73 protein-coding genes and 4 pseudogenes (2 of these 77 running past the window's edge) are annotated in these 115,343 nt (G+C 44.1%); 38 read left to right on the forward strand and 39 right to left on the reverse strand.

Annotated features, from left to right (window positions below; translation table 11 throughout):
• On the forward strand, nucleotides 1–1,959 hold the 3' portion of the coding sequence (locus tag LMH68_RS14060; RefSeq protein ID WP_229647060.1) for a helicase-related protein. It extends 420 nt beyond the left edge of the window; 1,959 of the gene's 2,379 nt are visible here — the last part of the coding sequence; its start codon lies off the left edge, out of view; the stop codon is at nucleotides 1,957–1,959.
• A gap of 203 nt (nucleotides 1,960–2,162) precedes the next feature.
• A complete protein-coding gene (locus LMH68_RS14065) occupies nucleotides 2,163–2,540 on the forward strand; it encodes a hypothetical protein (protein ID WP_017059766.1) in 378 nt (125 codons plus the stop codon).
• Between the two features lie 166 nt (nucleotides 2,541–2,706).
• Here the strand turns inward: LMH68_RS14065 and LMH68_RS14070 are convergent, their stop codons facing one another.
• The 8 genes and pseudogenes from LMH68_RS14070 to LMH68_RS14105 form a co-directional block, all read right to left on the reverse strand.
• Complete coding sequence (locus tag LMH68_RS14070; RefSeq protein WP_017055177.1) at nucleotides 2,707–3,810, reverse strand: phosphoribosylaminoimidazolesuccinocarboxamide synthase; 1,104 nt, start codon at nucleotides 3,808–3,810, stop codon at nucleotides 2,707–2,709.
• Between the two features lie 327 nt (nucleotides 3,811–4,137).
• Nucleotides 4,138–4,545 (reverse strand): SulA-like leucine-rich domain-containing protein, encoded by a 408-nt coding sequence (locus LMH68_RS14075; RefSeq protein WP_017055178.1) that lies wholly within the window; start codon nucleotides 4,543–4,545, stop codon nucleotides 4,138–4,140.
• 336 nt (nucleotides 4,546–4,881) lie between these two features.
• Nucleotides 4,882–5,070 (reverse strand): hypothetical protein, encoded by a 189-nt coding sequence (locus LMH68_RS14080; RefSeq protein WP_017059767.1) that lies wholly within the window; start codon nucleotides 5,068–5,070, stop codon nucleotides 4,882–4,884.
• Nucleotides 5,071–5,235: 165 nt separating this feature from the next.
• Nucleotides 5,236–5,673, reverse strand: a pseudogene (locus tag LMH68_RS14085) (hypothetical protein); the annotation flags it as partial.
• Between the two features lie 80 nt (nucleotides 5,674–5,753).
• A pseudogene (locus LMH68_RS14090) lies at nucleotides 5,754–6,321 on the reverse strand (tetratricopeptide repeat protein); the annotation flags it as partial.
• Nucleotides 6,322–6,478: 157 nt separating this feature from the next.
• Nucleotides 6,479–7,153 carry an OmpA family protein gene (locus LMH68_RS14095; RefSeq protein WP_229647162.1) on the reverse strand — a complete coding sequence of 225 codons (675 nt, stop codon included), beginning with the start codon at nucleotides 7,151–7,153 and terminating at the stop codon, nucleotides 6,479–6,481.
• Between the two features lie 99 nt (nucleotides 7,154–7,252).
• Complete coding sequence (locus LMH68_RS14100) at nucleotides 7,253–7,942, reverse strand: DUF2786 domain-containing protein (RefSeq protein WP_229647059.1); 690 nt, start codon at nucleotides 7,940–7,942, stop codon at nucleotides 7,253–7,255.
• Nucleotides 7,943–8,151: 209 nt separating this feature from the next.
• Nucleotides 8,152–8,835: a DUF3334 family protein gene (locus LMH68_RS14105; RefSeq protein ID WP_017059770.1), complete on the reverse strand. Its 684-nt coding sequence runs from the start codon at nucleotides 8,833–8,835 to the stop codon at nucleotides 8,152–8,154.
• 222 nt (nucleotides 8,836–9,057) lie between these two features.
• Between LMH68_RS14105 and LMH68_RS14110 the strand changes: the two genes are divergently transcribed.
• Both LMH68_RS14110 and LMH68_RS14115 read left to right on the forward strand, forming a co-directional pair.
• Nucleotides 9,058–12,093, forward strand: coding sequence for an FAD-binding and (Fe-S)-binding domain-containing protein (locus tag LMH68_RS14110; RefSeq protein ID WP_017066184.1), 3,036 nt, complete (start codon nucleotides 9,058–9,060; stop codon nucleotides 12,091–12,093).
• A gap of 66 nt (nucleotides 12,094–12,159) precedes the next feature.
• A complete protein-coding gene (locus tag LMH68_RS14115) occupies nucleotides 12,160–12,621 on the forward strand; it encodes a methyltransferase family protein (RefSeq protein ID WP_017066183.1) in 462 nt (153 codons plus the stop codon).
• 91 nt (nucleotides 12,622–12,712) lie between these two features.
• Here the strand turns inward: LMH68_RS14115 and LMH68_RS14120 are convergent, their stop codons facing one another.
• The 6 genes from LMH68_RS14120 to hutC all read right to left on the reverse strand — a co-directional run bounded on the left by LMH68_RS14120 (nucleotide 12,713) and on the right by hutC (nucleotide 20,065).
• The gene (locus LMH68_RS14120) at nucleotides 12,713–13,438 is read right to left on the reverse strand and encodes a DUF3581 domain-containing protein (RefSeq protein ID WP_017067089.1); all 726 of its coding nucleotides are present in this window, start codon (nucleotides 13,436–13,438) and stop codon (nucleotides 12,713–12,715) included.
• Nucleotides 13,439–13,664: 226 nt separating this feature from the next.
• Nucleotides 13,665–15,197, reverse strand: coding sequence for a histidine ammonia-lyase (gene hutH / locus LMH68_RS14125; RefSeq protein WP_102332103.1), 1,533 nt, complete (start codon nucleotides 15,195–15,197; stop codon nucleotides 13,665–13,667).
• A 14-nt stretch (nucleotides 15,198–15,211) separates the two neighbouring features.
• Nucleotides 15,212–16,906, reverse strand: a complete 1,695-nt coding sequence (hutU, locus tag LMH68_RS14130; protein ID WP_229647058.1) for a urocanate hydratase — start codon at nucleotides 16,904–16,906, stop codon at nucleotides 15,212–15,214.
• A gap of 66 nt (nucleotides 16,907–16,972) precedes the next feature.
• Entirely contained in the window at nucleotides 16,973–18,001 is a 1,029-nt protein-coding gene (gene hutG / locus LMH68_RS14135) for a formimidoylglutamase (protein WP_229647057.1), read from the reverse strand.
• Nucleotides 17,988–19,238 carry an imidazolonepropionase gene (gene hutI, locus LMH68_RS14140; RefSeq protein ID WP_229647056.1) on the reverse strand — a complete coding sequence of 417 codons (1,251 nt, stop codon included), beginning with the start codon at nucleotides 19,236–19,238 and terminating at the stop codon, nucleotides 17,988–17,990. Before hutI ends, hutG begins: the two co-directional genes overlap by 14 nt.
• A gap of 113 nt (nucleotides 19,239–19,351) precedes the next feature.
• Nucleotides 19,352–20,065 carry a histidine utilization repressor gene (hutC, locus tag LMH68_RS14145; RefSeq protein WP_017072048.1) on the reverse strand — a complete coding sequence of 238 codons (714 nt, stop codon included), beginning with the start codon at nucleotides 20,063–20,065 and terminating at the stop codon, nucleotides 19,352–19,354.
• A gap of 181 nt (nucleotides 20,066–20,246) precedes the next feature.
• Here hutC and LMH68_RS14150 point away from each other — a divergent pair, with 181 nt between their 5' ends.
• From LMH68_RS14150 to LMH68_RS14180, 7 genes are all read left to right on the forward strand, one after another.
• Nucleotides 20,247–20,990 (forward strand): sporulation protein, encoded by a 744-nt coding sequence (locus LMH68_RS14150; protein ID WP_136978508.1) that lies wholly within the window; start codon nucleotides 20,247–20,249, stop codon nucleotides 20,988–20,990.
• Nucleotides 20,991–21,373: 383 nt separating this feature from the next.
• Nucleotides 21,374–23,302, forward strand: coding sequence for a threonine--tRNA ligase (gene thrS, locus LMH68_RS14155; protein ID WP_017059786.1), 1,929 nt, complete (start codon nucleotides 21,374–21,376; stop codon nucleotides 23,300–23,302).
• A gap of 2 nt (nucleotides 23,303–23,304) precedes the next feature.
• A complete protein-coding gene (infC, locus tag LMH68_RS14160; protein WP_076654893.1) occupies nucleotides 23,305–23,856 on the forward strand; it encodes a translation initiation factor IF-3 in 552 nt (183 codons plus the stop codon).
• A 104-nt stretch (nucleotides 23,857–23,960) separates the two neighbouring features.
• Complete coding sequence (rpmI, locus tag LMH68_RS14165; protein WP_004738430.1) at nucleotides 23,961–24,155, forward strand: 50S ribosomal protein L35; 195 nt, start codon at nucleotides 23,961–23,963, stop codon at nucleotides 24,153–24,155.
• A 42-nt stretch (nucleotides 24,156–24,197) separates the two neighbouring features.
• Nucleotides 24,198–24,551, forward strand: a complete 354-nt coding sequence (gene rplT / locus LMH68_RS14170) for a 50S ribosomal protein L20 (protein WP_004733517.1) — start codon at nucleotides 24,198–24,200, stop codon at nucleotides 24,549–24,551.
• A gap of 231 nt (nucleotides 24,552–24,782) precedes the next feature.
• Entirely contained in the window at nucleotides 24,783–25,097 is a 315-nt protein-coding gene (gene yqfB / locus LMH68_RS14175; protein WP_017063603.1) for a N(4)-acetylcytidine aminohydrolase, read from the forward strand.
• A gap of 68 nt (nucleotides 25,098–25,165) precedes the next feature.
• The gene (locus LMH68_RS14180; RefSeq protein WP_017063604.1) at nucleotides 25,166–25,615 is read left to right on the forward strand and encodes a hypothetical protein; all 450 of its coding nucleotides are present in this window, start codon (nucleotides 25,166–25,168) and stop codon (nucleotides 25,613–25,615) included.
• Between the two features lie 81 nt (nucleotides 25,616–25,696).
• On the opposite strand, the gene LMH68_RS14185 is transcribed toward LMH68_RS14180, so the two are convergent.
• The 4 genes from LMH68_RS14185 to LMH68_RS14200 form a co-directional block, all read right to left on the reverse strand.
• Nucleotides 25,697–26,935 (reverse strand): leucine-rich repeat-containing protein kinase family protein, encoded by a 1,239-nt coding sequence (locus LMH68_RS14185; RefSeq protein ID WP_229647055.1) that lies wholly within the window; start codon nucleotides 26,933–26,935, stop codon nucleotides 25,697–25,699.
• A 115-nt stretch (nucleotides 26,936–27,050) separates the two neighbouring features.
• Nucleotides 27,051–28,625 carry an ABC-F family ATP-binding cassette domain-containing protein gene (locus LMH68_RS14190; RefSeq protein WP_229647054.1) on the reverse strand — a complete coding sequence of 525 codons (1,575 nt, stop codon included), beginning with the start codon at nucleotides 28,623–28,625 and terminating at the stop codon, nucleotides 27,051–27,053.
• A 523-nt stretch (nucleotides 28,626–29,148) separates the two neighbouring features.
• Nucleotides 29,149–29,727: a TetR/AcrR family transcriptional regulator gene (locus LMH68_RS14195; RefSeq protein WP_017066051.1), complete on the reverse strand. Its 579-nt coding sequence runs from the start codon at nucleotides 29,725–29,727 to the stop codon at nucleotides 29,149–29,151.
• Entirely contained in the window at nucleotides 29,724–31,160 is a 1,437-nt protein-coding gene (locus LMH68_RS14200; RefSeq protein ID WP_229647053.1) for a coniferyl aldehyde dehydrogenase, read from the reverse strand. Before LMH68_RS14200 ends, LMH68_RS14195 begins: the two co-directional genes overlap by 4 nt.
• A gap of 562 nt (nucleotides 31,161–31,722) precedes the next feature.
• Here LMH68_RS14200 and speA point away from each other — a divergent pair.
• From speA to LMH68_RS14215, 3 genes are all read left to right on the forward strand, one after another.
• The gene (speA, locus tag LMH68_RS14205) at nucleotides 31,723–33,630 is read left to right on the forward strand and encodes an arginine decarboxylase (protein ID WP_267868937.1); all 1,908 of its coding nucleotides are present in this window, start codon (nucleotides 31,723–31,725) and stop codon (nucleotides 33,628–33,630) included.
• Nucleotides 33,630–34,556 (forward strand): agmatinase, encoded by a 927-nt coding sequence (gene speB, locus LMH68_RS14210; protein WP_136973983.1) that lies wholly within the window; start codon nucleotides 33,630–33,632, stop codon nucleotides 34,554–34,556. The genes speA and speB overlap by 1 nt, the downstream gene beginning before the upstream one ends.
• Before the next feature lie 661 nt (nucleotides 34,557–35,217).
• Entirely contained in the window at nucleotides 35,218–53,142 is a 17,925-nt protein-coding gene (locus LMH68_RS14215) for a retention module-containing protein (protein WP_229647052.1), read from the forward strand.
• A gap of 75 nt (nucleotides 53,143–53,217) precedes the next feature.
• Here LMH68_RS14215 and LMH68_RS14220 read toward each other — a convergent pair whose 3' ends face one another.
• The 5 genes from LMH68_RS14220 to LMH68_RS14240 form a co-directional block, all read right to left on the reverse strand.
• The gene (locus LMH68_RS14220) at nucleotides 53,218–53,982 is read right to left on the reverse strand and encodes a transporter substrate-binding domain-containing protein (protein WP_017067326.1); all 765 of its coding nucleotides are present in this window, start codon (nucleotides 53,980–53,982) and stop codon (nucleotides 53,218–53,220) included.
• Nucleotides 53,983–54,245: 263 nt separating this feature from the next.
• Nucleotides 54,246–56,012: a sodium:solute symporter family protein gene (locus LMH68_RS14225; RefSeq protein WP_017061487.1), complete on the reverse strand. Its 1,767-nt coding sequence runs from the start codon at nucleotides 56,010–56,012 to the stop codon at nucleotides 54,246–54,248.
• An 861-nt stretch (nucleotides 56,013–56,873) separates the two neighbouring features.
• Complete coding sequence (locus LMH68_RS14230; RefSeq protein ID WP_017061486.1) at nucleotides 56,874–57,500, reverse strand: bifunctional 4-hydroxy-2-oxoglutarate aldolase/2-dehydro-3-deoxy-phosphogluconate aldolase; 627 nt, start codon at nucleotides 57,498–57,500, stop codon at nucleotides 56,874–56,876.
• 73 nt (nucleotides 57,501–57,573) lie between these two features.
• Entirely contained in the window at nucleotides 57,574–58,506 is a 933-nt protein-coding gene (locus LMH68_RS14235) for a sugar kinase (protein WP_017061485.1), read from the reverse strand.
• A gap of 34 nt (nucleotides 58,507–58,540) precedes the next feature.
• Nucleotides 58,541–58,876 carry a cupin domain-containing protein gene (locus tag LMH68_RS14240; RefSeq protein WP_009846518.1) on the reverse strand — a complete coding sequence of 112 codons (336 nt, stop codon included), beginning with the start codon at nucleotides 58,874–58,876 and terminating at the stop codon, nucleotides 58,541–58,543.
• A gap of 333 nt (nucleotides 58,877–59,209) precedes the next feature.
• On the opposite strand from LMH68_RS14240, the gene LMH68_RS14245 reads away from it, so the two are divergent.
• The 3 genes from LMH68_RS14245 (at nucleotide 59,210) to LMH68_RS14255 (ending at nucleotide 64,663) form a co-directional block, all read left to right on the forward strand.
• On the forward strand, nucleotides 59,210–61,384 hold the full coding sequence (locus tag LMH68_RS14245) for a heparinase II/III family protein (protein ID WP_229647051.1): 2,175 nt from the start codon (nucleotides 59,210–59,212) through the stop codon (nucleotides 61,382–61,384).
• 2 nt (nucleotides 61,385–61,386) lie between these two features.
• Nucleotides 61,387–63,540: a heparinase II/III family protein gene (locus tag LMH68_RS14250; RefSeq protein WP_229647050.1), complete on the forward strand. Its 2,154-nt coding sequence runs from the start codon at nucleotides 61,387–61,389 to the stop codon at nucleotides 63,538–63,540.
• A gap of 325 nt (nucleotides 63,541–63,865) precedes the next feature.
• A complete protein-coding gene (locus LMH68_RS14255) occupies nucleotides 63,866–64,663 on the forward strand; it encodes a fumarylacetoacetate hydrolase family protein (RefSeq protein ID WP_372127876.1) in 798 nt (265 codons plus the stop codon).
• A 365-nt stretch (nucleotides 64,664–65,028) separates the two neighbouring features.
• On the opposite strand, the gene phnE (LMH68_RS14260) is transcribed toward LMH68_RS14255, so the two are convergent.
• The 4 genes from phnE (LMH68_RS14260) to phnD all read right to left on the reverse strand — a co-directional run bounded on the left by phnE (LMH68_RS14260) (nucleotide 65,029) and on the right by phnD (nucleotide 68,639).
• The gene (phnE, locus tag LMH68_RS14260; protein WP_170962351.1) at nucleotides 65,029–65,859 is read right to left on the reverse strand and encodes a phosphonate ABC transporter, permease protein PhnE; all 831 of its coding nucleotides are present in this window, start codon (nucleotides 65,857–65,859) and stop codon (nucleotides 65,029–65,031) included.
• A gap of 10 nt (nucleotides 65,860–65,869) precedes the next feature.
• Nucleotides 65,870–66,724, reverse strand: a complete 855-nt coding sequence (gene phnE, locus LMH68_RS14265) for a phosphonate ABC transporter, permease protein PhnE (RefSeq protein ID WP_229647049.1) — start codon at nucleotides 66,722–66,724, stop codon at nucleotides 65,870–65,872.
• Nucleotides 66,721–67,539, reverse strand: coding sequence for a phosphonate ABC transporter ATP-binding protein (phnC, locus tag LMH68_RS14270; RefSeq protein ID WP_017069947.1), 819 nt, complete (start codon nucleotides 67,537–67,539; stop codon nucleotides 66,721–66,723). Before phnC ends, phnE (LMH68_RS14265) begins: the two co-directional genes overlap by 4 nt.
• Nucleotides 67,540–67,682: 143 nt before the next feature.
• Nucleotides 67,683–68,639, reverse strand: coding sequence for a phosphate/phosphite/phosphonate ABC transporter substrate-binding protein (gene phnD / locus LMH68_RS14275; RefSeq protein ID WP_171733251.1), 957 nt, complete (start codon nucleotides 68,637–68,639; stop codon nucleotides 67,683–67,685).
• A 265-nt stretch (nucleotides 68,640–68,904) separates the two neighbouring features.
• On the opposite strand from phnD, the gene LMH68_RS14280 reads away from it, so the two are divergent.
• From LMH68_RS14280 to LMH68_RS14310, 7 genes and pseudogenes are all read left to right on the forward strand, one after another.
• Nucleotides 68,905–69,624, forward strand: a complete 720-nt coding sequence (locus tag LMH68_RS14280; RefSeq protein ID WP_017061478.1) for a FadR/GntR family transcriptional regulator — start codon at nucleotides 68,905–68,907, stop codon at nucleotides 69,622–69,624.
• Nucleotides 69,625–70,349: 725 nt separating this feature from the next.
• Nucleotides 70,350–72,128 (forward strand): sodium:solute symporter family transporter, encoded by a 1,779-nt coding sequence (locus LMH68_RS14285; protein WP_017061477.1) that lies wholly within the window; start codon nucleotides 70,350–70,352, stop codon nucleotides 72,126–72,128.
• Between the two features lie 220 nt (nucleotides 72,129–72,348).
• A pseudogene (locus tag LMH68_RS14290) lies at nucleotides 72,349–74,428 on the forward strand (DUF4962 domain-containing protein).
• Nucleotides 74,429–74,969: 541 nt separating this feature from the next.
• Nucleotides 74,970–75,851, forward strand: coding sequence for an NAD(P)-dependent oxidoreductase (locus LMH68_RS14295; protein ID WP_004733521.1), 882 nt, complete (start codon nucleotides 74,970–74,972; stop codon nucleotides 75,849–75,851).
• A 1,056-nt stretch (nucleotides 75,852–76,907) separates the two neighbouring features.
• On the forward strand, nucleotides 76,908–78,779 hold the full coding sequence (locus tag LMH68_RS14300; RefSeq protein WP_102428434.1) for a methyl-accepting chemotaxis protein: 1,872 nt from the start codon (nucleotides 76,908–76,910) through the stop codon (nucleotides 78,777–78,779).
• Nucleotides 78,780–79,016: 237 nt separating this feature from the next.
• Nucleotides 79,017–80,765 carry a polysaccharide lyase family 7 protein gene (locus tag LMH68_RS14305; protein ID WP_229647048.1) on the forward strand — a complete coding sequence of 583 codons (1,749 nt, stop codon included), beginning with the start codon at nucleotides 79,017–79,019 and terminating at the stop codon, nucleotides 80,763–80,765.
• Between the two features lie 421 nt (nucleotides 80,766–81,186).
• Complete coding sequence (locus LMH68_RS14310; RefSeq protein WP_229647047.1) at nucleotides 81,187–82,755, forward strand: polysaccharide lyase family 7 protein; 1,569 nt, start codon at nucleotides 81,187–81,189, stop codon at nucleotides 82,753–82,755.
• A 691-nt stretch (nucleotides 82,756–83,446) separates the two neighbouring features.
• Here LMH68_RS14310 and LMH68_RS14315 read toward each other — a convergent pair.
• Entirely contained in the window at nucleotides 83,447–85,246 is a 1,800-nt protein-coding gene (locus LMH68_RS14315; RefSeq protein WP_229647046.1) for a hypothetical protein, read from the reverse strand.
• Nucleotides 85,247–85,435: 189 nt separating this feature from the next.
• The gene (locus LMH68_RS14320) at nucleotides 85,436–86,296 is read right to left on the reverse strand and encodes an oligogalacturonate-specific porin KdgM family protein (RefSeq protein ID WP_229647045.1); all 861 of its coding nucleotides are present in this window, start codon (nucleotides 86,294–86,296) and stop codon (nucleotides 85,436–85,438) included.
• Between the two features lie 538 nt (nucleotides 86,297–86,834).
• Here LMH68_RS14320 and LMH68_RS14325 point away from each other — a divergent pair.
• Complete coding sequence (locus LMH68_RS14325) at nucleotides 86,835–87,872, forward strand: polysaccharide lyase family 7 protein (protein ID WP_136973873.1); 1,038 nt, start codon at nucleotides 86,835–86,837, stop codon at nucleotides 87,870–87,872.
• 258 nt (nucleotides 87,873–88,130) lie between these two features.
• Here the strand turns inward: LMH68_RS14325 and LMH68_RS14330 are convergent, their stop codons facing one another.
• From LMH68_RS14330 to LMH68_RS14340, 3 genes are all read right to left on the reverse strand, one after another.
• Nucleotides 88,131–89,498: an MATE family efflux transporter gene (locus tag LMH68_RS14330; protein WP_080582237.1), complete on the reverse strand. Its 1,368-nt coding sequence runs from the start codon at nucleotides 89,496–89,498 to the stop codon at nucleotides 88,131–88,133.
• Between the two features lie 148 nt (nucleotides 89,499–89,646).
• A complete protein-coding gene (locus LMH68_RS14335) occupies nucleotides 89,647–90,369 on the reverse strand; it encodes a FadR/GntR family transcriptional regulator (RefSeq protein ID WP_017063624.1) in 723 nt (240 codons plus the stop codon).
• Nucleotides 90,370–90,543: 174 nt separating this feature from the next.
• The gene (locus LMH68_RS14340; RefSeq protein ID WP_065584137.1) at nucleotides 90,544–91,320 is read right to left on the reverse strand and encodes an SDR family NAD(P)-dependent oxidoreductase; all 777 of its coding nucleotides are present in this window, start codon (nucleotides 91,318–91,320) and stop codon (nucleotides 90,544–90,546) included.
• 342 nt (nucleotides 91,321–91,662) lie between these two features.
• Here LMH68_RS14340 and LMH68_RS14345 point away from each other — a divergent pair, with 342 nt between their 5' ends.
• From LMH68_RS14345 to LMH68_RS14355, 3 genes are all read left to right on the forward strand, one after another.
• Nucleotides 91,663–92,382: a FadR/GntR family transcriptional regulator gene (locus LMH68_RS14345; protein ID WP_010438385.1), complete on the forward strand. Its 720-nt coding sequence runs from the start codon at nucleotides 91,663–91,665 to the stop codon at nucleotides 92,380–92,382.
• 276 nt (nucleotides 92,383–92,658) lie between these two features.
• Nucleotides 92,659–94,521, forward strand: coding sequence for a DUF294 nucleotidyltransferase-like domain-containing protein (locus LMH68_RS14350; RefSeq protein ID WP_017061466.1), 1,863 nt, complete (start codon nucleotides 92,659–92,661; stop codon nucleotides 94,519–94,521).
• Nucleotides 94,521–95,264 (forward strand): 3'-5' exonuclease, encoded by a 744-nt coding sequence (locus LMH68_RS14355; RefSeq protein ID WP_229647044.1) that lies wholly within the window; start codon nucleotides 94,521–94,523, stop codon nucleotides 95,262–95,264. The genes LMH68_RS14350 and LMH68_RS14355 overlap by 1 nt, the downstream gene beginning before the upstream one ends.
• 134 nt (nucleotides 95,265–95,398) lie before the next feature.
• Here LMH68_RS14355 and LMH68_RS14360 read toward each other — a convergent pair whose 3' ends face one another.
• The 3 genes from LMH68_RS14360 to LMH68_RS14370 all read right to left on the reverse strand — a co-directional run bounded on the left by LMH68_RS14360 (nucleotide 95,399) and on the right by LMH68_RS14370 (nucleotide 97,906).
• Entirely contained in the window at nucleotides 95,399–96,073 is a 675-nt protein-coding gene (locus tag LMH68_RS14360; RefSeq protein ID WP_102428441.1) for an oligogalacturonate-specific porin KdgM family protein, read from the reverse strand.
• A 76-nt stretch (nucleotides 96,074–96,149) separates the two neighbouring features.
• On the reverse strand, nucleotides 96,150–96,305 hold the full coding sequence (locus LMH68_RS14365) for a hypothetical protein (protein ID WP_229647043.1): 156 nt from the start codon (nucleotides 96,303–96,305) through the stop codon (nucleotides 96,150–96,152).
• A gap of 989 nt (nucleotides 96,306–97,294) precedes the next feature.
• Nucleotides 97,295–97,906 (reverse strand): toxin-antitoxin system YwqK family antitoxin, encoded by a 612-nt coding sequence (locus LMH68_RS14370; RefSeq protein ID WP_229647042.1) that lies wholly within the window; start codon nucleotides 97,904–97,906, stop codon nucleotides 97,295–97,297.
• A gap of 509 nt (nucleotides 97,907–98,415) precedes the next feature.
• On the opposite strand from LMH68_RS14370, the gene LMH68_RS14375 reads away from it, so the two are divergent.
• Nucleotides 98,416–100,188, forward strand: coding sequence for a sodium:solute symporter family transporter (locus tag LMH68_RS14375; RefSeq protein WP_017061461.1), 1,773 nt, complete (start codon nucleotides 98,416–98,418; stop codon nucleotides 100,186–100,188).
• Nucleotides 100,189–100,273: 85 nt separating this feature from the next.
• On the forward strand, nucleotides 100,274–101,890 hold the full coding sequence (locus LMH68_RS14380; protein WP_108203022.1) for a polysaccharide lyase 6 family protein: 1,617 nt from the start codon (nucleotides 100,274–100,276) through the stop codon (nucleotides 101,888–101,890).
• 188 nt (nucleotides 101,891–102,078) lie between these two features.
• On the opposite strand, the gene LMH68_RS14385 is transcribed toward LMH68_RS14380, so the two are convergent.
• Complete coding sequence (locus LMH68_RS14385) at nucleotides 102,079–102,606, reverse strand: peptide-methionine (S)-S-oxide reductase (RefSeq protein ID WP_108203023.1); 528 nt, start codon at nucleotides 102,604–102,606, stop codon at nucleotides 102,079–102,081.
• 250 nt (nucleotides 102,607–102,856) lie between these two features.
• On the opposite strand from LMH68_RS14385, the gene LMH68_RS14390 reads away from it, so the two are divergent.
• The 3 genes from LMH68_RS14390 to tnaA all read left to right on the forward strand — a co-directional run bounded on the left by LMH68_RS14390 (nucleotide 102,857) and on the right by tnaA (nucleotide 107,868).
• Nucleotides 102,857–103,972, forward strand: coding sequence for a YcjF family protein (locus tag LMH68_RS14390; protein ID WP_229647041.1), 1,116 nt, complete (start codon nucleotides 102,857–102,859; stop codon nucleotides 103,970–103,972).
• Complete coding sequence (locus tag LMH68_RS14395; protein WP_229647040.1) at nucleotides 103,959–105,635, forward strand: GTPase family protein; 1,677 nt, start codon at nucleotides 103,959–103,961, stop codon at nucleotides 105,633–105,635. The genes LMH68_RS14390 and LMH68_RS14395 overlap by 14 nt, the downstream gene beginning before the upstream one ends.
• A 760-nt stretch (nucleotides 105,636–106,395) precedes the next feature.
• Nucleotides 106,396–107,868 carry a tryptophanase gene (gene tnaA, locus LMH68_RS14400; RefSeq protein WP_229647039.1) on the forward strand — a complete coding sequence of 491 codons (1,473 nt, stop codon included), beginning with the start codon at nucleotides 106,396–106,398 and terminating at the stop codon, nucleotides 107,866–107,868.
• A gap of 127 nt (nucleotides 107,869–107,995) precedes the next feature.
• On the opposite strand, the pseudogene LMH68_RS14405 reads toward tnaA, so the two are convergent.
• Nucleotides 107,996–108,106, reverse strand: a pseudogene (locus tag LMH68_RS14405) (LysR family transcriptional regulator); the annotation flags it as partial.
• Nucleotides 108,107–108,187: 81 nt separating this feature from the next.
• On the opposite strand from LMH68_RS14405, the gene LMH68_RS14410 reads away from it, so the two are divergent.
• Nucleotides 108,188–108,427: a hypothetical protein gene (locus LMH68_RS14410; RefSeq protein WP_017081013.1), complete on the forward strand. Its 240-nt coding sequence runs from the start codon at nucleotides 108,188–108,190 to the stop codon at nucleotides 108,425–108,427.
• Nucleotides 108,428–108,641: 214 nt separating this feature from the next.
• Complete coding sequence (locus tag LMH68_RS14415) at nucleotides 108,642–108,959, forward strand: Dabb family protein (protein WP_102332131.1); 318 nt, start codon at nucleotides 108,642–108,644, stop codon at nucleotides 108,957–108,959.
• A gap of 92 nt (nucleotides 108,960–109,051) precedes the next feature.
• On the opposite strand, the gene LMH68_RS14420 is transcribed toward LMH68_RS14415, so the two are convergent.
• Both LMH68_RS14420 and LMH68_RS14425 read right to left on the reverse strand, forming a co-directional pair.
• Nucleotides 109,052–110,263 carry a DUF3103 domain-containing protein gene (locus tag LMH68_RS14420; RefSeq protein ID WP_229647038.1) on the reverse strand — a complete coding sequence of 404 codons (1,212 nt, stop codon included), beginning with the start codon at nucleotides 110,261–110,263 and terminating at the stop codon, nucleotides 109,052–109,054.
• Between the two features lie 324 nt (nucleotides 110,264–110,587).
• The gene (locus tag LMH68_RS14425; protein ID WP_229647037.1) at nucleotides 110,588–112,411 is read right to left on the reverse strand and encodes a M4 family metallopeptidase; all 1,824 of its coding nucleotides are present in this window, start codon (nucleotides 112,409–112,411) and stop codon (nucleotides 110,588–110,590) included.
• Nucleotides 112,412–112,980: 569 nt separating this feature from the next.
• On the opposite strand from LMH68_RS14425, the gene LMH68_RS14430 reads away from it, so the two are divergent.
• The 3 genes from LMH68_RS14430 to LMH68_RS14440 all read left to right on the forward strand — a co-directional run.
• Entirely contained in the window at nucleotides 112,981–113,937 is a 957-nt protein-coding gene (locus tag LMH68_RS14430) for a hypothetical protein (RefSeq protein ID WP_065104109.1), read from the forward strand.
• A 166-nt stretch (nucleotides 113,938–114,103) separates the two neighbouring features.
• Complete coding sequence (locus LMH68_RS14435) at nucleotides 114,104–114,721, forward strand: SLATT domain-containing protein (protein ID WP_229647036.1); 618 nt, start codon at nucleotides 114,104–114,106, stop codon at nucleotides 114,719–114,721.
• A 93-nt stretch (nucleotides 114,722–114,814) separates the two neighbouring features.
• Nucleotides 114,815–115,343 carry the 5' portion of a hypothetical protein gene (locus LMH68_RS14440; RefSeq protein ID WP_229647035.1) on the forward strand. Its footprint extends 128 nt past the window's final position, so only the first 529 of its 657 coding nucleotides appear in the window; the start codon lies at nucleotides 114,815–114,817; its stop codon lies beyond the right edge, outside the window.

The following is a 115,343-nucleotide window of genomic DNA, read 5'->3' on the forward strand; positions in this document are numbered from 1 at the left end:
TTGGTGATCACTTCAGCAACCATTGAGGGTGAGCGCCTTGCTCAGTATTTGGATGCGAATCGCATAAGCTGTGAAGGGCGAACTTATCTAGTTGAGATTGAACACAGAGCGAATGAATCCAGAACACTGCCTGATATCCGACATCTAGAGCAGCGTATCGCGGAAGAAGTGAATCATCAGCTGATCGCTTCTTCTGGCGATATGTTGGTTTTTCTGCCGGGTAAAAAAGAGATCGTGCAATGCGAACAAGCCTTGGCGAAAAATCCAGATATCCAAGTCGTTAAATTGCATGCGTCGGTCAGTGATAAAGAGCGAGATTCAGCCTTATCGGGTCGTAATATCAATACTGAAGGTAATGGCCTGAAAAAGGTCATCCTTGCGACCAACGTTGCAGAAACCTCATTAACCATTCCTGACATTGGCGTGGTGATAGATTCAGGATTAGAGAGACGCACCGTTCAGCGTAATGGCAGAACCACACTGATGCTTAAATCCATATCACGAGCGAGTGCCAAACAGCGAGCTGGCCGCGCGGGTAGGGTAATGGATGGCGTTTGCGTGCGTCTATATGGTGAACATGCGGCGTTAGAGTTAGTCACACCGCCTGAATTGCAGCGTGAAGAGCTGACTGAACCTATGTTGGCCGCAGCATGTTGTGGATCTCCGCTTGAGAGCTTGTCCTTCCTTGACCCTATTCCAGAGAAATCACTCAACAGTGCAACTCAAACCTTGCTGACGATGGAAGCGATTAACGCCGACTATCAAGTTACCGAGCATGGTAAAAAGCTGTATCCGTTGCCGATTGATGCTTTGTATGCCGATATCGTTACTCGAATCAAAACCAAAGCATTAAAAGAGGCGATGGTTGATCTCACTGCGGCGCTGTCCGTTCCTGCTCGCTTGTATCAGTTACCAAACAATGCAGAACATCTTGAAGCGCTCGCGCAACAAGAGAAGGAAGGGTGTGATTTAAGCCTGTTGATTCAGATTGTGCGCGGTCGAGAATATCCGCATTTAGACATCGACCAACAGGCTCTGAATGAAGCTCAAGGATTGGCGAAGCAAATGCGGGAGGTATTTGAACTTCCTCAGCTAGAAGTCGCGTCACGTTTCCAACGCATTGAATTGCTCAAGACCATTGTGAATCTGCATCCTGAACTGGTGTTTGTGCGCCGACTGAAAAGGAAAGAAGCCTTTGCCAATGGTGTTTTAGAAGTGGTGCTCGGTCGTCAGAACCGTTTCCCTGATAATGCACAAGCGATGTTGGTGTTGGATACTCACAGCTTGTCGGGAAGAGGCGTTAAGCAAACACTGACCTTAGCGACGGTCACGACACCCATTCCTCTTGAGCTTCTCATTGATGCTGAACTAGGAGAGTGGGAGCAAGGCGAAACCGTTGTGAATGATGATGGTGTTTTTACCGAGATGGCATTGGTGTACGCAGGCCGCACGATTACAACCAAACTCGTCGCCGCTGAAGGGCAACTATCGTTAAAACCTATCGTCGACCTTGTGTTAAATGGAGAGCAGCTTCCCGGTTTTGCAAAGGCTCGCACTCAAGAAATCAAACACTGGCAGTTGTATGTGAAACTTGGTCTCGATGAACAAACTAAATACACACCAGAAATTGAGAACATTAACTTTGAGCTATGGTTTATAGAGCAGCTTGAAGTACTAGGTGTTACTGATGTCAGCGAATTGGAAATGTTCGATCATGCAGACATACCGTTCGATGGCATTCCAACTTGGCTCTACTCAGAATTTTCGGAAAAATACCCGTTTGCATTGAGCCTTGCCGACTTGCAACTCGATGTTGAATACTTGCCCGCAAGAAAGCTGATTTACGTCCATTATCAGTCGGGTAGCCGAAAGTTATCGCCAAAACGTTGGGAGCTACCGACATGGTCTGGTTGGCGTATTCAGTTCAAAAAAGCGAGTCGAATAATTGATATCAAATAGATGGATAAGTTTTATCTCTAAAATATTAATCAAATAGATGCATATATGATTTTTCAGTGCTTATTTTGTTACAAGTTTGATTTTTATATTCCTTTTTAACCAATCAAAAGGTCATAAAAGACTATTCTTCTATATCCTATTGCTATAAAGAAAGAGTTGATAGATATTGAGTATATTGTGTTGCCAAAGTGTCGGGGGACATCATGGATAAACAGGAAGAGACGCGTGTAGAGTTCGATTACACAACATTTCTTGGCGCCTCATGCAGTAAAAAATGGACTTTTCTGGAAGCACTCACCACAATTGCGCCAGTGTTCAGTACCGTCTGGCGAGATAGCATTAAAGAGTTGGGCACCCCAGAGGATCGTTTATGGCAGATGGCATTGAAATCAATGTCGACGCGTAAAAGTGATGAGTCGAACATTGTTACCTTACTCAAGCTCGCTAAGCTGGAAGGGATCAATGAGCTCAAAGTGGTGATGCCATATTCACTTGAAGAAGAGCAGATCGAGTATATTGAATCGCGCAGTCATTTAGTGATTGCGGGTAATTCTGGAGAAGAGTTCACGATTAAGCTGTAACTTCAGCTCGCCTATAATCTCTCTCGAGGAATAGTAAAAACGTACACGTAAAAAGGGCCTCAAATATTGAGGCCCTTTTAGTATCTAAAACTTGAGTCTACGAGCTTATTAGCTTTCGAGCTTTTTATTTTGAGATTAAGCGATTAAGCAATTAGCAATTAAGCGACTAGTCGATTAGACCATAGTCAGCGCGCAGTACATCGATGATCTCTTGCTTAGGATTTTCGCTCAGTACGATCTCCGCACCTGTGATTTTCGCTGCGATATCAAGGTAAGTGCGAGACAGAGACATTAGAGAATCCAGTGGAAGTTCATTGTCACGAGCCAATGCTTCACGTTCTGGCATACGCTCTTTATTCAAAAGAATGTCGGCATCAGGGAAGTAGTTAAGCAAGAACTGACGGAAGCCTTCTTTTGAATTCTCAACGATGTTGCCGTTGTTATATTCCTGAGTATCCCAAATGCGAGATGAATCTGGAGTACCGACTTCGTCCATGTAGATAAGCTTTTCTTTGCCTTGAGCATCGTTGACGTAGCCAAACTCAAATTTGGTATCAACAAAGGTTTGGTCTACTTTTGCTAGCGCTTGGCTGATTACGTTGAAGCCTTCTTTAAGAAGTTTTTCGTAATGCGCGATGTCGCTTGCTTGAGTAAAGTTGAATGCTGCGAAGTTATCTTCGATGTTGTTGCGTGTGATGTTCACATCGTCAGCTTCTGGAACGCCAGGAATACCTTTCAGAATCCCTTTTGTTGAAGGCGTGATCAGTAGCTCAGGCAACTTCTTGTCTTTCTCAAGGCCTTCAGGCATCTCGATACCACAGAATTCACGTTCGCCGTTTGCGTATGCACGCCACATTGAACCAGTGATGTATTGACGACAAATCGCTTCGATCATGACTGGGCGAGCTTTTTGTACAATCCATACGAACGGGTGAGGGATATCAAGAATATGACTGTCAGCAAGTCCGTTGTCTTTAAACAATTTGAACCAGTGGTTAGAGATAGCATTCAGAGCCGCTCCCTTACCTGGAACACCTTTAAGATTCCCTTCACCACGCCAGATACAATCAAATGCAGAGATACGGTCACTGATCACCATGATTGCTAAAGGCGCATCTGGTGCTACATCGTAGCCTTTCTCTTTAATTAGTCGTTGGCTATCTTCTTCAGTTAACCAGTAGACCGAACGAACCTTGCCACTGTGGACAGGTTTATCAGTACGGATTGGTAGGTCATCATTTACGGCAAGAACTTGATCAGCAAGGCTCATTTAGACATTCCTATCTTTTATCAAACGTCATACAGAGAAGTGCGGTGTGCACATGATTAGACGGGCATTATACCCAATCTACTATTTGCTTCCAGAGAAAAAGCAAACGATTGCTAAATCTGTTGTTTAAATAAAAACCCCCGCCTAACAATCCGCTAAAAAATGGGCGAATTGTAGGGCAGGGGAAGGCAGTATGTTTGGACTGTGTTTTGGCGAATTGTTTCTTAAGTTAAATTAAGTTTGTTAGCTAAAAGATTAAGCTATGTTTGTGGACCATGTTTTTGAGCCAAAATGTTATTAAGCCAACATGTTATTAAGCAAGGTGGCTTAGTGAATACGCTCTGAATTTGCATCCATAAAGAAGACTTCACATTGAAAGCGTAACCCTAATGTTCTTAGGTACTGTTGGCTGAACTGATCAATCGATGCACTTGCAACAATCGCGCTCGCATTCTTAGAGCGGATTGCTTTCTCGACAGTCTCTACCTCAGTCATTTGATGAGAGGCTTTCATATGAATAACGCGGTCGCAGCAAACATTATGTTGCTTAAGCTGCTTAGCCGATGGTCTTGGTGTTTGAGCCGTAAACAGTAACCACTGATGTTGATTGGACAGCAACGCCATTCTTGCAAACAACGCTTCCTCGTTTGAATTTTTGCTTTTACGAGAAACTGATGTAAATGCGCAGTGAACTAGCGGGCTAGAGTGTTGTGCTTTAACGTGTGCTTGAATCATTTTGCTGTCCTTATATACATGCTGTATGTGTATACAGTAGTTTTAGTTGCTTATAAGATCAAGCGTTTTTTGCGGGATTATTGGACGATTTCGTCTGAGGTTATGGATGGTAAATGATTAAATCATTGAAAGTATTCGATAAATTAAATTTGAATGAATCTGCTGTTTTGTATCATAAGTTGAATAAATGTGAGCTTTATACAGGTGTATACACTGGTTTTTGCAGAAAAGTACTGTATATACCTGTATAGAAGAGAGAACAAAGAAGAAAGAAGATCTAAAACCACAGGCACAAAAAAAGCGCCTTAGGCGCTTTCTTATATTTCACGGTGTTGCTTATCTCAATGTCGCTTGGGAGAGTTTTGCTCTCATTTCCATTTCACCAATATTGAACTGGCGAACATCAATGGTTGCAATATCATTGCACTCGTTACATGCATGATGACACTTACCATCTAGGTAGTCGTGCTTTTTAACTAGGCTTGGCTTTTTGCACCAATCACAAACGCCTTCTATTGTGAACATATTCTCTCCTCACCTGTTTAAGTCAGGTGTATTTTCGGCGCAAATTATGACACAAGTAAGACCCATTAGTTAATAGTTTGTTACCCGTTTTTGAGAGGGGGATCGATTGCAACACCAATAAAATCGATATCTTTGAGATCTAGGAAAATGAAGATGTGTGTTTGTTTACGGTTTTGTAACATTTTGTAAAATGGTTTTTAGCGCATTGTTCAAACGTTTCATTTCTTCGTCACATCCGTGACCATCTGGATGGTAGATCTTTGATAGCTGTTTGTATCGGATCTTGATGCTTTTCTGGTCGGGGATTGAGCTAGGTGTGTAGCCAAATAGCGCGCAGGCCACCTGCAAATTACTCAGACCTTTGCTGTTTTTCTGCTTCTTCAATTCGTGGAACATAGTGTTCAGCTGGCGTTTTTGCTGCTTAATCGTAAGGTCCTTCGAGCTAAGCTGCGCTTCAAGTGATTGTTGTTGCTGTCGCGAATCACCCGACTTTAGAGCTTGTCTTTTTCTTGAGATAACGAGCGTCGCAATAATGCTGATGATTGAAATCAACACGGCCAACGCAGCACCAATCATATAGTCAGAGCTAGTTAGGTTAGAACTGGAGAGGTTAGAGCGTGATGCTTGGTTAGATTGAACGTGCTTAGATACCCCCTGACTGGTGTCTATTTCAGAGTCGATGCTGTCATCGAGCTGTTCTATTGAAGAGATCTGTTTTGCACGTTGCTGGTTGAATTGTGCTTCCAAAATGCGGTTGTAGCCCTCTTCTGCTTGTGGATTATCTTTTAAGGCTGCTTCATACCATAGCTGCGCTTTATCTAATGGTTGAAGGAGGTCTTGTTCTAGCGAGGATTCGTAGAGTTTTGCTACCTCGATAGGTGCGCGCTGGTTACCTTGCAACGCCGCTTTAATAAACCATTCCAAAGCAAGCTTGTTACTTTGTTCAACACCTGTACCTGCCAAGTACCATTCACCCAGTCTAAATTGCGCGTTTGGGTTGCCGTTTTCTGCTGACTGCGTGTACCAATACAATGCATCACTGGTGCTAACAGGAACGTCGACACCCGATTCATAAGCTTGAGCCAATTGGTATTGAGAAACTGGATCTTGAGGTTGTGATTCTAGTGAAAATTCATCACTGCTTGCTGCGTGCACGAAATGTGTGGTGGACAGTTGAATCGTGGAAAAGATGAGGGCTAGAAATAGTGTTCTAAGAAATGATGATGACAGAATGTTGGATAGGATCAGCAAAAGATAAGTCTCGTAAAAAAGCCCAGAATCGATATGTCAGTATGAATACGCTTTATGGTCGTTGATTATTATTATCACGTTAAATGAGTAACATAACTGATAAACAACTATATAGAGGTTAATTCAATAGATAAAGATGGACTGGGCTTTAATCGTGCTACTTAAGCGGCAAGATTTGAATTTCTACGCGACGGTTACAAGCACGACCTTGAGAGGTGTTATTGTCACATAGAGGGTAGCGCTCACCGTTACCACGAGCAATAGCACGACCTGCAGCAACGTCTTGAGAGATCAAGAATGCACGAACAGATTCAGCTCGACGCTCAGAAAGGATTTGGTTCGTCGATTCGCTGTCAGTGTGACCTTCAATCACTAGGCTAGTGTCTGGGTATTCAACTAGGATGCGAGCAACGCTGCGAAGGGTATTGTGAATGCTTGATTCCAAAGCGTAAGAGCCAGAATCAAAACCGATGCCGTTTTCTAGGCGAAGTAGAAGTTGGCTCTCACCGACACGTTCAACTTGAACGCCTGAATTCATTAGCTCTTCACGAAGGGCAGCTTCTTGTCGGTCAAAGTAGTAACCAATACCACCACCAACAGCGGCGCCACCGGCAGCACCAATAAGTGCACGTTTACCACGGTCTTTAGAGTCACCAGTTGCAGCACCAGCACCAGCAACGGCACCAGCGAGTGCACCAATTAGAGCGCCTTGAGTTGCAGAGTTAGCCTCAGATTCGCCAGTTGTCGCGTTTTGGCGTTGAGTTGCCTGACAACCCGTTAAAGCGATAGTAAGCGCTAGGGCTAGTGTGATTTTTTTAACGTATTTCTCCATCATGTACTTCTGTCAAACGAATGAATCCGAGTGATAAACATAGTCCTGTAAATCTTATTGATGGTTTTTATCAATACGTCGAAGCAATGTAAAGTGGCTCTATGATTTAGTTATCTTTTTAGCTGCCTGGGTACCGCTAACTGGTCGATTAACAGACAATTTACGACCTTTCTTCAAACCAACTTCATAATCGGCGGTGAGGTTTTTCATCGCTTCTCTCAGTTGCTGCTTGAACGTTTCACGGTCGATATTTTTGAATTCTTTATCAATGTAGTTATTGATCTTGTTGTTTGATTCGTCGTCGGGAGTAATGGTTGGTAGCTTTTCAAGCGCACCTTCAACCCAGCCTGAAACAAACGAGTTCACGCGGCGTGTCACTTCTAAGGACCCTGTGCCAGAGCCAGCAAAGCTATTTCTGAATTGGCCGGTGTGTTCATTCAGTTCACGATAAATGATATCGAAAGCGAACGCTGCGAAGATCGCGCGGTCGGCTTCACCAATGAACTCAACACGCTTGAGGCCTTTATGATTCAGCAATACGGCTTCTACGCCAAATTTGGTGTTGATACCGCGAATAACACGCAGCAGTGTAGAACTGATATTTGCAGGTAACAGGTGACTGGACTGAGTTTTCCCCATCTTGATAAATTCAATATCGTCTTTTTCGAGACCATATTTCAGCATCAAGTTATGCGCCATTTTTATCGCATTGGCAGCTTCATTGACGTTCGCAGAATTTCCAAGCTCAAGACACTTGGCAATTTTCTTTAGGGCTTTTTTCTTATCCATCGACAATTTAATCAGTACCGCAAATTTTTAAAAGTCCAACATTTTACATGTTTTCGCGGGTAACAGAAAGGCAAAACTGGTTTGATGAACAAGGAAGGCGGTGAACATTGAACTGCATGAGCCCAGTTGGCGGTAAAAACAAAAACGCCATCAAGCGTATTGATGGCGTTAGTGACACGTTTTTTCAATATGTCTAGAGCATTCGTAAACTAGATACCCAGTTCATCGAGTAGATCTGCCGCAGAATCATTGCCAGAGCTTTGAGCTGGCTTGTTCGCTTCTTGCATTTTTTTCTGAGTCGCCTCAAGAATGCTATCTGGACATTCGTCTTCTGCGATTTCAAATTCTTCTAATTGAATGAACTCAGTCTTATCCATCGCAAGCTCAAGGTAGAAGATGTTGTTATTAGCGGTAGAGAAGGTCACACGACGAGCTTGTGGACGGTCGAGATTGGTATCAACAGAAAGGTTAACTTGCTTGTTCAGAGCCAGCATTTTCGGTTGGTTTTGTGTGATGTTGGTTTGCAGCTCTTTGCGGATTTTATTGGTGAAATCGCCAACTAATTGGTTCATCAACTCACCCAATACATCACCCACTTCGTCTGAAGTATGAAGCACAGCAAGCTCGTTTTCAGGCATGCCCATATTGCGCATGTAATTGGTGTAGATCTCTAGCGCTGCTTTGGACGTAAAATTAATAACAACGAGACCAGAAAAGCCGCCGTCAAACAGAACGAAGCAACCAAAATCTGGCTTTAGGCTTGTCTTGTTGATCTTTTGAACCATGGCTGAATAGGACACCTGAGAAGCCGTCGCTGAAGTCAGTACGCTTGAGACTGATTGGCATAGTTTAAGAAGGATATCTTCAGTTGTGACTGTTTTGTTTTTTTTCATTGTGATGTGCTCGTGGAGATGTCTTAAACAAAATGTTATTCAGTATATTGTTACTGAATTAAGACGAAAGTGACTATTTCTCCATTCTTGCACTGAGATTCTGATTTGATCACCTTTTTATATGATCTTAATAGTAGTAAAGTGACGAAATTCAAAGAAAATTATTATAAATCTCAGATAACCCAATGCTGATAGGATCAGCGAAGTAGGGGCAGGAAGCAAATGTTACCAAGACTTCAACTCAATGCTGATGTCGATCCAGTTGTCGTACGCTTTTTAGATGAACTAAAAACAGCGGGCTTTACTGGCGACATTGAATCTCAATATTCTAGCCGTTTGGCTGTGGCGACTGATAATAGTGTCTATCAGCAATTGCCGCAGGCGGTCATCCTTCCTAAAACAACGCAAGACGTTGTGCTTATCGGTAAAGTGGTTTCTAAATCCGCTTACGAACGCGTGACTTTTTCCCCTCGTGGCGGCGGTACCGGAACCAACGGACAATCTTTAACAAAAGGTGTCGTGGTTGACCTGTCGCGATACATGAATAAGGTTCTTGAGATTAACGAGAAAGAGGGCTGGGTAAGAGTTCAGTCTGGTGTCGTTAAAGATCAATTGAACGACGCTGTTCGCCCTTATGGTTACTTTTTCTCTCCAGACCTTTCTACCAGTAACCGAGCAACCTTGGGTGGCATGATCAATACCGATGCTTCGGGCCAAGGGTCATTGAAGTACGGCAAAACGTCTGACCATGTATTGTCGCTGCAAGCGGTGTTCGCAGATGGTTCATGTCTAGAATCTGATTTATCACACGGCTTACCTGTAGAGGGTGAATTCGCTCACCATGCACTTGCGGTGACAGAGGCGGTTTGTCGAGACAAACGCGCTCAAATCTTAGATAAATTCCCTCCGCTGAATCGCTTCTTAACAGGCTATGACCTAAAGAATGCAATCAACGAACAAGATGACAGCTTTGACCTAACTCGCGTTCTATGTGGCGCTGAAGGTTCTTTAGCATTCATCACGGAAGCAAAGTTAAACCTAACCAAGATTCCAAAAGCGCGCACACTGGTTAACGTGAAATACAACACGTTTGATTCTGCGCTGCGTAATGCGCCGTTCATGGTGGAAGCGAAAGCACTGTCTGTTGAAACGGTAGATTCAAGAGTATTGAACCTAGCGAAGCAAGACATCGTTTGGCACACCGTGAGCGATTTGCTGACTGATGTTCCGAACAAAGAGATGCTTGGCATCAACATGGTTGAGTTTGCAGGCCAAGATGAAGCGGAAGTTGAACAGCAAGTTCAAGCGCTGACTGCACGCCTTGAAACCATGGTTGAAAGCGAAGAAGCCGGCGTGATTGGTTTTCAAGTTTGTAGCGATTTGGCGAGCATTGGCCGAATCTACAACATGCGTAAGAAAGCAGTGGGTCTGTTAGGTGCGGCGAAAGGCCGAGCTAAGCCAGTCGCTTTTGCTGAAGATACTTGTGTACCACCAGAAAACCTCGCGGATTTCATCTCTGAATTTAGAGTGTTACTCGATTCAAAAGAGTTGAATTACGGCATGTTTGGTCACGTTGACGCGGGCGTATTACACGTTCGTCCAGCATTGGATCTGTGTGACCCGATGCAAGAAGCATTGATGCATGAAGTCTCTGATGAAGTGGTTAAGCTGGTGGCGAAATACGGCGGTTTAATGTGGGGCGAGCACGGTAAAGGTTTCCGTTCTGAGTATGGCCCAGACTTCTTTGGTGAAGAGCTGTTTACCGAATTAAGACGTATTAAAGCAGCATTCGACCCGCACAACAAGATGAACCCAGGCAAGATCTGTACGCCTTTAGAAAGTGACGCTGAATTGGTGAAAGTCACCGATACCAAGCGTGGTTTCTACGACCGTCAGATCGACGTACAAGTTCGTGACAGCTTCAAGCAAGCAATGGAATGTAACGGTAACGGCTTGTGTTTCAACTACGATACTAGCTCGCCAATGTGTCCTTCAATGAAAGTTACGGCTGACCGACGTCACTCACCCAAAGGCCGCGCAGGCTTGGTAAGAGAGTGGTTGCGTCAACTGACTGAACAAGGCGTTGATATTCTCGACCTTGAGCAAGAAGCGTTGAAAGACAACACACCCGTTAAGACTATGATTGAGCGTGTTCGCAATACGATGAACAAACGCCATGAGTACGATTTCTCGCATGAAGTTCATGAGGCGATGAACGGTTGTTTGGCGTGTAAAGCGTGTGCGAGTCAATGTCCGATCAAAGTCGATGTACCAAGTTTCCGTTCTCGATTCTTGAACATCTACTACTCGCGTTACCAGCGCCCTGCAAAAGATTATCTAGTTGCCAACATTGAAACCATGCTGCCGTTGATGGCGAAAGCGCCAAAAGTAGTCAACGCTGCATTGGGTCAAAAGTGGATCCAAACGGCAACAGCTAAAACGGTCGGTTATGTTGATGCACCATTGATGTCGGTGCCTACGCTCAAAAATCGTCTAGCGAGTAAAGAGCTGCAACTCTTCGATTTACAGTATTTAGAAGGCTTGTCTTCTGAACAGAAGAAACAGCATGTGCTGATCGTTCAAGACCCGTTTACCAGCTTCTATGATGCCGAGGTGATTGAAGACTTTGTCACTCTGGCTCAAAAACTTGGCAAAACTCCGGTACTGCTGCCGTTCAAACCGAATGGTAAAGCGTTGCACATCAAGGGCTTCTTAAATCGTTTTGCACGTGAGGCGAAATCGACTTCGGATTTCTTGTCGATGGTGGCGGATATCGGAATTCCTTTGGTCGGTGTTGATCCTGCTCTTGTGCTTTGTTACCGCGATGAATACGTCGAGATCTTAGGTGACAAGCGCGGCGACTTTGATGTACTTACTGTGCATGAATGGTTAATGCCATCGCTAGGTGAGTTCGAAGCACGCTCAGCAAGTGAAGATATGTGGTACTTGTTTGCTCACTGTACTGAGAAAACCAAAATGCCGAACGCTGAAAAAGAGTGGGGTACTATCTTCAAACACTTTGGGGCGGCGTTAACCAGCGTTCCTGTCGGCTGTTGTGGTATGGCGGGAACTTTCGGCCACGAAGTCGATAAGCTACAAATGTCGAAAGACATATATGGTTTAAGCTGGAAGCCTCAAATGCAGGACTTACCAAAAGATCGTTGCTTGGTGACGGGCTATTCTTGCCGCAGCCAAGTGAAGCGTTTTGAAGGTGAGAAGCTTGCTCACCCATTACAGGCGCTAGCAAAAATTCTCTAATACATTTAGCCCAGCAATTGCTGGGCTTTTTTCTAAACTAACAAAGGAATGTTAATAAGGAAAAGTATGAAATTTCTAGAATTAAAAGTACCACCAGTTGCACTGTTCATTATTGTATTCGTAGCATCATACTTCTGCGCTCAACAGTTGAGCCAAGGGACACTGGCATTGCCTTATGGAATGATTGTGTTAGGAATCGGAGTCACATTGAGTGGTGTGATCGGAATATCCGGTATATTGGAATTTCGAAAACAGAAAACCACCGTTAACCCGATCAAAGTAGAAACCGCTTCAGCCGTCGTGGACAGTGGAATTTTTGGCTACACGCGAAACCCAATGTACTTAGGGTTGTTCATCCTGCTATTTTGCTTTGGCTACTTCTTCCAGAATATCTTCAGTGTACTACTTAGCTTTGGCTTCGTAATCTACATGAATTACTTCCAAATCAAACCCGAAGAGCGAGCACTAGAACAATTATTCGGCGCAGAATATGTTGATTACAAACAAAAGGTTAGACGCTGGATTTAGTGATGATTTGAGTGCTGGCTTAGTAATCGAAATAAAAAAGCCCAGCTTGAGATTATCAAGCTGGGCTTTATTGATCTTGTTCTAGAGCTGATTAAGCAGCTGCTGTGAACTGAGCTAGAAACATCTCTTTGCGTTCGTTGAAGCGGTTTACTAGGTCGTCTACAGAAGCTTGGTCGTATGGCTTAAGGCCACTTGCTACCATACGCTTCACGCCTTTACCTACTACTTCGCCGTCTTCTTTGAAATCGAAGTTCAGGGTCACGATGCCACGTTTGCCTTCAACATCAAAAGTCGCGCCAGAGAATTCAACTTCTGGGTGAGACAGGTCTAGGCGAGTAAATTCAACTTCCATGCTCTCGTAAATCACTAGAGGACGTTGGCAGTTGATCATCATTTGTTGTTCTTCCATAAGAGGAACCATGATGTGTGGGAAGTTCATGCCAGAGAACTTAACGTAGTTTGTTACTACGTGCTCGATGAATGCTTGATCATGGCTCTTCTCACCTTCACAAGACATGTGTAGGTACTCTTTACCATTTGCATCGATAAGTGAGCTCTCTTTTTCACACTTGTTGTCAACGCTTAACGCAATACCGTTACCAACCATACCTGAAAAATCAAAACGCATTTTTTGGCTGATGCCTTCTTTTTGCAGAAGTACTGCAAATAAAAGATCGCCAGGTACACAGAAGCGCTTGTTGTCTTCATCGTGAATCGGGTTGAAATCGCCAGCTACTTTTTTAGCAAAGTGGCTTGCTTGTTCACGAGTGAATTGAAATTGATTGTCTTCAGTAGAAAAGTAAGGTGTCAGAAACATAGTATCGCTATTAGTCATCAAATCTGGGGTGGATTATAGCTAACTAACTTCGTTCTAATGGTCTATCCAGTTAACTTTGCTTATATATCAGTCAATTAGATAAATACGTTAGATGGTATATGACGATTTGAAGGGAAATGTGGCCTTTGGCTCAATGCAACAAGGGCTAATCGATAGCCCTTGTTTATATGACACTCTAATGGGTGTTGTTTAGAATGTTTTTGCTTTAAAAGCTACACAAAGTGCCTTCTGGCATTAGGTGATTATGAACGGATAATTTGAGCAATAAGTTCGCTTGTTCAATATCCGGTGCAAAATATCTGTCTTTGTCGTAGAAGCTGACTTTTTCACGCAAAATCTGTTTCGCTTCTTCCACACGAGGAGAGGATAGATTCGGAGCACGGAAATCGAGCCCTTGTGCTGCTGCTAAATATTCTACTGCTAATATCCCACGGGTGTTTTCAGCCATGTATCTAAGTCTACGAGCGGCAAAGGTAGCCATTGATACGTGATCTTCTTGGTTTGCCGATGTTGGAAGGCTGTCTACTGAAGCTGGGTGTGCCAGTGTTTTATTCTCGCTTGCCAGAGCAGCAGACGTTACTTGAGCAATCATAAAGCCTGAGTTAACGCCGCCGTTATCGACTAAGAAAGGTGGAAGTTTGCTTAGTGCGCTATCAATCAGCAGTGCCATTCTTCGTTCAGAAAGGCTACCAATTTCTGCAATCGCAAGTGCTAGGTTATCCGCTGCCATTGCCACAGGTTCTGCGTGGAAGTTACCACCTGAAATAATGTCGCCGTCTTCAGCAAATACCAGTGGGTTATCCGATACCGAGTTCGCTTCAACGTTTAACGTTTCTGCTGAATTACGAATTTGCTGTAAACAGGCACCCATCACTTGAGGCTGACAGCGCAACGAGTAAGGGTCTTGAACCTTTTCACAGCAAGTGTGTGATTCACCAATCTCACTCTTTTGATCAAGCATATGGCGATAAGCAAGCGCGGCATCCATTTGACCACGATGACCACGAACGCGATGAATTCGAGGGTCAAACGGACGACGACTACCCAGTGCAGCTTCAACAGACATTGCACCACATACGGTTGCAGACGCAAACAAGTCTTCCGCTGCGAACAGACCTTCTAATGCAAAGGCAGTCGATGCTTGTGTGCCGTTTAACAGTGCTAAGCCTTCTTTCGGCGCAAGTGTGATTGGTTCAAGACCTGCGATCTGCATTGCTTCTAAGCCAGTGATGATCTTGCCGTTGTGGCGTGCTTGGCCTTCACCTAGCAGAACGGTACTCATGTGGGCGAGGGGAGCAAGATCTCCAGATGCGCCTACTGATCCTTTTTGTGGAACACACGGGTAAACCTGCGCGTTCACAAGATCGATAAGAGCGTTAATCACTTTGAGGCGGATACCAGAGTAACCGCGAGACAAGCTGTTAATCTTCAATACCATCATCAAGCGTACGGTTTCATCAGACATGAACTTGCCAATGCCCGCAGCGTGAGAAAGTACGATACTTTTCTGTAGAACTTCGAGATCTTCAGGCGCAATCTTGGTGTTTGCTAATAAGCCAAAACCCGTGTTGATGCCATACACAGTGCGGTCTTCAGCAATCACTTGTTCGACAACTTGCATGCTCGCTTCGATATCCGGGATTGCTGCAGGATCGAGTGATAAGTTCACAGGGCTACGGCTGATTTTTCGAAGTTCAGATAGGCCAAGAAGTCCTGGCTTAAGTAATAAGTTCAACATGTTCTCTCCAGACATTAAAGGCGACGAAGTTCTTCGTTTAGCATAGGTAAATCAAGCTTCTGCTCTTTGGCACATTGCTTGGCAATATCGTAACCTGCATCAGCATGACGCATAACGCCGGTTGCTGGGTCATTGTGAAGTACGCGAGCAATACGCTGTGATGCATCTTCACTGCCGTCACAACAAATCACCATGCCTGAGTGTTGCGAGAAGCCCATACCAACGCCACCACCGTGGTGCAAAGAAACCCAAGTTGCGCCGCCCGCTGTGTTCAGAAGGGCATTCAATAGAGGCCAATCTGATACGGCATCTGATCCATCCATCATGCCTTCTGTTTCGCGGTTCGGGCTTGCTACTGAACCTGAATCTAGGTGGTCACGACCGATAACAACTGGTGCTTTCAGTTCGCCATTTTTCACCATTTCATTGAATGCTTGGCCTAAGCGTTCACGATCTTTCAAGCCAACCCAACAAATACGCGCAGGCAGGCCTTGGAACTGAATGCGTTCACGCGCCATATCTAGCCAGTTATGTAGATGTGGGTTGTCTGGAATCAGTTCTTTTACTTTTTGGTCTGTTTTGTAGATGTCTTCTGGGTCACCAGATAGTGCCGCCCAACGGAAAGGACCAATACCTTCGCAGAATAAAGGTCGAATATAAGCCGGAACGAAACCCGGGAAATCAAACGCGTTTTCTACGCCTTCTTCCAGTGCCATTTGGCGAATGTTATTACCGTAATCCACGGTCGCTGCGCTGCGGTATTGCAGGTCTAACATCGCTTGTACTTGAATCGCCATAGATTGCTTAGCGGCTTTCACCACTTTTGCTTCATCAATGGAGCGCTCTTGTGCGGCTTTCTCCATCGTCCAACCTTGCGGCAAGTAGCCGTTAAGAGGATCGTGGGCAGAGGTTTGGTCAGTCACCACATCAGGTGTGATATTGCGTTCAACTAACTCTGGGAAGACGTCTGCGGCGTTACCTAATAAGCCAACAGAGATTGGCGTGTCTGACTCTTTAATGATTGCCATCGCTTCATCTAAGCTGGTGGCTTTTTTGTCTACATAGCCAGTACGCAAGCGGTAGTCGATTCGTGATTCATCACACTCCACTGCGATCATTGAGAAGCCAGCCATCGTTGCAGCAAGAGGTTGAGCGCCGCCCATTCCACCAAGACCGCCCGTTAGAACCCACTTGCCGTTTGCTTCGCCTTGGAAGTGCTTCTTCGCGATAGCGACAAAGGTTTCGTAAGTACCTTGAACGATGCCTTGTGAACCAATGTAGATCCAGCTGCCCGCGGTCATTTGGCCGTACATCATCAAGCCTTCTTTATCGAGCTCGTTGAAGTGTTCCCAGTTCGCCCAGTGTGGAACAAGGTTCGAGTTAGCGATCAGTACGCGAGGTGCGTTTTTATGAGTCGGGAACACGCCCACAGGTTTACCTGATTGAACAAGTAAGGTTTGGTCGTCCTCTAAACGCTCCAATACTTCCACTATCTTGTCATAACATTTCCAATCACGCGCAGCGCGACCAATACCGCCATAAACAACCAATGCATGTGGGTGTTCTGCCACATCAGGGTCTAGGTTGTTCATCAGCATACGCAGTGGTGCTTCTGTTAACCAAGATTTAGCGCGCAAAGTGGTGCCATGAGGTGCGCGAATTTCGCGAGTCGTGTCGAGACGAGGGTCACTGTTGTGGTGTTCCGTCATTTTGGAATTCCTTCTGTTTCACGTTATATCGTTGTAGTTGTAGTTGTAGTTATCGGTATAGCTGGATTAGTCGCTGGCCATTGCACTGGCAATATCCCAACACAAACGAGCTGCCAATCGAGCCGTTTGGCCATCGACGTCGTAGTCCGGGTTATATTCTGCAATGTCCGCGATAATGAGTTTTTTACTGTGTTGGAAAATCTGTTCTAGAAAAGGAGCGAGTGCTTCATAGCTCACGCCTCTTGCCGCTGGTGCACTTACGCCCGGCGCAGTAGCTGCGGGGAAAACATCGAGATCAATGGTGAGATAGAGATAATCACACTCAGCGATGAATTTTTGTAACTTGATCAGTTGAGCGACTTGATTCACTTGGGTCATGTTGCGGTCGTGTTCATACCACACGCCCAGTTGGTCAGCTTTGTTAAACAGCGCTTTGGTATTGCTGGCGGCACTCACACCAAGACAAGCGTAATGAAACGGCCACTGATGTGCGTGGCAGTAATCACTGATCTGGTTAAAAGGCGTGCCGGAGCTCGGTTTAACATCGGTGATGTCGCTTTCAAATTCACGAAGATCAAAGTGAGCATCAAAATTAACGATGCCGATCTTAGGATTGTGTTCTGATTGAATTTTATTTAGGTGCTCAGCGAGACCTTGGAACGTTGCCCAAGCCACCTCGTGACCACCGCCAAGGGTAATCACTTTGTTGGTTGCTAAGGCATTGGCAATCACAGAAGCACACTGTTTTTGGCTGACTTCTAATTGACCATCATTGCACTCGATATCACCAAGATCGGCGATGTGTGCGTCACTGTGCCAAGCCATATTCGCCAACGCTTGGCGTATCAAGTTAGGTGCTTGTTTCGCGCCCACGCGTCCTTTATTTCTTGCAACACCGGCATCGCTGGCAAAGCCTACCAAGGCGATATCACCGTCAGTCAGCTTGTCACTTAACTCACTACTTTGCACTTGCTTGGTAATGTGATGAACGCGAGTACCGAGTGCGCCATCTTCAAGATCATTACGTCCGGTCCACACAAAGTTATGCACGGTTGTTGCGTTCTCTTGGATAGCGTTGGATTTAGATTGAGTCATGACACACCTCGCCATTAACAATGCGTTTATGCAGGTGAGGAACACCGACTTGATAGCTTAGATCTGCAGGGTGGTCGATGTTCCAGATAGCCAAATCTGCGGCATAACCGATTTCGACTTTGCCTTTGGTTTGTGACTTACCAATGGCAGCCGCCGCGTTACAAGTTACACCGCGTAGCGCTTCTTCAGGCGTCGTACCAAACAGGGTGCAGCTCATGTTCATCATCAGCGTTAAGTCTGCAAAGGGAGATGTGCCGGGGTTTAGGTCGGTCGCGATCGCCATTGGGATTTTGTGTTCACGAAGTAAAGCAATAGGTGGCTGTTGAGTCTCTTTCAGGAAGTAGAAAGCACCGGGTAGCAAGGTGGCAACTGTGCCTGATTCTGCCAGTGCTTTTACTCCGGTTTCATCAAGGTATTCAACATGGTCAACAGAGAGTGCGCCGTATTTAGCTGCAAGCGCGCTGCCACCCATATTCGAAAGTTGTTCAGTGTGGCCTTTAATCGCGAGGCCATGTGCTTTGGCTGCTGCAAATACACGTTCGGTTTGTTCTAGGTTGAAGCCGATAGATTCGCAAAACACGTCAACTGCATCGGCGAGCCCTTGCTCTGCAGCTTTAGGAATGATCTCTTGGCAAACCAGATCGATATAGCTGTCCGGTTGCTCTTTGTATTCGGGTGGCACAGCATGCGCTGCAAGGAGAGTAGTGGTGATCTTAATTCGGCGATGATTCTCTAAAGCTTTGGCTGCGCGTAACATTTTGAGTTCATCATCAAGTGTTAAACCATAGCCAGATTTTACTTCGATGCTGGTTACGCCACTTCTTAGTAGGCCATCAAGTCTCGGTAATGCCATTTCAACCAGCTCAGACTCTTGCGCTGCGCGTGTTGCAGTGACTGTCGCTAGAATGCCGCCGCCTTGCTTGGCGATGTCGGTGTAAGACACACCATTCAAACGCTGCTCAAATTCATTGGCACGATTACCCGCAAATACGAGGTGAGTGTGGCAATCAATTAATCCGGGTGTCACTAGCTTGTTCTTACAGTCATAGGTGACGTAATCCAAAGAACCATCAACACGTACTTGTTCTAACTCAGAAGCAAGTGCGCCTTGGTTTGAACAAGAGATGGACACGATTTTACCGCTTTCGATAACGATATCTTGAGGGGAAGAGGGCTGATAACCGTCGACTCCCGAGCTCATGGAGACCACTCGTGCATTTTTGAGGATCAAATTCATAATCACCTAGATCTTTGCTAAACATTAAATGTATATACAAATAAATAGGCTAAACGCTGACCCGAATCAAGTCGATGTTGCAAAAATGTGATCGGCGATCAGGATGATGTTCTTTAATTTAGAAGTATCTTGGAGCTTAATTTGTACTTAGAACCAGGATGGTAGAGCAATGCAAAGCTGATGAGGCGCTCTTTACTCCATGTTCTTCTATTCAAAAGTAGGCAAGGTTCTGATTCAGATAGCTTTAGTGACGTTCTGATTTGAGAGTCAGGAATAATGGCTTCAACCGTGTGCTCGATTGCACTCAACGGGCAGCTTTTTGAAAGGTATTCATTGGGTGTAGAGGTTGAAAAGTCTTGCTCTAGGTATTTTGGTGCGGCTTGCGAGTTCACCCAGCGCGCTTCCAATTGAATCGGTGTGTTGTCAGCAAAGTGGATGATTTCACTATAGAATACTTCGGCATTGATCATCACACCTAACCGTGTCGCGGTGCTTTCATCTGCCTTGATGCTCTTGTGCTTGATAACCTGGCTAGCATACGTTTGACCTCGGTCTTTGATCTCTTGTGCGATGTTGTTGATATCAAGCAGCGGAGATTGCGCTTTTTCGTCTGGTTCACAAACAAAAGTACCTAGCCTTGGCTTCCTGATGAGTTTGCCTTCAGACACAAGATCTCGAATGGCTTTATTGACCGTCATTCGACTCACATTGAACTGCTCTGTGAGTTCGAGTTCTGTGGTTATCTGGTAACCCACTGGCCAGTGACCACTGTTGATATTATCGTCTATGAACTGTTTTATCTGAAGGTAGAGCGGCGCTTTCGACATAATGAAACCTTATTTGACTATACAAATAGAGTAACGGAATTTTTCACGATTTCAACATTTCCTCGGGCAATGTGACCTTATTCAACATAGATGGGGCAAATTGCTTGATTCTGTGAGGCAAGTGTCGCAAATTGTCACGTAATAACTATTCGTAAATCAGATGATTAGAAAGGGAAATAATATGTTTAAGAAATTAAAGGCCTCGTTGGGCATCGGTGCAGCAAAGGTTGATACTGTCTTAGATAATATTGAAGTTTTCCAAGGTGGAGAGTTGTCTGGCAATGTTCACATTGTTGGTGGCGACGTTGAGCAACAAATCGACTTGATTAACTTGGTTCTCAACACAGAAGTAAAAGTAGAAACGGAAGACAGTACCAGCTACGAAACCTTTTCACTGGGTCGTATTCAAGCGGTAGAGCCTTTCGTTATCCAACCGGGCGAAACCAAACTGGTTCCATTCCGACTTAAGTTAAATGATGAAACGCCAGTCACCGCGTTGAACGCACAAATGAACCAATGCCATGTGTGGGTTGAAACCAACCTAGATATAGGCTTCGCGATTGACCCTAAAGACCGTGACTTTATCTCCGTACACCCACTGCCAACAGTTGCTAAAATCATCCAAGGCGTGGAAGCATCCGGTATGGCAATGGTGAAAGCTGACGTAGAGAAGGGCTTCTTAAAAGGCAACAACTTTGCTTCTCGTTCGGGTTGTTACCAAGAGATTGAATTTCGCAGCGGCGGTTTCATGAATAATAAAGAGATCGAGCTGTCATTCATCGTTGAAGGCTCAATGGTTCACTGCCTAGCAGAAATCGATCGCTCAATGAGCTTCCGTGGCGATCAATACATCTCATTCAGCTTGCCTGCGAACGCTGCCGATTCAGACATTCGTAACGCTGTATCAAGAATCATGAGTGCGTAGTTCCCTTTCTGTTAGTAGTCGCTTTTTCTATTAATAGAGACAAGACAGTACGATTTCTATAGCCGAACTTATCCGTTCGGCTTTTTTGTATTGTAGATAAAGCCAACGAATTACTGATTGAACTATGGGTTAGGCGTTAGAAGGATCTATATAGAAGAGACATTTCAGTCATATAGTTTTGTGGTGCTGCGGGACTAACATTGTCATTTCATATTATTTCGTTACAATGTTCGGCTACTCACAGATGTGGCATCTGTATTTGCTTCTATGTGGGTATATTTATTATGCATATATCCCCAATCAGCGTACTCGTTGATTGAAAGACATATATTAAACATTTTCATGTGTTGCTTGGTGTGCAACACCACTGTAAAGGACAAATAATGCCAATTATTACTCTTCCTGACGGTAGTCAGCGTCAATTTGACAACCCTGTATCAACTCTAGATGTTGCCCTATCAATCGGTCCTGGTCTTGCGAAAGCTACCATTGCTGGTCGTGTAGACGGCGAGCGTGTTGATGCTTGTGATCTTATCGAAAACGATGCAAGCCTAGAAATCATCACAGCTAAAGATGAAGTTGATGGCCTTGAAATCGTTCGTCACTCTTGTGCTCACCTTTTAGGCCACGCGGTTAAGCAGCTTTTTCCAGAAGCGAAAATGGCGATCGGTCCTACTATCGATAACGGTTTCTACTACGATATCGATCTTGAGCACTCTCTAACGCAAGACGATCTAGAAAAGATCGAAAAGCGCATGAAAGAGCTAGCGAAGACCAAATACCAGGTTGTTAAGAAGAAAGTTAGCTGGCAGGAAGCTCGCGACGCATTCGAAGCTCGCGGCGAGACTTACAAGATTGAAATCTTGGACGAGAACGTTTCTAAAGATGATCGTCCAGGCCTGTACCATCACGAAGAATACATCGATATGTGTCGTGGTCCACACGTGCCTAACATGAGCTTCTGCCAGCACTTCACTCTACTTAACGTAGCGGGTGCATACTGGCGTGGTAACAGTGACAACAAGATGCTTCAACGTATCTACGGCACTGCATTCCACGACAAGAAGGCACTTAAAGCTCACCTTGTGCGCCTAGAAGAAGCGGCTAAACGTGACCACCGTAAAATCGGTAAAGCGCTTGACCTATTCCACATGCAGCAAGAAGCACCAGGCATGGTGTTCTGGCACCACAACGGTTGGACTATCTTCCGTGAGCTAGAAGTATTTATTCGTCAAAAACTGACTGAGTACGATTACCAAGAAGTTAAAGGCCCATTAATGATGGACCGTGTTCTTTGGGAACGCTCTGGTCACTGGGATAAGTACGCTGAAGCGATGTTCACTACTTCTTCAGAGAACCGTGAATACGCTATCAAGCCAATGAACTGTCCTGGTCACGTTCAAATCTTCAACCAAGGTTTGAAATCTTACCGTGATCTACCGCTACGTATGGCTGAGTTCGGCTCATGTCACCGTAACGAGCCGTCTGGCGCACTTCACGGCATTATGCGTGTTCGTGGCTTCACTCAAGATGATGCTCACGTATTCTGTACTGAAGACCAAGTTCAACAAGAAGTTAAAGCTTGTATTGAAATGGTTTACGATACTTACACAACTTTCGGCTTCGAAAGCATCGTTGTTAAGCTATCTACTCGTCCAGAACAGCGTGTAGGTTCAGACGAAATGTGGGACCGTGCAGAGGCTGACCTTAAGCAAGCGCTAGAGGCAATGGACATTGCATACGAGATTCAAGAAGGCGAGGGTGCGTTCTACGGACCTAAGATTGAATTTACTTTGCATGATTGTTTGGACCGCGCTTGGCAATGTGGTACAGTGCAGCTCGATTTTGCATTACCAGAACGTTTAGGTGCTACTTACGTAGGTGAAGATAACGAGCGTCACACGCCAGTTATGATCCACCGCGCGATTTTAGGTTCACTAGAACGCTTCATTGGTATTCTTATTGAAGAATACGCTGGCTTCTTCCCAACGTGGTTGGCGCCAGAACAAGCAGTTGTAATGGGCATTACAGACAAACAGTCTGAATATGTACAAGAAATTACGAAAAAACTGCAAAAAAGTGGATTTAGAGTCAAAGCAGACTTGAGAAATGAGAAGATTGGCTTTAAAATCCGCGAACATACTTTGAAACGTGTACCGTTCATGCTTGTGTGTGGTGACCAAGAAATGGAAGCCGGCGAAATTGCAGTACGTACACGTAAAGGTAAGGACCTTGGCAAATTTAAAGTGGATGACTTTATTTCATACATCCAAGCCGAGGTTTCAAGCCGTAAGCTCAATCTGGAGGAATAGCTATTAAAGGCGGAAGACGTGGCCAACAACCGGCCAAACAAAACCAGCACCGTTTAAACGGTGACATTCGTGGCGTTCGTGAAGTGCGTCTAACTGGCGCAGACGGCGAAGCTGTTGGTGTAGTATCAATCGCTGAAGCGATGGAAGCTGCAAATGAAGCTGGTATGGATCTTGTAGAGATCAGCCCTAACGCCGAGCCGCCAGTTTGTCGTGTGATGGACTACGGTAAGTTCCTCTTCGAGAAGAGCAAAGCTGCGAAAGAGCAGAAGAAGAAGCAAAAGCAGGTTCAGATCAAGGAAATTAAATTCCGACCTGGAACTGATATTGGAGACTATCAGGTAAAACTACGCAACCTGACTGGTTTCCTAGAAGACGGCAACAAAGTGAAGGTAACAATTCGCTTCCGTGGCCGCGAAATGGCTCACCAAGAAATCGGTGTTGACGTTCTTAATCGTTTGAAAGCGGATACTGAAGAATTTGCAGTAGTCGAATCTTTCCCAACGAGAATTGAAGGTCGCCAGATGATCATGGTGTTGGCCCCTAAAAAGAAGTAATTAACGGCTTTGCAAGTAATTGAACCCTGCAGCCTCAGGTTGTGGGGTTTTATTCGCCCTAATTACTATGTTATTAACAACTCAACAATGCGGAGTTATTCATCATGCCTAAGATGAAAACCAACAAAGGTGCTGCTAAGCGTTTCCAGAAAACTGCTGGTGGTATTAAGTTTAAGCACGCTGGTAAACGTCACATCCTGACTAAGCGTACTACTAAGAACAAGCGTCAGCTACGTCCGAACTCGATCCTTCCTAAATGTGAAGTTGCTCAAGTTCTACGTATGATGCCATACGCTTAATTCTTTTTAGTTTATAAATTCGTTTAGTTTAGGAGAAGCATAATGCCTCGCGTAAAACGTGGTGTACAAGCTCGTGCACGTCATAAGAAAGTTCTAAAACAAGCTAAAGGTTACTACGGAGCACGTTCACGTGTTTACCGCGTAGCTTTCCAAGCAGTTACCAAAGCTGGTCAATACGCTTACCGTGACCGTCGCAACAAGAAACGTCAATTCCGTCAACTTTGGATTGCACGTATCAACGCGGCATCTCGTCAAAATGGTCTATCTTACAGCCGTTTCATCAATGGCCTAAAGAAAGCATCTATCGAGATCGACCGTAAGATTCTTGCTGACATCGCAGTATTCGACAAAGCAGCATTTGCTGTTCTAGTTGAAAAAGCGAAAGCATCTCTATAATTTAGAGTTAGCTTAAAGGTTTAAGAAAAGGAGAACTTCGGTTCTCCTTTTTTATTGCCTGTAATTTGGCTTTGCCATACTCTCTCGCATCTCGCATCTCGCATCTCGCATCTCGCATCTCGCATCTCGCATCTCGCATCTCGCATCCCGCACCTAATTTTTATTCGCTTGAACACGCATTCTGGTATATAAACATTTACCTAACCTTTAAATGTAAAGCGACCGAAATAAATGACCGCACCGACCACTATGACGTTCTTCGAACGTTTTGAAACTGACATCCTATCTGGCAAGAAGACGATTACTATTCGTGATGAATCTGAGCGAGACTACCAGCCAGGCAGTGTTGTGGAAGTATCGACGCTAGAGCAAGACCGTGTGTTCTGTAATCTTAAGATCATCAGCGTTGAGCCAATTTTGTTTGATGACTTAGGTGAGTTCCATGCTCAGCAAGAGAACATGACGCTGCAAGTACTGAAAGACGTGATTCAAGATATCTACCCGGGTATCTCTCAACTGTATGTGGTTTCTTACGAGCTTGTGTAGCCCGCTTTAAATAGAATTTGTTGATCAATACTGCGTCTAACGCAGAGCAATGATAAAGGGAAGCCACAATGAGTGAATTACAGAGCGAAACAGTTCAGCAAATTTTGCTTCAACTTTATTGTCGTGAGCAAAATGAGCAGCCGTTAATCTCTAGAACTGATCTCGACATTGCTCTTTATGATAGCGAAGGCTTTCTAGCGTGGCGTGACACAAGGCGTAACTTTACGGTCAGTGATATCGAGAATCGAGTTTGGGTGAAGAGCTGCCCCGGCGGTTACATCACTGAAGTGCACTTCAATGCTGACGGTTCTTTGATTGAATATCGTTTGTTCGACCGATTTGAAACAACAGGGCAGTGGCAACTAAAAGACGGTTTGTTACACGTCGAGATTCTGAAGGGTGAGAACTGCTACCAGTTTGCTGTTGTGGCTCGTGCTGACCTTAATATTCACTCTGCGGTTGAGTATAAGAGCGGAGAGCTGCATTCGTACTTGAAGCTTGTTCAAGTTGAAAGCTAAACGCTGGTTCGTTTAATTAGCATATAAAAAAGCCAACAGTGATGTTGGCTTTGTTGTCTTCAATCTGACTGAATACTTCTATTAAGCTTCGAAGTTCGCCAATCGAGTATAAAGCTCGCTGTCTTGATCTTGCTTTGCACAAATCGTCAGTAGGTCTTCAATAAAGTACTTCAATGCACGTGCTTCAATTCGGCGAATACCTTGTTGATGTTCTTCAGTTAGGTAGCCGTAGATAGTCGCAGCGCCAAAGTCACCAAAGATCATCTGACCTTGTTCGTTCACTAAAGTGTTGTGAGCGTATAGATCACCATGAGAGACTTTATTGGCATGAAGGTGTTCAAACACATCAATCATCTGCTCTGTAATGCTATTGATTTGAGCAATTGAAAGTTCGAAACCTTCTGGGAAAGTATCACGCGTGCAAGTCTCGAGTGTTGGTGGTAGCCCTAGGTTGTAGTAGCTGTTTGGAATGAGTTCCATCACCAAAGCTAGGTAATCTTGTTCCTCTACTTGGGCGATAGATTTTACCAAGTTGTTATGGTGTCCAGCCTGCAAGCACGCTTCCAGTTCATCATGTGGGTAGCCGTCACTGGTGACTTCGCCTTTAAACACTTTAACCGCCACTTCCTGTGGAAAATCGAAGTCGCTGTTTAGCCAGCTTGCATGCGAGATCACGCCAGATGCGCCTTGGCCAAGTACTTGATTCAGTGAATAGCTTTGAGAGCTAACCGCAGGCACGCTATCTAAGCTGCTAGGGTGTTTGCAAAACGGGTTACCCGCAAACGCTAACCAAGCCAGTTTTGGTAGCTTGATAAGGAACTCTGGGAATTCAGTCAACTGGTTTGCAGACAGGCGAACTAGCTCAAGGTTGGATAGGTTTTCCATGCTTTCTGGTAACACGCGAATCTTGTTACCCGCCAATGCCAGTTTCTGTAGTCGCGGTCTTTCACCTAGTGAGCTAGGCAGGGCCTCAATCTCATTGTCGGTCAGGATCAACCAGCGTAATTGAGGTGGTAGAGATACTTCACTTACGGTTTTGATTTGGTTGGTCTTGAAACCGATCATTTCAAGCTTAGGAAGTGACCCAAGAACATCAGGCAGGTGCGTAAACAGGTTATTCGACGCGAAGATAATACGCAGGTTAGTTAGCTTTGATAACTCGGCTGGTAGGTCTGACAGCTGATTACCTGAAAGGTCTAGGATCTCAAGAGAATCTGCAAGCTCTATGATTTCTAGAGGGAACTCTGTGAGACCTTCTGATAGTTTTAGACGCTTAATACCTTTAAGTTGCCCTGATTTTAATTGTTCTAGAGTATGCAAACCTTAGCCTTATGAATAGATGTTCGAGGCGAGTAGTTTACTTGTCTCAACCGAGAAAGGCGAGTATCCGGAAGAATACTCGCCTAACTAAGCTCAGTGAACGAATTTACGAAGGTTAAAGCTGTATATGGTTTTGGCTAACGCCGACCTCCTCAACAAAATCGCTATCATGACTGACCAAGATGAATGCGCCTTGGTATTCACGCAGAGCCGAAGCCAATATTTGCTTCGAGTCTATGTCCAAGTGATTGTCTGGTTCATCAAGCAAAAGAAGTGGGGCATCCTGTTTATGGCTGACGATCAACATCGCCAGCTTCATTTTCTCGCCACCACTGAGGTGATCGACTTTTCGATATACCGAGTCACGCCTGAATCCAATTCCCGCTAGCAGTGTTCGCGCGTCGCTCTCTGTTAATACAAAGCTATGCGTTATTAAACTATCGAACATCGTATCGTTGGTGTCTAACAGGCCAAAGTGTTGATCCAAATAGACGGTCGCCCCTAAGCGCTTAATCGAGCCTTTATAATTGGCGTGTTGACCGTGAATCGCTTTTAACAGTGTCGACTTTCCACACCCGTTAGCACCGGTTAGATAACACCGTTCCCCTTGTGATAAAGAGAAACTGATTGGAGCACCAGAGCCGTAAATAAGGCGGCAGTTTTCAACGGTTAACAAAGAGCTCTTTTTACTGTTATTACTCTGTTGTAGATACAAGGCCTGTGGTTTTAGTTGTTCCTTTTGTTCTTTAAGAGATTGAAGCTTATGTTGGTTTTGGTCCTTTAAGTTCTTTTGACTAGTGGCTGATGCTCCTTGCGTTCGTCCTGCTTTATCTTTCATCGCATCCAATAATATCTTGGGTTGGCTACCGGACTTTCTGAGTCGATTACCTTGAGACTCACGTTGCTGTGCTTTTTCCTTATTAGCTTGAGCTTGGCGCTCCAGTCGTTTCTTTTCGGATTGGTGATGTGCAATCTGTTTATCTAGTGCATCGGCCTGATTCGACATTTGTTTGAAGTAGTCATCGTAGTTTCCTTTATAGAAACGTAACCCCAAACTGTTGAGATGGTAGATACCTTCCATTTGTCTCAATAAGCTTCGATCATGGCTGACGACAAGTACCTTACCTTCAAACAACTGGCATTGTTCTAGTAGCCAATTGCGTCCGTCGTTATCCAAATGGTTCGAAGGCTCATCGAGGATCAGTATGTCGTTATTTGATACGAATAGCTGATGAAGCTGTAACAGGGCGAGTTGCCCACCACTCAAAGAGCAACAAAGTGTGTTCAAATCACGAGTGATCTTTAATGTACCTAGCAACTGCTGGGTACGCGCCTCCAAATCCCAATCATCGCCAACGATATTGAAGTGCTGCAGTTCACAGCTACCTTGTTCTATGGCGCTTAACGCTTCTAACTTTTCGGTGAGTCCTAAGAAGTCAGCGATGGTGATGTTGGTATCCAGTAGCGTTGATGGTAACTGAGAGTAAAAGCCGATTGAACCTTGGCGCGAAACACTGCCCGTTGTGGGCTGTTTTTGTCCAACGAGCAACGAAAGTAACAATGACTTTCCAGCCCCATTTCTTCCGACTAGGCCTGTGAGGCGAGTGCTCAAATTAAAGGTGATGTTTTTGAATAACCACTCACCAGTATCGAGTTGGAATGAGAGATTATTGGCTAATATAGTCGGCATAGAAATACCTCCCTTTACGTGTAAACGAGTAAAAGGGGTGAGGCGCTTTTCTGTGCAAGCTCCTGCTGGATGCTAACAACAGATCGCCAAAGGCGTTACTTAGATAGATTACCAATGAAAGAGAGAAAGCGGTATTGAGATGGTTCCTGTCTTTGAGGTACTGATCTTAAAGATGTTTGTTTGTCAAAAAACGGATCTTTAAGAGCTTGATTTGTCGCGAAAATAGATGATGAAGTAACGCCCACTAACCCCGAGTGTCCAAATGATTTTTATAAAAATAAATCGGATGTCAGGATGTTAGTACTTCATTATGGCGTTATTCTCTTTTGAAATGATGGTGGGATGGTACTGAAAGAAAGTACTCTGAGTCAATATGTTGAGGTGATTAAATTGTGTTCAAATAATTAAAGCGCCTTTGTGGCGCTTTAGTGATCATTATTGGAAATCAGTTGAGTCTAGAACTTATATCTTTGGGTTTAGAGCTTAGAGCTTAGAGCTTAGAGCCTTGGGCTTAAAGCTAAAGCTACTTGGTTTGCCCACCAACGGCGCGCCAACACATATCAAAGCTATCGTTGATGTACTTCGATGTTTGCTCTGGTGGAGACTCGCTTTGTTCAATCAGCCAGTTTGCACAAATCAGAAAGTGGCTATGAATGAAGTGTCTAACAAGGTTAATGTCCAACACCATCAATTCACCATCTTGTTGCCCTTTCAAAATGATCTCGTCTAGCGATGCGAACATCTGTGAAACAATCACTTCTCGAGTTTGAGTCGTTGGGTCGAAATGAACATTGGTGAAGAACTTCATCGCAACCGGATTCTCTAATGCCCACTCAATTCCTGTGATCCACATGAACTTAAAGGTTTGGTAGCGATCTTCTACAGCCACATCAGTGTGCGGTTGAAGGGTCGAGAATAGCTCTAGCTTCAGCTCGCGAAACAGTTCATCAATCAATAGAGATTTATTCTCGAAGTGGTGGAACAACGTCGCTTTTGCCACGCCGGCTGTTTTCGCTATTTGTCCGGTAGATGTGCCCTCTAGCCCTTGTTGAGAGAAGAGCAGGAGTGCAGCATCTAGGATTTTTTGTCTTTTGGTGATCATCTATTGAGTACTTTGAACATCAGTTTCTTGATTGGGTTGTTGTAAGGAGGATGCATTAACTTGGTGAAGTTGATTTTTCCTCTACTTAGAACGGTTTTGGCATGGCTAAGGGTCTTGAAGCCCTCAATGCCGTGATAGTGTCCCATGCCTGAAGGGCCGATGCCACCGAATGGTGCGTCTTCTGCAGCCACATGCACCAAAGAATCATTAATACACACGCCGCCAGAGTGCGTGTCTGATAAAAGCTTGTCTTGGGTTTCTTTATTATGGCTCATTAGGTACAGAGCCAGTGGGCGTTCTCTCTCTGTGATGTAATTGATTGCTTCTTCGATGGAATCATAAGGCACGATAGGCAAAACAGGACCAAACAGCTCTTCTTGCATCGCGAGCATCTCATCGTTCACTTCGGTGAGAAGGTGCGGCGTCATTCTGTGGTTTACATCGTCTTGTGCTTGTTCGGTTACCGTGTGAATAACCGCGCCTTTGGCTTGTGCGTCTTCAATGACACCTTTCAAGCGATTGTATTGGCGCATGTTGATCACTGAGGTTAAGTCTTTGCTCTCAATACCGGCTTTATAAAGCTTCTTGAAATAACGCTTATAGGCTGTGATGAACTCGTCTGATTTTTCTCGCGGCAATAAGATGTAATCAGGCGCTACACATATCTGGCCAGCGTTTAGACTCTTGGCAAACAAGATACGTTCAACAGCGTCAGCTACATCAAAGTCAGGGGCAATGATGGTTGGAGATTTGCCGCCTAATTCCAAGGTAACTGGTGTTAAGTTGTTAGCCGCTGCTCTCATAACGTGTTTACCCACAGCGGTTGAGCCTGTGAAAAGGATATGGTCAAACGGCAGTTGGCTAAATTTAGCGGAAACGTCAGCTTCGCCTTCGATAATCGCAACCTGATCTTCACTAAAGCCTTCGGCCAACATCGCTTTTAAAACTCGGTTGGTCGCTGGAGTAAACTCCGACATCTTGAGCATCGCCGTGTTGCCCGCTGCTAACGCTGTGATCATAGGGCCTAAAGAGAGCATGACTGGGAAGTTCCAAGGCACGATGATACCAACCACACCTACTGGCTGATAATGCACAGTAATCTTGGCTGGTGTTAGCATCAAGCCGGCTTTTCGACGTGAAGGCTTCAACCACTTCTTCAGGTTTTTATCACTGTAATTGATCTGGTGTAGGGAAGGGGTGATGTCAGCAATTAAGCTGTCGTGCTCTGCTCGATGGCCATAATCTTCTGATACCGCTTCAATTAACTGCTCTTGGTAGCGCATTAATAGTTTTTTCAAGACTGAGAGATCATTTCGTCTCTGATCAAGTGTTGGATTAACGTTGTTACGGTAGTGATCTTGTTGTCGGTTGAATATTTGATCCATGTCGTTGGTGCTCGAAGTGTTTGGTTCAAGGTCTAGATTATGGCTCATAGTATCCCCTAAATTCGAAGGCTGACCGATTGGTTGGTCAGTTAAAATTACAAGAAGATTGAACCGAATACAAGATATGCGCGAGAAAAGTTCAAAAATTGAGCGGTTACAACATTGAAGTGAGCGAGTTCTAGTAGGAAGAATGAAGTGTTTATCGGCATCGAATCGCGGGACACAAGCTGTGTTGGTGATAGCGAGAGTTCAGATTGTGAAGTGCTTATATTTGTCACAACTCTGACTTAACCTCACTCAATTTACTAAAAATCTTTTGGTTTCTGCACATTTTTTCTCCCTAATTTAATGTGAGAAATTGCTTTATATTTAATGCGCTTCAGCCTGTTTTTTACCCTAAAACCTTGTAATTCCTTACCTGTCATTTTAAGTCGATCTGTCGATAAAAAAAACGTAATCGTCACCACAAATATCAATGGTTGGACTCGCTCTTAATAATATCGGTTAATGCAGCCAACAAATCGTTTTTGAACGCTTTTTGTTGGGTTATACCTCGCTATTCCAAAGAGGTATCTTCTGTCGATGGCCCTATAGTGTGAGGTCTCTAGAATTGGAAAATTCGGTTAATTTGGAACGCATCCGTGCTGAGTATAATGTAAAGCACTGGAGCCAAGGTTTTTATGGAATTGATGATAACGGTGAGGTGTATGTTTCACCGAGCGAGATGGATCATCAAGTCCCACTAAGTAAGATCGTAAAACAGTTAGAGCAAAGAAATATTGGTTTACCTGCTCTTGTGCGTTTTCCTCAAATAGTGCATCAACGTGTGCACAATATCTGTAACGCATTTAACCAAGCGATCGACGAATATCAGTACGACAATCGTTACCTACTTGTTTATCCGATTAAAGTTAACCAACAAAAAGAAGTGGTTGATGAGATCTTAGCGAGCCAAGCTCAATTAGAGCAAAAGCAGCTAGGACTAGAGGCGGGCAGCAAACCTGAACTATTAGCGGTATTGGCGCTGGCTCAAAAAGCGAGCTCTGTGATCGTGTGTAACGGTTACAAAGACAGAGAATACATCCGTCTTGCGCTGATTGGCGAAAAGCTAGGCCACAAAGTCTTTATCGTTCTAGAGAAGTTGTCTGAGCTTGATCTTGTTCTTTCTGAAGCGAAAGCACTTGGCGTAAAACCTCGTTTGGGTTTACGTATTCGTCTTGCTTCTCAAGGTGCAGGTAAATGGCAAGCAAGTGGTGGTGAGAAGTCGAAATTCGGTTTGTCTGCATCACAAGTGCTTACTGTTATCGAACGCTTGAAAGCCGAAGACCAGCTGGATGTACTTGAACTCGTGCACTTCCACCTAGGTTCACAAATGGCAAACATTCGTGACGTGCGAAATGGCGTGAGTGAAGCGGCTCGTTTCTACTGTGAACTGCGTGATATTGGCGCTCAACTGAAGTTCTTAGATGTTGGTGGTGGCTTGGCAGTCGATTACGACGGCACGCGTAGCCAATCTTCAAACTCAATGAATTACGGCTTGCTTGAGTACGCTCGTAACATCGTGATGACAGTAGGGGATATTTGTAAACTCTACAATCAGCCACAACCTGTGATTATTTCGGAGTCTGGTCGCTCACTGACTGCGCACCATGCTGTGTTGATCACCAACGTGATTGGTACTGAAAGCTACTCACCGGAAGACATGGCGGCTCCAGAAGCTGACGCGCCAATGTTGCTCAACAACATGTGGAAGAACTTCTTAGAGCTAGATGCGGGCAATGATGACCGAGCGTTGATTGAGATCTACAACGACACTCAGAGCGATATTGCAGAAGCGCACAACCAATTTGCGACCGGTATGCTGAATCTTCAGCATCGTGCTTGGGCAGAGCAAATGTCTTTGCGTATTAACTACGAGCTTAGCACTCGCATGAGCACAAAGAACCGTTACCACCGTCCAATTTTGGATGAGTTGAGCGAGCGTTTAGCGGACAAGTTCTTCGTGAACTTTTCACTATTCCAGTCATTGCCAGATGCTTGGGGTATTGATCAGGTGTTCCCTGTATTGCCACTGAGCGGTTTAGATAATGCGGATGAGCGTCGTGCTGTGGTGTTGGACATCACTTGTGACTCTGACGGTACGATTGACCAGTATGTTGATGGTCAAGGCATTGAAACAACATTGCCAGTGCCAGCGTGGAACCCAGATGAACCATACCTAATGGGCTTCTTCCTAGTAGGCGCGTACCAAGAGATCTTGGGCGATATGCATAACCTATTTGGTGATACGCACAGTGTTGTGGTGAATGTTGATGAAAGCGGAGAAGCGAACATTGACTACATCAACGAAGGCGACACAGTAGAAGACATGATGCGTTACGTTCATATCGATATGGACCTAATTCGTCAGAAGTACAAAGAATTGGTCACTGCGAAAGTACCAGCGCAAGAGCAGCAAAGCGTACTTGAAGAGTTAGAGCAAGGCTTGATGGGTTACACCTATCTTGAGGATTTTTAATGAACGATCTATTTACGAAACCAGATTACTCGCTGTACTCCAATGCGATGACGTTTATGCGTCGTCCATTGGTGCAAAATCCAATCGACAACGATGCTGATGTGGTTGTGTTAGGTGCGCCGCTAGATATGGCGACGTCCGGTCGTCCGGGTGCTCGTATGGGCCCTGATGCGATTCGTCGTGCTTCTGTGAACTTGGCGTGGGAAGGCAAAAAATTCCCGTGGGACTTCAATGTATTTGAACACACCTCGGTCATTGATGCTGGCGACCTTGTGTTTGATTGCGGTGATGCAGAAGACCTAACTCAACGTTTAGAAGCAGCTGCTGATGCGATTCTAAACAGTGGTAAAACTCTGTTAGGTTTAGGTGGCGATCACTTCATTACACTGCCTTTGTTAAGAGCATATGGCAAGAAGTACGGTGAGATGGCTCTGATTCACTTCGACGCGCACACTGACACTTACAGTCAGGGTAGTCGTTACGATCACGGTACTATGTTCTACCATGCGCCAAATGAAGGTTTAATTTCGCCTGAACATTCAGTGCAAATTGGTATTCGTACAGAGTACAAGCAGGAAGGGCACGGCTTTAACGTTATTAACGCGATGCAAGCGAACGACATGAGCGTGGACGATATCATTGCTCAAGTGAAAGGTATTGTTGGTAATAAGCCAGTGTACTTAACGTTTGATATCGATTGTCTGGATCCTGCTTTTGCTCCGGGTACCGGCACACCAGTATGTGGTGGTTTGAACTCAGATAAAGTGCTCAAAATCATCCGTGGCTTACAGGGTATCAACATGGTTGGTATGGACGTTGTAGAAGTGTCTCCTGCCTATGACCAAAGCGAAATTACGGCATTGGCTGGTGCGACGATTGCTCTCGAGCTGCTTTACGTCTGGACTGCAAATCGCCTTGCTAAATAGTTGTGTGTCATTGCTAACAGCATAACGCTATATACTGATTTTAAAGCCCACTAAGGTTCAACTTAGTGGGCTTTTTTTGGATACCTCGAAATATCCATTTGCAACTTCTACTCATTGTCCCTGCATACCCATTCAATACTCTAGCTGTTGTATATGTAATTGACGCCATATACGGTGTTTGAACAGTTTCTCATCAGCTTTATGCTGCACCTTGTCTCAAATATGGGATTTAGTTCTTCTTTGGGGTTTAGGTATATATCGACCCTATCAATCGCCCATAAATCCTAATGATTTATCAACTTTATTACTGTATATATTTATAAAAATTTGAGGTGTAATTAAGGTATGCGTTTTATTGCATATTAATCAACACCCTATAAACTTTTGCTTAGTCCATGAACAAACTAAAGTGAATGCCTAGATTTGTGAAAAGAAGTCACTTCGCACAGACATGACATTTCGGATAAGGAAGACTAGGCTTAAAGTTAAGTAAACTATAAAAAAAACAGGCGAAACGGAACTGACTCATCACATACATCAGTCTACGTAATTGATTGTTAATGCAGAGAATAAGTTCTGAATATAATTTAAGCCTGAAACCGTTATTACTATCATTTTCACGATGTTGGGCAATACAGCATTTTGTGACCTCGGGGGATATATGGGTATTGAAGTTTCGCGCCAAGCTGCAGTTGTAGAGGCAGTGAGTGGAGAAGTCATTGCGGTTAAGTCTGATGGAAGCGCACGAAAAATTTCAGTTGGCGATATTATTCGTGAAAACGAGATTGTTATCACTGCAAACCAAGCAGAGCTGTTATTAGGTAACCCAAACGGTGTCACTGAGGTGGCAAGTAATTGTGTTGGCTGTGTTGATCAAGACTTAGTGTGGGCTGATGCTCCTATCGCTGGAGAAGTTAATTTTGACTTACAGCAAGCCGATGCAGGAGATTTTGATGATGATGAATTTGCTGCTATCCAAGAAGCCATTTTAGGTGGTGCCGATCCGACCCAAATCTTAGAAGCAACGGCTGCGGGGGGCGGATTAGGTTCTGCAAACGCTGGCTTTGTGACGATTGACTACAACTACACCGAAACTCATCCGTCGACATTTTTTGAGACCGCAGGTCTAGCAGAACAAACGGTTGATGAAGACCGAGAAGAGTTCAGAACAATAACCCGTTCATCGGGCGGTCAATCAATCAGTGAAGTGCTCACCGAAGGCTCCATTTCTGGCAATACCTACCCCCAATCTATTACAACTACCGAAACGATTATTGCTGGTAGTTTAGCGCTCTCCCCTGATTCTTTTGTTCCAGAAGCACTGTCTCTCGCTTCGCTACTCACAGAGCTAAACAGTGATATTACTTCAAGTGGTCAACCCGTTACGTTTACTTATGATGCGGCGACGAACTCTATCATTGGTGTTCAAGGCACCGATGAAGTATTACGCATCGACATCGATGTTGTTAGTGTTGGAAACAACGCTGAGCTTTCATTGACCACAACGATTTCTCAACCAATTGATCACGTAACGTCTGTTGGTGGCGGTCAGGTTTCCTATACAGGCGATCAAATTAACATCACTTTTGATATTCAAGGTGAAGACACCGCCGGAAACCCATTAGCAACACCAATTAATGCGCAAGTTGCCGTGGTTGACGGGGGCGATCCGTCTGCTGAAAGTGTGAATATCAGTAACGTAGAAACTAGCAGTGCAGCAATTGAAGGAACGTTCTCCAATATTGGTAGTGATAATCTTCAATCAGCTGTATTTGATGCTGGTGCACTGGACCAGTTTGATGGGTTGCTCAGCGATAATCAAAATACGCTTGCCAGACTTTCTGATGATGGAACAACGATTACTCTGTCCATCCAAGGTCGAGGTGAGGTTGTTCTCACTATCTCACTAGATACCGATGGTACTTATAAATTCGAGCAGTTTAATCCAATAGAACAAGTGGGCACCGATTCACTGACGTTCGATTTACCGATCACGATTACCGATTTCGACCAAGATGTTGTAACCAATAACATCAACATTGTTATCACTGATGGCGATAGCCCAGTCATTACTAATGTCGACAGTATTAGTGTCGATGAAGCAGGCATCATTGGTGGCTCACAAGAGGGAACCGCGCCTGTAGCGGGGAGCGGAAGTATCACTGCCGATATTTTCGAAAGCGACATCATCGACCATTATGAACTGGAGCCGACGGAATTTAATACGGGTGGCAGCTTGGTTTCAAATGGTGAGGCTGTGCTACTTGAGCTGATTGGTGAGATCGGTGGTGTAAGAACTTATGAAGGTTACGTTGAGGTCAATGGAACGAGAATTACGGTCTTTGATGTTAAAATTGATAGCCCTTCATTGGGCAACTATGAGTTTAATCTTTATGAAGAACTTTCTCATCAAGGCGCTGAAGATGCGCTGCTAACTTTTGCATTGCCAATTTATGCTGTTGATGCAGATGGCGACCGTTCTGCACTATCTGGCGGTTCGAGTACACCAGAAGCCGCAGAGATTCTCGTTAATGTCACAGATGATGTTGTTGAGCTAGTTGATAAAGTTGAGTCAGTCACGGAACCAACTTTAGCCGGCGATACCGTTGTTTCGTATAACCTATTCAACTTCGAAGGCGCTGATGGCTCGACAATTCAATCTTTTAACTATGATGGTGTTGATTACTCACTAGATCAGAGCTTGCTGCCAGATGCTGTTCAAACATTCAGTTTTACTGAGGGTGTTGTAACCATCTCACTAAATGGCGATTTTAGTTTTGAAGTTGCGCGCGATATTGACCATACAAACAGTGAAACCATTGTAAAACAGTTCTCGTTTTTAGCTGAAGATGGTGATGGAGACACTGACACTTCAACACTTGAGCTAAGTATCACTGACGGTCAAGATCCAATCATTGATTTGATCCCGCCAGTTACTCTCTCAGAAGCCAACCTTGCTGATGGATCCTCTCCAAGTGGAAGTGCGGTCAGCGCTACCGAGACGATTACCTTTACTGCTGGTAGTGATGATGTAGCTAAATTTCGTATTGAACCAACTGAATTCAATGTCGATGGGACACTGAAATCGAATGGGTTTGCGGTTGAGATAAAAGAAGACTCTGCTATTCAGGGCACTTACATCGGTTTTATTACCAACGCTTCTGGCTCTGAAATCCCAGTATTCACCATTAGTTTCTCTGCTACTACGTTAGGTGAATACACCTTTACCTTACTTGAAGCGCTAGACCATGTGGATGGCCGAGATAAAAACGATTTAAGCTTTGAGCTTCCTGTTTATGCGGTAGACAGCGATGGCGATGACTCATTGGTGTCTCAGCTTAATGTGACTATTGGTGATGACGTTCAAATCATGCAAGACGGTACGTTAGATATCATCGAGCCAAATCTTGCTGACGGCACTGTAACAACCAACACCATTGACGTGATGCCCGATCAAAGTGCAGATGGCGCGACAATCACTCAGTTTACTTATGACGGTGTCGTAAACACACTGGATCAAAGCATTTCAGGCGAACAGCAATTTAGCTTCACGGAAGGCGAGCTATATATCACTCTTGGAGGAGAAGTACGCTTTGAGCCAAATCGTAATTTAGACCACACAACGAGCGAAGACATCGTGAAGTCGATTGTGGTGACTTCAAGTGACTTCGATAACGACCCGGTGACATCAACCGTTACTTTGACCATTACTGATGGTGATAACCCTACTATCGATGCTGTTCCGAGTGTTGCTCTTGAAGAATCGGATCTCGCTGATGGCTCATCACCAAGCGGCAGTGCGGTTAGCCAAACAGAAACCATCACTTTCACCAACCAAAGTGACGATGTTGAGAAATTCCGTTTAGAGCCTAGTGAATTTAACGTTGGCGATTCTCTCACGTCCGATGGTCTGGTGATCGAGATTAGAGAAGAACCTGCAGGTTCGGGTAATTATATCGGTTTCACGACTGATATTTCGAATACTGAAACTACCGTTTTCACTCTTGATTTCAGCAGTACTAATTTGGGTGAATACACCTTTACGCTTATCGAAGCGATTGACCACACGCCGATTCAAGGCAATAACGACCTCACATTCAACTTGCCTGTTTACGCCGTCGATAGCGACGGTGACGACTCTCTGATGTCTCCGTTGGCGGTGACGATCACCGATGACGTTCAAGTGATGGTCAATAGCTCACTCGATATTGAAGAGCCAACGGTCTCGGATTTAGCGGCAGGTACGCCGACCACGACAACGGTTAATGTTCTTGATGAAGAAGGCGCTGATGGAACGACCATTACTCAGTTGACCTACGATGGTGGAGCGGTACTAACACTTGACCAAAGCGATACGGGTGAACAGAAATTTGATGTTCCTGAGGGTTCGCTGTATATCACCCTACAGGGCGACGTGCGTTTCGAGCCTAATCGCAATCTCGACCACACAGGTGGAGACATTGTTAAATCGATAGTGGTGACCTCAAGTGATTCTGATAACGATCTTGTTTCCTCAACGGTTACGCTGACCATTACCGATGGCGATATTCCAACGATTGATAATGTACCAAGTGTTACGCTATCTGAATCCAACCTGAGTGATGGCTCTACTCCAAGCGGCAGTGCGGTCAGTCAAACTGAGACGATTACCTTCACCAACCAAAGTGATGATGTGACGAGTTTCCGTATTGAACCTACTGAGTTCAATATTGGCGGCCTTCTAAAATCGAATGGACTGACGGTTGAGTTGAAAGTCGACCCAAGTACGCCGGGTGGCTACATCGGCTTTGTGACGACGGCGCCTAATGTTGAAACGAACGTGTTCACGATTAGTTTTTCGGATACCAATATCGGTCAATACACCTTCACACTGTTGGAAGCGTTAGATCACGTTGATGGGCTAGGAAATAACAACCTAAGCTTTGACCTGCCGGTTTACGCTGTTGATAAAGATGGTGATGATTCACTGGTGTCTCAACTCAATGTGACTATCGGTGATGATGTCCAAATCATGCAAAACGGCACATTAGATATCGTTGAACCGAATGTTGCTGATTTGGCTGGTGGTACTGTAACGACCAATACCATCGATGTGATGCCAACGCAAAGTGCTGACGGCGCGACAATCATTCAGTTCACCTACGATGGTCAACTTCGAACACTTGATCAAACTGACAATGGCGAGCAAAAGTTCAGCTTCACGGAAGGAGAGTTATTCATTACTCTTCAAGGTGAAGTGCGTTTTGAGCCAAATCGTAATTTAGACCACACAACGAGCGAAGACATCGTGAAGTCGATTGTGGTGACTTCAAGTGACTTCGATAACGATCCCGTGACAGCAACGGTTACGCTGACGATTACCGATGGTGATATCCCAACCATCGATGCCGTGCCAAGCGTTACTCTATCTGAAACTAACCTTAGCGATGGCTCTAGCCCGAGCGGTAGCGCAGTAAGTCAAACCGAGACGATTACTTTCACTAACCAAAGTGATGATGTGACGAGTTTCCGCATTGAACCAACTGAGTTTAATGTCGGTGGTGTACTGAAATCGAATGGGTTTGCGGTCGAGATAAAAGAAGATTCTGCTAATCCGGGCACTTACATAGGCTTTATTACCAACGGTTCGAGCGCTGAAGTCCCCGTGTTTACCATTAGCTTCTCTTCAACCACGTTAGGAGAATACACTTTCACTCTACTTGAAGCGCTAGACCATGTTGATGGCCTAGCGAACAATGATCTGAGCTTTGACCTGCCTGTTTATGCGGTAGACAGTGATGGTGATGATTCACTGGTATCGCAGCTTAATGTAACGATTGATGATGATGTTCAAATCATGCAAGGTGGTGCGCTCAATATTACCGAGCCGACCGTCGCTGATTTAGCGGCTGGTACATCGACCACGGCTACTTTTGATGTCATGCCAAACCAAAGTGCTGACGGCGCGACCATCACTCAGTTCACTTATGATGGCGTCGTAAACACCCTCGATCAAAATATTGCAGGCGAACAGCAGTTTATCTTCGCAGAAGGCAAACTGTACATTACCCTCGAAGGTGAAGTTCGCTTTGAGCCTAATCGAGATCTTGACCATACGGCCGGCGATATTGTTAAGTCGATAGTGGTGACCTCAAGCGATTTCGACAAAGACTCAGTCACGTCAACCGTTACGTTAACGATCACCGATGGTGATATTCCAACCATTGATGTTATTCCAACGGTTAGCTTATCTGAAACGAACCTGACGGATGGTTCAGCCCCAAGTGGCAGTGCGGTAAGTCAAACCGAAACCATCACCTTCACTAATCAAAGTGATGATGTGGTCCGCTTCCGCCTTGAACCAACAGAGTTCAATACCAATGATGCACTCACATCGAATGGTTTAGCTGTTGAATTACGTGAAGATCCGCAAGGGTCGGGCAACTACATCGGATTTACAACCAGCTCGTCGAATGCGGTAACCACAGTATTTACGTTGAGTTTTTCTGGGACAACCTTAGGTGAATACACCTTTACCTTAATCGAAGCCTTGGATCATCAAGATGCACGTGGCAACAACGACCTGAGTTTTGATCTGCCTGTGTATGCGGTGGATAGTGACGGCGACGATTCGTTAGTCTCTCAGCTTGGCGTGACTATTGGTGATGATGTGCAGTTGATGCAAGGCGGCACAATAACCAGTCGTGAGCCTGCTGGAGTCGTCGAAACATCGAATACTCTGGACGTGATGCCAAATCAGAGCGCAGATGGAGCAAAAATCACTTCATTTGTGTTTGATGGAAACAGTGCAGAAAGCCTTGATCTCAATGTGAATGGCGAGCAAGAGTTTGTGTTCACTGAAGGTTCTGTATTTATTACCACAGAAGGTGAGATACGATTCGAGCCTGTGCGAAATCAAGATCACACGAGTGGTGATATTACTAAGACGATTGTTGTTACATCTACTGACCTTGATGGTGATATCGTCTCATCTACCGTGACATTGAAGATTACCGATGGTGATCTTCCAACGATCGATTTGGTCCCTGGAATTACGCTCTCAGAAGTGGATCTCGCTGATGGTTCTTCGCCAACCGGCAATCCAGTGGCGATGACTCAAGTTATTACCTACTCAGAGGGTAGTGACGATGTTAGTTATTTCAGAATTGACCCTGCTCAGTTCAATACTTCGGGGGCTTTGAAGTCGAATGGATTAGAGGTTGAGATTAAAGAGCAGCCAGCGAATTCTGGTAATTACATTGGCTTCGTCAAGGACGGTTCTAACGTCGAAACCAACGTCTTCACGATCAGTTTCTCGACAACCAATCTAGGGCAATATACGTTCACACTGCTTGAAGCGTTAGACCATACAGATGGATTACAAAACAATACTCTAAGTTTCGATGTCCCTGTTTTAGCGGTTGATACCGATGGTGATGATTCTGCAATGTCGCCAATGACCGTGGTGATCACCGATGATGTACAAGGCGTTCAAGATGGGGCGTTAAGTATCACTGAGCCTTCACTTGCTGATATAGCAGCAGGTACGCCAACCACGCCAACAATCGACGTTATGCCGACACAGAGTGCTGATGGCGCGAAAGTGACTCAGTTTATCTACGATGGTGGCACGGCTGTTACGTTAGACCCAACTGTGTCTACAGAACAAGTTTTTACCGTAACCGATGGCTTACTGTACATCACGATTGAAGGTGAGGTGCGCTTTGAACCAAGTAGAAATCTAGACCATTCATCTGGCGATATCGTGAGAACGATAGTCGTGACGACCAGTGATTTTGATAACGATACCGATACCGCGGATGTCACGTTGACGATCAAAGACGGAATTGATCCGGTTATCGATGTAGTGCCAGATATTAACCTATCGGAAGTTGGTCTTGCTGATGGCTCTATGCCGAGTGGTTCAGCGGTTAGCTCGACACAAACGATCACTTATACCGTGGGTAGTGATGATTTAAGCCACTTTAGAATTGCAACCAACGAGTTCAATCCTGGCGACCTACTCAAATCAAATGGTCTTGTTGTTCAGTTAAAAGAAGATCCTGCTTCACCTGGCGACTACATCGGGTTTACTGATGACGGGGCCGGTAACGTAACTAATGTATTCACCATTGATTTTGATAGCGTTAATAAAGGGCAGTTCACCTTCACTTTGATTGAGGCGTTAGATCACCTTGATGGTGATCTTAATAACAGCCTCAACTTCAACCTGCCTGTTTACGCCGTTGATACCGATGGTGATGATTCGGTTAAACGCGATGTCATGGTAACGATACAAGATGACATTCAACAGATGCAAGATGGCACGTTAAGCATCACAGAGCCAAATACTGGCACACCAACCACTGCTACTGTTGATGTAATGCCTACACCAAGTGCTGATGGGGCGACCATTACTCAGTTTACTTTTGGTGGCGGTTCAGCGATCACCTTGGATCAAACTAACAATGGCGAGCAAGAGTTTACCTTCACTGAAGGCTCATTGTTTGTCACGCTAAGCGGTGATGTAAGGTTCGAACCAAACCGAAATCTAGATCATTCTGCGGGCGACATTGTTAAGTCGATTGTGTTTACGTCTTCTGACTTTGATAAAGATACCTTTTCATCAACAGTCACGCTTACGATTGTTGATGGCGATGGACCAACAATCAACGTTGTGCCAAGTGTCAGCTTGTCGGAAAGCTTACTTGCGGATGGTTCGACACCTAGCGGAACGCCTGTCAGTGTGACTCAGACTATCACCTCGCTAGCGAGCAGTGATGACATTGGAAAAATAGTCGTTGAAGCTGGGCTGTTCAATACCAACGGCGTGTTGAAGTCTGATGGCCTTGAATTGAGTTTACGTGAGGAGCCTGCGGGTTCTGGCGACTACATTGCGTTTACGACGGATGGTTCGGGTGGTGAGAAAATCATATTCACCCTAGATTTTGATGATACTAATCCTAGCCAGTATACCTTTACGCTGCTTGAGCGTTTGGATCACGTTGATGGCTTAGGAAGCAACGATCTGAGTTTTGATCTTTCTGTTTACGCGCAAGACACCGATGGCGATATTTCAGCGTCTAAACCGCTTTCAGTAACCATCACCGATGATGTCCAGTTAATGAAGTCTGGTGCGCTTAGCATCACTGAACCAAGCTCGGGCACACCTACCACAACGACATTTGATGTGATGCCTGCGCAAAGTGCTGATGGCGCCACCATAACCAAATTTACTTATGGTAGTCAGCCTGAAGAGTCTCTGGTGCAAACCAACACTGGTGAGCAAGAGTTTGTATTTACGGAAGGTTCGTTGTTTATCACGCTTGAAGGTGATGTGCGCTTTGAGCCTAATCGAAACCTGAATCATTCTGGTGGTGATATCGTTAAGACGATTACCGTGACATCAGAAGATAAAGACGGTGATATTGTTACTTCGACCGTGACATTGACGATTTCAGATGGTGCTCCACCGGTAATTGATACTGTACCAACGGTTGCATTGGAAGAAGCGAATCTCGTGGATGGTTCATCTCCGAGCTTACCTGTGAGCCAAACTGAAACCATTGCTTTCACAGCGGGAAGTGATGATGTGAGCTATTTCCGTATTGATACCACTCAGTTCAACACGTCTGGTGATTTGAAATCGGATGGCCTAGTGGTTCAGCTTAAAGAAGATCCAGCCAACAGCGGAACCTATATTGGTTTCGTTGAGAGTGGGGGTGTTCAAACGGATATCTTTACCATCACTTTTAATAGTGTAGTGCTAGGCGAATACACCTTCACTTTGTTGGAAGAGCTCGATCATCTGCCTGTGCAAGGCAACAACGATCAAGTATTCACTCTGCCAGTGATCGCGGTCGACCAAGACAATACCGACTCTGTGATGAAACCTTTGACCGTTACTATCACCGATGATGTGCCTGTCATTACCGATACGACAGCGACCAGCACATTTGTGGTTGATGAAGATGATCTCGGCTCTGCGATTTCTCAAGCAACAGGTGCATTTGTTACCACAGAAGGTGCAGACCAAGTAGAGGTTTACGAACTGCGTAATATCTCTGCGCTTGAAGCGACATTGACCTCTGGAACTGAAGCGATTTCTATTACAGAAGTCACAGGTGCCGCCAACACAACGACCTATCAAGGTACGACGACAAGTGGAACTCCTATCTTCACGCTCGCGCTAGCGAATGACGGCTCTTATACGTTTACGTTGCTAGGTCCTCTAAACCACCCAACAAGCCCGAATTCCAATACCTTAACGATTCCATTTGATGTCGTTGCGGTTGATGGTGACGGCGATGATTCTAACCAATATGTATTGCCAATCGAGGTGCTAGACGATGCGCCAGTAATGAGTGCGCCGACGGGTGAAACGGTTGTCGATGAAGACGATCTTACTGGTATTGGTTCCGATCAATCTGAAGACACCATTATTAATGGCCTGTTCACTGTCGATGAAGGCGCGGATGGTGTTGTGAAGTATGAACTGGTTGATGAAGATTTGGTTCTGACTGGCTTAACCTCCAACGGAGAAAGTTTAGAGTGGCTTGCTGTTTCACAAAGCGGCACAACATTTACTTACGTTGCTCAAACTGCAACGAGTAATGAAGCTGTGTTTGAGATTATTTTCGATACCTCGGATAACAGCTATCAGTTTGAATTGTTTAAACCACTTAAGCACCCTGATGGCGCGAATGAAAACGCAATTGACCTTAACTTTTCTGTTGTTGCAGAAGATTTTGATCAAGACCAATCAAACGCGATCGATTTGAAAATCACGGTGACTGATGATGTTCCATTGGTGACAACTCAATCGATCACACGAATTGAAGGCCAGGGCTATGGTAATTCCAAAGTTGACATGTTTGCTAATGCGACGGATGTCGGCGCGGATGGCGCGGTACTGAGTCGAATTGAGGGCATTACCAGTAATGGTGCAGATATTGTTTTCCGTACAGGAAACAGCGGGCCGTACAGCAGCAGTTTCGATTTAAATAGCGGTAGTCAACAAGTACGAGTGTACGAACAAACCGACGATGGTAGTGGTGGCGTGGACACCCGTGAGCTAGGGCGTTTGCGTATCAACTCAAATGGCGAGGTTGAATTTAGAGCTAACGGCTATCTCGATCATGACGGCCTAGACACCATCGATTTTTCGATTAATGTGATTGCGACGGATGGCGATTTAGATACCTCTGAAACACCGTTAGATATAACGATTACTGATAGGGACTCTACAAGAATCGCTCTGAAAGTGACGACCTTCGAGGATGCGGGTAGAGACTCAACCATACCTTATGCAACAGGCGATGAGCCGGCTCTTGAGAATATTCAAGATAACCAAAATGGTTTGCCTAATGCGCCAGCTCAAGTTGCGCTGCAAGTTAGTCTGTATGACCAAGATAACGCTGAATCTATTGGCCAGTTGACGATTAAAAGCCCGAACGGAGGTGATAGTCATCAAGGTACTTTTTATTACTTTGATGGTGCTGACTACATTGAATTAGTGCCTGAGTCAAATGGGAGCATTATATTTGGTCCTCCTCAACTCGAACAAAGCTTTGCTCCAAATCCGAATGAGCCAAGACAAACTATTGCGACGATAGACAACTTGTTCTTTGTTCCGGACCAACACGCTAGTTCGGATGAAACTGGTGGGCGCGTTCGTTATGAGCTAGAAATTGAGAAAAATGGCAATACGGATCACACCGTTAACTCAAACTTCAGAATCGAGATTGAAGCGGTAGCGGATATTGCAACGTGGGATGACGCCAACAGTACTTATCAGTATCAAGTGAATGAAGATGAAGACAATGTTACGTTGCAGCTGAATGCTGAATCGCAAGATAACAGTAATACTGAGACGATTACCTATGAACTTGAAGCGATTCAGGGTGATGGGAAGTTTGAGTTACTTGATCAAAATGGCAATGTGTTAACGCCTGTTAATGGTGTTTATATCATCGCATCTGCTGATATCAATAGCACAGTCGTTAACCCAATCGACAACTTCTCTGGACAAATTGAGTTCAAAGCGACGGCAATTACGGAAGAGACGCTTAACCCATACGATGACTCAGCGAACGGCGGGTTAGACAAAACGACCGCTCGCTCTGTTGAGCAAAATATTATCATTGATGTGACTGCCGACGCGGATCCTGGTTCATTCAGTGTTAACAGGATTCGTATTAACGAAGACAATATTGATGACCCAGACTACCTAGGTCCTCTGGACAACAAAGATGCCTTCACGCTAGACGAAGTCATCACAATGAACGGCTCAGTGGACACTGATGGTTCAGAAGAGCTGTTTGTTCGTATCAGTAATATTACCGAAGGGGCGGTGCTTTATTTCCTTGGAACTACGACCCCAGTTCCTACAATCACCATTAACGGTATTGATTATCAGGAAGTGGCGTATTCCGATCTCGCCAACGTAGAGATTGTTCCGACTAAACACAGCAATGTCGATTTTACTTTTGATGTAACCGGTGTGGTTAAAGACACTGCGAACCTCTCTACTGGTGCACAAGTTGATGAAGAAATCCTAGGAACTAAAACGGTTAACGTTGAGGTTAAAGGGGTTGCAGATATTCCTTATGGCGGTACAAACGGTTCGGCTTGGACAGCAATCACCGATGGCACAACACCTGGTGTTCAAACCACGATCCAAGAGAGCCAGAATGGAGACAGCTACGCCGAGCTTGATTTCACCGTGTTGTCGGGAGAGAGAAGACCTGATCCTGCAGCAGTAGATCAAACCCCATTACCTGACGATGGTTCAGAATCCATAACCGTTATCCTCTCGGGTATTCCTGATGGCGTTATTCTGGAAGACGGTGACGGTACCATTATTGACCTTAACTTTGTCGGTTACGAAACCGGTCCGGGTGGTAGCCCCGATCTTTCTAAACCTATCTACGAAGCGAACATCACTGACGCAGGTAAAACCTCAGGAATCCGCATCAGACCTGTCGATTCTTCAACAGAGAACATTCACATTCAGGGTAAAGTGATCGTGACTGAGAATGACGGTCATACGCTTACGTTTGACCAAGAAGTGCGAGTATTGGTCGAACCTAGAATCGATACCTCAGCGACGTACAGCACAGTCACTAATGGCGATGAAGATACGGCGATCAGTATTGATTGGCACCCAGAGGGTACTGATTATATTGATGATGATGAGCATTTCACTTCTATTGTGATCAGTGCCATTCCGACAGATGTTGAAAGTGTTGTGGTTAATGGCGATGTAACTTGGGTTTACGATGCTTCAGCAGGCACTTTAACCATTACGCCGAAGAGTGGACAGACGGCAGAAGAGTTTACTCAAATTGCACTGAACAATAATTTTATTCAGATCACACCTGAACAAGACTCGAGCACCGACTTTACGCTTAATACGGTTGTCATGATCGAAGAGCGAGATCATGAGTATGTTGATGCGACTGATCCTGGTCAGGGCATCGCTACCGCGACAATCACGGGCTCGATTGATGTTATCGTACGTCCAGTCGTTGAGCCGAAAGACGCTAGCAACAAGCTTATCGTCGATGATGTGCTGGGTACTGGAGCACTAGCAACCGTAGTTGCTGATGCAAACACTGGCGTGCTTAAGTTCACAACCAACAGCGATAATACATCGGTTACGGATGAGTTCGTCATTCGATATCAAGAAACAGATGCTTCGTCCGCTATCGAAGAAGTTGACCAGTTAGTTATTGAATTAACAAACGTGGACGGTTCGGAGCTATCAGATGCTGTACTCAATCAACTGCTCGTTATTGGCGCTGCTTATGAAGGCAATGGGCGCTGGGTTGTAACGAATGAAGACATATTTAGCATCAGTGCATCGAACGGCCTTGTTCTTCCTTCAGGAAACAGCGGGGCAGGAGGGTTCAATGACATCAAGATGGATATCTTTAGCACGGTAATAGACCGAGGTGATGGTGCTGAGGTTGAGTCATCTACGGCCGCTCGTAGGGACGGAGAAGTCACTCTGTCATTCCCTCAAGTGGTGGCTGGGAGTACTAAGGTTGCAGCCGATATTGATATAACACCAGACAGTGTTGTTGATGCGATTGAGGACACCCAGTTAGATCTAGGTACGGCATTGAATGGTTTAATTACTTTCTCGGGCGAAGATGACTCAACTGATCAAGTGACCATCATTATTGATGACAGTGTGACCATTAATCCAGGAGCGGTGAACGAAGTCACCTTCCCAATTAGTTTATCGGGAAGCAGCGACCTAGACTTTGTTAATGGCAAATATGTATTCCAGACTACCGTCGATCAAGGGGTCTCGACCGACCTCTCTGGACTACTGCTTAACTTACCAGCCGACTACTCCGGCGACTTTAGGTTGCCGTTGACGATAGTAACTAAAGACGTATTGTCGGGGGATGAGAAAACTCTAGTGACAGAAGTAGTCATTAAAGTTGCTCCTGATGTTGAAGGTAACCCAGATATTGACGTTACTGTCGTTGGTTCGCTTGACGATTCGTTTAACCCTGTCGATACCGACGGTCAAGCAGGGCAAGATCCAGTCGGCTACGAAGATACCTATATCCAACTTGATTTCAGCTCGACCATTGATGACCAAGTAAGCGGAGTTGAAGGTGGTGACGAAAAATTCACCTCTATCACACTGACGTTAAATGACACGAGTGTTGGGGCTTTCTATACCAGCGCAGGGGTATCGCTTGGCACATCGGTGACCTTTAATGAAGCTGAGATTAATGCAGGCGCGTTGGATAATGTACTATTCCGACCGGCGTTAAATTACCCAACAGATAATGACGTAAATCAGGTGCAAGTGAATGTCAGCGGGACGATTACCGATACTGCTACATACAATGATGCAGCTTCGCCAACTGGCAGCGCGACTGATACCGATACTTTCTCTACCAATGTCAGTTTTGAAGTCGTTCCTGTGGTGGATGACGTGTCTGTCACTGGCCCGGGTAGCGATCCTGATGTTATCGAGATTACGGGTACTGAGGACCAGCTGATTTCTTTGTCGGGCACAGGGCCTGTATCGATTGCACTGACTGACCTTGATGGCTCAGAACAGTTTGTGTCGATTAAGTTTACAGATGTACCTGATGGCTTCCAGATGCGTGCAGATGCTGGTTCGGCATACACGGTGAAGAATAATGGTGGTGGTGAGTGGAGTGTTCAACTACCTCAAGCATCAGGGTTATCGTTCGACTTGAGTGAGATTTCGATTTTACCGCCTAAGGACTTCAGTGGTACGGCTGAATTTGGTGTTGCCGTATTTACTCAAGAATCTTTGTTGGGTGTGCCTACTGCAGCATCAAATCTGCCAAGCTTTAAGCTGCATGTGGTACCTGTGGGTGATGATGTTGATACTAATCCAACAGATTCTGTGACAGGTAACGAAGGTCAAAACATTGATATCGAAATCAATGCGACGATTTTGGATAAAGAGCTATCTGCAACGGGCAACGGCACTTATACCGAGAATGCACCAGAGACACTTCGAGTAGAAGTTGCGGGCGTTCCTCAAGATGCCTCTATCTATTATCCAGACGGCACAACCTTGGCTAGTTATGATCCAGTTACGCAGCTTTGGACACTTGATGTTCCTGCACAGTCGCTCGATAAGATCGTATTCAATTCAGGTGAACACAATAGCGATACGGGTAATGTATTAGGCATTAATGGCCCGCTGCAGATTACCGTTCGCTCTGTGGATACTGACGCTGATAACACCGAATATTTGGGGACGCCAACCAGCTTCGATGTTGATCTGGTGATTGATCCTATTAACGATCAACCGATCTTTGTGAACGTAACGAATATTGAAACATCGGAAGACATTAGTGTTGCTATCGACAACTTTAGTATCTACGACGTTGATGCTAACTTTGATAATCCAGACGCTCCGTATGTTCTTACGTTGCAAGTCGATCAAACACTTCCGGGAGCGCAAGGTGTGTTTGAGTTTACGAGCTCACCTGACGTGACGTTTGTATTGCAACCTGGTGGCTCATTGGTGATTACCGGTAAAGAAGCCGACATCAATACCGCATTGACTAATGGAGCCGTGACTTTCAAACCAGACCCAGACCAGAACTATCTCAACCAGAGTGGTTTAGTCACGATTAATGCAACACTCGATGACGGCGGTAATAATGGCTTGATTGATGCGGGTGATCCGAATACAGCACAGACCAACCAAACTACTTTCACCATTAAAGTAACGGAAGTGAATGACACTCCTGTGGCAACTGATGTTGATTTAGGTTCGATTGCTGAAGATGGTCAAATAGTGATTGTGGAAGGAGACTTGATTTCAGTAAGTTCTGACATTGAAAACCATAACCTGACGGTTACGGGTGTAACCCTGACTCAAGGACAAGGCCAATTAACGCGCTTTGAAAACGCAGGTGGCGCCGATAACGCGGCGATTACCGGACCATTCTGGCTGTTCGTTGCAGATAATGATTTCAACGGTGATGTGAAATTCAACTATTCCATTATCGATGATGGCACAACCAATGGTGTGGATGATTTCTTGACCGATAGCGCTGAAATTAGCCTCATCGTAACGGAAGTGAATGATGCACCTGTCGCGACAGACGTTGATTTAGGTTCGATTGCAGAAGATGGTCAAATCGTCATTGTTGAAGGGGATTTAATTGCAGCAAGCTCTGACCCAGAAAACCACAACTTAACAGTAACTGGTGTAACTCTGACTCAGGGACAAGGCCAACTAACCCGCTTTGAAAATGCAGGTGGCGCGGATGACGCGGCGATTACCGGACCATTCTGGCTATTTGTAGCGGACAACGACTTTAACGGTGACGTTAAATTCAATTACTCAATTACTGATGACGGTACAACTAATGGCGCGGATGACTTCCTAACCGACAGTGCTGAAATTAGTCTTGAAGTAACGGAAGTGAATGACGCTCCTGTAGCAACGGACATCGACTTAGGCAACATCCTTGAAGAAGGTCAGTTGATCATCAAAGAGGGCGATTTAATTGCTGCGACGAGCGATCCGGAAAACGACACGATTACCGTGACTAATCTGGCGCTCGATGAAGGCCAAGGTCAACTACAACGCTTCGAGAACGTAGGTGGTGCTGATGATGCTACGATCACTGGCCCATACTGGGTATTTACGGCAGCTGATGAATACAACGGCAACGTTAAGTTTACCTATACCGTAGAGGATGATGGTACAACCAACGGCGCTAATGACTTCCTAACGGATACAGCGGAGATCACCGCGATTGTCGATGGAGTGAACGATACACCGGTCGTTAATGGTGACAGTGTCACTACGGTTATTGACGAGGATGCTGGTCAACTGTTGAGTGGTATCAATGTCAGTGACCCTGATTATGTAGATACATTTTCTGATGATCTGATGACCGTCACGCTGACGGTGGATTACGGTACATTGAATGTATCACTTCCAGCAGTGACGACGGTTGTTGTTAACGGCAACAACACGGGTTCAGTCATCTTAGTGGGGACATTGAGTGACCTGAATGCGTTGATTGATACGCCAACCAGTCCAAATGGTGTTTTCCTTGATGCGAGCCTGTCTCCAACCAATAGCATTGGATTAGAAGTTGTTGCCAAAGACAGCGGCAACCCTTCAGGTATTGCGATAGAGACAGCACCTGTGGTTTACAACATCGCGGTGACGCCAGTGGCGAATGCACCAACCCTGTCTATCGATAGTGCGACTAACTACGTGAGAAACATTACTGCGAGTCAGTCTGTGAGTGCGAGTGGCATTCCTTTAGTTGGGATTATCGCAGCCTTAACGGACATTACAGAAGAGCTAACGCTGCATATCAGTGATGTACCTGCTGGCGCTCAAATCACCAGTGCTGCGGGTTCTGTGACGGATCTTGGCGGTGGTGTTTGGGTAGCAACGGCAGATGCAATTGAAAGCTTGCAAGCGGTTGGGCTTTCTCAAACTCCAGGTAACTACACACTGAAAGTCGAGGCGGTTTCTGAAGAGACTGACAACAACGATACAGCAACCTCTGCATCGATTGACCTTAACTTGAACATTGTGTCTAACGCAGTTGATATTAACTTGGCTTCGGAAACCGATGATGTTCAGTTACTGGCTGGTGCTAATGCGACTGACTTAACGGGTGGTTCAGGGAATGATCGACTTGAAGGTGGCGCAGGTGACGATACGCTTGTTGGCGGTGACGGTAACGACACCCTGATTGGCGGCGGAGGCTCAGACATTCTGACTGGTGGTGATGGTATGGACTCGTTCGTATGGCTTAACATCGAAGATGGTGTTGAAGATACGATTACCGACTTTGATTTGTCGGAAGGGGACAGCATTGACTTGAGAGAAGTGTTGCCGGAGCTTAAAAATACATCTCCAGACATGACCGCGTTGCTACAACAAATAGACGCGAAAGTGGACGGGGATGATATTGAGCTTACGATCAACCCGGATGGCTTAGGTACTACGGAACAGGTGATTGTGGTTGAAGACCTTGCGCCACAGCTAACCTTAAGTAGCACCATGCCTTCGGACATTCTGGATGCATTGGTACAGCAGAATGTGATAACTCACGGTTAAAGCGAACCATTGAACCATAACGAAAGAGGCCAGCATTGCTGGCCTCTTTTTTGTTACGGTATAAATTGAAAAGAGTTACTTAAGGGAGTTGTGGATCAGGAACTCTTCTTCAACACCTTTCAATTTCATCTCATCCATAATGAAGTTCACCGTGTTCAACAAACGTTGTTCACCTTTAGGAATCAGATAGCCGAACTGACTGTTGGTGAATGGAGTTTCGCAGCGTGCCGCTTCAAGACGTTCATCAGTTACTTGATAGAATAGACCTTCAGGCGTTTCTGTTACCATCACATCAACTTTGCCTTCTGCTACTGCTTTCGGTACGTCGAGATTGTTCTCGTAGCGTGTGAAGCTTGCATTCTGCAAGTTCGCGTCGGCAAAGATCTCGTTAGTACCGCCAATGTTCACGCCCACACGAACAGAAGAGAGGTTCACTTTCTCAATGCTGTCGTACTGTTCTGCGGTGCCTTTTGCAACCAAGAAACACTTACCAAAGGTCATGTAGCCTTGAGTTTGTTCCGCGTTTAACTGACGCTGCATTTTACGTGTAATGCCGCCCATTGCGATGTCGTACTTATCGTCGTCTAGATCGGCCAGTAGATCTTTCCATGTGGTACGAACAATCTTCAATTCAACGCCTAATTGTTCCGCGATGTGCTGTGCAACGTCGATATCGTAGCCAGAGTAGCTTTTACCATCGAAGTAAGAGAAAGGCTTGTAGTCACCTGTGGTGCCCACACGCAGAGTACCTGATTTTTGAATGTCTTCTAGCTGGTCAGCGTGTGCGACACCAGAAAGTGCCAGAGCAATGGAAGCAAGTAATAGTGATGTTTTTTTCATTGTAATTGTCTGTTGTGTTTGTGTTGTCATTCAAAGTAACAGAAACAATCAGAGAAAGAGATCAAACCATTGGAAAGGTTGGAAAAGAAGATGAAACGAGGGCAGGAGATAGGTATTTCTATGGTTTGTGAGCATTGATCGAGGTGCGTTTCATATTCCGTTTTGATAAACCGAAGACAAACAAAAAGCCCATGTTATCGAATAACATGGGCTTCATTTTGGTTTAACTTGTTAGCTGCTTATTTAGCTATTTAGCTATTTAGCTATTTAGCAACTGACTCGTTGTTCATCTTAGCCGGAGCTTTAGATGCGTTAACCAATAGGATACCAACGGTTAGTACCATTGAACCACATAGTAGGAACAACAAGCGTCCTGTTGGTTCGTTTGGAATCAGAGCCATTGCTAGGATACCGAAACCTGCTGTGCTGATAAGCTTACCAAGCATTGAACGCTGTTTAGTATCTAGGTTTTGTTGCTCTTCACCTTCCGCTACAAGCGGCGTGTTCCAGTTAGTGAATAGTTGGTCAACTTCTTTCTCACGCTCTGGAGATAGGCCTTTGTAGAAGCGAGAAGTCATGATGAAGTAACCACCTGTGAACACTACGTGAGCAGCTAAGCTAAGACCTACTTTCAAGTCGCTCCATTCACGGCCTGTAAGCGCTGTTTCTAGACCAAATAGGTTCTCGATGTCTTCTGCTTGCAGAGAGATACCGAAGATGTAAGAAACGAAACCACCAACCACTAGAGTAGACCAACCAGCCCAGTCAGGTGTCTTACGAATCCACATACCTAGTAGGACAGGGATAAGCATTGGGAAGCCAATCAACGCACCTACGTTCATTACGATATCGAACAAGCTTAAGTGACGCAGAGAGTTAATGAATAGACCAATCGCAATGATGAAAATACCCATCATGATAGTCGTTATCTTACTTACAATAACCAGCTCTTTCTGAGTCGCATTTTTACGAAGAATCGGGCTGTAGAAGTTCATTACAAAGATACCAGCGTTACGGTTCAAACCTGAATCCATAGAAGACATCGTTGCAGCGAACATTGCTGACATAAGAAGACCAACCATACCTGCTGGCATTACGTTTTGTACGAATGCTAGGTAAGCAGCATCACCGGCTTTGTCGCCCATTGATGTGTATTGCTCAGCGAACTCAGGCATGAATGCACTAACGTACCAAGGTGGTAGGAACCAAATTAGTGGACCAACAACCATAAGGATACATGCTAGGCCTGCCGCTTTACGTGCGTTTTCACTGTCTTTTGCACATAGGTAACGGTATGCGTTGATGCTGTTGTTCATTACACCGAACTGCTTCACGAAGATGAATACAACCCAAAGGATGAAGATGCTCATGTAGTTTAGGTTGTTACCTAACATGAAGTCGCCGTCGAAGTTAGCAACAATGTTAGTTAAGCCGCCACCGTGGAAGTAAGCTGCTACCGCACAAGTGATTGTCACGGCCATGATTACAAGCATTTGCATGAAGTCAGAAGCAACAACCGCCCAAGAGCCGCCGGTTACTGCCATCAATACTAGAACCATACCCGTTACCACAATGGTAGCTTCCATTGGGATGTTGAATACCGCTGCTACAAAGATAGCTAGACCGTTTAGCCAGATACCTGCAGAGATAAGGCTGTCCGGCATACCTGCCCATGTGAAGAACTGTTCAGACGTTTTACCAAAGCGCTGACGAATAGCTTCGATCGCCGTTACCACACGAAGTTGGCGGAACTTTGGAGCGAAGTACATATAGTTCATGAAGTAGCCAAAAGCATTGGCTAAGAATAGGATTACAATAACGAAACCGTCATTGAATGCGCGTCCTGCGGCACCTGTAAACGTCCATGCTGAAAATTGTGTCATGAAGGCAGTTGCACCAACCATCCACCACAACATTTTGCCGCCCCCTCTGAAGTAATCACTTGTAGAGGTGGTGAACTTACGGAACATCCAACCAATCGCGATTAAAAAGAAGAAGTAGGCGAGAACAACAAAAGTATCAATAGTCATCTTTTCAGCCTTTTAAATATCATAATTAACTGGGCTTAGATTAACGCGTCCCAAGGTTTATTTGTACTACAATATGTCTTTAGTATGATCTAGGTCGCATTGATTTTTCGGCCTCTAACACGTGGTTATATAAGTGTTTGTTTTAATTGAATTTAAATGTGAGTGTATTTTGTTTGAGATCTAAAATAAATTGAGGGTTAAATGTTTATATGTATTACAATATAAACAAAAGCGCTTACTTTGCCATATCTATAAGATTTTAATTATAACCGTAACAAATGTGCTACAAATTGGTGTGTTGTGCGACGACATTCACGTTAATTTGGAACTCTATACTGAAAAATTCTGTATTGGGATTTCAAGTGTAGCTCATTGTTTTCACTTCGCTATTTTGTATTTGTCTGCGGCTCTGTAGCCTTTATATGCTATTTATTCATTTTTTCGTGCCATAGAGGTGCATATTTGGAATTTTTGTCACTGAGTGGGCGTTAAACTGGACGGACGGGACACATTTTGCGGCTCACTTTGTCTATTGTGACCTTCATTAGATGCCACGAGAGATGTTTGATGACGTATCGAAAAGGAACATTGCTGGATAAGGGGCTGGATAAGAAACTGGATAGGCGATAGGGGGCACCAGTAACGCTTCGCTAGATGCATACTGACGTAGATTGAAAGCCTTACATTACTCGTTCTTGCCTGTCTTAGTCACGGATCTTTACGAGCCCATAGGGAGAAAGGCGATAGGGTATAGGGGAAACAGAACGTTGATTGAGCGTGTTTACGGTTAGTCAGCGCAATAAATGACAGATAACAAAAAGCCCCACCGAGGTGAGGCTTCATCACTAAATCTAAAACAGATTAAGCGTTAACGTGATCAACTGCGTCACGAACAAGCTTGCCTAGTTCTTCCCACTTACCTTCGTCGATAAGGTTAGTTGGAACCATCCAAGTACCGCCACACGCAAGTACAGAAGGGATCGATAGGTATTCATCTACATTCTTCAAGCTTACACCACCAGTAGGCATAAATTTAACAGGGTAAACCGCTGTTAGTGCTTTAAGCATGCCAGTACCGCCAGAAGGCTCAGCAGGGAAGAACTTCAACGTGCGAAGGCCCATTTCCATTGCTTGTTCCACTAGGCTTGGGTTGTTAACACCCGGTACGATTGCAACGCCTTTATCGATACAGTATTGAACAGTGCGCGGGTTGAAACCTGGGCTTACGATGAAATCAACGCCAGCTTCGATAGATGCGTCAACTTGCTCGTTAGTCAGTACAGTACCTGAACCAATTAGCATGTCTGGGAATTCTTTACGCATGATGCGAATCGCTTCGATTGCACATTCTGTACGTAGCGTGATTTCTGCACATGGCATGCCGTTTTCAACAAGTGCTTTACCTAGAGGGATAGCGTCTTCAGCACGGTTGATAGCGATTACAGGAATTACTTTTAGGTTTGCTAGTTGTTCATTTAATGTCGTCATGAATTCTTTCTCACGTTAAATGTGGGCTTGCTTTCAACTAAGCAAACCCTTGATTAATAGTTAAAGTGCGTAATTATAGAGACAGATCAGGCGTCGCTTCTAGAGGAATGATAGCACCTGGATGCTGAATCACAGTCCCTGCCACAATGTGACCTGCTAACGCTGCATCACGTGCATTGCCACCGCTTAAGCGCTTAGCTAGGAAGCCCGCGCTGAACGAATCGCCAGCCGCTGTTGTATCAACAATGTTGTCTACTGGATTTGGAGCAACGTACTGTGCGCTTTGGCTCTCAACTACTAGGCAGTCTTTAGCACCACGTTTAATGATGATCTCTTTCACACCAGATTCAGACGTACGTGCAATACACTGTTCAATGCTTTCGTCGCCGTACAACTCTTGCTCGTCATCGAACGTCAGTAGAGCCGTGTCTGTGTACTTAAGCATCTTCAAGTACCAAGAAATCGCTTCTTGTTGGCTTTCCCAAAGTTTTGGACGGAAGTTATTATCGAAGAATACTTGGCCGCCTTGAGCTTTAAATTTGTCTAAGAAGTTGAATAGCTGCGTGCGTCCATTCTCTGTCAAGATAGCAAGCGTAATACCACTTAGGTAAACCGCATCAAAAGAGAATAACTTATCAAGTAGAGCAGGTGTGTCTTCCTGGTCAAACATGAATTTTGCTGCAGCATCATTACGCCAGTAGTGGAAACTGCGTTCACCAGTTTCATCGGTCTCGATGTAGTAAAGCCCTGGTTGTTTGTGATCAAGCTGAGCAATTAAGCTAGTGTCGATACCTTCCGCTTGCCACTTTTCTAACATGTCGGTACTGAATGGGTCAGTGCCTAGTGCTGTTACGTAGCTCGTGTTGATATCTTGCTCTTTTGTTAAGCGAGACAAGTAAAGTGCAGTATTTAGTGTATCGCCACCGAAACTTTGCTTAAGCCCGTCTTGTTTCTTTTGTAGCTCAACCATGCACTCGCCAATGACCGCGATGTTTAATGATTTCATATGCTTACCTTAGCAACTGAGGTTGCGCTAGTTATTATTTTAGGAAATCTTCACGCGCAGGGTTGAAGATATCAAGAAGGATGCTGTCTTGCTCTAGTGCAACGGCACCGTGCATCATGTGTTTACGAGCGAAGTAAGCATCACCTTCTTTAAGGACTTTCTTTTCGCCTTCAATCTCAGCTTCGAAGCTGCCACGAACTACGTAACCGATTTGGTCATGGATTTCGTGAGTATGAGGGTGGCCAATCGCGCCCTTATCAAAACATAGGTGTACTGCCATTAGATCGTCAGTGTAAGCAACGATTTTACGCTTAATGCCGCCACCAAGTTCTTCCCATGGGTTTTCATCTAGGATAAAGAAAGAGTTCATTGTGTATCTCCTAATCTGTTTAAATCTTTTAAGTGTTACTTAACTTGCATCCATCATAAGGGAATGAGCTCAATTGTAATACAATATATCTAAATTTGTGTGATATTGATCAAGCGATACTTCATATAGCGTAAATAAATCAACAACTTAATAAATGGCTGATATTTACCATTAGTCAGCTACATCAATGACTTATGACTAATAGTGTGACTCTACTCATCATTTGGCGACGAATAGGTATAATTAAAGCTCATATTGTATTACTTTATATGGAGTTTGAAAATTTAATCAAAGTTTAAGCAGATAAACTCTTTATTGAGGGTGACAAAGAATATGACGACTAAACCAGTATTGTTGACTGAAGCTGAAATAGAGCAACTTCACCTTGAAGTGGGCCGTTCTAGCTTAATGGGCAAAACCATTGCAGCGAACGCGAAAGATCTAGAAGCATTCATGCGTTTACCTATTGATGTCCCAGGTCATGGTGAGGCTGGTGGTTACGAACATAACCGCCATAAGCAAAATTACACGTACATGAATCTAGCTGGTCGCATGTTCTTGATCACTAAAGAGCAAAAGTACGCTGACTTTGTTACAGAATTACTAGAAGAGTACGCAGACAAATACCTAACGTTTGATTACCACGTACAGAAAAACACTAACCCTACAGGTCGTTTGTTCCACCAAATCCTGAACGAACACTGCTGGTTAATGTTCTCAAGCTTAGCTTACTCTTGTGTTGCTTCAACCCTGACACAAGAACAACGCGACAATATTGAGTCTCGTATTTTCGAACCAATGCTAGAAATGTTCACAGTTAAATACGCACACGACTTCGACCGAATTCACAACCACGGTATTTGGGCTGTAGCCGCTGTCGGTATTTGTGGTCTTGCTCTTGGCAAGCGTGAGTACCTTGAAATGTCGGTGTACGGCATTGACCGTAACGACACTGGCGGCTTCCTAGCGCAAGTTTCTCAGCTGTTTGCACCGTCTGGCTACTACATGGAAGGTCCTTACTACCACCGTTATGCGATTCGTCCAACGTGTGTGTTCGCTGAAGTGATTCACCGTCATATGCCTGAAGTGGATATCTACAACTACAAAGGCGGCGTGATTGGTAACACAGTACAAGCGATGCTGGCGACGGCTTACCCGAACGGTGAGTTCCCGGCTCTGAATGATGCTTCTCGTACTATGGGTATTACAGACATGGGTGTTCAGGTTGCAGTAAGTGTTTACAGCAAGCATTACTCTTCTGAAAACGGCGTAGACCAAAACATTCTTGGTATGGCGAAGATTCAAGACGCAGTATGGATGCACCCATGTGGTCTTGAGCTATCTAAAGCCTACGAAGAGGCTTCAGCTAAACAAGAAATCGGCATGCCTTTCTGGCCAAGTGTTGAATTGAGCGAGGGTCCTGAAGGCCACAATGGTGCACAAGGCTTTATCCGTATGCAGGATAATAAAGGTGACGTTTCTCAACTTGTTATGAACTACGGTCAACACGGCATGGGTCACGGCAACTTCGATACGCTGGGTATTTCTTTCTTTAACCGCGGTCAAGAAGTGTTGCGTGAATACGGTTTCTGTCGTTGGGTTAACGTTGAGCCAAAATTTGGCGGTCGCTACCTAGATGAAAATAAATCTTACGCTCGTCAAACGATTGCACATAATGCAGTAACGATTGATGAGAAATGTCAGAACAACTTTGACGTTGAGCGTGCTGACGCAGTACACGGTTTGCCTCACTTCTTCAAAGTGGCAGATGAGCAAATTAACGGTATGAGCGCATTTGCTAACGACCATTACGAAGGTTTTGACATGCAACGCAGTGTGTTCATGCTAAACCTTGAAGAGCTTGAGTCTCCGCTATTGTTAGACTTGTACCGCTTAGGTTCGACAAAAGGCGGCGAAGGCGACCACCAGTTTGATTACTCTCATCAATATCAAGGTCAAATTATTCGCACTAACTTCGAATACCAAGCAAACAAAGAGCTAAACACACTAGGAAGTGACTTCGGTTACCAACACCTATGGAATGTAGCGAGTGGTGAAGTGGATGGTACTGCGTTAGTTAGCTGGTTACAGAACGACACGTACTATACTTGGTTGGGTACAAGTTCGAACGAGAACGGAGAAATCATCTTCACTCGCACTGGTGCTAACGATCCAAGCTTTAATTTACGTTCAGAGCCTGCATTCATTCTACGTAGCAAAGGCGAAACAACATTGTTTGCTTCTGTGCTAGAAACGCACGGTTACTTTAACGAAGAATTCGAGCAATCAGTAAACGCTCGTGGTGTTGTGAAAAACATCAATGTTGTTGCTCACACGAATGTAGGTTCAGTAGTAGAAATTACGACAGAGAAATCAAACGTGACAGTGATGATCAGTAACCAACTTGGCGCAACTGACAGCACTGAACACAAAGTAGAACTGAACGGCAAAGTATACAGCTGGACAGGTTTCTACTCAGTAGAAACGACTTTAGAGCAGGGGAAATAATAATGAGCTATCAACCACTTTTACTTAACTTTGAAGAAGCAGCAGAGCTTCGTAAAGAACTTGGCAAGGATAGCCTATTAGGTAACGCACTAACTCGTGACATTAAACAAACTGACGCTTACATGGCTGAAGTTGGCATCGAAGTTCCAGGTCACGGCGAAGGTGGCGGTTATGAACATAACCGTCATAAGCAAAACTACATCCATATGGATCTAGCGGGTCGTTTGTTCCTTATCACTGAGGAAACTAAGTACCGTGATTACATCGTTGATATGCTAACAGCGTACGCGACGGTATACCCAACATTGGAAAGCAACGTAAGCCGTGACTCTAACCCTCCGGGTAAGCTGTTCCACCAAACGTTGAACGAGAACATGTGGATGCTTTACGCTTCTTGTGCGTACAGCTGTATTTACCACACAATCTCTGAAGAGCAGAAGCGTCTGATCGAAGACGATCTTCTTAAGCAAATGATCGAAATGTTCGTTGTGACTTACGCACACGACTTCGATATCGTACACAACCACGGCCTATGGGCAGTGGCAGCGGTAGGTATCTGTGGTTACGCGATCAACGATCAAGAATCTGTAGATAAAGCACTTTATGGCCTGAAACTGGACAAAGTAAGCGGCGGTTTCTTAGCGCAACTTGACCAACTGTTTTCGCCAGACGGCTACTACATGGAAGGTCCTTACTACCACCGCTTCTCTCTACGTCCAATCTACCTGTTCGCAGAAGCGATTGAACGTCGTCAGCCTGAAGTCGGTATCTATGAATTCAACGATTCAGTGATCAAGACAACATCTTACTCTGTATTCAAAACCGCATTCCCAGACGGTACATTGCCAGCTCTGAACGATTCATCGAAGACGATCTCTATCAACGATGAAGGCGTTATCATGGCAACGTCTGTGTGTTACCACCGTTACGAGCAGACTGAAACTCTGCTTGGTATGGCTAACCACCAACAAAACGTTTGGGTTCATGCTTCAGGTAAAACATTGTCTGACGCTGTTGAAGCAGCTGATGAAATCAAACCATTCAACTGGGGTAGCCTGTTCGTTACCGACGGCCCTGAAGGTGAGAAAGGCGGCGTTAGCATTCTTCGTCACCGTGATGAGAAAGACGACGACACAATGGCGTTGATCTGGTTTGGTCAACACGGCAGCGATCACCAGTACCACTCTGCGCTAGACCACGGTCACTACGATGGACTACACCTAAGTGTATTCAACCGTGGCCACGAAGTGCTGCACGATTACGGCTTCGGTCGCTGGGTAAACGTTGAGCCTAAGTTTGGTGGTCGTTACATTCCAGAGAACAAGTCTTACTGTAAGCAGACGGTTGCTCACAACACAGTAACGGTTGATCAGAAAACGCAGAATAACTTCAACACAGCATTGGCTGAGTCTAAGTTTGGTCAGAAGCACTTCTTCGTAGCAGACGACCAGTCTTTGCAAGGCATGAGCGGCACAATTTCTGAGTACTACACAGGCGTAGACATGCAACGCAGCGTGATTCTTGCTGAACTTCCTGAGTTCGAGAAGCCGTTAGTGATTGATGTTTACCGCATCGAAGCTGACGCTGAGCATCAGTACGATCTTCCCGTTCACCACTCTGGCCAGATCATCCGTACTGATTTCGATTACAACATGGAAAAAACGCTTAAGCCATTAGGTGAAGACAACGGTTACCAACACCTATGGAACGTGGCTTCAGGCAAAGTGAACGAAGAGGGTTCTCTAGTAAGCTGGCTACATGACAGCAGCTACTACAGCCTAGTAACCAGCGCTAATGCGGGCAGCGAAGTGATTTTTGCTCGCACTGGTGCTAACGATCCAGACTTCAATCTTAAGAGTGAACCTGCGTTTATCTTACGTCAGTCTGGTCAAAACCACGTGTTTGCTTCTGTACTAGAAACGCATGGTTACTTTAACGAATCTATCGAAGCCTCTGTAGGCGCTCGTGGTCTAGTTAAATCAGTATCTGTTGTGGGCCATAACAGTGTCGGGACTGTTGTTCGCATTCAGACTACTTCTGGCAACACTTACCACTACGGTATCTCAAACCAAGCTGAAGACACGCAGCAAGCAACTCACACTGTTGAGTTCGCGGGTGAGACATACTCGTGGGAAGGATCATTTGCTCAACTGTAAATGATTAACATACATGCCGTTTAACGATGGCTTGTGTTGATGTGGTGCTTTGCGGGAACGAAGCGTCACATTGAATTCAGTCGTGATTGCAAAATCGTTCGTTGATACCAACAACGACTGAATACATCGGGAATAAGTCAAACCGAGTAACTCACTGCGAGTTGCTCGGTTTTTTTATGCGTGCTGCTTTTATAAGAAGGGGGGAAAGAGGATGGGGCAACGGAGCTTCCCTTTTCCTTCGAATCTTACAGAGTGGGCTAAAGTATAGTTTAGGATTTAAAAATAAAGGGATTCAAGGATGAAGTGGTTATTGGCAATAGTTGCGATGTCTGGTGTCACATTGGCGGCAGAAAATAAGAAAGTTGAGGTGAGCAGTGAGCATTTCGTCCGTTATCAATACCAAGACAAAATCAGCTATGGAAAGCTAGACAATGACGCAGTGTTACCGGTCAGCGGCGATCTCTTTGGCGAATATTCGGTAGCAAAAAATTCGATCCCGTTAGAGTCGGTTGAGGTGTTACTACCGACAAAACCAGAGAAAGTCTTCGCCGTCGGGATGAACTTCGCTAGCCACTTAGCCTCACCTGCCGATGCACCACCGCCGATGTTTCTTAAACTTCCTTCTTCTTTGATTCTCACGGGCGAAGTGATTCAAGTGCCACCAAAAGCAAGAAATGTTCATTTTGAAGGCGAGCTGGTGGTTGTGATTGGTAGAGAGCTCAGTCAAGCCAGTGAAGAAGAAGCCGAACAAGCGATCTTTGGCGTCACGGTGGGCAACGATATTACTGAAAGAAGTTGGCAAGGCGCCGATTTGCAATGGCTCCGAGCGAAAGCTTCCGATGGTTTTGGCCCAGTTGGCAACACAATTGTGCGCGGCATTGATTACAACAATGTTGAGTTAACCACTCGTGTTAACGGTAAAGTGGTTCAACAAGAAAATACTTCGTTCATGATCCACAAGCCAAGAAAAGTCGTGAGCTATTTGAGCCATTATTTTACCCTCAAACCGGGCGATCTAATTTTCATGGGCACGCCAGGTAGAACTTATGCTTTGTCCGACAAGGACCAAGTGAGTGTCACGATTGAAGGGGTAGGGACTGTGGTCAACGAAGTGCGGTTCTGATGGTGAAAAATGTTTATTACGTTTCAACAAACGAAAAGCCTACTCAGTGAGTAGGCTTTGATCTTATTGACTAGGGCGTGTTGACTTTTCGCGGTTAAATTTTGTTCGAGATAAAAGCGTTTTAATCGAGGCGAGGGGGAAGTCGCCATTCTAAGCAAATCCCCCTCAACAAAGAGTAAAACGCTTTTAGCCGAACCCTTCGGGCAGCGTTTGCTGGTCATTTCTACTACGTTATCGGCTTCTCATGTAGGCTAGCTACACATCGAAGCCTCTGTCTTGTATAAATACCCAGCAACTCGCTGCAAAAATCAGCTCGAAAGGTCAACACGCCCTAAATAACCGTCTATTTGACGTTGTTTTAGTATTTAGATAAGGGCTTTTCTTGCTTTGGCTGCCACCCATTCGGAGAAGATGACCGTCACTAGAATCGCACAGAAAATCACAGTCACTTGAGGCCATGCCAGCATTGCCATCGATTCTTGCAGTTTTAAGCCGATACCGCCAGCGCCCACCAAACCTAAGACGGTAGACTCTCGAATATTGATGTCCCAACGGAACAAGCTCGTGCCGATGAAACTTGGCATTACTTGCGGAAGAATGCCGTAGTTCAAGACTTGCAGTGGAGATGCCCCCGTCGATTCAATCGCTGACATCTGCGTGACGTTTACTTCTTCAATCGCTTCGTACATCAACTTAGCCACGAAGCCAATCGAGCGTAGCGCAATCGCGATAATACCGGCCAGTAACCCTGGGCCGATGATAGCCACTAACAGGAGTGCCCAAATTAATGAGTTGATTGAACGACTTGCCGCAATGATGAACAGTGCGATAGGCCTGATAAACGTTGTGCTTGGCGTTGTGTTGCGTGCGGCTAAGAATGCAACTGGAAATGCCAGTACGATTCCTAACAGTGTGCCAATTGTTGCGATGTTAATGGTGTCCCACAAAGGGCTCCAAAGTGACTCTAAGTAGCTCCATCTTGGTGGCCACATACGTGACGAAATATCAGCAAGTTGATTCGGTGAGTCAGTCACAAAGTACCAAATCGTGTCCTTGTTCATGACTTGCCATGCAAAAACCGTTAGCGCAACAAAGCAAAGCCAGCCAAGCCAAAGCATAAGGCTCTGTTTACTGTCGTAACGCTGCCATTGGGTACGATTCATGGCGCTTGTAGAGGTGTCATTTAGCGTGCTCATTGGTCGTTCCTTACTGCACATGCTTGCGGATAATGGTCGATAGGTATTCACACAACATCACAATCACAATAATAATCAATAGAATAGCGGCCGCTGCGCTGTATTCGTAACGGTCCATTGCGGTGTTCAATGTAGCACCGATACCCCCTGCGCCAACAATGCCAATTACCGCTGACTCTCGGAAGTTGATGTCGAGTCGGTACATCGAAAGCCCGATAAAGCGTGGCATTACCTGCGCTTGAATCGCATAGTTCACTTGTTGTAACCAACTTGCGCCAGTTGCGCGCATTGCGGTGAGTGGTGCTGGGTCGATGGCTTCAATTTCATCGGCAAACAATTTTTCGAGAAAGCCGATGGTCGCGAAGGTGAGCGTGACAAACCCCGCAAACGTACCAAAGCCAAATAGAGCAACACACAGAATCGCTACGATGATTTCTTGTAAGCTACGCGCAACCGAAATAAACGCACGACAGAACAAGTAAACAGGCGTAGGGGCAAGGTTTTTCGCTGCGCCTAACCCGAATGGAATTGAAAGAAGGACACCCGCCACGGTCGATGTGAGGGTCATGGTTAAACTCTCAATCAAACCTTGTGAGGTGTTGTTCCAACGGCCACCAAAATCTGGGTTCATGAAAGCCAAAATGAACTGCCAGCCGCGTTCGCTGCCTTCGTAAATTCGAGTCCAGTTGACGTGTACCGATTGAGTCGCAAGGTACAAGTAAACCGCCACAATGATGATTAAGCTCAAGCGCAGCCATGGGCTAGAAATCAGTGGCGGCTTTGTCCACTGTGTCGGGTATTGTTTGGAATTCTGTTTTCCTGACTTTAAATGCTGCTGAACTTGATTTGGATATGGTTGAGTCATATTGTTGCCTCAGACAGGCGAGGGCTCGTGATGATGAGGTCATCGGCCTCTTCTTCTGCTTGTTGACTCCAGTCTTCTTCACCGTAGATTTGCGTTAAAACATCTTCAGTGAGCAGGTTTGGTTTGTCATCAAATACGACACAACCTGCATTCAAGCCGACAACACGGTCAACAAACTGCTTTGCTAATTGAACATCGTGAATATTGATGATGGCAGGGAGCTGTTGCTCTGAACAAATCTCACTGATCAGTCGCATGATTTGGCGCGCAGTACGTGGATCAAGTGCGGCTGTTGGTTCATCAATCAACAGTAATTTCGGTTTCTGAGCAAGTGCACGTGCAATACCAACACGTTGACGCTGACCACCCGACAGAGCATCGGCCCTTTTATTGGCGTGTTCTAACAATCCAACACGGTCGAGTAGGGCATAAGCGGCTTGGATATCCGATTCAGGGAAACGACGAGTAAAGCTTTGCCAGAAATTCACGTAACCCAAACGCCCTGAAAGTACGTTTTCCATCACCGTTAAACGCTCAATCAGCGCGTACTCTTGGAAGATCATCCCAATCTCACGGCGTGATTGTCTCAATTGTCGCTTAGACAGCGTTTCTAGATTGGTATTGGAAAAGATCACTTCGCCGCTGGTGGGTTCGGTTAGCCGATTAATACAACGGATAAGTGTTGATTTACCCGCACCAGATGGACCAATTAAACCAACCACTTCACCGGCATTGACCGACAAGCTAACGTTGGTAAGGGCTTTATCAGAACTGGAGTAGTGCTTGGTAAGCCCTTTAAGGGTAAGAGTAGACATATAATTCCTATAAGAGCGGTGTACTAAGAGTTCGCCTGAGACAGGCATGGAAAGTAAACCGGAAAGAGTGGTGAATAGCTGCAGGCGATTACACCTGCAGTTAGTTTTATCAGTGTGTGATTGGCTTTTTAGTTCGGTTGCAGTTAGCTACACGTATAAGAGACTTTGTTTGCCGTATCGATAGTGCGGATCACTTCCCAGTGCTCTTTGTAAGTAATAGGAACGAACTGCGCTTCGCCGTTACGTTTAAATTCTTCTTGAAGCTTTGTGTCTTCCCAATCGAAAGTGAAGAACGCTTTTTGAATCTTCTCTTGCAGCTCTGGCGTCAGGTTGTGCGCTGTGCCGTAAGCGGTAGTCGGGAAGGTTTGAGATTTGTAGATGCTCTTGATTTGGTCTTCTTTCACAACATCCCGTGAAAGCATGCGGTTCAATACTGAGTTAGCAACTGCTGCAGCATCGTAATCTTTGTGCGCCACACCCAAAATAGAGTTGTCGTGTGCGCCAGAGAATGCTGGTTTGAAATCTCGATCAGGTTGAAGTTGGTATTCAGCGTCCAAAATAGCAGAAGGTGCTTTGAAGCCAGAGTTAGACGTTTGTGATGTGAACGCTAGGTTCTTATCTTTTAGGTCTTCCACTTTCTCAATGCCAGAACCAGGGTAAGTGATGATTTCCATTTCGTAACCGAAAGAGCCATCTTTTGCAGCCATCATTGTGAATGGGGCAAAGCCTGCACAGTTAACCGCTAGTGGTGTAGAACCTGTGTTGAAACCTGCGATATGTAGGCGACCTGAACGCATTGCTTCAATTTGAGCTGCGTTATTTTGAACAGGGAAGAAACGAACCGTCTTTTCCGTTGTTTTTTCAAGGTGGCTCAAAAACTCGCTCCACACATCAGCGTATACTGCAGGATCTTCAACTGGCGTATAAGCAAAAATTAGCGTGTTTGGGTCAACCCATTGTGATTCATCTTGAGGAACATCAGCAACCAAGTTGCCAGAGCGATCTTCGTATCGTGTATCCATTGCTAATGCAGAACCAGAAAAAATCAGCGCAGCAGTAATAGCGCTCTTAAGCGTGAGATTTGTTTTTGTCGGTTTCATTATGTCAGTCCAATTGAGTGATTTGTTGGAAGGAAGTATAGGAATCGAGGATGACAGAACCGATGCCTTTTGATGACGGATTTATGAATGGTGTAACATAATGTTTCTAGCGGTATGGAGTTAGATGCTTTATAAGTGTTTGATTCATTGAGTAAATTAATAGGGCACGACTCGTTGCTAATTTACTCAATTGGCGCTAGGTTGAAATCCTGTTATAGTGATCCTTAAATAATACATAAACATAACATATAAAATAAGTGAACTTATGGTTAGCACTTTTAATTCAATCTCGGGCTCGAAGCGCAGCCTGCACGTGCAAGTAGCGCGTGAAATCGCTCGTGGAATCTTGTCTGGTGAACTGCCACAAGGTTCTATTATTCCTGGTGAAATGGCGCTGTGTGAACAGTTTGGTATCAGCCGTACGGCACTTCGTGAAGCCGTTAAACTACTGACTTCTAAAGGTCTGTTAGAGTCCCGCCCGAAAATCGGTACTCGTGTAGTAGATCGCGCATACTGGAACTTTCTTGATCCTCAACTGATTGAATGGATGGATGGTCTAACCGACATAGACCAATTCTGTTCTCAGTTTTTAGGCCTTCGCCGTGCGATTGAACCTGAAGCGTGTGCATTAGCTGCAAAATTTGCGACTGCTGAGCAACGTATCGAGCTTTCAGAGATCTTCCAGAAGATGGTTGAAGTGGATGACGCAGAAGTGTTTGACCAAGAACGTTGGACAGACATCGATATTCGTTTCCATAGCTTGATCTTTAATGCGACAGGTAACGATTTCTACCTGCCATTCGGCAATATTCTGACTACCATGTTCGTTAACTTCATCGTGCACTCTTCTGAAGAGGGCAGCACATGTATCAATGAACACCGTAGAATCTATGAAGCGATTATGGCTGGCGACAGTGAAAAAGCTCGTACAATGTCAGCCGCTCACTTGCAAGACGCTAACCACCGTTTAGCCACTGCAAGCTAAACACGGTTTTCAACTTCATTTGAACCAATCAAAAAGGTATGCCAAGTGCATGCTTTTTTGTTTTTAGAAAGCGTGTTGCACCATGTGTGGCACTGTTTTGGTTCATCCTCGCTTAACTCCTTCTTAAGCCAGTTCCTTCTTGTATACGCCTAGCGGTCGTTCTCTTTACCATCATAATAAAAATAATATTACGCTCGATATTCGTTTTTAGACACTCTCGACCCCCAAATAATTATGCGTCATCCATGATTTTTCATTTTTGTATATTTTGAATCTACCATCGTTTGAACTGGATATGCCTCTTCTATATTGATTAATTTAAGTAGAATTCTAATGAAATTATCCACTCTCAATAGATAAAAAACGCTGGTTTATTGTGTGATAAATGAGGGTGATTTAGCTCTGATTTGGCTTTTATTATTTTTGAGGATTTTATATTTATATGTGTTTGGTTGTATTTGTTAATAAGTGTGCAAAGTCTCACTTTCTCATAAGTCTTTGATTTTAATGGGTGTGATGTTCTTTGGCCTTGTTTTTTGAGTTTTTACCTCAAACACCAGTAATTGCCTTGATGGATTGGCCATATTCCATCCTATGTCATATATATAATTAACTTAATCAATCAAAATAAGATCGCCATCACTTATTTGGATTATTGTACTACAAATAAAGTTTGAGATTTCCTATAGTCATCGTAACAAAATACAACGGACAAAGGATACACGATGGAACTCAACACGATTATTGTCGGCATTTATTTCCTATTCTTGATTGCGATAGGTTGGATGTTTAGAACATTTACAAGTACCACCAGTGACTACTTCCGCGGGGGCGGTAACATGTTGTGGTGGATGGTTGGTGCAACCGCCTTTATGACCCAGTTTAGTGCATGGACATTCACCGGTGCGGCAGGTAAAGCGTATAACGATGGTTTTGCAGTAGCGGTCATCTTCGTAGCCAACGCATTTGGTTACTTCATGAACTTCGCATATTTTGCTCCAAAGTTCCGTCAACTACGTGTAGTAACGGTAATCGAAGCAATTCGTATGCGTTTCGGTGCGACTAACGAACAAGTGTTCACTTGGTCTTCAATGCCAAACAGTGTTGTTTCTGCCGGTGTATGGTTAAACGCACTAGCAATCATCGCTTCTGGTATCTTCGGTTTCGACATGACAGCAACTATCTGGATTACCGGTTTGGTTGTATTGGCAATGTCTGTAACGGGTGGTTCATGGGCGGTAATTGCATCTGACTTTATGCAGATGGTTATCATCATGGCAGTAACCGTGACATGTGCTGTTGTTGCTGTTGTTCAAGGTGGCGGTGTTGGTGAAATCGTGAATAACTTCCCTGTAGCGGAAGGCGGTTCTTTCCTTTCTGGTAACAACATTAACTACTTAAGCATCTTCAGCATTTGGGCATTCTTCATCTTCGTGAAGCAGTTCTCTATTACTAACAACATGCTTAACTCTTACCGTTACCTAGCGGCTAAAGACTCAAAGAACGCGAAGAAAGCAGCGCTACTAGCGTGTGTGCTAATGCTTTGTGGTGTATTTATCTGGTTCATGCCTTCTTGGTACATTGCAGGTCAAGGTGTCGACCTAGCAGCAGCTTACCCAGAAGCAGGTAAGAAAGCGGGTGACTTTGCCTACCTATACTTCGTACAAGAGTACATGCCAGCAGGTATGGTTGGCCTTCTAGTTGCGGCGATGTTTGCAGCGACAATGTCTTCAATGGATTCTGGTCTAAACCGTAACTCGGGTATCTTTGTTAAGAACTTCTATGAACCAATCGTTCGTAAAGGTACGGCTAGCGAAAAAGAACTAGTAACGGTTTCTAAGATTACTTCTGCCGTGTTTGGTATTGCTATCATCCTTATTGCACAGTTCATCAACTCGCTTAAAGGTTTGAGCCTGTTCGATACCATGATGTATGTAGGCGCACTGATCGGCTTCCCAATGACAATTCCTGCATTCCTTGGCTTCTTTATTAAGAAGACTCCGGACTGGGCTGGTTGGGGTACGCTAGTGGTTGGTGGTTTTGTTTCTTACTACGTGGGTTTCGTTGTTAACGCTGAAATGGTGTCTTCAATCTTCGGTCTAGAAGAGCTAACAAGCCGTGAATGGTCTGATGTTAAGGTTGCTATCGGTCTGATTGCTCACATTACGCTGACAGGTGGTTTCTTCATCCTATCAACTCTGTTCTACAAGCCATTAACTGAGAAGCGTCAAGCAGACGTTGATAAGTTCTTCGGTAACCTGTCTACTCCATTAGTTGCGGAGTCAGCAGAACAGAAAGTACTGGATAACAAACAGCGTGAAATGCTTGGTAAACTGATTGCGGTAGCGGGTGTCGGTATCATGCTAATGGCTCTACTCACTAACCCAATGTGGGGACGTCTAGTCTTCATACTTTGTGGTGTGATTGTTGGTGGTGTTGGTGTGCTATTGGTTAAAGCGGTCGATGACGGCGGCAAGCAAGCGAAAGCAGTAACTGAAAGCTAATACATAGAAAACGATTATAATAGAATGCGACGACTCGAAAGGGCGTCGCATTTTTTTTGCTCTGCGAAACGGAAAAACGGTCAGGTGGAAGATATCTGACCTAAATCACGAAAACTGTACAAAATGGTTCAATCGAACCGAAATAGATTTAATTGTCCTACAATAAGACGTATATTATTGCTAATTCCTTTCAATCAACTTGAAAAATAAGTGAGTTAGAATGAGCGACCAAAAATCTCTTGATGCAATCAGGAAGATGAAGCTGGAGAATGATACTTCAGCAGGTAATCTTGTAGACCTACTCCCTATCGAAGTACAGAAACGTGACTTCGACCTATCATTCCTAGACAACTTGAGCGAAGCACGTCCACGTCTTCTTGTTCAAGCAGATCAGTTAGAAGAATTCAAAGCGAAAGTGAAAGCTGATGAAGCTCACTGCATGTTTGATGATTTCTACAATAACTCGACAGTTAAGTTCCTTGAGACTGCTCCTTTCGAAGAGCCTCAAGCGTACCCAGCTGACACGGTAGGCAAAGCTTCTCTATGGCGTCCTTACTGGCGTCAAATGTACGTTGATTGCCAAATGGCACTAAACGCGACACGTAACCTAGCAATTGCTGGTGTTGTGAAAGAAGACGAAGCGCTAATTGCTAAAGCAAAAGCTTGGACTCTAAAACTGTCTACGTACGATCCAGAAGGCGTGACTTCTCGTGGCTATAACGATGAAGCGGCTTTCCGTGTTATCGCGGCTATGGCTTGGGGTTACGACTGGCTACACGGCTACTTCACAGATGAAGAACGTCAGCAAGTTCAAGATGCTTTGATTGAGCGTCTAGACGAAATCATGCACCACCTGAAAGTGACTGTTGATCTATTGAACAACCCACTGAACAGCCACGGTGTTCGTTCTATCTCTTCTGCTATCATCCCAACGTGTATCGCGCTTTACCACGATCACCCGAAAGCAGGCGAGTACATTGCATACGCACTAGAATACTACGCAGTACACTACCCACCATGGGGCGGTGTAGACGGCGGTTGGGCTGAAGGTCCTGACTACTGGAACACGCAAACTGCATTCCTAGGCGAAGCATTCGACCTATTGAAAGCATACTGTGGCGTAGACATGTTCAACAAAACATTCTACGAAAACACAGGTGATTTCCCGCTTTACTGCATGCCTGTTCACTCTAAGCGCGCGAGCTTCTGTGACCAGTCTTCAATCGGTGATTTCCCAGGTCTAAAACTGGCTTACAACATCAAGCATTACGCAGGTGTTAACCAGAAGCCTGAGTATGTTTGGTACTACAACCAACTGAAAGGCCGTGATACTGAAGCACACACCAAATTCTACAACTTCGGTTGGTGGGACTTCGGTTACGATGATCTTCGCTTTAACTTCCTTTGGGATGCACCTGAAGAGAAAGCACCATCGAATGACCCACTGTTGAAAGTATTCCCAATCACGGGTTGGGCTGCATTCCACAACAAGATGACTGAGCGTGATAACCATATTCACATGGTATTCAAATGTTCTCCGTTTGGCTCAATCAGCCACTCTCACGGTGACCAAAACGCATTCACGTTGCATGCATTCGGTGAAACGCTAGCGTCAATCACTGGCTATTACGGTGGTTTCGGTGTTGATATGCACACTAAATGGCGTCGTCAAACGTTCTCTAAGAACCTTCCACTATTTGGCGGTAAAGGTCAGTACGGCGAGAACAAGAACACGGGCTACGAAAACCACCAAGATCGCTTCTGTATCGAAGCGGGCGGCAACATCTCTGATTTCGACACTGAATCTGATGTGAAGATGGTTGAGGGTGATGCAACGGCATCTTACAAGTACTTCGTTCCTGAAATTGAATCTTACAAGCGTAAGGTCTGGTTTGTTCAAGGTAAAGTATTCGTAATGCAAGACAAGGCAACGCTTTCTGAAGAGAAAGACATGACTTGGCTAATGCACACAACTTTCGCAAACGACGTGGCAGACAAGTCTTTCACTATCCGTGGCGAAGTTGCGCACCTAGACGTAAACTTCATCAACGAGTCTGCTGATAACATCACGTCAGTTAAGAACGTTGAAGGTTTTGGCGAAGTTGACCCATACGAGTTCAAAGATTCTTGAAATCCACCGTCACGTTGAAGTGGAATTCAAGCCATCAAAAGAGCACAACATCCTTACGCTTCTTGTTCCTAATAAGAACGAAGGCGAGCAAGTTGAAGTGTCTCACAAGCTTGAAGGCAACACGCTAATGCTAAATGTTGATGGTGAAACGGTTTCAATCGAACTGTAATTCGCTGAAGCAACAGAAGCTAGATACTAAAAACTCCGAGTGAAAGCTCGGAGTTTTTTTGTTTGCACAGAACAGGCAGTAGCCTACGAGGTGGGAAGAGGTTGCGTTGGTTAGTTAGAGGCTAAGTAGCAAGAGTGCCAGGCTTAGTAAGTGGCGACAAAACTTGGTTTAAAACCCGTGTTCAGTAAACCTTACTAAGGCTAGGGCAGTGACTGTCTTCCAATAATTTGTCAACTACTGACAGTGGGCAGCCTTAATCTTGTCTGAAAAAAGGGACGGCAGGTTAATAATCGTTATTGGAGTGGCTTATTCTCATTAATCGTATGACATTTAGAGTGCATTATTTCATCAATAGGTTATTTTTTGATTGGGATATCGCTCTTGTAAGCACAAAGCGTGACCATATTTTCTCGTAAAGTGAATCCCCGTCACAACTTGCGTCTAAGCATTGAAGGATTACCCTAAAACTATTGCGTAACGGAAAAGACGTCGTTATTATAATGACCATATAATCATACAATACTATATTTGGAGTTTGAACATGACTAAACCTGTAATCGGTTTCATTGGCCTAGGTCTTATGGGCGGCAACATGGTTGAAAACCTACAAAAGCGCGGCTACCACGTAAACGTAATGGATCTAAGCGCTGAAGCTGTTGCTCGCGTTACAGATCGCGGCAATGCGACTGCATTCACTTCTGCTAAAGAACTAGCTGCTGCAAGTGACATCGTTCAGTTTTGTCTTACAACTTCAGCTGTTGTTGAAAAAATCGTTTACGGCGAAGACGGCGTTCTAGCTGGCATCAAAGAAGGCGCAGTATTAGTAGACTTCGGTACTTCTATCCCTGCTTCTACTAAGAAAATCGGCGCAGCTCTAGCTGAAAAAGGCGCGGGCATGATCGACGCACCTCTAGGCCGTACTCCTGCACACGCTAAAGATGGTCTTCTGAACATCATGGCTGCTGGCGACATGGAAACTTTCAACAAAGTTAAACCTGTTCTTGAAGAGCAAGGCGAAAACGTATTCCACCTAGGTGCTCTAGGTTCTGGTCACGTTACTAAGCTTGTAAACAACTTCATGGGTATGACGACTGTTGCGACTATGTCTCAAGCTTTCGCTGTTGCTCAACGCGCTGGTGTTGATGGCCAACAACTGTTTGACATCATGTCGGCAGGTCCATCTAACTCACCATTCATGCAATTCTGTAAGTTCTACGCAGTAGACGGCGAAGAGAAGCTAGGTTTCTCTGTTGCTAACGCTAACAAAGATCTTGGTTACTTCCTTGCTCTTTGTGAAGAGCTAGGTACTGAGTCTCTAATTGCTCAAGGTACTGCAACTAGCCTACAAGCTGCTGTTGACGCAGGAATGGGTAACAACGACGTACCAGTAATCTTCGACTACTTCGCTAAACTAGAGAAGTAATCGACGTACGACCTCGCTAGGGTATTGCCTGTCTTTTTAGGCGGCGATACCTCAGCGAGGTTCGTTTTTATCTGCCATACCCAACCCTTTGTTCCCTCGTTAAACTCTTCTACTTCTACTTCCTCAGCTACACCTACTCAAAACTCTGTTCAACTTTGTTACTGCCTCAATTCCTATTTTTGTTTCTATATCTATATCTATATCTATATCTATATCTATTTGTAAATTCAAAGCCTTCTAGCACCAACTCACTCACTTTTCCTCGCAAGCTTAAACCAGTGCACTTAACTGATTGTTGGCGATGGCTTAACACCGCTCGTATATCGGGTCTGAAAAGAAAGTAAAAAAAACCCACACAGCTGGTGACTGTATGGGCATGTTCGGACGAGCCGTCTGGAAAAACAAATGATCAATAGAAAGTGAAAAAACGAATAACGAGATCCCCCGACAGTTTCTACGTTAAACGAGTTCAATGACCTTAAAGCGGCTGCTTCAATTATCACTTTGAACTGAACAAAAGCATCCAGAAAGAACTTAAGTTATGATTCAAATACACCATAACTTAAGGCTTATTGTATTACAAATAAATTTTAAGATTGAATGCCTTGAGTGAATGGTTGGTTAGTGAAAATGTGACCTAAGGCTCACTTTCCTAGTCAGGTGACCGAAAGTGACATGAATAATTTGAGTGGAGGCATTATCGGCGAAGTTGTGAGGTAATTATCTGAAAGTTGATCATTTTTAATTGGTTAATTATTCCTTTCTAATCATGTTAAAAGTTCAAACTCATAAATGATACCTATGTCACAGGGTGATTTTAACCAGTTTTGATATGTCAAGATTGCTCACAGAAAGTGCAGTCAATTAAACATACAATATTAATTAAATTGATGGTTGTGACGATGGAACGGCATGAACAAGTTTTGCTTCCCGTATCTTCGAATATCTAAAAAATGACCATTTCATTCGGATAAAAATAATAGACATAGGTTGATATGGATTATGAGTTTTATGAATTCAAAATTGTCTCTAGGGTTTAAAGGAAAATTGATTTTAATGGTGGCGATCGTCAGTTCCAGTGCCTTGGCATTTACGAACTGGTTCACGCTTAACTTGGCGACTGATCAAGTAAACCAAACGATTTATAACGAGATTGATCACTCGTTAACGATAGAAATTAATCAAATAGAAAATACCGTTCAGCGCACCATCGATACCGTTAACTCTGTTGCACAAGAGTTCATGAAATCCCCATACCAAGTGCCGAATGAAGCACTCATGCATTATGCTGCAAAGCTGGGTGGCATTGACAAGATTGTGGTGGGTTTTGACGACGGCCGTTCTTATACCTCTCGTCCTTCAGAGTCTTTTCCTAACGGTGTAGGGATAAAAGAAAAATACAATCCAACCGTTCGACCTTGGTATCAACAAGCCAAATTGAAATCAGGCTTATCTTTTAGTGATCTGTTTTTCACTAAGAGTACTCAAGTGCCTATGATCGGTGTGACCTACTCATACCAAGATCGTGTCATCATGGCCGACATACGTTTTGACGATTTGGAAACTCAGCTTAAACAGCTGGACAGTATCTACGAAGCCAAAGGCATTATTATCGACGAGAAAGGGATGGTGGTCGCTTCAACAGTCGAAAACGTACTTCCGCAAAGCAATATATCTTCTGCAGATACTCAGATGAGACTCAATAGTGCCATTGAACAGCCTGACCAATTCATTGAGGGTGTGATTGATGGCAACCAGAGAATTTTGATGGCCAAGAAAGTGGATATTGGCAGCCAGAAAGAATGGTACATGATATCTAGTATCGATCCTGAACTCGCGCTCAATCAGTTGAATGGCGTGATGTCGAGTGCGCGTATCCTTATCGTGGCATGTGTGCTTGGCTCGGTGATATTGATGATTTTACTGCTGAATCGCTTCTACCGCCCAATCGTGTCACTGAGAAAAATCGTCCACGATCTATCTCAAGGTAACGGAGACCTGACTCAAAGGCTTGTTGAGAAGGGGAATGATGACTTAGGGCATATCGCCAAAGACATCAACTTGTTCATCATTGGTCTGCAAGAGATGGTTAAGGACGTCAAATTTAAGAACTCGGATCTCGATACTAAGGTACTGAGTATTCGTGAAGGTTGTAAAGAAACCAGCGATGTACTGAAAGTTCACACTGATGAAACGGTTCAAGTGGTCTCTGCAATTAACGGCTTATCTGAAGCATCAAACGAAGTCGAGAAGAGTTCTCAGTCGGCGGCAGAAGCAGCAAGAGAGGCCGCTGTGTTCAGTGATGAGACGAAACAAATTAACACCGTGACGGAAACCTATATCAGTGATCTTGAGAAGCAAGTCTGCACCACCTCTGATGATATTCGCTCAATGGCGAATGAAACGCAGAGCATCCAGTCTATCGTGTCTGTGATTGGAGGAATTGCGGAACAAACTAATTTGCTGGCATTGAATGCGTCAATTGAAGCGGCGAGAGCGGGTGAGCATGGCCGAGGTTTCGCGGTGGTTGCTGATGAAGTCCGTGCGTTAGCCAACCGAACTCAAATCAGTACTTCTGAAATTGATGAAGCGCTGTCTGGCTTGCAGTCTAAATCAGATGGTTTGGTTAAATCGATTGAGTTGACCAAAAGTAACTGTGAAATGACGCGTGCCCAAGTGGTTCAAGCGGTAAATATGTTGGCCAAGCTAACGGAACAGATGGAAACGGTAAGTCGTTTTAATAACGATATTTCGGGTTCGTCTGTTGAGCAGAACGCCCTTATTCAGAGCATTGCTAAGAACATGCATAAGATTGAAAGCTTTGTTGAGGAGCTTAATAAGCTAAGCCAAGATCAGTTGATTGAATCAGCAGAAATCAAAACACTTAACGGCAGCGTTAGTGACTTGATGAGCAGCTTTAAGGTTTAACTTTTCTAATATTTATATTTAAAAATCAACATACTAAGTTTAGTTGTTGATCTGAGAGCCACTCAATAGCTTGCGAGTTTAGAGTGGCCTTTCTGCGTTTTTCTTGAGTCTAACTCTACGCAATACTCATTCATCCCACTTCATTTGCCGCATCTCACATTCTGATAAATATATAATTGACATAAAATAGTACAAATATACATTGTCACTCTATTCTTATGGATAAGTGAGATAAATGTGAATAAGCCAATCTTCGTCGTAGTACTCGCTTCGCTTACGTATGGCTGCGGTGGAAGCAGCTCCAGTGACAGCAGTGATCCTTCCGATACCAATAACCCAGGAATGCCCGCTGGTGTTGTTGCTCCCTATGATATTACCAAGTATCAAAACATCCTTTCCAGCTCAGATCTTCAGGTCTCTGATCCTAATGGAGAGGAGGGCAATAAAACCTCTGAAGTCAAAGATGGTAACTTCGATGGTTATGTCAGTGATTATTTTTATGCTGATGAAGAGACGGAAAATCTTATCTTCAAAATGACGAACTACAAGATGCGCTCTGAAGTTCGTGAGGGAGAAAACTTCGATATCAACGAAGCGGGCGTAAGGCGCAGTCTGTATGCGGAAATAAGTTTGCCTGATATTGAGCATGCCATGGCGAGTTCTCCCGCTGATCATGATGAAGTGACGTTGCTGCAGATACACAATAAGGGGACTGATGAGAGTGGTACGGGTTATATCCCTCATCCGCTATTGCGTGTGGTTTGGGAGCAAGAACGAGATGGCCTCACAGGTCACTACTGGGCAGTCATGAAAAACAATGCCATTGATTGTAGCAGCGCTGCTGACTCTTCGGATTGTTATGCCACGTCATACAATCGCTACGATTTAGGTGAGGCGGAATTGGACAGTTTTACCAAATTTGATCTTTCTGTTTATGAGAACACACTGTCGCTCAAAGTGAATGATGAAGTAAAAGTGAATCAAGACATCGCTTACTGGCAGCATTTATTGAGCTACTTCAAAGCGGGTATCTATAACCAATTTGAGAATGGTGAAGCGATTGCTTACTATCAGGCGTTGAGATACACCACGACTCAAATCGATGGATCAAACGATTGGGACATTAATGATTGGAAGCTGACTATTCCACCGAGTAAGAATGATTGGTATGGAAGCGGTGGTGACAGTGCTGCTGAGTTAGAACCAGAACGTTGTGAATCGAGTAAAGATCTTCTTTCAAATGACAGCGATGTGTACGACAGTGATATTGATCTTTCTTACTTCAATACTGATGAAGGAAGAATGCACTTTAGAGCGGATATGGGATACGGCACCTCTACCCAAAACTCTAGCTATATTCGCTCTGAGCTCAGGGAGTTGTATCAAAGCAGTGTTCAACCGGATTGTAGCACCAGCGATGAAGATACAAGTTGGTATTTGGACGACACTAGAACGAACGCTACCAGTCACGAGTTAACCGCAAGCTTGCGAATTGAAGATTACCCGAACATCAACAATCAAGATCCAAAAGTGGTACTTGGACAAATCCATGGTTGGAAGATCAATCAAGCACTGGTGAAACTGTTATGGGAAGGCGAGAGTAAGCCAGTAAGAGTGATACTGAACTCTGATTTTGAGCGCAACAACCAAGACTGTAATCATTGTGACCCGTTCAGTGTCGAGTTAGGGACTTATTCGGCAAGTGAAGAGTGGCGATATACGATTCGTGCCAATCAAGACGGTATCTACTTGGCGACTCATGATTTAGATGGAACCAACACCGTTTCTCATTTAATCCCTTGGGGACAAGATTACACAGATAAAGATGGGGACACGGTTTCGTTAACATCAGATTGGACATCGACAGACATCGCTTTCTATTTCAAAGCAGGCATCTATCCACAATTTAAGCCTGATAGCGACTATGCGGGTGAAGTGTTTGATGTGAGCTTTAGTTCTCTTAGAGCTGAACACTATTTGAATTAGCTAACGTTTGAGTAACAACAATGACTGCTTTAAAGACCATATTGATTCCTAACAATGTGGTCTTTTTTTAACTGCTGCGACACTGTTAAATGAGATGTTCTGAACGATAAATGCTCTGCTCGAGTGATGCACATTCTCACCATTACCGCTCGGATTTTTCGCCCTTGATAGCCCATTTCGCATTCTAAATTTTCATATGTTGTCTTTTATCAATAGGAAGTGTGATCCAGTTAAAGTATGGAAAAAGCGAAAAGTGTTCCCAGTCTCATTTATTCAACGAAGTGTTTTATTTGTATTATAAGATTACGTAATATTTTTGTGTTATCGCAAATACTGAGAGAGAAAACGCCTTATAGCTCGTGTTTGCCAATTTATCTTTCACTTACGAACGCTGTCTTTGTATTATAATAATGGATTAGATATGAAACAAATTACTCTAAAAACCTTACTCGCTTCTTCTATTTTACTTGCAGTTGGTTGTGCGAGCACGAGCACACCGACTGTTGATTTCCCAAATAACAAAGAAACTGGTGAAGCGCTTCTGACGCCAGTTGCTGTTGCCGCTAGTAGCCATGATGGTAACGGACCTGATCGTCTCATTGACCAAGACCTAACTACACGTTGGTCTTCAGCGGGTGACGGTGAGTGGGCAATGCTAGATTATGGTTCAGTTCAAGAATTTGATGCGGTTCAAGCATCTTTCAGCAAAGGTAACGAGCGCCAGTCTAAATTTGATATTCAAGTAAGTGTCGATGGTGAAACCTGGACAACCGTACTTGAAAACCAACTGAGCTCAGGTAAAGCGATCGGCCTAGAGCGTTTCCAATTCGAGCCAGCAGTGCAAGCGCGCTACGTAAGATACGTTGGTCACGGTAACACCAAAAATGGTTGGAACAGTGTGACAGGGTTAGCTGCGGTTAACTGTAACATTAACGCATGTCCTGCTAGCCATATCATCACTTCAGACGTGGTAGCAGCAGAAGCAGTTATTATCGCTGAAATGAAAGCAGTGGAAAAAGCACGTAAAGATGCGCGCAAAGATCTTCGTTCAGGTAACTTTGGTGTAGCAGCGGTTTACCCTTGTGAGACCTCAGTTGAATGTGACACACGCAGTGCACTGCCAGTTCCGACAGGCCTGCCAGCGACACCAGTTGCAGGTAACGCGCCAAGCGAAAACTTTGACATGACGCATTGGTACCTATCTCAACCATTCGACCATGACAAAAACGGTAAGCCTGATGATGTTTCTGAGTGGAACCTTGCAAACGGTTACCAACACCCAGAGATCTTCTACACAGCTGACGATGGTGGTCTAGTCTTCAAGTCTTACGTGAAAGGTGTTCGTACCTCTAAAAATACTAAGTATGCGCGTACAGAGCTTCGCGAAATGATGCGCCGTGGTGACCAGTCTATTAGCACTAAAGGTGTTAACAAGAACAACTGGGTATTCTCAAGCGCACCTGAGTCTGACTTAGAAGCTGCTGCTGGTATTGATGGCGTTTTAGAAGCAACGTTGAAAATCGATCACGCAACAACAACAGGTAATGCGAACGAAGTAGGCCGCTTTATCATTGGTCAGATTCACGATCAAAACGATGAACCAATTCGTTTGTACTACCGTAAACTGCCAAACCAAGCAACGGGTGCGGTTTACTTCGCACACGAAAGCCAAGATGCAACTAAAGAGGACTTCTACCCTCTAGTGGGCGACATGACGGCTGAAGTGGGTGACGATGGTATCGCACTTGGCGAAGTGTTCAGCTACCGTATTGACGTTAAAGGCAACACGATGACTGTAACGTTAATGCGTGAAGGCAAAGACGACGTTGTACAAGTGGTTGATATGAGAAACAGCGGTTACGACGTAGGCGGCAAGTACATGTACTTCAAAGCAGGTGTTTACAACCAAAACATCAGCGGCGACCTAGACGATTACTCACAAGCGACTTTCTACCAGCTAGACGTATCGCACGATCAATACCAAAAGTAATCTGATCGAATAACACTTAATATTTAAGTTATCGCAATAGCCTCCAGCCTCAGGGTTTGGAGGCTTTTTTGTGCCTGCTGTTTAGGTAGAGGAAATATTAGGCCGTTAAATAGATCAAGTAGAGGGCTAGTGGTTGGCCTTGGTGCTCAGTTCTAAATTTGCCTCCCTATCCTTTGCTCAATCTTCAATACAGCTTCCCATTCGCCTCACGTGCCTATCTTAGTAAATAGCGGTTACATGCAATGATACTGGGAACGATAAGCTTAGGTCGCTCGTACGAGCTTGTATTTACACATGAAGTATTCTCAACCACTCATGGCTAGGTGTTTAAGGTTGGTTTTTAGAACGTGATTAATCCTAACCCTATGTAAACAGGTTAGTTTTCTTGGTTTCGATGTAGGGAGGAGTTTGCAGTTGCAACAGGATTATACAGAGCCATTTCTAGCCTTGGTTAAAAGTGACATGTACCAAAGCAACATAAATACTTGATGACATTGAGAAGTCAACGCGGCGATTGATGAGCTTTCGAGGTTTGAATTTGTCATGAATTGGCAAGTCTCTTAAAGGAGAGTGTCAGTGGGCTATTTGCGAGTTAGTTTTGCCAAATGAATGATTTAGTGAAGTTGAATGGAAATAAAAATGCCGTCACTAAGACGGCATTTTTGACAGAGTTTTAAGTTAACTAAACTGACTACTCAGCATTCAGAGGATCTTCAGCAACAACTGCAGAGAATGTACTTGAGTTGTATGGCGATGCACTTAAATCTGCGCCAATACTGTAGTTCTCGTAGTCATCAGAAAAAATTTCAGTCGTGCCTGCTGTATCGGAATAAACCTTGTAGTCGTCGACGTATAAAGTCGTATCCGCTGTTCCACTGTTTGATGAGAACTTAATGGTTGTCGCAGTGACTTCCACACCTGGATTAGTGTTTTGTGATGTATAAGGACCATACTCTGTACCATTGACTTTCACGGTGTAAGTACCAGCAGCGCTCAAGCTTGATGTGTCCCAAGACATCTCTAGGTCAATCCATGTACCTGGAGTGAATGTCGTGACTTGAGTGCTTTCACCACGGAGTGTGATCTTCCCTTCATCAATTTTGAATTCTCCGATTAATGAACTGGTAGAGTTAGCTGAATCAAATAAAGAAACATATGCAGACTCAGTTTCAGCAGCATCATAGTACATCGAAACTTTATGTGTACCCGTCGTCATGCCTGAATCAAACTTGTAACGTAATTCGCCAGTATCGCTAGTATCCGTATCAGTAATAGCCGCCACCTGGTTGTCCGTTGGATCTGGGTCAGGCTCAGTATTGCCGCCATCAACAACAACTGTCGCTTCCGCAGTATTGTTGTTGTACGGATTACCTGATAGCGCTTGGCCATTCGGGTAATTGTTAAAGTTATCTTCAAACACTAGCTCATCAGAAGCTGTGTCATTCGAATAAACTTTAAAGTTGTCAGCGTTTAACTCGTAGTGTGTTGTGTTAGAAGTATCACCAAGCTTCAATGACACGATAGTAACGGCAGCTTTGTCGAAAGCCTCAAAACCGTTGCCGCTATTGTCGTATACAGTGTCATTGACTTTGAATGTGTAGTAACCGCTCGCCCAACTGATTTCAACCGCGAGATCTTCACCTAAAGTGTAAGTGCCTACAGGCTCATCAGGAATTTGAGGTTTACCGCTACTATCGGTAACCGTGGAACGGTAGAAAATTTCTCCAGCATTAAAAATAACTTCGCCGTGTAAATTAGTGTTAGAAGTACCAGAAGCGTAGAGACTAATATAAGCGTTGTTACCTGAACCATTCGCTTCTTGCTCGGTGTTTTCATCTACTTGGTAGATTAAGTCAACGGTTACCTTTCCTGATGCGATACTGTCTACTGTTGCCCCTGTGCTGCTGTCAGACAATTTCAAACGTAGTTCACCCACATCATTCTTTACACCACCATTGTTGGTGTCCAAGATTTGAACGTAGCCATTGATACCATTTGCTTCATTGGCTTCACTGATAGCTTCTTGTACGGCGTCAGTCGCAGTTTGGTCTGAACCAGAGTAGTCTATGCCAGTGGTGTTATCTGAAATATTCAGAGCACCAGCGTCATCGAAAGAAAAAACACCATCTAGAATTTCGATCGTTGATGTGCCTGTTTCATAATATGTGAAAGAGACCGTACCGGCTTCTTCATCATAATTATTAGTAGAAGCACTTGCATCTTTAATCGTGTAAGTACCTAAGTCATCATCATCGTCATAGTATTTATGATTGCCATCTTCTTGGAAAACATAAACATTTGGTAGATCAGCGTTTGATGACGCGGAAATTGAAGAAGAGTTACCATCACTGATTTGCCAGTAACCTGTTGTTAGTACTGACTCTTGGCTGCCATCACCTGAATCCGTCGGAATAGGTAAACCGTCACTGTTACAACCAAATAATAAACCTGTCGAAAGAGCAACAGCTGTAGCGACTTTAGAAATCTGCATAAAATATTCTCTTTATGATATTAAATCCATATGTAAATCACATAAGAAGTAGATAATGAATAGTCGTTAAATATTTATTAGGATGAAACTAACGTTAATTAGAACATCCTATTATTTAAATAAAGTGCTTAAAATATGCCCCAAAAATTTACAAGAGGAGAGGGTATTTTATAAATTGACTATTTCTAATTAGAATGAGTAAGCAACACCAACACGGTATTTTGCTTCGCGATCTTTAGAAGATGAGCTGATATCAGAAGACCAAATCTCAGCAAAAGGTTTCCAAGAACCGAACTTGTAGTTTACTTTTAAGCCAGCATCCCATTCCCAGTCATCACTATTATAAAGAAGTACGTTATCCAAAGATTTTACATAGTTTGCTTCGTAAGAAAGACCAAGCTTCGGTAGAGACTCAATTTTATATGCACCTGTTAGCGTTATTTTGGATTTTTGAGCTGATTCTAAACGTTCGCCAGTTTCTGAATCTTTGTCACCAAATTGAGTGTGGTTGCGGAAATCAGCATACTCGTGACGGTAACGAATGGCAGTCGTTAATCCCATATCCGCATTATAACCAACGCGGAATTGTGGTTTGTAAGTGACTTTTTTCATTTTCCAGTCACCATCGTTAGAATTAGGCTCATCCCAATCCCAAGCAATAGGCATACCCACTTGTAGATACCAATTGTTATCTATTTTGTATGTCGCAGTGTTATCGATTTCCATACCATAGATGTACCAATTGCCACCGTAAAAACTCTGGCTGTTCGCTGATTTAACTTCGCCAGAATCTGCGTCGTAGTAAGAATCGTCAGTATGGAATTTAACTTCAAGGCCCGTTGAGTGCTTCCACTTATCTGACAGTTTAAAGCTTTCACCTAGCTTCACTCGGTGTTGATGGCGAGCGTCTACGTGAGCCGTGTCGCCATTTGTTTTTGTATAATCCGTCGCAGCACGATACTCGTAACGATAATCAAGAGATGCACCAGTAGCTGTGCCCGCTAAAAGAGTACATGCAACAGCTGCAGAAATTTTTGTAACAGAATTCATACCTTTGTCTCACTATTATTTTTTTATTCTGGATACATCCAATGTACCCGTGGCTCACAAACCAATACCTTACATGGTATTAAATTAATGTATGACAAATATGGTATTTATTATTGAGTCAGATTTCTGTGAGATCTATCAAAAAGTTCTGACTAATGGCCCAAGTATATAGCTAAATGTTATGAATATCTCAATTTAGGGCTTGTGTATTAAATCAATCATGACGTACTTCTCATATTCACAAACCTTAGAAACTCACTTTTTTGCATGTGTTAAAATAATACAAATATTAAGTGTTTCTATATGTTAATAATGATGATTTTAACCATCGTGGCTTAAACATAGGGAGCATGTTGAGAGGCATAAATATAAACCATAGCCAGATGTTTAATAAAAGTTACAAAATGGCTAAATGTAAATTCTATTTATCGGTTGGCTTATTTAAGTCGAAGAGAAAATATTTAGTACTAATTCGTGTTCAAAAGTGGTTTCTGTACTGAGTGTGTACTCGGTATCTGTTAACAATAAAGGATGAGTCATGTTTAAGAAAAACATATTAGCAGTGGCGCTATTAGCGACTGTACCAATGGTTACTTTCGCAAATAACGGTGTTTCTTACCCCGTACCTGCCGATAAATTCGATATGCATAATTGGAAAATAACCATACCTTCAGATATTAATGAAGATGGTCGTGTTGATGAAATAGAAGGGGTAGCCATGATGAGCTACTCACATAGTGATTTCTTCCATCTTGATAAAGACGGCAACCTTGTATTTGAAGTGCAGAACCAAGCGATTACGACGAAAAACTCGAAGAATGCGCGTTCTGAATTACGACAAATGCCAAGAGGCGCAGATTTCTCTATCGATACGGCGGACAAAGGAAACCAATGGGCATTGTCTAGCCATCCATCAGCAAGCGAGTACAGTGCCGTTGGCGGCACGCTAGAAGCGACCCTAAAAGTGAATCACGTAGCGATTAACGCTAAGTACCCAGAAAAGTACCCAGCTCACTCGGTGGTTGTTGGTCAGATTCACGCTAAAAAACATAATCAGTTAATCAAAGCTGGAACTGGTTACGGGCATGGTAATGAACCACTAAAGATCTTCTATAAGAAGTTTCCTGGCCAAGAAATGGGTTCAGTATTTTGGAACTATGAGCGTAACCTAGAGAAAAAAGATCCTAACCGTGCCGATATAGCTTACCCTGTTTGGGGTAACACTTGGGAAAACCCAGCGGAACCGGGTGAAGCAGGCATTGCTCTTGGTGAAGAGTTTAGCTACAAAGTGGAAGTGAAAGGCACCATGATGTACCTAACGTTTGAAACCGAGCGTCACGATACCGTTAAGTATGAAATCGACCTGAGTAAGGGCATCGATGAACTTGATTCACCAACGGGTTATGCTGAAGATGATTTTTACTACAAAGCGGGCGCATACGGCCAATGTAGCGTGAGCGATTCTCACCCTGTATGGGGACCTGGTTGTGGCGGTACTGGCGATTTCGCTATCGATAAAAAGAATGGCGATTACAACAGTGTGACTTTCTCAGCGCTTAAGTTGAACGGTAAATAGCACATAGCATAACCAATAGGCTAGCTAGACGCAGTCCTTAAGGAATATTTTCGAAGACCACTTAACCGAATGTTGAGTGGTCTTTTTGTTTTATATGAGTTTTAAGATGACCTTGGTATTAATGTGACCTTGGTATCAATGAGGGTGTGCTGAAGCCTACCAATGAATGGTACAGCTGAAACAATACAACCTTGTCAAAAGACAAGGTTGTAATCAGAAAGCGTAGAAAGATTTTAGGACGGCGACTCGATACCGGACTTAGTCATACATCAACTCTTTAGCTTTGTCGGCATCAAACTCCTTTAGAGACTTTCGAGCTAAGTGACGGAATGGGAAAGCTTTAACGACTTCTTCGAATGGTTGGATAGCAAAGGCCCAAAAGATAGAGCCATCTAAACCAAAGATGATCAATGCACACAATGGAATTGAAATTACCCATTGACCAGTAAAGTTGATTTTGAAGACTGCGGTCGTTTTTCCTAGTGCTCTTAGTACATTCCCATGAACCGTGTTGTAGCCACGGACAATCGGCAAGAAGATGTAGAGTGGGGCGATAACGGCCAATGCTTGATAGGTAGACTCATCCAAGTTCGGGTAAATGTCACCAATGACCAGACTTAATCCTGCGAACAAGATTGCACACACAAAAGAAATGACGACCGCAATATCAATACTGGTATCGACGTTTTTGACTAGGTCATCCATCTTTTTAGAGCCAATCGCTTGGCTGATAGTAATTGCGGAAGAGTGAGCCCAAGCGGTAATAAATTGAGAGACAGCCCTGATCCAAGGCATCACCAAAGTAATCGCTACGTAAGCGTTGATGTTAAGTTGCGAATACAACAATTGATATATCGTTGCGCCAATCAAAAGCATGGTCACGTTCGCTGCTACAGGGAATATTTCGATAAAGTGACGGCGAACGTTGGTAAAGAATTCAGAGCGCTGAGCGTCTAATTTGAGTGAAATCGCTGAGCTTAAATGCACGCACAAAACCAAATACAGCAAGCGGATCGTTATTGCAATAATGCTGCCTAATGCAGCGCCTTGTACTCCAATCCCTTCAAAATTAGAAAAACCATGAATCAGCACATATGAGAGTACAGCATTGATAGGCAGTTCAATTAAGTAACCTTTGAATGGGACTTTAGTTCTGCCTAGCGCATTAAATAAAGCAATGATCACCTGCGTTAACGCGGTAAAAATAACGATGTATTTCGAGATGTCTAGATAGCGGCTGATTTCTAAGTGAAGGGAAGCGTCATCTGTTAAAGCTTGAATCAAGGGTTGTTCGAAAAAAGTAAGTAGAAGCCAAAATAGTGTTGCTACGCCAAGGTTGATAAATAACCCTGCCCAAAATGCTTTAGATAATGATGCGGCGATGCCAGAGCCCACTGCGCGGCTTAATACTAACTGAGTACCGTTTGCCAGCGCCATTTGAATTCCCAGTACAAAGGCAACGATAGTCGTCGCAATCCCCATTGCAGCTAAAGGGATTTCACCAAGAGGAGAGACAAGCAGTGTGTCGATCATCAACATCGACTGCATCAAGATACCGTTTAAGGCGAGGGGCCAGGCGAGAGAGAAATTTTTCCTTACGTACGATTGTGAAGACACAAACAACACCTTATGTGTATAACCGTAAGCTTTCTCTGAGGTGGCGGAGTAGAGCGTTTAAAGAAGAAAACACTACGGTAGTTGATGGTTAAAAAATGGGTGCTAAAACAAGACTGACTTGTGTCTTTGAAAAACAAGTCAGTTTGGTTAATCTCGGTTATGCGATGGCTAATTCAACCCTAGAGAGCTTTTGGTTCTCATCGTCTAGCAGGACTTGAGAAGCAATTCGAGCTTGCTTGGCATCGCCAGACATTATTGCGTCGTAAATCGCTTTGTGTTCTTCTAAACAGAAGCGACCGCCTTCAGCGGAGTGGTCGATAAACTGCTTGAAGATAGTCGACAGAATGTTCGCGAATGGAATGTAAAATTGATTACCTGTCGATAAGAAAATCGTTTGGTGAAACAGGTGATCGTTGGTCGTCCACTCTTCATAATCGAAGCTATTTGCTGCGATGGTCATTTTCTGGAAAAGAATCGAAAGCTCTTTGCGTTGCTCTACAGTTGCATTGGTTGCAGCGAGCGCACACGCTTCCGGGTCAATCGCTTTTCTTAAGCCTAAAAATTGAGACAAGAAGGGTTTAGTATCTTCTAAATCTTGGATCCAGTACAGCAATTGCGGGTCCAAGAAGTGCCACTGTGTTCTCGGTTTGATACGAGTGCCCACTTTTGGCTTCGACTCGATTAAACCTTTTGCCGAAAGTAGCTTAGTTGATTCTCGAAGGGCAGTTCTGCTCACTCCAAAGATTTCGCACAGCTCCATTTCGCTGGGTAACTTTTGATTTTCTTCTAACTCGCCTGACAAGATCTTGCGAGCAATTTGTCTCGCCACTTGAACATGAATTCGGCGGCTTGAATCTTCCACCAATGTAAATATTGACATTTAAACCACCTGAAATTGAAACTTTGAAAACACTAAAAGCCAGACGAATCTGGTGTTTAGTGTCAGTGTATACGTCGAATTTAGTGTGAGGTTTTCCCTCATCTACTCGGGTCTGTTAACCTTATATAGTGTGGCGAACTTAAATCGCTGAGTGAGCTTATATAAACCAGCTAACTAGGGCGTTATTTGTCCGCCGTTAACATCTAGGATTTGACCTGTGATGTAACCGCTGCAAGCATGTGAGGCAAAGAAAGCAAAAGTAGGTGCTACTTCTTCAATACTGCCAAAGCGACCCATAGGGATATTGCTAGCAATGGTCGACTTTAGCTCATCGCTTTTGCCGTCATGAAATGCGGTATCGATAGTGCCTGGTGAAACTATGTTGAAACGGATATTGTCTTTAGCAAATTCTTTTACCCAGTTCCGATGGATATCGTGTAACCAAGCTTTCGATGCGGCATATACACCAGCACCCACACCACCACCTTCACGAGCGGCAATCGAACCCGTGCTAATCACACAAGATGTTTGCCCGGACTCAGCAGCAGAGGCGCGTAAGTGCGGGATAGAGAACTTGGTTGTCATCAGCGCAGAGCGAACATTAAGGTTCATTACGCGCTCATAAAACTCATCATCGATATTTTCTAGATTGGCGCGACCACCAAGGCCACCGGCGTTGTTAATCAACACGTCCATACCACCAAAATGATCAGTGAACTCTTTGACTAACCTTTCGCACTCTAATGTGTCCATTAGGTTTGCAGGAAAAAAGGCAACATCGCCACCCAGTGCGGTAAGTTCAGATAGAACGTCATCAACTTTTGGGCTAGAAGCACGACTATTGATACCAATTTTTGCACCATACTTTGCGAAAATACGTGCTGTAGCTAAGCCCATACCTGCAGTAGAGCCAGTAATTAGAATGCGTTTGCCTTTTAAATCGTTAAACATCACAGTCGCCTATATTGTAGATCATTCGCGTTAATAAATCATACAATAACACTTGCAGTATTCAAGGATAGTCATCTCAAAACTGATCATCAACGACATAAATAGTGAGAGTAAGAGTCGTTTTGTGAGTTTGCGCATACAAAAAACGGTGTAAATAAGAACCATTTGTATGAATAAATGTTTTTAATTAGTTTGATGAACTAAATACTTATAATATTCATAAAATCTTCGCTAGCCTATATCATTCGTGACCTCACGTTATTCTTATACTTAGTTGGTGCAGATATAAATCAGTGCTATAGTCCGAGTTAAATAATACATATCTAATAAGTAAGTAGACACATGGCTGGCTCTTTCAATTCGATTTCAGGCTCTAAGCGAAGCCTTCATGTGCAAGTTGCACGTGAAATCGCACGTGGTATTTTGTCGGGCAATTTGCCTCAAGGCTCTATCATTCCTGGTGAAATGGCTCTGTGTGAGCAATTTGGAATTAGTAGGACTGCATTAAGAGAAGCGGTTAAGCTTCTTACTTCAAAAGGCCTACTAGAATCTCGACCAAAGATCGGTACTCGCGTTGTTGACCGTGCGTTCTGGAACTTTTTAGACCCGCAATTGATCGAATGGATGGATGGTTTGGCAGATACAGACCAATTCTGTCATCAGTTTTTGGGCTTACGTCGCGCGATTGAACCAGAAGCATGTGCATTGGCTGCTCAGTTCGCGAGCGCTGAACAACGCATTGAACTGTCGGGCATTTTCCAACAGATGGTAGAAATATCAGGTGCTGAAGAGTTTAACCAAGACAGTTGGCTAGATATTGATATGAAATTCCATAGCCTCATCTTCAATGCAACAGGTAATGACTTTTACCTTCCATTTGGCAATATCTTAACGACAATGTTTGTTAACTTTATTTCTCATTCTTCAGAAGAGGGAAGTACGTGTATTAATGAACACCGTCAAATTTATGAAGCAATCATGGCGGGTAACAGTGATAAAGCACGCCAAGCTTCTGCAAGTCATCTATTAGATACTAACCACAGATTGCCAGTAGCAAGCTAGCTTAGTGTTTTGGGTGAGGTTTCAACTCTAAGGTCTTAGCCGTTTCTATCGAGCGTTGCTCTGGATACCTAGTGGAGTCAACCTAAAATTGCTGTTACTACAGACAGTTATCTATTGAAAGCACGTTTAATACGTGCTTTTTTTACATCCAAAATTGATGAAAACTTGACCGATGTCCAATATTTAGTCTTATGTGCGTTGTTTTGCTAAAACCGCTAGTAACCAGCATTGTTAGTTATATAATAATACTAATCAAATTAATGCGAGTGTGATTATATGCCTCAGTCTCTATTGCCAAATATTCTTCAGTTCATCGGTCAGATAGACCCTTTCGATAAGATCCCTAAAGAAGCGCTTCGTGACCTCGCTTTTAATGTTCAGATTACCTATCTAGCCAAAGGGGATGTCGTCGATCTATGCGAGTCAGGAAAAGAAAAGTCGCTCTATATCATTCGAACAGGATCTATGGAGCAAAGAAAATCGGACGGTGTGCTTCGTGCCCGTCTAGGCAGTGAAGATTTGTTTGGCTTTACGTTCTTAGATTCTGAAGTCAACGACGAAAAAGGCTATAGAGCTGTCGCAATCGAAAACACCTTACTTTATGTGATTCCACACTCGGCACTTCAAACGCTTTTCAAAGCCTTTCCAAGTTGCGCAGAACACTTTGCTTCACAGGCGCAGGTTCGCTTGAAGTCGGCACTGGATGTGGTCTGGTCGAATAAAGAGAAAGGCCTGTTCATTCGTAAAGTTGAGGAAGTGGCAAGCGGGCAGGTGGCAATTGTTAAGTCTGAGCAAACCATCCAGTCGGTTGCGGTTGAAATGCTTCATCAACGCTCACCGTGTGCCGTGATCTATGAAGGTGAAACCATTGTTGGTTTGATCACCGACCGAGACATGACTAAGCGAGTGATTGCCCACGGCGTGAGTACTGATAGCCTGATCTCAGAGGTAATGACGCACTCTCCACTTACTGTAAAACCGGATGATCTGGTGCTGCATGCGGCCTCTATCATGATGCAATTTAATATCCGTAACTTGCCCGTTGTGAAAGAGAATAAGGTCGTTGGTCTTCTTACTACGTCTCATTTGGTTCAAAACCACCGTGTTCAAGCGATATTCTTGATCGAGAAAATCAAATACGCGGGCAGCGTGAAAACCATGTCTTCGTTCACCTCAGAGCGACAAGCTATTTTTGAAGCGCTGGTGGAAGGTAAAGTGGCGCCTGAAACCGTCGGCAAGGTAATGACCATGATTATGGACGCCTACACCCGTCGATTGATTCAAATAGCGATTGATAAGTTAGGCCCACCACCGTGTGATTTCTCTTGGATCGTAGCCGGATCGCACGCACGTAATGAAGTGCACATGTTGTCGGACCAAGACAGCGCGATTGTTCTTGCTGACGATGCAACCGACAGTGACCGTATTTACTTCAAACACTTAGCGATGATGGTGACCAACGGCTTAGCAAGCTGTCACTACCCATTATGTCCAGGTAAATTCATGGCTGCGACGCCAAAATGGTGTCAGCCACTCAGTGTATGGAAGCACTACTACAAGAAGTGGGTGGCTAACCCAGAGTACGAACGCTTGCTTAATATCAGTGTGTTCCTAGAAATTCGTACTATCTACGGCAACAGTGAGTTCGAAGGTATTCTGCGCGATGAGCTGCATAGCAATATTCGCGGTAACCGTGAGTTTTTAAGCACGCTAGTGAAAGACGCGGTCAATACCAACCCGCCACTTGGCATCTTCAATAGCTTAGTGCTAGAGAAGTCAGGTGAGAATAAGAAAACGTTGAACGTGAAGAAGTACGCGATCAACTTGATTATCGACTTAGCGCGTATTTATGGCCTTGCTGTGGAGTGCGATTTGTCGGCGACTGACGAACGTTTCGCTGCTGCCAATGAAAAAGGCATGCTGAGCGACGATGCATTCAAGAACATTCTGGGTGCTTACCAGTTCATTCTCTCTTTCCGTTTTGGCCATCAACTTGAAGCGCTGAAGAACGGGGATGTGCCTGACAACAACATCAACCCAGATAGCTTTGGTAGCTTTGAGCGTAAACACTTGAAAGATGCCTTTAGGATCATTGCTGACCTTCAAGAAGCGGCGAAAATTCGTTTCGGAGCACGTTAATGAAGCTATGTTCAACTAATAAATGTTTAAAACGAATGCTAAACTATTTTCACCCGCTTGAACGAATTAAACGCAAGCGTAAGCAATATTTGGGTACGGTTAAGCTGCCAGAAGCGTTACATGATCTGGTAGAACAGCCTTGTCCTGAAATGACGGATTTGGCCAAAGACAGCGACTATATCGTGTTGGATCTCGAAACCACAGGCTTAGACAGCGAACAAGATCTTATCTTGTCTATGGGATGGGTCGATGTGGTGAAAGGACGAATCGATTTGGCTTCTGCCAAGCATATCTACCTGAACAATGATTCTCAGATTAACGCTGAAACTGCGGTGATTAACCACATCACACCACAGATGCTGGAAGAGGGCGCATCTATTCATGATGCGATGCTCACTTTCTTCGAAGCAGCGAAAGGCAAGATTATCGTCGCGCACGCGTGTGTAGTCGAAGAGAAGTTCATTAGCCAATACCTTCTTCGCTGCTACGGTTTAAGAGCGATTCCTCTGCTTTGGCTTGATACCTTGTGTATTGAGAAAAGCATGGAGAAAGCGATCAGCAATCATGAAGAAGTCGATTTAACCTTGGCAGGGACTCGCGAAAGGTACGGGCTTCCTGAGTACAACAGCCACAATGCATTAGCCGATGCCGTTTCGACAGCGGAATTGTTTTTGGCTCAGCAGAAGCGAGTTGTGCCTAACGATAATGTGACCGTTGCCTTTCTCTATCGGATTAGTCACTAGGAAAAAGAGCTGCAAGTGCGCGGCTCTTATTTTACTGATTTTAAAGGAAAAAAAGCCAGCGATTAAGCTGGCTTTTGTTTAGGTCTTAGAAAATTAGGACAGTAATTATCTTAGATTATTCATGTAGCTATCGATTAGAAGCTGTAAGTAATACCTACACGGCTACGTAATTGACGGTCACGGCTGTCTTGAACGTTACCTAACTCAACGTATGGACGCCAGCTCCAGTCAGCCTCTTTGTAGCCCACTTTAAAGTTGTAATCCCACTCGTTGTCAGCACCACCGCCGCCAGTCCACTCATTGTCAATGAAGTCTTCTGCGTAGTTAGCTTCAAAGCCGAACTGCCATGCATTCCAGTTGTAATCGATGTTACCTGTAACTTTACTGCGGTTCTTATTCTCGTTTGAAGAGTCAGATGTGTAGTCACGGAACTCGTGACGGTAGCGAAGTTTCGCCTTTAGGCCTGATTCGAAAGAGTATTGAACACGTACTTGCGGTTTGTAGGTTACGCTATCAGAACCAAACGTTACTGGCATACTTGGTTGAATTAACCAGTGCTCGTTAAGCTTGAATTTGTAACCGTATTCGAACTCGTTGTCTGCCGCTTCCCAACCAGAGAAAGGCTTACCTTTTTGCTTTATTTCAGCGCCGAAGAAGTGGTTATCGACAGAACCGCTCATCTTGATACGACTTGCCCAGTCTTCTGAGCCATGTTTGTACTCTTGGCGCGCGTCGAGTGATGCGGCAGACACGCTGCCTGCGAAAAGAGTCGCTAATACTGCAAGTGTTACTTTATTCGTTTTTATCATTGTTATTGTTTCCACTGTATCTAAATAAAAAGGGGTTACTAAAGGACCAACGTTGAGCCCTTTGTTGTATTTGGGATTATAGTTTTGGGTAAAGTAGTTCTACGTCTCGTTGAGCCCACACTTCAGCTAGCTGCTTCTTGACTGTGAATTCGCTGAAATCGGTCTCTGTTGCTAGTTTTACCCATTCAGGGTTTTCCATAGCTACGCCAGCTTTCAGGTAAAGCGGAGTCATACGTTCAACGCGACGACGTTTGTTTTCTTGTGTAGGGTTACTCTTTCTTTTGAATTAAAATACTACAAATATGCTAGCGATTAGAATGGTGAGGTTCTGTGAATTAGATCGTGTTGTCATGATAAAACCACTATTTACAAAGGGTTACAAAGTTAGGGTTTGAATTAAGCCTTTGTTTTTTAATGGTTATCTTTCAGGTTATGTTGATTTTCTGAGTTTTGTCTATCAATAAATGTGCGCTACAGCAAAAAATTGAATCTTTAGATGTTATTTTTATTTGTAATACATTATTATTTACTAACTTTCTGTAGCAACACATAACTTTGCTGTGTTGATTGCATGAACAGACGGTGTGAAGCCGAATAAGTAAGAGTGGTCTTGAAGCTAAATGGATTAAATCCACCGCTTTAAGAACATGAGACATTTACTTGAGGTGATTTAAAGCTCAATCAGAGAAGGTTTGAAATGTAGTAGGCAAGGTAGTGACATAGCCTGCTATATAAGTATGAACTTGATAGGAATGAACTGGGTTCGAATCGTTACCCGTTGTTCTCATCAGCGACAAAGAAGAAATCGTTGAAGTGCTTGCGAAAGCATTTTGATTATTGCTCCCAACTATTCTAATTATAACTTCTGCTTTCATCTAGAAAGGTAGGAGATGGTAGTCGAAGATTTACCCTTGCGCTCATGTTGATACAGGCAACATGAGCGTTTTTTTATTTGAAATTTGAGTAGAGAGTCGTGTGCGGCTCAATAAGCGTGTAAACCGCGGCTTAAGAATAGGCTTTTAGGTTGATGACAACACGCTCAAGTGAGTCTGTTACAGCATCAAAGCCACGAACATTCACGCTTAATCACATGAATGTTCGTTTCCCTTCTCTTCTCTTCTCTTCTCTTCTCTTGTCTCTTAGTTGCAGACGTGTAGCTGCAAACTTTAACAGCAGGCGTTTAGTTATATCAAAGAGCTCCGTGAGAGCTGTTCTTGAGGCTTAGCTTTCTGTAGGCATCCACACCTGTTTAGAGGTGACTTTGTGATCTTTAAAGGTCAGTTCTTCAACTTTGTCACCGTTAGTATTCCAGCGAGTAAGTTTTCCGTTCGCGACTTCACCTTCATCAAACTTCGCTTGGCTGGCCTTATTACCGTTCGGGTAGTAGTCCGTTACCAATCCATCTTTTTGTCCGTCGCTGTATTCAGCTGTCAAGCTTTGTTCCCCATTGGGATACCAGCGAGAGGCGGTGCCTGATAGTTCATTGTCTTTATAATTGAGTTCTGCTTTTTTCTGTCCGTTTGGATACCAGGTTTCAGCTTTGCCTTGCAGTTCACCTTTTACGTAATTCACTTTAGAAGCGACTTGGCCATTCGGATACCAGTTAGTTTCTAGCCCAAGTTCTAAGCCATCGGCAAACTGAGCTTGGGTCGCGACTTGGCCGTTATCGAACTTCTCTTCAAATTGACCAGTGAAAGGTTTTGAATGGTTTACTTGGTAAGCCACGCCTTTACGCATCTGTAAGTAGTCAACAGCATCTTCACGCGGTGTTGCTGCATAGCTCATAGAAGATACCATACTAAGAGCAATTAAGATTGGAACGTATTTCTTCATAATGACACCTTTTTATTGGACGGGGAAAGTGTAACGGGTGTGTTAAAAGCATTTCACTTCCGTGTATCCCTGTCAGTATCTAATAGTGGTTTTCAAGTTTTCATTATTGGCTGCCTAATATAGGGAACTTTTAAAAGAAAATTTCCAATTCTATTTGTACTACAAATTAGTTGGTTTGATTTATTTTTATAAATTATATCTAACGATATTTTTGCTGCTCTTCTTTAAGCTTTGATCGTCAAGAATAATAGTTTTTAACGATGAATCTTCGATTTTTAGAGACTTTGTTCATGTTTTTCGGGGTTTTGGTCGAAATTTAGTGCGGATAACTGCACTGACTTGAGGAATTGCGCTCATAGGTGGTGCAACTTTGAACTCGATCACTTGTATGATTAATTGAGTGTCAGACTGTAAGATCATTGTCACGCATTTGGATTATTGTAGTACAAATATACTTGCCATTTATTTATAGTGACCTCAACAAAAAAACATAAATAAAAGGTCTAACGATGGAACTCAATACCCTGATAGTTGGCATCTACTTCCTATTCTTAATTGCGATAGGGTGGATGTTTCGAACGTTTACAAGTACGACAAGTGATTACTTCCGTGGGGGAGGTAATATGCTGTGGTGGATGGTAGGTGCAACCGCATTTATGACCCAGTTCAGTGCTTGGACATTTACTGGTGCAGCAGGTAAAGCCTTTACCGATGGCTTTGCCGTAGCGATTATCTTCATCGCGAACGCATTCGGTTACCTAATGAACTACCTTTACTTCGCTCCGAAGTTCCGTCAACTGCGTGTTGTGACGGTAATTGAAGCGATTCGTATGCGTTTTGGTAAGGTGAATGAGCAAGTATTTACTTGGTCTGGTATGCCAAACAGCGTTATCTCTGCAGGTATTTGGTTGAATGGTCTAGCAATCATCGCATCGGGTATCTTCGGCTTTGATATGACAACGACGATTGTCCTAACGGGTCTGGTTGTACTAGTAATGTCAGTAACAGGCGGCTCTTGGGCGGTAATCGCATCTGACTTTATGCAGATGGTTATCATCATGGCGGTAACGGTGACGTGTGCTGTGGTTGCGATTTACCACGGTGGCGGCGTTACGCAGATCGTTAACGACTTCCCAACAGATTCATTCATTACGGGTGATAACCTGAACTACATGAGCATCTTCAGCATCTGGGCTGTGTTCATCTTCTTAAAGCAGTTCAGCATCACCAACAACATGCTTAACTCTTACCGCTACCTTGCTGCGAAAGATTCAAATAACGCACGTAAAGCAGCTCTACTTGCTTGTGTACTAATGACGCTTGGTCCAATCATCTGGTTCATGCCTTCTTGGTTCATGGCAGGTCAAGGTGTTGATTTAGCAGCAGCTTACCCAGAAGCTGGCAGCAAAGCCGCTGACTTCGCTTACCTTTACTTCGTTCAAGAATACATGCCTGCAGGTATGGTTGGCCTTCTGATTGCCGCTATGTTCGCAGCAACAATGTCTTCAATGGACTCAGGTCTAAACCGTAACTCAGGTATCTTCGTTAAGAACTTCTACGAGCCGATTCTTCGTCCTAAAGCGACAGAGAAAGAGCTAATGGTTGTTTCTAAACTAACGTCTACCTTCTTCGGTATCGCGATCATCTTGGTTGCTCTGTTCATCAACTCTCTTAAAGGTCTGAGCCTTTTCGACACCATGATGTACGTGGGCGCATTGATCGGCTTCCCAATGACAATTCCAGCATTCTGTGGCTTCTTCATCCGTAAAACACCGGATTGGGCAGGTTGGGGCACGCTAGTTGTAGGTGGTGTGGTTTCTTACTTCGTTGGTTTCGTTATCACTGCGGACATGATTCAAAACTGGTTCGGTCTAAATGAACTAACTGGCCGTGAGTGGGCTGACCTGAAAGTGGCTATCGGCCTTATCGGTCACATCATATTTACTGCTGGCTTCTTTGTTCTTTCAACACTGTTCTACAAGCCTCTTGCTGAGCACCGTGAGAAAGACGTAGACAAGTTCTTCAACAACCTAGCGACGCCACTAGTTGCTGAAAGTAATGAACAGAAGAAACTGGATAACAAGCAACGTCGTATGTTGGGTTCACTTATCGCGGTAGCGGGTGTGGGCGTAATGACTATGTTCGTACTGCCAAACCCAATGTGGGGACGCATGGTATTCGTTCTGTGTGGCTTGATTGTGTTCTCTGTTGGTCTGTTACTTGTTAAAGCAGTCGATGACAAAGTCGAGCAACAAGACGAAGTGACTCCAGCCGAAGGCTAATTTAATACGCATCCTAAATAACATCACGGCCACCTGAACGGGTGGTCGTCATTTTTATAATCCAAACTTTAATGTGAGATGTACGATGAACAAAAAACTATTATCGGTAAGCATTATTAGCGCGTTCACACTCGCTTTTGCAACAGGCTGTACGACACAAGAGAAAACAGCACCCGTAGTCAGTGTCGCTGAACAAGCTGCGCCTGCTATAAGCGAAATCGACCGTAGTTACCTATTGAGCAGTGACCGCTTAACTGAGGTCGATGGCGACACTTTAGCCGTTGCTTCAGAAGAACAAGTGGCTGCGCTTAAAGCACAATTTGAAAACCTAAAAGATGGCGACGAAGTGGTGATCCCTGCTGGTAAATACGCGAACTTAGGTCAAGTGACGATCACGGCGAATGACATCACTATCAAGGCTGAGCAAGCAGGCTCTGCGTGGATCACTGGTTTGATTCAGTTTGAACTGAAAGGCGATGACATCACGCTTGATGGCTTGGTATTTACTGAGGGCGGTCCTAACGAACGCTTTGGTGCAGTACGTATGATGGGTAATGGCAACACGCTGCAAAACTCAACATTCTACTACTTCAACCATGATTACACGTACGAGCCAGACGAGCGTCGTTCTGAGTATCCAAAGTACCTATGGGTTTCTCTATGGGGTAAAGATGGCAAAGTCATCAACAACCGTTTCGAAGGTAAGCAAAAACGCGGCACTTTGATCGGTGTACAAAAAGATGACACAGCCGACAACCACCTGATCGCAAATAATATCTTCATGGATCAAAAGCCTAACCAATTCAATGAATTCGATATCAAAGAAGCGATTCGTTACAACGGCAACAGCTGGGAAGCGATCCGTATTGGTGATTCTAAAGCTTCACAGTGGGATTCAAGTTCTAAGTTCGTGAACAACCTGATGATCGATATGGATGGTGAGCGTGAGCTTATCTCGATTAAGTCGGGCGACAACACGATCTCAGGTAATACTATTTTCCAAAGCACCGCGCTTATTTCACTGCGTCACGGAAAAGGCAACACGGTTGAGAACAACATGATTCTTGGTAATGGAAAGCGCCTAACCGGCGGCGTCCGTATCTACGATGAAGACCATGTGATCCGTAATAACTACATTGCAAACACTCGAGGCCGCGATGGTTTGATAGAAGGCAACGCTGACCTACGTGGCGGCATTGTTATTAACACAGGTATTATCGACGTAGCGAATGGTGAGCAGCTAGATCAATCGGTGAAAGGCAAAGAGCTGAACAAGCAGTGGACACCGAAAAACATCACCATCGAGAATAACTCTCTAGTCGATACTGAGTGGGGCATTATCTATGGCAACCAAACTCACCGTGTTAGCCTGTTCAATAATGCGGAAGTTGAAAAGATTTATGCAGGTGTGGATGTGGCGTTCAAACATAATGTGGTTGATAACTCGCAATCTCCTGAGTTTGTAAGTGTGCGTGCAACGCAAGATTACCCATTAGTCGGCGCAACCTACACAGACGAAACTTACGTAGGTCAAGTAACGGATTCTGAGTTGATTGAAAGCTATTCGGTTGAACTGCCAAAAATGATGGTTGAGAACGGTATCAACGCTTATCAAGGCGAAGGTGCAGACGTGTCTAAACTTGCGGTCGTGACGGCTGAAACAGCGGGTCCGGACTACGTGCTTGAGAATACGACTAAGTAAGTTATTGGTTATGGGTTATTGCTTAATGGCTAATGGCTAATGGCTAATGGCTAATGCTTAATGGCTTGAGCTATCAAACCAATTCACGATAGCTGTCTTGGCCATTAGCACTTAAAAAGCCTCAACGGGTAATATCTGTTGAGGCTTTATCGATCTTAGGTTGTGACCATTTCAATCTTACGTCGTGACTACTGTGATTTATACTTATGCAGCAGATCCCAAGGGATATGACATAAGTGGTGATCTTCAGGGAAGTGGCTTAAGTGATGCTGGTGGATGTCGTCGCTGGCAACATAATTGGTCAATGGCAACACCTCAACAGCGATACAGTCGGCATCATCTCTTGAAGAAATATAGTGCTTAGCTTCGGTTAAGTGTTCTGCGTTGGTGCTGTATACGCCTGTGCGGTATTTCTCTCCCACATCGACACCTTGTTGATTCACGCTGTAAGGGTCAATAATCTCAAACAAGTGTCCCATCAAAATCGTTACTGACGTGATGTTTGGATCAAATTCTATTTGTACGCATTCTGCATAGCCATCGTAATCGCTTTGTGTGCCATTGCATTGCGTGCTATCGCATTGTGTCGTCCTGTTTTCTGTTAGCTGGACGCTTCCATTGGCACGACCTGCTTCTGTGCTGATAACACCAGGAACGTACTTAATAAATTCCTGTACGCCCCATAAGCAACCGCCAGCTAAATAAATTTGTTCCATACTTACCTTTTACTTCTCTGTGTTTGTCGATGTTTGCTTATGTCTGTTCGATGCGTGAATCAATACGATGATACCCGCACGCATAAAAAAGCGCCTATAAAGAATGAGCGCGCAAATAAAAACAAGCGTTTAGGCATTGTAAACCTGTGCGACTGAACAAACATAAGTTTAATATGATTTGTGATTATATAAGTCAGTATTGCTTTGTCATCAACTCGAATCTCAACATCAAGTGAGCGTTACTCTGAACATGTTTGATCAAATAAAAGACTTCATTAATCCGAGCAAGAACCCAGATCTTACTCAGGCCCATGAATACCAGCGTCAGCATCTGCCGACATTGTGGCTGTTGGGGAAAACGGGGGCGGGCAAGTCATCGTTTATTCAGGCGGTGACTGGCGACTCTTCTGTTGAAGTTGGCAATGGTTTTGCACCTTGTACCATGACGGCGATGTCTTACGAATTCCCACAAGACAAGCCGGTGATCCGCTTTCTCGATACCAGAGGACTAAGCGAAGCGAATTATGATGCGAAAGAGGATCTGGAAGAGATTGGTCAGGCAGGTAATGCGTTAGTCGTTGTAATGAAAGCCGACGAACCTGAACAATCCTCAGTGCTTGCGGCTCTAAAACAGATTAAGAAACAGAAGAAAATTAAGCACTTGCTGCTTGTTCATACTGCAGTGTTGTCTTCCAGTGAAACAGATCGAGCAAGGCAGGTTCAGTTCAACACCAACCAAGTAGAGAAGGCGTGGGGTAAAGAGTTTGAATCGGTATCGGTCGATTTCGAAACGGATGACAACGCTATGTCTAACAGCGAAGCGGTTTACAACTATGACATCTTGTTAGAAAAGCTGAGCAGTATTCTTCCGGTGATAGGAATGATGGTGCAAGACAAAGAACATTCCACGCAAGAAGAAGCCAACTTTGATCAAGTAGAAAACGAAGTGCTTTGGTATGCAGGAAGTGCCGCAGCGAGTGACCTGATTCCGGGTGTTGGTTTGGTGTCGGTACCTGCGATTCAAGCCAAAATGCTTCACAGTTTGGCCAATCAATATGGGGTCGAATGGAATAAGAGAGTCTTTAGTGAGTTGATAGGCACTCTGGGAAGCAGCTTTGCTTTGCAATACGGAATGAAGCTGGGCACTCGACAGTTGATAAAGCTGATTCCAGTTTATGGTCAAACGGTAGGTGCGGTGGCTGCAGCGGCAATGAGTTTCGGCACCTCTTATGGTTTAGGTCGCGCGGCTTGTTTTTACTTCTATCATAAGAACAAAGGTGAAGAAGTGTCTGAACAAGAGATGCAGAAGATCTACAAAGAATCTCTGAAAAAAGGAAAGGCGGCGTCGGGTTATGAAGAAAATTAGAAACCTATTTCGATTACTGGCGGTGCTATCGAGCGGACGCTGGGGCATTGCCCTGATTTCGGCGATCTTCCCAAGCATTATCATGATGGGTTTTGGTGTCTTCTTGGCGATCAAATACGGTTATCTACTCGAAATGTCGATTGCCATTGCCGTGAGTACCTTGGTGTTCACCATTCCTTTATTCATTTCTAGCCGTTCTTCAAGCCGCTCTTCAAATAAAGAGTCTTTCTCGAATAAAGAGAGTGGCGGCCTTGGCGAGGATACTGCTGAAGCTGAATCACAGCATAAAAAAGCTGATATCAACGATGCATTGGTTAAGGCTTCGGCTGATTGGTCTCAAAAAGAACTGTCGATCTGGAATGATTCAAAACACCATGTACGCCAACAATTAATGGTCGACATAGAGTGGGGTAACCTAGACCAAACCGGTTTAGAGGTACTTGAATTTGTTGCGAAAAAGTTTGATAAGAAATCACTCGATTTTTCGATTCCTGAAGGGCTAAAGCTGTTCGAAGAGGTCAGCCGACGCTACAAATTGGTAGTGCGAGAGCATATCCCCGGCATTGAGTATCTCAAGGTTTCTTACATTAAGGCGGGCTACGAAGCCTACGATAAATACGGTGAGCTAGGACAGAAGATCTTCAAAGCGGCTATTTGGGGTAACCACCTTAAAAACTTGTATTTGAATCCACTCAAGGTGATTTCTGATTTAGGACGAGAACAAGCGACAGCAACGATGACAAGGGGTGTGGTTGATGACATGCAATACGCCGCCAAACAAGCCTTGTTAGATGAAGTTGCGGCGGTGGCGATTGACCTCTACAGCGGACGTTTCAGCATTGAAGATGAAGCATTGAAAGCGTCCGATGTTTCTGAACTCGACGAACAACGCTTTGCTCCTGAACTAGAACCCGTGCGAATCGTGCTGGTGGGGCAAACCAGCTCTGGCAAATCTTCGCTTATCAATGCGCTTAAGCAAGAGTTGGTAGCTGAAGTGGATGTACTGCCATCAACCGACACTTCAACCGTATACAACGCATTTGTCGACGACAATGATGTTCGCGTGGTTGATCTTCAAGGGCTTGATGGCAACCCTAAAACCGAAGCCTTAATGCTGAAAGAGATGACCCAAGCCGATGTGGTGCTATGGGTGCTTAAAGCCAATCAATCTGCGCGTGATTTGGATAAGCAATTGAAAGATAGATTTGATGCTTTCTATGACGATCCTAAGAACATCTCACGCAAGAAGCCGATTGTGGTGTCGGTTGTGAATCAGGTAGACAGATTAAAGCCTGTAGACGATTGGCAGCCACCGTATGACTTAGAGAATCCAACATCGACCAAAGCGAAGATCATTGCTCAAGCGCTCGAATACAATCATATATTGCTGCAAACCGATATCGTGTTACCGCTGGCGATTGCGCCAGAAAAGGTACAGTTTGGTTTAGATAGTTTAAGGCAGACGTTGATAGAGCGTATCGCTGACGCAAATAACGTTCAGAGAAACCGCCAACGTTTAGAAGCCATGAAAAGAGGCTCGTCGGTTAAAGGCCAACTGAATAAAGCAGTCAAAGTGGGTAAGAAGGTGGCACCCAGCGTATTGAAAGCGGCGACACCAAAACTGGCTGAAATGGCCATCAAGCAAGCCGTGAAGAAGAAGTAAGTCATTCACTGCGAATACGGTTCTGGTGAGGTTTGAGCCTCATCAGAATTTATCTTTTCTAGATCGGCGAGTTTTGGATCTTGGCTTTATTAGATGATGGCTTTTTTAGAAAACAGCTATCTTCGCCCCTTATTAGAGAGGTGTTGATTTCAAAAGAGATTTGATATTATTAAGGTTCTCGCTGAACTAGTTTAATAGTATATAAACAGCTGTGATTCACATTTTATATAACACGCTATCGTATTTAATCATCATTCTAAATATTGATCACATTTATACTTTTTTAAGCTGTATTTATAAAACAATTGCACTATATTTAAACTTCGGATCATCTTGATTTCAACGTAGGGATATATTGTGAACATGTATCTGAAATGGCAATCAACAACTTGGCTAACCTTGTTAGCTTGGTATACCTTAGATCACCAACTCTCGTTCCACCTTTCTTCAGAGTAGTACCCTCTAGGCGTCACGCGCCAGCAAAGCAGCGAGCTTTGTTTACCTATCAGCAGCTTTGATAACCTTTGAACGTATGAATGTCGCACTTATTATTCCGTGTAGGGTATTCGTTTTTTGTCGTTCTCGCTAATTATCTTAGCCTCTGTTTAGGTTTGATTAATAAGTCATTATTTAATTTGTTTATTTTCACTGTTAATTTTCTGTGTATCTTTATACGGAACTATTAATTTAATAGTGAGGAATCGTGACATCTAAAGAAAATACATTTCGACCTGATCGGAATGTATTGAAAGGTATTATTATGGAAAACTTCAAACATCTACCAGAACCGTTTCGTATTCGTGTTGTAGAGCCAGTAAAAAGAACAACTCGCGCCTATCGTGAACAAGCCATTGTCGACGCGGGCATGAACCCATTTTTGCTCGACAGTGATGATGTGTTTATCGACTTACTGACAGACAGCGGAACAGGATCTATCACCCAACGTATGCAAGCCGCGATGTTAATGGGGGATGAAGCGTACAGTGGTAGTCGCAGTTACTACGCATTGTCGAATGCGGTTAAGGATATCTTCGGTTACGAGTTGACGATTCCAACACACCAAGGACGCGGCGCAGAGCAGATCTACATACCTGTTCTTATCAAGAAGCGTGAAATGGAGAAAGGGCTCGATCGCAGCAAAATGGTCGCCTTGTCGAACTACTTCTTCGATACAACACAAGGCCACACCCAAGTGAATTGCTGTGTGGCGAAGAACGTTTATACCAAAGAAGCGTTCGATACCTCAGTGAACGCGGATTTCAAAGGCAACTTCGATGTGGTGAAGCTGGAAGAAGCGATCTTAGAAGCGGGCGCAGCCAATGTTCCCTACATTGTGAGCACCATTACTTGTAACTCTGCTGGTGGACAGCCAGTGTCTATCGCCAATCTAAAAGCCGTGTATGAAATCGCTCAGAAGTACGATATTCCTGTGATCATGGACTCGGCACGCTACGCTGAAAATGCCTACTTCATTCAACAACGAGAAGCGGGTTATCAAGATTGGACAATCGAACAGATCACGCGTGAGTCTTACAAATACGCGGATGGCTTAGCCATGTCTGCCAAGAAAGATGCCATGGTACAAATGGGCGGCTTGTTGTGCTTTAAAGACGACTCTTTCATGGATGTGTACACAGAGTGTCGAACCTTGTGTGTCGTGCAAGAAGGCTTCCCAACCTATGGTGGCTTAGAAGGTGGCGCGATGGAGCGTCTTGCGGTTGGCCTTTATGACGGCATGCGCCAAGATTGGTTAGAGTACCGTATTGGTCAGGTTCAATACTTAGTTGATGGCTTAGAAGCGATGGGCATCGTGTGCCAGCAAGCAGGCGGTCATGCTGCGTTTGTGGATGCGGGTAAACTGCTTCCTCATATTCCAGCAGGTCAGTTCCCAGCTCATGCTTTGGCGTGCGAACTCTATAAAGTCGCGGGTATCAGAGCGGTTGAGATTGGGTCTTTGCTGCAAGGACGCGACCCAGCAACAGGTGAACAACACCCATGTCCTGCTGAGTTGTTGCGCCTTACCATTCCTCGCGCGACCTACACACAAACACACATGGACTTCATTATCGAAGCATTCGAAAAAGTGAAAGAGAATGCAGGACAAGTGAAAGGGCTCGATTTTACCTACGAGCCGCCGGTGTTAAGACACTTCACCGCGCGCTTGAAAGAGGTAGAGACCAGCGAGAAACAAACAGAAAAAAAGAACGAACAAACGCTCGAAGAAGCATTTTAAAATAAAAACATAAGCGAATAGTCACTAGAACCCTAATCAAAGGCTCCCTCGGGAGCCTTTTCTTTTTTTGGATGGTAGGGGAGTTAGGCAGTTAAGCCTTTAAGTAGTTAACCCGTTAAAAGCTGAACTACGTTTGTTTGTTTTTCAGGGTAGACTTCAACATTTGGAATAACCACTGATTCAAAGGTGCGTCTTTTTGCGAGCGGCGGCAGCTCATCACATAGCTCACATCTATGGTTCATGTTCGATTGTTAAAGTTACTCCAACAAAAACACAGATACCAAACGAACAAAGAATTAGAAATACAACGAGGTGATGTATGAAAAAGTTAATCGCACTAGGCTTAATGGCTCTTTCAATGAATACTGCTTTTGCTGCCGACGGTACGTATACAGGGACTATCGACATGACAAGAAGCGAAGGTAATCAAGTAAAGGCTGAGCGTGTTGAATCTGACTTAACACTGGAAGGAAGAAATGAAGCGTCTAACGGCGGAATCCAATTCCAAAAGAACGTAGATCAAGACCAAACGATCCAGCTTACAGGTCGTCGTGATTAACGTTAAAGATGTGCTTACCATTGTCATGAGAAATGCTGCGCCCTTGGGTGCAGCATTTTTCGTTATTGGGTTGTGGAGTATTTTATAAACTCTAGCGTTCTAGCCTTGGCATGTTGTGTAACGTGTGGCATTTTGTTGTTCTCTAATTTAGATCGCTATTGGGTGTTGGTTAAGCATTACAAACCAGTAAGCGAACGATTCGAAAGGACAAGGAATGACTCAAAAAGAAACGGGAATGATTCGTCATATTCTACTGATTAAGTTTAAAGAAAGCGCTGAGGCTTCAGAGGTTCAAAAACTAAAGATGCTGTTTGAAGTGATGCCAAACAAGGTTGAAGGGGTCACTTCAGTAGAATGGGGATTAAATGACAGCCCTGAAAACAAGAATCAAGGTTATACCCACTCGGTGTTAATGACATTCGCCGATGAAGAAGGCCGCCAGAATTACCTTCCGCACCCTGAGCATAATGCGCTGAAAGATGTGTTTCGTCCGCTTTTAGAAGACATCATTGTGTTTGATTACTCCCTGTAATTAGGTTCTGAGTAGGTCTGTTGTGTTTGACTTACCTTCGATAATGAAGAGTTAGGGCCTAGCGTTTAAGCCCTAACTAAATAAGAAACGACTTACTCTGTTGGTGAAATCGTGACTGGTGCAAACGATGCGACAGCATTTCCGCCTGCGCCCGGACGGTCTACATAAGGTGTGTTCTGCATTAAGGTGTAGTACACATCCACGAAGTCATCATCATTCACTAATACACCATCAGGAATCACATCGATAATCTTGCCTGTGATCTGAGGGATGATCGCATAACCTTGAACTTCTGGATCAGGAATCATCTTCAGTATCTCTTCTGCGGCTCGAACCAAGAGTTTTGCTAGCGCTTTGTAGTCTGTGCCATCATCGTGTTCCATTAAGATCATGTCTGCAGCGCCCCAACGGTAGCGAGGCCAGAAGATGACGGTCTGGTTCGGGTAGTACGTCTGTTTGTCGTAGTCCAGATAAGGCATCTCAACGAGGTCGATTTGGGGCTCTAAACGACTTGAATCGACACCCGTCACGATAGCGTAGATTTCCGCTTTACCAGAGATCCAAGGTTCTTGGTCGACGGCTAAACGGATTTTGGTTAATTGTGTAGTATTCAACGGCTCAGTTTCCGACAAGGCCATCGAGCGACGAGCCCTGTTCATCAAAGACGATTTTTGAGGTTTACTCTCGTCGGCATTGGTATCGCTAACGGCATTGATTTGCGTTGTAGTACCCAGCTTTTGCATCTCTGCCTGCATTGCCATTAAGCCGGCTTTGAGCTCTTCAGCACCGTTACTATCAACCACAAACACTGGGACGTCTGGCATTTGGTACACATCTAATTCATGAACCTGTCCGTACACGTCATACGCTTCAATGTATTGCCAATTCGAATCGTCGCCTGATGGTTCAAATGCAAACAGCGGGTTTTCACCATTCTTCCAAGCTTCGATCATCGCTTCATCAGCCATGCGAACCTCTAACACAGAGTCGCTGAAGTCGTTGATCCCTTTCATCTTGCGATAACCAAGATCCGCTTTCTGCATCCGGCTTGAAAATGCAGAGTAGGGCTGAGTAGAGCTCAATTTATCTACAGGCGCGGATAAGTTCTTTTCTGAGATCTGAGCCTTCAATGAAAGCTCAAGATCGGAATAACGCTCGCTGATTTGTAACGCCAGAGATTGCTTTTGCGCTGCGCTACTTTCTGCAATACCTAATGAATCAGTTGTCTCAATATTTTGCGCATAAGACTGGAAGCCAACCACTGTCGTTGCAAGCACCATACTGATAGGAAAAGATGGTCTCATAAATAATCCTTATTTTAGTTTTTATCATTAATAGAGCATTTGCCCTATAAGGATTAACCTATCAGTAACGTGAATGTGTTTAAAAGTTAGTCAGTTATTTTTGTTTCGTTGTGCAGCACAGGATCTCAATTTAAACTGTTTTTATAAAACAATACCTAAGTAACCTTGATATTTATAAATTAATAAACGTATCAGTAAATAACTTACAATATTATTAGCTACTACGGTGTGTCATAAAAAAACCTACTCAAAGTGAGTAGGTTTTTATTTCGCGATTAACCGCTAGTTCTCGATTTACAACTTGTTTGAGAGGCTCGCTCTAACTCAATCTAAACGCAACGTTAGGCCAGAGTAGTTCGAGTATCCACGCAGTAACACATGGTAGGTTACGCCCGGTTGCGCGCTCACACTGCACTGCTCATTGTTTCCAGCGCGATAAGGGCGACAATCGTAACTCGATGTCGTTGGCTTGCTGCCCGATTTCACATAAAGGTCGGCATCACCCGAACCACCAGACATTGAAACCGTCACGTTGGATGCAGAATCAACGGTGAACGTGTAGAAGCTCTCCGAAGATTGACTCCCGCTTAGGTTCGCAATCGGTGTGCCTTTCGTCAGTACATTGCCAGTTGGAGGCGTGACACCACAACTTGCATTAACGCCTACGGTATTAAAAGCATCTTCAACATCGGCAACCACATAGCCCATGTCGGCTGCGGCTTTCGCTACGCCACAAGCACCGGCATCAAAGGTACTGTTTGCCGTCCAATACAGTTGGTTTGCGACCGTGAATATCTCAAAACCTTTACGCACATCCCAGCCAGACTTGTTCGCTAAAAGGTAAAATGCGCGGTTATAAACACCGCTAGATAAGTGAACGTTCAAGCCATTGTAGTATTCAGAGGCATGATCAATCGAACGACCATCTTTTGAAGGTTGATCAAAGTAACGCAAACCGCCTTCCGACTTGAAGATATCGCTACCGACCACCCAATCCACATTGCCACGCAAGTAATATTCAGCCGCTTCGCCCGCAATGTCGGAGAAGGCTTCATTCATACCACCCGACATATTTCGGTACACAAGACCGGAGTTTTGCTCAGTGAATCCGTGGCTGACTTCGTGAGCACTCACGTTGATATCGACCAATGGGTAAAAGGTGTTTTTGCCATCTCCAAATGTCATGGATGAGCCATTCCAAAAGGCGTTTTCATAATCGGTACCGTAATGAACGCGCATCGTCAGCTGGAAAGTTAAAGGCGACGTGTTCATCCACTCTTTGTACATATCGAATACGACATTACCAAAGTAGTGCGCATCGTTAAGAGGCGAGTAAGCCCCGTTAATGTATTTGTGATCGGTGTAGTTGGTGCCGTCGGCACAGTTGTAACTGTAGGCTGAGCTGCCAGAGGTTCCGTTCCTCAAATCGATTGTCTTAACTGATTCATTTTCTAACTTACAAGTCGTGCCTGTTTTGTCGATGGGAAAGCTAGGGAAGTCACTGCCATATTCATATCGAGTGGTTTTGATATTACCACCTGGGCCAGTACCTAATGCTTTAGCGTGGTTTAGCCCATTCCATTTTTGGAGAACATCGCCAGTCGTGGCATCAATAAAATAGAAAGGGCGTTCTGGCATAGAGGATGCGATAAAGAAATCGACCAGATACACCACTTGGGCGACTTGGTTCTCATCCAATCTCACCATCAGTTTCGCGTTTTTATTTTCAATCGACTTTTTGCCGACGGTAAACGTGCGGTGAGAGGAGATCGCAGCTTCTATCGCTTGTTCCTGATTCAGTTTTGGCGCGATGCTGGATAGATCACCACTGATCCCCTGTGCCATGGAACCGAACACTTGAGTGGGTTGGTTCTTGGAAAGGGTGGCCACGACCGAAGTATCAAAGACGGGTAAACCTAGGTGAGTTTGTTGGTAGCGAACTTTCGTTTTTCCATTGGGCAATACCACCCGTTTAACTTCAGAAAAACCTAATTCAAGTGGAGCAACACTCTTCGACTGCGCGACGAGGCTTTGTTGTAGTAATGCATCATTATCGACTCTGACCATTTCTGCAGCGTGTGCAGTAAAGCCGAAAGACGTACCTAGAATGGCTGCTATTTTCCAGCTTAGTTGACGTTGTTGGTTCATTTTTCGTTCCTGATTTTAATATAAACTCCTTCTTCCCAACGGCTTTATAGGAAGTCTATATGCAACACATCTGTGCCATGTGTTGCGAATCAAGATTGGAAGAGCATTTGGAATTATGACAAGTTTATCAGGAAGAATTATTTTTAGAGTATGTAATTCAAAGTTTACAAAAGTTCTTATTGATCAAATTGTTTTTATAAAATTAAATTTTATTATTTGTCGTAAACGTATGAAGGGGCGAGAGTTATTAAAACCCGCTTTGTTTTAATTTATAGAATGAATTTCTCTAAGTTAATTTCGATATTTCTCTGTTTTTACCTTAACTACAAATGAGTAAATAAGCCGGTTTTTGGAAGTGGAAATATTGTCTTTATTATCAATAGCAATCTTGTTTTAACAATACTCTCCAGAGAAGTTATCAAGTTTTCTTCATTTAGTTTTTTTAGATAGAAAAATCCCTATATTTCCTTGTTCAATCACAAATCAAGAGTGATAAGTCGTTGTTATAAATAAAGTAAGTCGCTTAATATATACGGCATAGGAAGTTAGGGACTTTTGGGATGCAGAATATGAAGAAATCGCTTTTCGCGAACAAGTTTCAAATGCACTATTACTTTGGTGATGATTCACACACCATGGATGCTTTAGTTCGTAATCGTTGTGAAGCTGAAATCATAGCAATACTTACGGAAATTGCTAAAACACTAGATGAAAAAATCCTCATTGAATGTGAAGCACATAGAGAAGGCGGACTGCGTGATATATGGAAATTAACTAATGCTAATGCTGGAGTACTTTCTGTCATTGTCGGTGTTGCAGCTATCGCTGTCCCATTACTCCCTAAATCCGACTCCGAATTAGAGAGGCTACAAAAAGAAGATTTGCGCTTAAGTATCGAAGAGCGCAAGTTAAGGGTTCAGAAGCTTAGGGCTGAGATCAAAACTGATAGTGTTCAGACTGAAACAGTTGCAGAGGTCGCTGAAGTAGTAAATGAAAACTATAAGGTTATCACTCGACGTTCCAATTTATTTAAACACTTAAGTACTTATAACAAAGTTACTAAATTAGGTGTTAATAGTTTATTACCTAATGGGCAGGAGATGAATCCAGAGTTTGAAATTGCTCGCGGCAACTTCAAACGCTTCATATTAAGTTCAAATGTGCTACCAGTTGAAACCGTTGAAGAGGCTATCATTGAAATAGTTTCGCCTGTCCTGAAGCGAGGTAATTATAAATGGAAAGGTATTTTTGATGGTGAAGCAATTAGCTTTTCTATGAAAGACCAAATTTTCAAACAAGACGTACATGATGAGCGAATTAGTTTCCAACATGGTTCATCTATAAAGTGTGCTTTGAACATTCATAGTAAATTGGACGAAGTTGGTGAAATAGTAACAACTGGGTATTCAGTAGAGACTGTGCTCGACAATATTAATGGGCGGGAAATCAACCAAACCTCTCAAGGGTTAGCTTATAGGCACAAAAGGACTTTACAAAAAGCGCAAGGAGATCTGTTCGCAAGCTAAATAAAGCGTCTAACAAGCACTTCAAGCTGACAACCAACGCGTGGCACTTTCGTTTTCAGTCAGTTCAATGCTGTGGCGTTTTCTTTTAGCTCTATACTGCGTTGGTTGTAGTTAAAATGGGCGTTAACTGTCTTCATTAGAATAATATGAAAATTAAAGGAAAATTATGAAATCACAAGTTCAAAACTTGTACAGAAGAACCGGTATTACTAAAGAAAGTTGTTTTCACGCTGCACGTAGGCTTGATACTCATAATACCTTGTCTTTGTGGTCACTCACTACATTAGCATTTAGCTTGATAGTGATATCTTTAATTACTCAGTTATACGCAGATAATCATTTTATTATTGAGTATGAGCGTTTCTTGGACTTTGCAATAACAACACTTTCAGTTTTTGCTATGGTGATTTCAGTAGTTGTCCAGAAAAGTGACTTCTCGCTCAGATCGGACAACTTTCGTAGACAAGCTATGGAAATTAACGAGTTACGTATATCCTTCCGTCACCTAAAAGACAAAGATTGCGCAACCTCGGAAGAAACTGAAGAACAGCAGGAATTGTATGAAACTAACTCTAAACTTTATTCGGGCATACTTGATAGAAACTTAGTTCATGGTCAGATCGACTACTATGTTTCAGCTACCGTGGGCGTTGAGCATAAGTACCATTTTACTAAGTTAGTAGTGACTCAGTATCTTGGTTATCTGCTAATAATTGTTTCTTCCATTAGCTTGTTAGCATGGTCATGTTGGAATACTTATCTAAATACGCTACTAGCTACCTAATAAAGCAATTAAGTTCGTGTCGACTCTTTTAGGGATAAATATAGCATGCGTCCATTCACCGCTTATTGCGGTTTTAGCTAACAAGAGGCAAATTTGAAGTACATAGAAAGAACATTAATTTGGATGCTGTTGGTTTTATCGACATTATTGCTCTTTAAATCCTCTGATGAAAGTGTAATTTTCTTAATTAAAGATACGACACTAGCTCCAGCTTTTTATCAATTTGCAAACGGTAACTCGATAATTTTTAACCTAAGTGTAGGTTACATCGTCAGTGTGATGTTCTACATCATAGTCGTAGTCATTCCGGAACGTCGAGAAAAGCAAAGCTTAAAAAATGAACTGGGGCAGGCAGTTTCATTTGTATTTGAAGCATTTTTTCATGAGAGGCGAGATCTAGGTATTATGTACCATTGGAGTAAGCATATCGTTCATTGCAAGCCGATTGGTGAGCATCTAAAAGTAATCGATAAGTTTAAATCTGATTCGAGTTATGAACGTTTGGATGCAGCAAAAGCAAATATGCTTGTTCAATCAGTTCATGAAGTTGTTCCAACTTTTGAGCAACTCGTGCCTGTAGCTTTTCAAATTTCCCATCGCCATGCAATGCTTTGGCTGAGTA

Origin of the sequence: Vibrio sp. F13 (assembly GCF_020806305.2) — a bacterium.
GTDB classification, from domain to species: Bacteria; Pseudomonadota; Gammaproteobacteria; order Enterobacterales; family Vibrionaceae; genus Vibrio; species Vibrio crassostreae_C.

Coding starts and splice junctions, on each gene's coding strand:
- LMH68_RS14195 (WP_017066051.1), bottom strand. CDS start 29,727: ATGATCACCAAAAGACAAAAAATCCTAGATGCTGCACTCCTGCTCTTC.
- hutI (WP_229647056.1), bottom strand. CDS start 19,238: ATGAATTTGATCCTCAAAAATGCACGAGTGGTCTCCATGAGCTCGGGA.
- LMH68_RS14410 (WP_017081013.1), top strand. CDS start 108,188: ATGAAAAAGTTAATCGCACTAGGCTTAATGGCTCTTTCAATGAATACT.
- LMH68_RS14230 (WP_017061486.1), bottom strand. CDS start 57,500: ATGACGACATTAAATGAACAACTAGCAAACCTAAAAGTAATTCCTGTA.
- LMH68_RS14340 (WP_065584137.1), bottom strand. CDS start 91,320: ATGTTTAACGATTTAAAAGGCAAACGCATTCTAATTACTGGCTCTACT.
- hutG (WP_229647057.1), bottom strand. CDS start 18,001: ATGACTCAATCTAAATCCAACGCTATCCAAGAGAACGCAACAACCGTG.
- LMH68_RS14320 (WP_229647045.1), bottom strand. CDS start 86,296: ATGAATTCTGTTACAAAAATTTCTGCAGCTGTTGCATGTACTCTTTTA.
- LMH68_RS14380 (WP_108203022.1), top strand. CDS start 100,274: ATGAACAAAAAACTATTATCGGTAAGCATTATTAGCGCGTTCACACTC.
- rplT (WP_004733517.1), top strand. CDS start 24,198: ATGCCTCGCGTAAAACGTGGTGTACAAGCTCGTGCACGTCATAAGAAA.
- phnE (WP_170962351.1), bottom strand. CDS start 65,859: ATGAGCACGCTAAATGACACCTCTACAAGCGCCATGAATCGTACCCAA.
- hutU (WP_229647058.1), bottom strand. CDS start 16,906: ATGACGGAACACCACAACAGTGACCCTCGTCTCGACACGACTCGCGAA.
- LMH68_RS14280 (WP_017061478.1), top strand. CDS start 68,905: ATGGTTAGCACTTTTAATTCAATCTCGGGCTCGAAGCGCAGCCTGCAC.
- LMH68_RS14105 (WP_017059770.1), bottom strand. CDS start 8,835: ATGAAAAAAAACAAAACAGTCACAACTGAAGATATCCTTCTTAAACTA.
- LMH68_RS14360 (WP_102428441.1), bottom strand. CDS start 96,073: ATGATAAAAACGAATAAAGTAACACTTGCAGTATTAGCGACTCTTTTC.
- LMH68_RS14355 (WP_229647044.1), top strand. CDS start 94,521: ATGAAGCTATGTTCAACTAATAAATGTTTAAAACGAATGCTAAACTAT.
- LMH68_RS14255 (WP_372127876.1), top strand. CDS start 63,866: ATGTCTGGTGTCACATTGGCGGCAGAAAATAAGAAAGTTGAGGTGAGC.
- LMH68_RS14100 (WP_229647059.1), bottom strand. CDS start 7,942: ATGGATAAGAAAAAAGCCCTAAAGAAAATTGCCAAGTGTCTTGAGCTT.
- LMH68_RS14370 (WP_229647042.1), bottom strand. CDS start 97,906: ATGAAGAAATACGTTCCAATCTTAATTGCTCTTAGTATGGTATCTTCT.
- LMH68_RS14190 (WP_229647054.1), bottom strand. CDS start 28,625: ATGCCGACTATATTAGCCAATAATCTCTCATTCCAACTCGATACTGGT.
- LMH68_RS14120 (WP_017067089.1), bottom strand. CDS start 13,438: ATGTTTCTGACACCTTACTTTTCTACTGAAGACAATCAATTTCAATTC.
- LMH68_RS14180 (WP_017063604.1), top strand. CDS start 25,166: ATGAGTGAATTACAGAGCGAAACAGTTCAGCAAATTTTGCTTCAACTT.
- thrS (WP_017059786.1), top strand. CDS start 21,374: ATGCCAATTATTACTCTTCCTGACGGTAGTCAGCGTCAATTTGACAAC.
- LMH68_RS14070 (WP_017055177.1), bottom strand. CDS start 3,810: ATGAGCCTTGCTGATCAAGTTCTTGCCGTAAATGATGACCTACCAATC.
- LMH68_RS14075 (WP_017055178.1), bottom strand. CDS start 4,545: ATGATTCAAGCACACGTTAAAGCACAACACTCTAGCCCGCTAGTTCAC.
- LMH68_RS14425 (WP_229647037.1), bottom strand. CDS start 112,411: ATGAACCAACAACGTCAACTAAGCTGGAAAATAGCAGCCATTCTAGGT.
- phnE (WP_229647049.1), bottom strand. CDS start 66,724: ATGACTCAACCATATCCAAATCAAGTTCAGCAGCATTTAAAGTCAGGA.
- phnC (WP_017069947.1), bottom strand. CDS start 67,539: ATGTCTACTCTTACCCTTAAAGGGCTTACCAAGCACTACTCCAGTTCT.
- LMH68_RS14385 (WP_108203023.1), bottom strand. CDS start 102,606: ATGGAACAAATTTATTTAGCTGGCGGTTGCTTATGGGGCGTACAGGAA.
- LMH68_RS14430 (WP_065104109.1), top strand. CDS start 112,981: ATGAAGAAATCGCTTTTCGCGAACAAGTTTCAAATGCACTATTACTTT.
- LMH68_RS14095 (WP_229647162.1), bottom strand. CDS start 7,153: ATGGAGAAATACGTTAAAAAAATCACACTAGCCCTAGCGCTTACTATC.
- LMH68_RS14285 (WP_017061477.1), top strand. CDS start 70,350: ATGGAACTCAACACGATTATTGTCGGCATTTATTTCCTATTCTTGATT.
- LMH68_RS14250 (WP_229647050.1), top strand. CDS start 61,387: ATGAGCTATCAACCACTTTTACTTAACTTTGAAGAAGCAGCAGAGCTT.
- tnaA (WP_229647039.1), top strand. CDS start 106,396: ATGGAAAACTTCAAACATCTACCAGAACCGTTTCGTATTCGTGTTGTA.
- LMH68_RS14375 (WP_017061461.1), top strand. CDS start 98,416: ATGGAACTCAATACCCTGATAGTTGGCATCTACTTCCTATTCTTAATT.
- LMH68_RS14300 (WP_102428434.1), top strand. CDS start 76,908: ATGGTGGCGATCGTCAGTTCCAGTGCCTTGGCATTTACGAACTGGTTC.
- LMH68_RS14245 (WP_229647051.1), top strand. CDS start 59,210: ATGACGACTAAACCAGTATTGTTGACTGAAGCTGAAATAGAGCAACTT.
- LMH68_RS14215 (WP_229647052.1), top strand. CDS start 35,218: ATGGGTATTGAAGTTTCGCGCCAAGCTGCAGTTGTAGAGGCAGTGAGT.
- LMH68_RS14325 (WP_136973873.1), top strand. CDS start 86,835: ATGTTTAAGAAAAACATATTAGCAGTGGCGCTATTAGCGACTGTACCA.
- LMH68_RS14420 (WP_229647038.1), bottom strand. CDS start 110,263: ATGAGACCATCTTTTCCTATCAGTATGGTGCTTGCAACGACAGTGGTT.
- LMH68_RS14310 (WP_229647047.1), top strand. CDS start 81,187: ATGAAACAAATTACTCTAAAAACCTTACTCGCTTCTTCTATTTTACTT.
- LMH68_RS14395 (WP_229647040.1), top strand. CDS start 103,959: ATGAAGAAAATTAGAAACCTATTTCGATTACTGGCGGTGCTATCGAGC.
- LMH68_RS14240 (WP_009846518.1), bottom strand. CDS start 58,876: ATGAACTCTTTCTTTATCCTAGATGAAAACCCATGGGAAGAACTTGGT.
- LMH68_RS14150 (WP_136978508.1), top strand. CDS start 20,247: ATGTTTAAGAAATTAAAGGCCTCGTTGGGCATCGGTGCAGCAAAGGTT.
- LMH68_RS14335 (WP_017063624.1), bottom strand. CDS start 90,369: ATGTCAATATTTACATTGGTGGAAGATTCAAGCCGCCGAATTCATGTT.
- LMH68_RS14345 (WP_010438385.1), top strand. CDS start 91,663: ATGGCTGGCTCTTTCAATTCGATTTCAGGCTCTAAGCGAAGCCTTCAT.
- LMH68_RS14080 (WP_017059767.1), bottom strand. CDS start 5,070: ATGTTCACAATAGAAGGCGTTTGTGATTGGTGCAAAAAGCCAAGCCTA.
- hutC (WP_017072048.1), bottom strand. CDS start 20,065: ATGTCGAAAGCGCCGCTCTACCTTCAGATAAAACAGTTCATAGACGAT.
- LMH68_RS14200 (WP_229647053.1), bottom strand. CDS start 31,160: ATGAGCCATAATCTAGACCTTGAACCAAACACTTCGAGCACCAACGAC.
- LMH68_RS14065 (WP_017059766.1), top strand. CDS start 2,163: ATGGATAAACAGGAAGAGACGCGTGTAGAGTTCGATTACACAACATTT.
- LMH68_RS14220 (WP_017067326.1), bottom strand. CDS start 53,982: ATGAAAAAAACATCACTATTACTTGCTTCCATTGCTCTGGCACTTTCT.
- LMH68_RS14115 (WP_017066183.1), top strand. CDS start 12,160: ATGAAATTTCTAGAATTAAAAGTACCACCAGTTGCACTGTTCATTATT.
- yqfB (WP_017063603.1), top strand. CDS start 24,783: ATGACCGCACCGACCACTATGACGTTCTTCGAACGTTTTGAAACTGAC.
- hutH (WP_102332103.1), bottom strand. CDS start 15,197: ATGTTGAACTTATTACTTAAGCCAGGACTTCTTGGCCTATCTGAACTT.
- LMH68_RS14295 (WP_004733521.1), top strand. CDS start 74,970: ATGACTAAACCTGTAATCGGTTTCATTGGCCTAGGTCTTATGGGCGGC.
- LMH68_RS14110 (WP_017066184.1), top strand. CDS start 9,058: ATGTTACCAAGACTTCAACTCAATGCTGATGTCGATCCAGTTGTCGTA.
- LMH68_RS14435 (WP_229647036.1), top strand. CDS start 114,104: ATGAAATCACAAGTTCAAAACTTGTACAGAAGAACCGGTATTACTAAA.
- speB (WP_136973983.1), top strand. CDS start 33,630: ATGAACGATCTATTTACGAAACCAGATTACTCGCTGTACTCCAATGCG.
- LMH68_RS14350 (WP_017061466.1), top strand. CDS start 92,659: ATGCCTCAGTCTCTATTGCCAAATATTCTTCAGTTCATCGGTCAGATA.
- LMH68_RS14315 (WP_229647046.1), bottom strand. CDS start 85,246: ATGCAGATTTCTAAAGTCGCTACAGCTGTTGCTCTTTCGACAGGTTTA.
- phnD (WP_171733251.1), bottom strand. CDS start 68,639: ATGAAACCGACAAAAACAAATCTCACGCTTAAGAGCGCTATTACTGCT.
- LMH68_RS14235 (WP_017061485.1), bottom strand. CDS start 58,506: ATGAAATCATTAAACATCGCGGTCATTGGCGAGTGCATGGTTGAGCTA.
- LMH68_RS14390 (WP_229647041.1), top strand. CDS start 102,857: ATGTTTGATCAAATAAAAGACTTCATTAATCCGAGCAAGAACCCAGAT.
- LMH68_RS14365 (WP_229647043.1), bottom strand. CDS start 96,305: ATGACTCCGCTTTACCTGAAAGCTGGCGTAGCTATGGAAAACCCTGAA.
- LMH68_RS14415 (WP_102332131.1), top strand. CDS start 108,642: ATGACTCAAAAAGAAACGGGAATGATTCGTCATATTCTACTGATTAAG.
- rpmI (WP_004738430.1), top strand. CDS start 23,961: ATGCCTAAGATGAAAACCAACAAAGGTGCTGCTAAGCGTTTCCAGAAA.
- LMH68_RS14225 (WP_017061487.1), bottom strand. CDS start 56,012: ATGACTATTGATACTTTTGTTGTTCTCGCCTACTTCTTCTTTTTAATC.